General features: G+C 67.3%; 91 protein-coding genes, 3 tRNA genes and 2 pseudogenes (2 of these 96 cut by a window edge). 59 read left to right on the plus strand and 37 right to left on the minus strand.

All coding sequences use genetic code 11. The features are described from left to right. Positions 1-1,192, minus strand: the 5' portion of a protein-coding gene (locus tag ACFFGH_RS14655; RefSeq protein ID WP_386669478.1) for a glycosyltransferase. The gene continues 92 nt to the left of window position 1, outside the view; 1,192 of the gene's 1,284 nt are visible here — the first part of the coding sequence; its start codon is at positions 1,190-1,192; its stop codon lies off the left edge, out of view. A gap of 83 nt (positions 1,193-1,275) precedes the next feature. Here ACFFGH_RS14655 and ACFFGH_RS14660 point away from each other — a divergent pair, with 83 nt between their 5' ends. The 9 genes from ACFFGH_RS14660 (at position 1,276) to ACFFGH_RS14700 (ending at position 14,288) form a co-directional block, all read left to right on the plus strand. Further along, positions 1,276-3,087 carry a glycoside hydrolase family 2 protein gene (locus tag ACFFGH_RS14660; protein ID WP_386669479.1) on the plus strand — a complete coding sequence of 604 codons (1,812 nt, stop codon included), beginning with the start codon at positions 1,276-1,278 and terminating at the stop codon, positions 3,085-3,087. Further along, positions 3,087-4,178: a galactose-1-phosphate uridylyltransferase gene (galT, locus tag ACFFGH_RS14665; RefSeq protein ID WP_386669481.1), complete on the plus strand. Its 1,092-nt coding sequence runs from the start codon at positions 3,087-3,089 to the stop codon at positions 4,176-4,178. The genes ACFFGH_RS14660 and galT overlap by 1 nt, the downstream gene beginning before the upstream one ends. Further along, complete coding sequence (gene galK / locus ACFFGH_RS14670) at positions 4,175-5,251, plus strand: galactokinase (RefSeq protein ID WP_386669483.1); 1,077 nt, start codon at positions 4,175-4,177, stop codon at positions 5,249-5,251. The genes galT and galK overlap by 4 nt, the downstream gene beginning before the upstream one ends. Then, positions 5,248-6,156 (plus strand): aldose 1-epimerase, encoded by a 909-nt coding sequence (locus tag ACFFGH_RS14675; RefSeq protein WP_386669485.1) that lies wholly within the window; start codon positions 5,248-5,250, stop codon positions 6,154-6,156. Before galK ends, ACFFGH_RS14675 begins: the two co-directional genes overlap by 4 nt. Before the next feature lie 350 nt (positions 6,157-6,506). Then, the gene (locus tag ACFFGH_RS14680; protein ID WP_386669487.1) at positions 6,507-8,033 is read left to right on the plus strand and encodes a DUF4331 domain-containing protein; all 1,527 of its coding nucleotides are present in this window, start codon (positions 6,507-6,509) and stop codon (positions 8,031-8,033) included. A gap of 154 nt (positions 8,034-8,187) precedes the next feature. Continuing rightward, a complete protein-coding gene (locus ACFFGH_RS14685; protein WP_386669489.1) occupies positions 8,188-9,303 on the plus strand; it encodes a tetratricopeptide repeat protein in 1,116 nt (371 codons plus the stop codon). Next, on the plus strand, positions 9,300-10,412 hold the full coding sequence (locus ACFFGH_RS14690) for a HupE/UreJ family protein (protein WP_386669491.1): 1,113 nt from the start codon (positions 9,300-9,302) through the stop codon (positions 10,410-10,412). The genes ACFFGH_RS14685 and ACFFGH_RS14690 overlap by 4 nt, the downstream gene beginning before the upstream one ends. A gap of 140 nt (positions 10,413-10,552) precedes the next feature. After that, positions 10,553-11,965 (plus strand): DNA repair protein RadA, encoded by a 1,413-nt coding sequence (radA, locus tag ACFFGH_RS14695; RefSeq protein WP_386669494.1) that lies wholly within the window; start codon positions 10,553-10,555, stop codon positions 11,963-11,965. Between the two features lie 124 nt (positions 11,966-12,089). Continuing rightward, positions 12,090-14,288, plus strand: coding sequence for a putative bifunctional diguanylate cyclase/phosphodiesterase (locus ACFFGH_RS14700; RefSeq protein WP_386669495.1), 2,199 nt, complete (start codon positions 12,090-12,092; stop codon positions 14,286-14,288). A 24-nt stretch (positions 14,289-14,312) separates the two neighbouring features. On the opposite strand, the gene ACFFGH_RS14705 is transcribed toward ACFFGH_RS14700, so the two are convergent. After that, positions 14,313-15,101 (minus strand): cytochrome C assembly family protein, encoded by a 789-nt coding sequence (locus ACFFGH_RS14705; protein ID WP_386669497.1) that lies wholly within the window; start codon positions 15,099-15,101, stop codon positions 14,313-14,315. A gap of 113 nt (positions 15,102-15,214) precedes the next feature. Between ACFFGH_RS14705 and ffh the strand changes: the two genes are divergently transcribed. The 9 genes from ffh to ACFFGH_RS14750 all read left to right on the plus strand — a co-directional run bounded on the left by ffh (position 15,215) and on the right by ACFFGH_RS14750 (position 22,505). Further along, the gene (gene ffh / locus ACFFGH_RS14710; protein WP_386670238.1) at positions 15,215-16,579 is read left to right on the plus strand and encodes a signal recognition particle protein; all 1,365 of its coding nucleotides are present in this window, start codon (positions 15,215-15,217) and stop codon (positions 16,577-16,579) included. A 118-nt stretch (positions 16,580-16,697) separates the two neighbouring features. Next, the gene (locus tag ACFFGH_RS14715) at positions 16,698-17,786 is read left to right on the plus strand and encodes a YjgN family protein (protein WP_386669500.1); all 1,089 of its coding nucleotides are present in this window, start codon (positions 16,698-16,700) and stop codon (positions 17,784-17,786) included. After that, entirely contained in the window at positions 17,783-18,823 is a 1,041-nt protein-coding gene (locus tag ACFFGH_RS14720) for a M48 family metallopeptidase (RefSeq protein WP_386669502.1), read from the plus strand. Before ACFFGH_RS14715 ends, ACFFGH_RS14720 begins: the two co-directional genes overlap by 4 nt. 150 nt (positions 18,824-18,973) lie before the next feature. Beyond that, positions 18,974-19,240 (plus strand): 30S ribosomal protein S16, encoded by a 267-nt coding sequence (gene rpsP, locus ACFFGH_RS14725; RefSeq protein ID WP_386669504.1) that lies wholly within the window; start codon positions 18,974-18,976, stop codon positions 19,238-19,240. 47 nt (positions 19,241-19,287) lie between these two features. Beyond that, positions 19,288-19,812 (plus strand): ribosome maturation factor RimM, encoded by a 525-nt coding sequence (rimM, locus tag ACFFGH_RS14730; RefSeq protein WP_386669506.1) that lies wholly within the window; start codon positions 19,288-19,290, stop codon positions 19,810-19,812. A gap of 43 nt (positions 19,813-19,855) precedes the next feature. After that, positions 19,856-20,650, plus strand: a complete 795-nt coding sequence (gene trmD, locus ACFFGH_RS14735) for a tRNA (guanosine(37)-N1)-methyltransferase TrmD (RefSeq protein WP_386669508.1) — start codon at positions 19,856-19,858, stop codon at positions 20,648-20,650. A 130-nt stretch (positions 20,651-20,780) separates the two neighbouring features. Then, positions 20,781-21,182 (plus strand): 50S ribosomal protein L19, encoded by a 402-nt coding sequence (rplS, locus tag ACFFGH_RS14740; RefSeq protein WP_386669510.1) that lies wholly within the window; start codon positions 20,781-20,783, stop codon positions 21,180-21,182. Between the two features lie 143 nt (positions 21,183-21,325). Next, a complete protein-coding gene (locus ACFFGH_RS14745; RefSeq protein ID WP_386669513.1) occupies positions 21,326-22,048 on the plus strand; it encodes a Mut7-C RNAse domain-containing protein in 723 nt (240 codons plus the stop codon). A gap of 49 nt (positions 22,049-22,097) precedes the next feature. Continuing rightward, positions 22,098-22,505, plus strand: coding sequence for an Hsp15 family ribosome-associated heat shock protein (locus ACFFGH_RS14750; RefSeq protein WP_386669516.1), 408 nt, complete (start codon positions 22,098-22,100; stop codon positions 22,503-22,505). 225 nt (positions 22,506-22,730) lie between these two features. On the opposite strand, the gene mutS is transcribed toward ACFFGH_RS14750, so the two are convergent. Further along, a complete protein-coding gene (gene mutS / locus ACFFGH_RS14755) occupies positions 22,731-25,292 on the minus strand; it encodes a DNA mismatch repair protein MutS (protein ID WP_386670240.1) in 2,562 nt (853 codons plus the stop codon). Between the two features lie 260 nt (positions 25,293-25,552). Here mutS and ACFFGH_RS14760 point away from each other — a divergent pair, with 260 nt between their 5' ends. The 12 genes from ACFFGH_RS14760 to ACFFGH_RS14815 all read left to right on the plus strand — a co-directional run bounded on the left by ACFFGH_RS14760 (position 25,553) and on the right by ACFFGH_RS14815 (position 38,403). Continuing rightward, on the plus strand, positions 25,553-28,174 hold the full coding sequence (locus ACFFGH_RS14760; protein ID WP_386669518.1) for a TonB-dependent receptor: 2,622 nt from the start codon (positions 25,553-25,555) through the stop codon (positions 28,172-28,174). A gap of 38 nt (positions 28,175-28,212) precedes the next feature. Continuing rightward, positions 28,213-28,710, plus strand: coding sequence for a CinA family protein (locus ACFFGH_RS14765; RefSeq protein WP_386669519.1), 498 nt, complete (start codon positions 28,213-28,215; stop codon positions 28,708-28,710). 44 nt (positions 28,711-28,754) lie between these two features. After that, positions 28,755-29,381 (plus strand): transcriptional repressor LexA, encoded by a 627-nt coding sequence (lexA, locus tag ACFFGH_RS14770; protein WP_386670241.1) that lies wholly within the window; start codon positions 28,755-28,757, stop codon positions 29,379-29,381. Positions 29,382-29,557: 176 nt separating this feature from the next. Further along, complete coding sequence (gene recA / locus ACFFGH_RS14775) at positions 29,558-30,583, plus strand: recombinase RecA (protein WP_386669521.1); 1,026 nt, start codon at positions 29,558-29,560, stop codon at positions 30,581-30,583. A 25-nt stretch (positions 30,584-30,608) separates the two neighbouring features. Continuing rightward, positions 30,609-31,115, plus strand: a complete 507-nt coding sequence (gene recX / locus ACFFGH_RS14780; RefSeq protein ID WP_386670243.1) for a recombination regulator RecX — start codon at positions 30,609-30,611, stop codon at positions 31,113-31,115. A gap of 143 nt (positions 31,116-31,258) precedes the next feature. Continuing rightward, positions 31,259-33,892: an alanine--tRNA ligase gene (gene alaS, locus ACFFGH_RS14785; protein WP_386669524.1), complete on the plus strand. Its 2,634-nt coding sequence runs from the start codon at positions 31,259-31,261 to the stop codon at positions 33,890-33,892. Positions 33,893-34,055: 163 nt separating this feature from the next. Further along, entirely contained in the window at positions 34,056-34,262 is a 207-nt protein-coding gene (csrA, locus tag ACFFGH_RS14790) for a carbon storage regulator CsrA (protein WP_386669526.1), read from the plus strand. 60 nt (positions 34,263-34,322) lie between these two features. Continuing rightward, positions 34,323-34,415 (plus strand) — tRNA-Ser (locus ACFFGH_RS14795). A 128-nt stretch (positions 34,416-34,543) separates the two neighbouring features. Then, a tRNA-Arg gene (locus ACFFGH_RS14800) sits at positions 34,544-34,620 on the plus strand. Between the two features lie 303 nt (positions 34,621-34,923). After that, positions 34,924-35,907, plus strand: coding sequence for a YihY/virulence factor BrkB family protein (locus ACFFGH_RS14805; RefSeq protein ID WP_386670245.1), 984 nt, complete (start codon positions 34,924-34,926; stop codon positions 35,905-35,907). 295 nt (positions 35,908-36,202) lie between these two features. Continuing rightward, positions 36,203-36,886, plus strand: coding sequence for a 4'-phosphopantetheinyl transferase family protein (locus tag ACFFGH_RS14810; protein ID WP_386669528.1), 684 nt, complete (start codon positions 36,203-36,205; stop codon positions 36,884-36,886). 122 nt (positions 36,887-37,008) lie between these two features. After that, complete coding sequence (locus ACFFGH_RS14815) at positions 37,009-38,403, plus strand: TIGR03013 family XrtA/PEP-CTERM system glycosyltransferase (protein ID WP_386669531.1); 1,395 nt, start codon at positions 37,009-37,011, stop codon at positions 38,401-38,403. Between the two features lie 108 nt (positions 38,404-38,511). Here ACFFGH_RS14815 and ACFFGH_RS14820 read toward each other — a convergent pair whose 3' ends face one another. Next, the gene (locus ACFFGH_RS14820) at positions 38,512-38,934 is read right to left on the minus strand and encodes a J domain-containing protein (protein ID WP_386669533.1); all 423 of its coding nucleotides are present in this window, start codon (positions 38,932-38,934) and stop codon (positions 38,512-38,514) included. A 351-nt stretch (positions 38,935-39,285) separates the two neighbouring features. On the opposite strand from ACFFGH_RS14820, the gene ACFFGH_RS14825 reads away from it, so the two are divergent. From ACFFGH_RS14825 to ACFFGH_RS14860, 8 genes are all read left to right on the plus strand, one after another. Further along, positions 39,286-42,729, plus strand: a complete 3,444-nt coding sequence (locus tag ACFFGH_RS14825) for a hybrid non-ribosomal peptide synthetase/type I polyketide synthase (RefSeq protein ID WP_386669535.1) — start codon at positions 39,286-39,288, stop codon at positions 42,727-42,729. Beyond that, positions 42,683-46,069 (plus strand): aminotransferase class III-fold pyridoxal phosphate-dependent enzyme, encoded by a 3,387-nt coding sequence (locus tag ACFFGH_RS14830; protein ID WP_386669537.1) that lies wholly within the window; start codon positions 42,683-42,685, stop codon positions 46,067-46,069. Before ACFFGH_RS14825 ends, ACFFGH_RS14830 begins: the two co-directional genes overlap by 47 nt. Beyond that, the gene (locus tag ACFFGH_RS14835; RefSeq protein ID WP_386669539.1) at positions 46,066-49,386 is read left to right on the plus strand and encodes a non-ribosomal peptide synthetase; all 3,321 of its coding nucleotides are present in this window, start codon (positions 46,066-46,068) and stop codon (positions 49,384-49,386) included. The genes ACFFGH_RS14830 and ACFFGH_RS14835 overlap by 4 nt, the downstream gene beginning before the upstream one ends. 49 nt (positions 49,387-49,435) lie before the next feature. Beyond that, positions 49,436-50,245, plus strand: a complete 810-nt coding sequence (locus ACFFGH_RS14840; RefSeq protein ID WP_386669541.1) for an alpha/beta hydrolase family protein — start codon at positions 49,436-49,438, stop codon at positions 50,243-50,245. A gap of 89 nt (positions 50,246-50,334) precedes the next feature. Beyond that, positions 50,335-51,201 carry an alpha/beta fold hydrolase gene (locus ACFFGH_RS14845; protein ID WP_386669542.1) on the plus strand — a complete coding sequence of 289 codons (867 nt, stop codon included), beginning with the start codon at positions 50,335-50,337 and terminating at the stop codon, positions 51,199-51,201. Positions 51,202-51,221: 20 nt separating this feature from the next. Continuing rightward, complete coding sequence (locus ACFFGH_RS14850; RefSeq protein ID WP_386669544.1) at positions 51,222-53,036, plus strand: glucosamine inositolphosphorylceramide transferase family protein; 1,815 nt, start codon at positions 51,222-51,224, stop codon at positions 53,034-53,036. A gap of 65 nt (positions 53,037-53,101) precedes the next feature. Next, positions 53,102-54,571, plus strand: coding sequence for an oligosaccharide flippase family protein (locus ACFFGH_RS14855; protein ID WP_386669546.1), 1,470 nt, complete (start codon positions 53,102-53,104; stop codon positions 54,569-54,571). A 120-nt stretch (positions 54,572-54,691) separates the two neighbouring features. Beyond that, positions 54,692-55,618 carry an ATP-grasp fold amidoligase family protein gene (locus ACFFGH_RS14860; RefSeq protein WP_386669547.1) on the plus strand — a complete coding sequence of 309 codons (927 nt, stop codon included), beginning with the start codon at positions 54,692-54,694 and terminating at the stop codon, positions 55,616-55,618. Positions 55,619-55,712: 94 nt separating this feature from the next. Here the strand turns inward: ACFFGH_RS14860 and ACFFGH_RS14865 are convergent, their stop codons facing one another. From ACFFGH_RS14865 to ACFFGH_RS14925, 13 genes are all read right to left on the minus strand, one after another. Continuing rightward, a complete protein-coding gene (locus ACFFGH_RS14865) occupies positions 55,713-58,292 on the minus strand; it encodes a COG1470 family protein (protein ID WP_386669549.1) in 2,580 nt (859 codons plus the stop codon). Positions 58,293-58,640: 348 nt separating this feature from the next. After that, positions 58,641-60,422, minus strand: a complete 1,782-nt coding sequence (locus ACFFGH_RS14870; protein ID WP_386669552.1) for a right-handed parallel beta-helix repeat-containing protein — start codon at positions 60,420-60,422, stop codon at positions 58,641-58,643. An 8-nt stretch (positions 60,423-60,430) separates the two neighbouring features. Further along, a complete protein-coding gene (locus ACFFGH_RS14875) occupies positions 60,431-61,795 on the minus strand; it encodes an O-antigen ligase family protein (protein WP_386669554.1) in 1,365 nt (454 codons plus the stop codon). 1 nt (position 61,796) lies between these two features. Further along, positions 61,797-62,981, minus strand: a complete 1,185-nt coding sequence (locus ACFFGH_RS14880; protein WP_386669556.1) for a glycosyltransferase family 4 protein — start codon at positions 62,979-62,981, stop codon at positions 61,797-61,799. A gap of 40 nt (positions 62,982-63,021) precedes the next feature. Beyond that, complete coding sequence (locus ACFFGH_RS14885) at positions 63,022-64,200, minus strand: glycosyltransferase (protein ID WP_386669558.1); 1,179 nt, start codon at positions 64,198-64,200, stop codon at positions 63,022-63,024. Then, positions 64,190-65,491: a glycosyltransferase gene (locus tag ACFFGH_RS14890; RefSeq protein WP_386669560.1), complete on the minus strand. Its 1,302-nt coding sequence runs from the start codon at positions 65,489-65,491 to the stop codon at positions 64,190-64,192. The genes ACFFGH_RS14885 and ACFFGH_RS14890 overlap by 11 nt, the downstream gene beginning before the upstream one ends. Positions 65,492-65,743: 252 nt before the next feature. Then, positions 65,744-66,880, minus strand: a complete 1,137-nt coding sequence (locus ACFFGH_RS14895) for a glycosyltransferase family 2 protein (RefSeq protein ID WP_386669562.1) — start codon at positions 66,878-66,880, stop codon at positions 65,744-65,746. Between the two features lie 103 nt (positions 66,881-66,983). Beyond that, a complete protein-coding gene (locus tag ACFFGH_RS14900; RefSeq protein ID WP_386669565.1) occupies positions 66,984-68,348 on the minus strand; it encodes an outer membrane beta-barrel protein in 1,365 nt (454 codons plus the stop codon). A gap of 9 nt (positions 68,349-68,357) precedes the next feature. Then, positions 68,358-69,104 (minus strand): P-loop NTPase family protein, encoded by a 747-nt coding sequence (locus ACFFGH_RS14905; protein ID WP_386669566.1) that lies wholly within the window; start codon positions 69,102-69,104, stop codon positions 68,358-68,360. Positions 69,105-69,113: 9 nt separating this feature from the next. Further along, positions 69,114-70,634: an XrtA system polysaccharide chain length determinant gene (locus tag ACFFGH_RS14910; protein WP_386669568.1), complete on the minus strand. Its 1,521-nt coding sequence runs from the start codon at positions 70,632-70,634 to the stop codon at positions 69,114-69,116. Positions 70,635-70,690: 56 nt separating this feature from the next. Next, entirely contained in the window at positions 70,691-71,302 is a 612-nt protein-coding gene (locus ACFFGH_RS14915) for an XrtA/PEP-CTERM system exopolysaccharide export protein (RefSeq protein WP_386669570.1), read from the minus strand. Between the two features lie 88 nt (positions 71,303-71,390). Next, positions 71,391-72,398 (minus strand): NAD-dependent epimerase, encoded by a 1,008-nt coding sequence (locus ACFFGH_RS14920; protein ID WP_386669572.1) that lies wholly within the window; start codon positions 72,396-72,398, stop codon positions 71,391-71,393. Positions 72,399-72,425: 27 nt separating this feature from the next. Next, positions 72,426-73,712, minus strand: a complete 1,287-nt coding sequence (locus ACFFGH_RS14925) for a nucleotide sugar dehydrogenase (protein ID WP_386669574.1) — start codon at positions 73,710-73,712, stop codon at positions 72,426-72,428. A gap of 210 nt (positions 73,713-73,922) precedes the next feature. On the opposite strand from ACFFGH_RS14925, the pseudogene galE reads away from it, so the two are divergent. Further along, positions 73,923-75,145 (plus strand): annotated as a pseudogene (gene galE, locus ACFFGH_RS14930) (UDP-glucose 4-epimerase GalE). Here galE and ACFFGH_RS14935 read toward each other — a convergent pair. The 5 genes from ACFFGH_RS14935 to ACFFGH_RS14955 all read right to left on the minus strand — a co-directional run bounded on the left by ACFFGH_RS14935 (position 75,113) and on the right by ACFFGH_RS14955 (position 79,621). Then, complete coding sequence (locus ACFFGH_RS14935; protein WP_386669577.1) at positions 75,113-75,979, minus strand: alpha/beta hydrolase family protein; 867 nt, start codon at positions 75,977-75,979, stop codon at positions 75,113-75,115. The pseudogene galE and the gene ACFFGH_RS14935 sit on opposite strands and share 33 nt — an antisense overlap. Then, positions 75,972-76,778 carry a bifunctional hydroxymethylpyrimidine kinase/phosphomethylpyrimidine kinase gene (thiD, locus tag ACFFGH_RS14940; protein WP_386669579.1) on the minus strand — a complete coding sequence of 269 codons (807 nt, stop codon included), beginning with the start codon at positions 76,776-76,778 and terminating at the stop codon, positions 75,972-75,974. Before thiD ends, ACFFGH_RS14935 begins: the two co-directional genes overlap by 8 nt. A gap of 167 nt (positions 76,779-76,945) precedes the next feature. Beyond that, on the minus strand, positions 76,946-78,343 hold the full coding sequence (locus ACFFGH_RS14945) for a PhoH family protein (RefSeq protein WP_386669581.1): 1,398 nt from the start codon (positions 78,341-78,343) through the stop codon (positions 76,946-76,948). 95 nt (positions 78,344-78,438) lie between these two features. Further along, a complete protein-coding gene (locus ACFFGH_RS14950; RefSeq protein ID WP_386669583.1) occupies positions 78,439-78,909 on the minus strand; it encodes a peroxiredoxin in 471 nt (156 codons plus the stop codon). A gap of 151 nt (positions 78,910-79,060) precedes the next feature. Next, complete coding sequence (locus ACFFGH_RS14955; protein ID WP_386669585.1) at positions 79,061-79,621, minus strand: glycine cleavage system transcriptional repressor; 561 nt, start codon at positions 79,619-79,621, stop codon at positions 79,061-79,063. 176 nt (positions 79,622-79,797) lie between these two features. On the opposite strand from ACFFGH_RS14955, the gene dapA reads away from it, so the two are divergent. Both dapA and ACFFGH_RS14965 read left to right on the plus strand, forming a co-directional pair. Then, the gene (gene dapA / locus ACFFGH_RS14960; RefSeq protein ID WP_386669587.1) at positions 79,798-80,703 is read left to right on the plus strand and encodes a 4-hydroxy-tetrahydrodipicolinate synthase; all 906 of its coding nucleotides are present in this window, start codon (positions 79,798-79,800) and stop codon (positions 80,701-80,703) included. A gap of 24 nt (positions 80,704-80,727) precedes the next feature. Further along, a complete protein-coding gene (locus ACFFGH_RS14965) occupies positions 80,728-81,264 on the plus strand; it encodes a hypothetical protein (protein ID WP_386669589.1) in 537 nt (178 codons plus the stop codon). 71 nt (positions 81,265-81,335) lie between these two features. Here the strand turns inward: ACFFGH_RS14965 and fdxA are convergent, their stop codons facing one another. Together fdxA and ACFFGH_RS14975 are read right to left on the minus strand one after the other, a co-directional pair. After that, positions 81,336-81,659, minus strand: coding sequence for a ferredoxin FdxA (fdxA, locus tag ACFFGH_RS14970; protein ID WP_386669592.1), 324 nt, complete (start codon positions 81,657-81,659; stop codon positions 81,336-81,338). Positions 81,660-81,836: 177 nt separating this feature from the next. Next, a tRNA-Glu gene (locus ACFFGH_RS14975) sits at positions 81,837-81,912 on the minus strand. A gap of 171 nt (positions 81,913-82,083) precedes the next feature. Here ACFFGH_RS14975 and pcnB point away from each other — a divergent pair. The 6 genes and pseudogenes from pcnB to pgi all read left to right on the plus strand — a co-directional run. Further along, positions 82,084-83,379 (plus strand): annotated as a pseudogene (gene pcnB / locus ACFFGH_RS14980) (polynucleotide adenylyltransferase PcnB); the annotation flags it as partial. Further along, positions 83,376-83,882, plus strand: coding sequence for a 2-amino-4-hydroxy-6-hydroxymethyldihydropteridine diphosphokinase (folK, locus tag ACFFGH_RS14985; protein WP_386669594.1), 507 nt, complete (start codon positions 83,376-83,378; stop codon positions 83,880-83,882). The pseudogene pcnB and the gene folK, both read left to right, overlap by 4 nt. Positions 83,883-83,911: 29 nt before the next feature. Beyond that, on the plus strand, positions 83,912-84,733 hold the full coding sequence (gene panB / locus ACFFGH_RS14990; RefSeq protein WP_386669596.1) for a 3-methyl-2-oxobutanoate hydroxymethyltransferase: 822 nt from the start codon (positions 83,912-83,914) through the stop codon (positions 84,731-84,733). A gap of 49 nt (positions 84,734-84,782) precedes the next feature. Then, entirely contained in the window at positions 84,783-85,631 is an 849-nt protein-coding gene (gene panC, locus ACFFGH_RS14995) for a pantoate--beta-alanine ligase (RefSeq protein ID WP_386669598.1), read from the plus strand. Positions 85,632-85,730: 99 nt separating this feature from the next. Then, positions 85,731-86,111, plus strand: a complete 381-nt coding sequence (gene panD / locus ACFFGH_RS15000) for an aspartate 1-decarboxylase (protein WP_386669601.1) — start codon at positions 85,731-85,733, stop codon at positions 86,109-86,111. 9 nt (positions 86,112-86,120) lie between these two features. Next, a complete protein-coding gene (gene pgi, locus ACFFGH_RS15005; protein ID WP_386669604.1) occupies positions 86,121-87,638 on the plus strand; it encodes a glucose-6-phosphate isomerase in 1,518 nt (505 codons plus the stop codon). A 137-nt stretch (positions 87,639-87,775) separates the two neighbouring features. Here the strand turns inward: pgi and queG are convergent, their stop codons facing one another. Further along, the gene (gene queG, locus ACFFGH_RS15010) at positions 87,776-88,855 is read right to left on the minus strand and encodes a tRNA epoxyqueuosine(34) reductase QueG (protein WP_386670247.1); all 1,080 of its coding nucleotides are present in this window, start codon (positions 88,853-88,855) and stop codon (positions 87,776-87,778) included. Positions 88,856-88,911: 56 nt separating this feature from the next. Between queG and ACFFGH_RS15015 the strand changes: the two genes are divergently transcribed. The 5 genes from ACFFGH_RS15015 to ACFFGH_RS15035 all read left to right on the plus strand — a co-directional run bounded on the left by ACFFGH_RS15015 (position 88,912) and on the right by ACFFGH_RS15035 (position 95,748). Beyond that, entirely contained in the window at positions 88,912-90,408 is a 1,497-nt protein-coding gene (locus ACFFGH_RS15015) for an NAD(P)H-hydrate dehydratase (RefSeq protein WP_386669606.1), read from the plus strand. Further along, positions 90,405-90,875 carry a tRNA (adenosine(37)-N6)-threonylcarbamoyltransferase complex ATPase subunit type 1 TsaE gene (tsaE, locus tag ACFFGH_RS15020; protein ID WP_386669608.1) on the plus strand — a complete coding sequence of 157 codons (471 nt, stop codon included), beginning with the start codon at positions 90,405-90,407 and terminating at the stop codon, positions 90,873-90,875. Before ACFFGH_RS15015 ends, tsaE begins: the two co-directional genes overlap by 4 nt. Positions 90,876-90,959: 84 nt before the next feature. Further along, a complete protein-coding gene (locus tag ACFFGH_RS15025; RefSeq protein WP_386669610.1) occupies positions 90,960-92,528 on the plus strand; it encodes an N-acetylmuramoyl-L-alanine amidase in 1,569 nt (522 codons plus the stop codon). Between the two features lie 97 nt (positions 92,529-92,625). After that, positions 92,626-94,440, plus strand: coding sequence for a DNA mismatch repair endonuclease MutL (mutL, locus tag ACFFGH_RS15030; protein ID WP_386669612.1), 1,815 nt, complete (start codon positions 92,626-92,628; stop codon positions 94,438-94,440). A 366-nt stretch (positions 94,441-94,806) separates the two neighbouring features. Beyond that, positions 94,807-95,748, plus strand: coding sequence for a TraB/GumN family protein (locus ACFFGH_RS15035; RefSeq protein ID WP_386669614.1), 942 nt, complete (start codon positions 94,807-94,809; stop codon positions 95,746-95,748). A gap of 48 nt (positions 95,749-95,796) precedes the next feature. Here ACFFGH_RS15035 and rnfB read toward each other — a convergent pair whose 3' ends face one another. From rnfB to ACFFGH_RS15050, 3 genes are all read right to left on the minus strand, one after another. Further along, entirely contained in the window at positions 95,797-96,255 is a 459-nt protein-coding gene (gene rnfB, locus ACFFGH_RS15040; protein ID WP_386670249.1) for an Rnf electron transport complex subunit RnfB, read from the minus strand. A 17-nt stretch (positions 96,256-96,272) separates the two neighbouring features. Then, positions 96,273-98,354, minus strand: coding sequence for a methionine--tRNA ligase (gene metG / locus ACFFGH_RS15045; protein ID WP_386669616.1), 2,082 nt, complete (start codon positions 98,352-98,354; stop codon positions 96,273-96,275). Positions 98,355-98,491: 137 nt separating this feature from the next. Beyond that, entirely contained in the window at positions 98,492-98,920 is a 429-nt protein-coding gene (locus ACFFGH_RS15050) for a DUF2147 domain-containing protein (protein ID WP_386669618.1), read from the minus strand. A gap of 358 nt (positions 98,921-99,278) precedes the next feature. Between ACFFGH_RS15050 and apbC the strand changes: the two genes are divergently transcribed. From apbC to dcd, 3 genes are all read left to right on the plus strand, one after another. Further along, positions 99,279-100,343: an iron-sulfur cluster carrier protein ApbC gene (apbC, locus tag ACFFGH_RS15055; protein WP_386669621.1), complete on the plus strand. Its 1,065-nt coding sequence runs from the start codon at positions 99,279-99,281 to the stop codon at positions 100,341-100,343. 103 nt (positions 100,344-100,446) lie between these two features. After that, positions 100,447-101,820: a S8 family peptidase gene (locus ACFFGH_RS15060; RefSeq protein ID WP_386669623.1), complete on the plus strand. Its 1,374-nt coding sequence runs from the start codon at positions 100,447-100,449 to the stop codon at positions 101,818-101,820. 125 nt (positions 101,821-101,945) lie between these two features. Continuing rightward, positions 101,946-102,515, plus strand: a complete 570-nt coding sequence (gene dcd / locus ACFFGH_RS15065; protein ID WP_386669624.1) for a dCTP deaminase — start codon at positions 101,946-101,948, stop codon at positions 102,513-102,515. Positions 102,516-102,587: 72 nt separating this feature from the next. Here dcd and ACFFGH_RS15070 read toward each other — a convergent pair whose 3' ends face one another. Genes ACFFGH_RS15070 through ACFFGH_RS15080 form a run of 3 tightly spaced genes read right to left on the minus strand, consistent with a single transcriptional unit; the run spans position 102,588 to position 103,997 of the window. Then, positions 102,588-102,884, minus strand: coding sequence for a hypothetical protein (locus tag ACFFGH_RS15070; protein WP_386669626.1), 297 nt, complete (start codon positions 102,882-102,884; stop codon positions 102,588-102,590). A gap of 28 nt (positions 102,885-102,912) precedes the next feature. Beyond that, the gene (locus tag ACFFGH_RS15075; protein ID WP_386669628.1) at positions 102,913-103,335 is read right to left on the minus strand and encodes an HIT family protein; all 423 of its coding nucleotides are present in this window, start codon (positions 103,333-103,335) and stop codon (positions 102,913-102,915) included. Then, on the minus strand, positions 103,332-103,997 hold the full coding sequence (locus tag ACFFGH_RS15080; RefSeq protein WP_386669631.1) for a dienelactone hydrolase family protein: 666 nt from the start codon (positions 103,995-103,997) through the stop codon (positions 103,332-103,334). The genes ACFFGH_RS15075 and ACFFGH_RS15080 overlap by 4 nt, the downstream gene beginning before the upstream one ends. Before the next feature lie 137 nt (positions 103,998-104,134). Here ACFFGH_RS15080 and rimO point away from each other — a divergent pair, with 137 nt between their 5' ends. Then, entirely contained in the window at positions 104,135-105,514 is a 1,380-nt protein-coding gene (rimO, locus tag ACFFGH_RS15085; RefSeq protein ID WP_386669633.1) for a 30S ribosomal protein S12 methylthiotransferase RimO, read from the plus strand. Positions 105,515-105,599: 85 nt separating this feature from the next. Here rimO and greB read toward each other — a convergent pair whose 3' ends face one another. Then, the gene (gene greB, locus ACFFGH_RS15090; protein WP_386669636.1) at positions 105,600-106,103 is read right to left on the minus strand and encodes a transcription elongation factor GreB; all 504 of its coding nucleotides are present in this window, start codon (positions 106,101-106,103) and stop codon (positions 105,600-105,602) included. Positions 106,104-106,219: 116 nt separating this feature from the next. Here greB and ACFFGH_RS15095 point away from each other — a divergent pair, with 116 nt between their 5' ends. After that, complete coding sequence (locus ACFFGH_RS15095) at positions 106,220-107,683, plus strand: rhomboid family intramembrane serine protease (RefSeq protein ID WP_386669638.1); 1,464 nt, start codon at positions 106,220-106,222, stop codon at positions 107,681-107,683. A 6-nt stretch (positions 107,684-107,689) separates the two neighbouring features. On the opposite strand, the gene ACFFGH_RS15100 is transcribed toward ACFFGH_RS15095, so the two are convergent. The 3 genes from ACFFGH_RS15100 to ACFFGH_RS15110 form a co-directional block, all read right to left on the minus strand. Continuing rightward, positions 107,690-108,955, minus strand: a complete 1,266-nt coding sequence (locus tag ACFFGH_RS15100) for a tetratricopeptide repeat protein (protein WP_386669640.1) — start codon at positions 108,953-108,955, stop codon at positions 107,690-107,692. Positions 108,956-109,143: 188 nt separating this feature from the next. After that, on the minus strand, positions 109,144-109,611 hold the full coding sequence (locus tag ACFFGH_RS15105; protein WP_386669642.1) for a hypothetical protein: 468 nt from the start codon (positions 109,609-109,611) through the stop codon (positions 109,144-109,146). 31 nt (positions 109,612-109,642) lie between these two features. Continuing rightward, positions 109,643-111,169, minus strand: coding sequence for a helicase HerA-like domain-containing protein (locus ACFFGH_RS15110; RefSeq protein ID WP_386669644.1), 1,527 nt, complete (start codon positions 111,167-111,169; stop codon positions 109,643-109,645). A 183-nt stretch (positions 111,170-111,352) separates the two neighbouring features. Here ACFFGH_RS15110 and ACFFGH_RS15115 point away from each other — a divergent pair, with 183 nt between their 5' ends. Then, positions 111,353-112,918 carry a transglycosylase SLT domain-containing protein gene (locus ACFFGH_RS15115; protein WP_386669645.1) on the plus strand — a complete coding sequence of 522 codons (1,566 nt, stop codon included), beginning with the start codon at positions 111,353-111,355 and terminating at the stop codon, positions 112,916-112,918. A gap of 48 nt (positions 112,919-112,966) precedes the next feature. Here the strand turns inward: ACFFGH_RS15115 and asd are convergent, their stop codons facing one another. Then, positions 112,967-113,812, minus strand: a complete 846-nt coding sequence (asd, locus tag ACFFGH_RS15120; protein WP_386669646.1) for an archaetidylserine decarboxylase — start codon at positions 113,810-113,812, stop codon at positions 112,967-112,969. After that, positions 113,809-114,459: an SCO family protein gene (locus ACFFGH_RS15125; protein ID WP_386669647.1), complete on the minus strand. Its 651-nt coding sequence runs from the start codon at positions 114,457-114,459 to the stop codon at positions 113,809-113,811. The genes asd and ACFFGH_RS15125 overlap by 4 nt, the downstream gene beginning before the upstream one ends. A gap of 94 nt (positions 114,460-114,553) precedes the next feature. On the opposite strand from ACFFGH_RS15125, the gene prmB reads away from it, so the two are divergent. Then, positions 114,554-115,343 carry the 5' portion of a 50S ribosomal protein L3 N(5)-glutamine methyltransferase gene (gene prmB, locus ACFFGH_RS15130; RefSeq protein ID WP_386669649.1) on the plus strand. It continues 140 nt past the right edge of the window, so only the first 790 of its 930 coding nucleotides appear in the window; its start codon is at positions 114,554-114,556; the stop codon falls past the right edge of the window.

Genomic DNA, 115,343 nt, shown 5'->3' on the forward strand with positions numbered 1-115,343 from the left:
CCGACGCGCGCTCGATGCCTTCGGCAATGAGGCCAGCGTCAGGCGAGCGCCACGCACGTTCGACGGCGTCGACGAACTCCTCCGGCGAGCGCGCAACCTGCACGATCGGGGTGAAGTTGCGCACGACATCGGCGATCGCGGTCGAGACGACCGGCTTGCCGCCGGCCATGTACTCGAGCGTCTTGGTCGGGTTGATGTACTTCGTCGCCTCGTTGAGCGCGAACGGCATCAGGCAGACGTCGAACCCCTTCACGAGCGCCGGCAGGTCGCTGTACTTCTGCTGGCCCAGCCAGTGGATGTTCGGGCGGTCCGGCAGCTCGGCGCGGTCGACCTTTGCGAACGGGCCGGCCATCACCACCGAGGCTTCGGGGAAGCGATCGGCGAGCGCGGCGACCAATTCATAGTCCAGTCGCTCGTCGATGACGCCGAAGTAGCCGAACACCGGCTTCGGCAGCGAGGCGACGGAGGCCGGAACCTCGGTTTCCTCGAGGCGGGCCTTGCCGTAATGCTCGACGTCCACGCCGCAACCGTAGAAGTGCACGTTGCTGTGGTGCTTGGACTTCGATTCGAACAGCTGGAAGCCGCCCGTAAAGACCACGTCGGCCTTCGACATCACGAAGCGCTCCCGGTCGGCGATGTCCGGCGGGGCGAAGCGGAAGCTCGCCAGTTCGTCCATGCAGTCGTAGACCAGGCCGTGGCCGCCGAACTGGCCCAGATAGCCCGGGGCACTCATCGGCGAGTAGAACCACTGCACCGGATCGTCAAAGTGGCCGGCCAACAGCGGGTGCTCGCGCAGCGCCTTGCGGATCAGCGGCAGGAAGATCTCTGCATCCTTGTCGGCGTTGATCGCGAGCGCCTGCGGCACCTTCGGGATCAGGCGCACGATGTTCGGCTGCACTTCGTCGATTGCCAGGTGCGGCTCGCCGTCGGCGATCTCCGGATCCTCGATGAACAGGATCCGATGGTTGTCGGCCAGGCGCGAGAAGATCTGCTGCGGGCGCTGCCACACGAAGTCCCAGCGCAGGTGGCAGTGAACGATGATCGGGAAGTCGGAGCGACCGCTCGATGTGCGATTGCGCGTCTGGTTACGGATGACTGACGTGCCATCCACCACCGTAGGATCGAAATTCGTGGAGGACGAGGCCGAAGACGTGACCTCAGTGGCGGTCAGCTCATCCGTTTCCTTTGACATGGTGCTCTCGCTGGGTTGGTTAAACCTAAGTCTTGAGTGAATGCCTTCTTTTCCGTGTGAAGCCGACCATATGAGCCGACCGTATGACGAGTAATGTGCCCGCCGCACACACGCCCACGGGCGCCTATCCGCGCCCGCTGATGCAACGCGCCCACTGGGTTTCGCTCGACGGAGCCTGGCAGTTCCGCTTCGACGACGAGAAGGAGTTTTCGCACCCGCGCGAGATCGATGACTGGCCGTTGCAGATCAACGTGCCGTTCCCGGTCGAGTCCGAAGCCAGCGGAATCGGCGATCGCGGATTCCACCAGGGCTTCTGGTATCAACGTGAATTCGAAGCTGATCCGGCCGGTGGACGCATCCTGCTCCACTTCGGTGCCGTGGATTACCGCGCCAAGGTCTGGGTCAACGGCACCTATGTGGTGAGCCACGAGGGCGGTCACACGCCGTTCACGGCCGACATCACGCATGCGCTGAACCCGGACGGCCCGCAGGTGGTGACGGTGTTCGTCGAGGACGACCCGCATGACCTGACCAAGCCACGCGGCAAGCAGGACTGGCAGCTCGAGCCGCATTCGATCTGGTACCCGCGCACGTCCGGCATCTGGCAGACCGTCTGGCTGGAACGTGTCTCGTGCACGTATCTGCAGAAGATCCGCTGGACGCCGCACGTCGAGGGTTTCGCGCTGACGTTCGAGGCCCGCGTGGTCGGCGATCCCGCGGATGACCTGTCGGTCGAGGTGGTGATCAGTCATCGGGACCGGGTGCTGGCGCACGATCGCTACCGGGTCATCGACTCCGAGGCGGACCGGCGCATCATCCTGTCCGACCCCGGCATCGACGATTACCGCAACGAGCTGCTCTGGAGCCCGGAACGGCCGCAGCTTCTGGACGCCACGGTGCGGCTGTTGCGCGGCAACGAGGTGATCGACGAGTTCAAGTCGTACACGGCGCTGCGGTCGATCAGCGTGCTGCGCGACCGCGTGATGCTCAACGGCCGGCCGTACGTGCTCAAGATGGTGCTCGACCAGGGCTACTGGCCGGACACGATGCTGGCGGCCCCCGACGACGACGCGCTGCGGCGCGATGTCGAGCTGGCCAAGGCCATGGGCTTCAATGGCGTGCGCAAGCACCAGAAGATCGAAAACCCGCGCTATCTGTACTGGGCGGACAAGCTGGGCCTGCTGGTCTGGGAAGAGATGCCGTCCGCCTACCGCTTCACCCGCACCGCGATCAAGCGATTGATCAAGGAGTGGAGCGAGGTGATCGAGCGCGACTACAGCCACCCCTGCGTGATCATGTGGGTGCCGTTCAACGAGTCCTGGGGCGTGCCCGAGTTGCCCAACATCGGCGCCCAGCAGCATGCCGTGGCCGCGTTGTACCACCTGACGAAGACGCTGGACCCGACCCGCCCGGTGATCGGCAACGACGGCTGGGAAAGCAGTGCGACCGACGTCATCGGCATCCACGACTACGACGCCGACTCCGATCACCTGCGCCAGCGCTACGGGCCCGAGGTCAGCCCGCAGCAGCTATTCGATCGGCGTCGTCCGGGCGGCCGCATCCTCACGCTCGATGGCTACCCGCACCGCGGCCAGCCGATCGTGCTGACCGAGTTCGGTGGCATCGCGTACGAGAAGATCCCCCAGGAGGGCGTGCCTGAGGTCTGGGGCTACTCGACGGCCGAGGCCGAAGAAGAGTTCCTGACGAAGTTCCAGATCCTGATCGAGGTCGTCACGCATACCGCATTGTTCAGCGGCTACTGCTACACGCAGTTCGCGGACACTTTCCAGGAGGCGAACGGCCTGCTCACCGCAGATCGCGTGCCGAAGATTCCGCTCGAGGAGATCTCGCGCTGCGTTTCGGCGTCGCGCATGTATATCCCGGGGGCTGCCTGATGGATCGGCTCGAGCTCACCAAGCCGGACGGCCGTGCACTGACGTTGTACGCGCTGCAGGCGCTGGAGGGCATCGGGCCGGCGCCCAGCCCGTTCCTCGACCCGCTAGGCCACACGCCGCATCTGCGGCGCAACCCGCTGCGGGACGAGTGGGTGACGTACGCGGCGTACCGGCAGAACCGCACGTTCCTGCCGCCGCCGGAATACAACCCGCTTGCGGTCACGACCGATCCGGCCAATCCGACCGAGCTGCCGGTCGGCAACTGGGACGTCGCGGTGTTCGACAACCGCTTTCCGTCGCTGAGCCTCGCCGAGGGCGAGGCGCCGGCGCTGGCCGTCGACACCGCACCCGGCATCGGCAAGTGCGAGGTCGTGGTGTTCACCCAGGACCGCGAATCTTCGCTCGGTGCACTCTCGCTCGCGCATATCGAGTTGCTGCTGCGGGTCTGGGCCGACCGCACGGCGCGCCTGGCCGAGAACGACAGAATCCGTTACGTGCTGCCGTTCGAGAACCGCGGCGCCGAGGTGGGCGTCACGTTGCACCATCCACATGGCCAGCTCTATGCGTATCCCGAAGTGCCGCCGGTGCCTGCACGCATGCAGCAGGTGGCGACCGAGTACCACCGCAAGCATGGCCGCGGCGTGCTGCAGGACCACATCCGCAAGGAAATGGAATCCGGCGAGCGCATGCTCTACACCGGCGAGCATGCAGTGGCGTTCGTGCCGGCCTGCGCGCGCTACCCGTACGAGGTGTGGGTCGGGCCGATCGAGCCGGTGGCGACATTCTGCAACCTGACCGATGCGCAACGCGCTGACCTCGCGCGTGCGTTGAAGACCGTGCTGATGAAGTACGACCGCCTCTGGGATCGGCCCTTCCCGTATCTGATGGCGTGGTACCAGGCACCCACGGACGGCCAGCCGCACCCCGAATCGCACCTGCACGCCGAGTTCTATCCGCCGTACCGCACGCGCGAGCGACTGAAGTACCTCGCGGGCACCGAGCTCGCGGCCGGCTGGTTCGCGATGGACGCGCTGCCTGAGGACAAGGCGCGCGAACTGCAGCAGATCGACGTGGACATCGATACCCCATGAGCCAATTCGAAGCGCTGTTTGGCGCAGCCCCGGCAGTGACCGCCGATGCCCCGGGCCGGGTGAACCTGCTCGGCGAGCACACCGACTACAACGACGGCTTCGTGCTGCCCACCGCGATTCCACAGCGCACGACGGTGGCAATCCGGCCCAACGGCACGGATACCTTCGTCGTCCGCGCGGAAACGCTGGACTGCGAGGCGCGCTTCACGCTGGACCAGGGTCCGTCCGAGCATTTCGCGTCCTATCTCTACGGCTGCATCCGCGGCGTGGCAGAGCAGGGCGCGGACGTGCCGGGGCTCGACATCCATGTGGACTCGAAAGTGCCGATGGGCGTCGGGCTGTCGTCCAGCGCCGCGCTCGAGGTCGCGATGCTGCGCGCGCTGCGTGAGCTGCTCGGCCTGTCGATTGACGACGTGCGCATCGCCCAGCTCGCGCAGCGGGCCGAAATCGATTACGCGGGCGTCAACTGCGGAATCATGGACCAGATGGCGTCCAGCCTCGCCGATCAGCGTCACATGCTGTTTCTCGACACGCGCAGCCTGGAGCGGCGCGTGCTGTCGATGCCGCCTGCAACCGAGCTGCTCGTCGTCGACTCGGGCCTGAGCCGCTCGCTGGCCGCCAGCGCGTACAACCAGCGCAGGGACGAATGCGAGCGTGCCGCGCAGCAGCTCGGCGTTGCATCGCTGCGCGACGTCGAGGACGTGGCAGCGGTCGAGTCCCTGCCCGAGCCGCTGCGCCAACGGACCCGGCACGTGGTGAGCGAAAACGCGCGCGTGCTGCGGGCAATTGAAGGAATCGAGGCCGAGGAGTTCGGCCGCCTCATGAATGCCTCGCACGCGAGCCTGCGTGATGACTACGAGGTCTCGGTGCCGCCGCTCGACATGCTGGTGGACCTGCTGCAGCAGCACCCGGCGGTTCACGGGGCGCGGCTTACCGGCGCCGGATTCGGTGGCGCCTGCGTGGCGCTGTGCCGTGACGGCGAGGCCGAGCGCGTCGGACGCGAAGTAGTGGAGCGCTATGGACAGGCCGGGCAGAACGGGCGCGTGCTCGTACCGGCGCAGGAGGCGGAATGATCGACGAACGTGCGCACACCATGTCGGCGGGCGACTTTGCCGCGACGTTCCTGCCCGAGCGCGGAATGCTCGGTGTTTCGCTGACGCACCGGGGCGAGGAGATCCTCAGGCTCGTCGACGAGTTCGAAGCCGCGACCACGACCGGCAAGTCGATCGGCATACCGTTGAACCATCCATGGGCCAACCGGTTGAGCGGTTCGGAATATCGCGCAGCCGGTCGCAAGGTCGATCTCGATCCGGAATCGCCGCTGCTCCAGCGTGACTGGAACGACATCATCATCCACGGCGTGCCGTGGGCGCGACTGACGTGGCAGCAACTCGACGCCAGCGAAACAAGCCTCGCCAGTCGCTTGGACTGGAACCGCCCGGAACTGCTCGAGGTGTTTCCGTACGAGCATCAGGTCGAGATCACGGCCTCGCTGGACGGGCAGGGGCTGACGGTCACCACGGCGGTCATCGCGTCCGGTAAAGACTCGGTCCCGGTGAGCTTCGGCTTCCATCCATACATCGCCGTGCCCGGCCTGTCGCGCCGCGACTGGCACCTCGTGCTACCGCAGATGCAGGTGATCGTGCTCGACGAGCGTCTGCTGCCGGTTGGCGATCGCAAGCCGTTTGCCGGCCATGACGGCCCGCTGGGTGATTTGGAGTTCGACCACGGGTTCGCATTCGAATCCGAGCCGGCCACGATGTCGATCGCTGGCAATGGCCGCCGCGTCAGCGTCGACTTCCTCCGTGGCTTTCCATATGCGCAGATCTACGCGCCCTCAAGCCACGACCATATTTCGCTCGAGCCGATGACGGCGCCCGCCAATGCGCTGATCAGTGGTGAAGGCCTGCGCGTGCTTGCGCCTGGTGAGCGCTTCGAAGCGGTTTTCCGCATTCGTGTTGATGACATGCCGGAGTGATGGGCCGGCACCGGGCTTTAGCTGAAGCGTGCTCGTCGCGCCGGCACGGTCTTGGTTGCAAGTACGTCTTGAGGGCACGTCCATCATCAACGTTGAAGCACACGAACCACGCTTGTGGTGGTGAGCGCCATCGAATGCTTGCGCCGGTCATGGCGCCGAACTCAGAAAAATTCCTACAAACTGGAATCTCAAGCTTCGAAAGGTTTCGCTAAATCGGCCGCAAAACACGCGTTGCGCTCGAGATCAAAGTCCTGATCGCGAAAATAATGACGAAATATTCGTTACGGTCGCGTCTTTCATCGCATCCGCGCAACGGCTTAGCACGTAGCTTCTTGTTGAACGGGCGCCAGGTGACCGCTTTTATCGAAGCGGTTGTGCTTGTTTTTCCTCTGGGTCTGTTCCCCCACCGGATGCCCCCGCATTCGAAAAAACAAGGAGTATTACCCATGAAACGCACTGCCATAGCCGTTGCGCTTGCCGGTCTTGTAATCGGCGGCGCCGCAATCGGTTCGAGCCATCGTGAAGCTCCGAAGATCAGCGAAATGCCGACCGTGGATAACACGGACCTTTATATGTTCCGCAGCTACGAGGCGGGTCGCGAAAACTATGTCACGCTGATCGCGAACTTCCGGCCGTTCCAGGAGCCGTGGGGCGGCCCGATCTACTATCCGTTGAACGAGGAGGGGCTGTACAGCATCCACGTCGACAGCAACGGCGACGCCTATTCGGATACGTCGTTCCATTTCCGTTTCTCGAACAACTACCGCGGCCTCACGGTGCCGGTGGGCGGCAAGGACATTGCCGTACCGATCATCAACATCGGCCAGTTCGGCGGCGACGCCGAGCCGGAGCCGACCCAGAACCGCGTCGAGTCCTACGCATTCGCGAGTGTGCACAAGGGCAAGGTCACCCTCGCCAGGAACCTGGCGAACGGCAAGAACTTCTTCTACAAGCCGATCGATAACATTGGCCAGAAGTCCATCGTCCCCGACTACGAGACCTACGCGAGAAACCACATCTACCCGGTGGCGATCGAAGGCTGCGCGGGCGAGTCGCGCGTGTTTGTCGGTCAGCGCAAGGAAAGCTTCGTTGTCAATGTCGGCGAGATCTTCGACCTGATCAATTACGATCCGGTGCAGCCGCGTGATGGCGAGCGCAATGTGCTCGACGACTCGAACATCACCACGATTGCACTGGAAGTGCCGATCGCCTGCCTCACCACGAGTGGCAGCCCGATCATCGGTGCGTGGACGACGGCCAGCCTGAAGAAGAACGAGGGCAAGGGCGTGAGCTACAAGCAGGTGTCGCGCCTGGGCAACCCGCTGGTCAACGAAGTCGTGATCGGCATGCCTGACAAGGACAAGTTCAACTCGGTCAGCCCGCGCCGCGATGCGAGCCTCTTCGCGAAGTACGTGCAGTTCCCGACCCTGCCGAAGCTGATCGAAACGCTGTTCCCGGTGAAGGCCCCGAATGTGTTCCCGCGTACGGACCTCGTGGCCGTGTTCCTGACCGGTATTCCGGGCCTCAACAAGCCCGAATCCGTGGTGCCGGCCGAGATGATGCGCCTCAACACCTCGATCGCTCCGGTTCCGGCCAGCCAGCAGGATTCGCTGGGCGTGATCGCAGGTGACACCGCAGGCTTCCCGAACGGCCGTCGTCCGGGCGATGACGTGGTGGACATCGAGCTGCGCGTCCTGATGGGCGCATTGCTGACCGATGAGCAGGCTCCGTCCCGGACCCTGCCGTACACCGACGGTGCGCTCGTAACTGCAACCCAGTTCCAGGACAAGTTCCCGTACCTCAACACGCCGCTTCCGGGTTCGCCGAACGAGGCACGCGATGAGGATGACATCGACAACAACCCCGCCGGCGGCTGATCAACGCGCCGATAGCAGCGGCAGCGGCCCGTTTTCCGGACCGCTACCGTTGTAACTCACAGGGCTGGCTTGAAAAGGGCCCTGGCGTTTGAAGTAGTAGATGAAATGACCCGGCGACGTCCTGTCGCCGGGTTTCCTACGAGAGGCGTGCGCGATGACGCGATGGTCCATCGCATTACTGCTGTTACTGTTTCCGCTGTGTGGGCTGGCCCAGCGCCCACCCGCCGTGGTGCCGACCGATCGCGCTGCGGTGGTCGAGACGCTCCCCAAGGGCTACGCGGCGCTGATGCCGCGGGGCGGGCAACCCCCTTCCGCGGCCGCTGCGCAAGAGTTGCTTGAGACCGCGGCGCGCTCGGGCGATGCGCGTCTGGTCGCACGCGCCGACGCGATGCTGGCCCGGATTCCCGAGGCGCGTCGCACTCCCGCGTCGCTACGCGCCCAAGCGTACGCCGCCCAATACCGACACGACTTCGCGAGCGCGCTTGCGCTGCTCGACCGCGCGATCGAGCTGGACTCGCGCGATGCGGATGCGCGCCTTTCGCGCGCGCAGATCCGACTGGTGCAGGGCGATCTCAAGGGCGCGCGCCGTGACTGCACCTCACTTGCGATCGGCATCGACTCGGATGCCGGGCTGCTCTGTGTTGCCGCACTCGGGCTGCGCCGCGGCGATTACGCCGGCGCAGCAAAGCTGCTCGATCATTGGTTTTCCCGAGCGCCTGCCGACGCCGACACGCGGCGGCACGCCCTGGTAATGCGCGCCGAAGTTGCATCGCGTAGCGGCGGAGCTGAGGCTGACGCATGGTTCCGCCGCGCGCTGGCGCTCGATCCGCGCGACGTACGCACGCTCGCCGCGATGTCGCGCCACCTGAGGAGTACCGGGCGCCCCGCCGAGGCCTACGCGCTGCTTGCCGACGCGCCGGTCAGTGATCACCTGCTGCTGGAGCGCGCGCTCGCGGCCCATGCCAGTGACAAGCCCGATGCTGCCCGGCTTGCAAGCGCTCTAGAACGCCGCTTCGCGCTGACGCGCAGGCTCGGCGCAGAGCCGGACCTGCGCGACGAGGCCGAGTACCTGCTTGTGGTGCGTAACGATGCAGCCGCAGCGCTGCCGCTCGCGCAGCACAACTTCGCCGAGCAGCGTGACCACGAGGACGTGGACCTGCTGCGCCGCGCCGCACATGCGGCCGGGCAGCCGCAGGCACTGCGCACGGTCGAAGCATGGGCGGGCGAGCAGGGGCTGGAACTGTCGCCGCTGCAGGTGGCGTCGCGATGATGCGCATATTCCGATCCATCGCCGCTAGCCTGCTGCTGCTCGCACTCGTGCCCATGGCACACGCGCACAACGTGTCCGTGTCGCATCTGGACATCGAAGCCCCCGCGGGCGACGGCCCGGTCCGCGTCGAGCTCGACGTCGCCGTCCGCGACCTCGCGCTCACGCTGCCGGTGGACCGCGACCGCGACGAACGCGTGACCTGGGGCGAGCTGCTCGATGCCCGCGAGGCGATCGAGCGTCTTGTGCAGGGCGGGGTAGTGCTGTCGAGCGGAGGCAAGGTCTGCGACCTTTCACCGACGGGCCTGGCGACCCGCCAGTACGACGACGGGGCGTACGCGACGGTGCAACTCGAAGCGCACTGCCCGGGGGGCGGTGCCCTGCAGCTGGATTACAACCTGCTGCGCGATCGCGACCCGCAGCACCGTGCGCTGGTCACGCTGCGTCGTGGTGACCGCGCCACCGCGGCGATCGCGCGTGGCAAGCCCGTGGTATTCGACGTCAACCTCGAGCGCAGCAGCGGTTGGGTCGACTACCTGCGCGAGGGCGTGCACCACATCCTGATCGGCTACGACCACCTGGCGTTCCTGCTGTCGCTGCTGCTGCCGGCCGCGCTGCTGCGCGAGCGCGGGGACTGGCAGCCGGTGCGCGACTGGCGCCGCAGCGTCGGGCATGTGCTCGGCATCGTCACGGCATTCACAGCGGCGCACTCGATCACATTGAGCCTGGCCGCGCTGGGCTGGGTTACGCCGGCATCGAAGTGGGTCGAAGCCGCGATCGCCGCAAGCGTGGTGCTCGCCGCGCTCAACAACGTGCGCCCACTGATCACGCGCCGGCTGTGGCTGGTGGGCTTCGCATTCGGCCTGATCCACGGCTTCGGTTTCGCAGGCGCGCTTGGCGAGCTGGGGCTGCCCGACGGCGCACGGCTGTCGGCGCTGCTCGGGTTCAACGTCGGCGTAGAACTGGGGCAGATCGCGGTTGTGGCCGCCGCACTGCCGGTGCTCGTGGCCGTACGCGACAAGCGCTGGTATGCGAAAGCGGTGATGCCGTTGCTGTCGCTTGCGATCGCCGCGCTGGCCGCATTCTGGCTCTGGGAGCGACTCGCAGGCTGATGCGCCTGTGACGCGAACGCGGCAGGCACGGTCGAGCGCGACGGCGCCCGCCGAACGCGACCGCAGCGCCCGCCGCTGGAGGTCTTAGCGCTTGCGATGCGGGCCGTCTACAGTGACGGCCCGCCCTGTTGTCGCTGCCCATGGCCACCGCAAGCAAGTCCGCCTCCAAAGCCCGCACCGCATACGTCTGCTCCGAATGCGGCGCTGACCACAACAAGTGGCAGGGCCAGTGTGCCGAGTGCACCGCCTGGAACACGCTCAGCGAGTTCGTCATCGAGCCCGCCTCGTCCGCCGGCGGCAAGAGCAGCGTCGCGGCCACGCGTCGCAGCGGTTGGGCCGGCAAGGCCGATGCGCCAACCGTCACCGCGCTCAAGGATGTGCAACACGCCGACGAGGCGCGCGTCAGCACCGGCATCGGCGAGTTCGACCGCGTGCTGGGCGGCGGCCTCGTGCACGGCTCGGTCGTGCTGGTCGGCGGCGACCCCGGCATCGGCAAGTCCACGCTGCTGTTGCAGGCGGTCACGAAGATGGCGTCGACGATGCCGGGGCTCTACGTCACCGGTGAGGAATCGCTCGCGCAGGTCGCGGGTCGCGGCCTTCGGCTCGGTCTGCCGCTCGATGGCGTGCATGCGTTGGCCGAGACCGGCATCGAGCGCATCCTCGAACATGCATCGCGCATGCGCCCCGGCCTGATCGTGGCCGACTCGGTACAGACGCTCTGGACCGAGCAGCTCAGCGCCGCGCCAGGCTCGGTAAGCCAGGTGCGCGAGAGCGCCGCCCGGCTCGTTCGCTATGCCAAGGAGACCGGCACCGCAGTGTTCCTGGTCGGGCACGTAACCAAGGAAGGCGGTATCGCCGGCCCGCGCGTGCTCGAACACATGGTCGATGCGGTGCTGTATTTCGAAGGCGAGTCCGGCAGCCGCTTCCGCGTGCTGCGCGCGTTCAAGAACCGCTTCGGCGCGGTCAACGAGCTCGGCGTGTTCGCGATGAGCGACAAGGGGCTCAAGGAAGTCCCGAATCCCTCGGCGATCTTTCTGTCCGGCAGTCGCGAGCCGCAGCCGGGCAGCTGCGTGATGGTCACGCGCGAAGGCACGCGTCCGCTGCTGGTCGAAGTGCAGGCGCTGGTCGACGTTTCGCCGCTGTCCAACCCGCGCCGCGTCGCGGTCGGCATGGAGGGCAACCGCCTCGCGATGCTGCTCGCCGTGCTGCATCGGCACGGCGGCGTGGGCGTCGGCGACCAGGACGTGTTCGTCAACGTGGTCGGCGGCATCCGCGTGCAGGAGACCGCCGTCGACCTGCCGCTGCTGCTCGCCGTGCTGTCGTCGCTGCGCGACCGGCCGCTCGCCGAGCAGACCGTTGCGTTCGGCGAAGTCGGCCTGTCCGGCGAAATCCGCCCGGTGCCGAATGGCGAGGAGCGGCTCAAGGAAGCCGCGACACACGGCTTCAAGCGCGCCATCGTGCCCAAAGGCAATGCGCCTAAAACGAAGCGGATCGGGGAGATGGAGGTCGTCGCGGTCGAGCGGCTGTCCGAGGCGCTCGAAGTCGCCACCTGAGCCCCGCGGCCCTGCCGTACGGGTCAGTGTGTTTCAACATCGCGACACTCGGCCTTGCTTTTCGCGGGTTCGCTGAACATTCTGTCCGTTCATCACGCGGCCGAGTGGGGAGCGGAGCCGGACGATGCAGCGTTTACCCGAGGCCGCGGCCCTGCCGTGTGGCAACCAGTCTGCCCCCGAACCCCGTTATCGCCTGCGCCTGCGGGTCGATGGCCACGGTCGGGTGCTCGGCGTGTCCGGTGATGGCTCGCCGCCGGCCTCGCTCGCCGCACTCGTCCCCGCTCTGGACGAAGTCGCGCTGCAGCGGTTGCTTGCGGCCGCACGCAGCGTGCCGGGCGGCCGCCTGCGCATCGACGCCAGCTCCGTCGAAGGACAGCCCCTGGCGGTATGGATCGAAGCACGCCCGTCCGATGCTGCAGGCCACCGTGTCGATCTCGCCGACATCGACTTCGAGCCCCATTACCGCGAGCGCCTCGAGCAGCGTCTGGTCTTCGAGCGCCTCATCGCGTCGCTGTCGACCGAGCTGATCCACGCGTCGCCCGCGCAGATCGACGCGCTGATCGAACAGGCGCTCGGGCGGATCGGCCAGCTGTTCGCGGTCGATCGCGCCTACCTGTTTCGCTTCAATGTCGAACGCACCACCCATTCCAATACACATGAGTGGGTCGAGGAAGGCGTCAGCCGCGAAGCCTCGAACCTGCAGGACATCCCGGTCACGCACTTTCCCTGGCTGATGCAGGAACTGCTCGCGGGGCGCGAAGTGCATGTGCCGGTCGTCGAGCAGCTGCCCGATGAGGCGGCCACCGAGCGCGCCGAGTTCACCCGCGAAGGCATCCGCTCGGTGGTATTGGTGCCGTTCGGCGACGCGGCGCTGCCCGACGGCTTTATCGGGTTCGACTCGGTCCGCCGGCAACGCCATTGGCCGTCTGACATCCTGCTCGGCCTGCGGCTGGTCGGCCAGATGTTCGCCAACGCCTTCCGATCGCGTGAGATGGCCGACCGGCTCACGCGGCTCGCGTTCCACGACCCGCTGACCGGGCTCGGAAACCGGCGCTTTCTGCATGAGCGCCTCGCGCTTTCGCTCGCCCGCGTGCAGCGCGAAGACCGGCGGCTGGCGGTCATCCTGATCGACCTCGACGACTTCAAACTGGTCAACGACAGTTACGGACATTCGGTTGGTGACGAAATCCTGACCGCACTCGCCGCACGGCTGACGACGACGATGAGGGCGGGCGACATCGTTGCGCGCCTCGGCGGCGACGAGTTCGTCGTCGTCGTCGATGTCGATGATTTCGCGATGCTGTCGCAGCTCATCGAGCGCCTGTTCGCGGCGATGGCTGAGCCGGTCGAACTGCGCGGGCTCACGTTCGCACTGCGGCTCAGCGTCGGTGTGGCGATCTACCCCGACGATGCGATCGATGCCGAAAGCCTGCTGCGCCAGGCCGACGCGGCGATGTATTCGGCCAAGAGCGAGGGCCGGAACCGCTTTGCTTTCTTTACTCCGTCGATGACTCACGCCAGCCGCGAATCGCTGCGTCTACGTCACGAGCTGCGGCTTGCGCTCGAGCGCGACGAGATTCGGCCGCACTACCAGCCGCGCGTGTCATTACCGTCGATGAAGGTCATCGGCTTCGAGGCGCTGGCGCGCTGGAACCACCCCAAGCGCGGCCTGCTGCTGCCAGGGCAGTTCCTCGGCCTGGCCCAGCACGGCGGCGTGATCGGGCAGATCGACCTGGGTGGGCTGCGCCACGCGCTGGCCAACCTGCGCCAGTGGCGGATGACGCACCCGGACTGCCGGGTGTCAGTGAACCTCGACGCCCAGGCGCTGCAGAGCGGAAAGATGATTTCGCAGCTCGAGGACATCCTGCATGAGGCCCGCGACCTCGCCGACGGGATCGAAATCGAGATCACCGAAAGCTCGCTGATGCGCGACATCGAGCAGGCCTCGCAGGCGCTCGACCGTCTGATTGCGGCCGCACCGGGGTTGCATATCGCCATCGATGACTTCGGCATCGGCTACTCGTCGCTGGCCTACCTCGGCCGGCTACCGGTCACGACGCTCAAGATCGATCGCAGTTTCATTGCCGACCTCGGCGGTGCGAACGACGACAGCGCCCGCGCGATCATCCAGTCGATCATTGGGCTCGGGCACAGCCTCGGCCTGCACATCGTGGCTGAAGGCGTGGAGACCCGAGAGCAGGCCGACGAGCTCTGCGAACTCGGCTGTCGCGAGGCGCAGGGTTTTCTTTTCTCCGCCGCACTGCCGGACGACGCGGCTGCCCGTTGTCTCGACCGGTTGCCGGCAAGCGGCAACGATAAGTAGAACGGCAGACTGCGCAGCTCGGGGTCAGACGCGGCCCAGCACGAGTTCGAGCACGAACTTGCTGCCGAAATACGCGAGGACGAGCAGCGCGGTCGCCGACAGCGTCCAGCGCACGGCGATCGCCCCGCGCCATCCGTAACGCGCGCGGCCCAGCAGCAGCGCGCCGAACGCAAGCCACGACAGCACGCTGAGCACGGTCTTGTGGATCAGGTGCTGGGCGAACAGGTTTTCGACGAACACCGCGCCAGTCAGCAGCGTCGCGGTCAGCAGCACGAAGCCCGTCCCGATCGTGCGGAACAGCAGCGATTCCAGATCCACCAGAGGCGGAAGTGCACGCAGCCAGCGGTGGAACTCGCGCCGGCGCATCGCGCGCTCCTGCGCCCAGAGCATCAGCGCGATCAGCGCGGCGATCGCCAGCGTCGCGTAGGCGAGCAATGCCAGCCACGCATGCAGCTGCAACGGCCAGTCCAGTACCGCCGCCGTGCGCGGGCCGTACGCGAGATAGCCGGCCAGCGTGGCCGCCGCGATGGGGAACACGACGACGCCGAGCGCCGCCATCCGGCCGAACCGCCCGACCAGCGCCGTCAGCAGGGCCATGCCGAACCCGACCAGCGACAACGCCGAGAAAAAGTGCATGTCCGGCAGTCCGGTCCGGTGCCAGGCCAGCACGTGGACCAGGCCGTGTATCGCCGTAGCCGACAGGCCCAGGACGAGCCAGCCCCAGGACGCGACCGGCCGGCCGTGGGCGAGGGCACGCACGAGCAGGGCGGTCGACACGAGGTACAGCGCGACGGCGATGAGAACGATTGTCATCGGCGAAGTGTCGCATAGCGCCTGCGCGCCGAGGCAGTGGTTCAGGCCGGGCGCGGAACCCGCCAAGCTATAATCGCCGACCGCTTTTTGGCTTCCCGGCAGGTTGCATCCGCATGTTCGAATCCCTGACCCAGCGCCTTTCCGGCACGATCGAGCGTCTGCGCGGTCGCGGCCGCCTGAGCGAGGACAACATCCGCGAGTCGCTGCGTGAGGTGCGAATCGCGCTGCTCGAGGCCGACGTCGCGCTGCCGGTGGTCCAGGCGCTGATCGAGCGCATCAAGGTGCGCGCGGTCGGCCAGGAAGTGCTGAAGTCGCTCACGCCCGGCCAGGCGCTGATCAAGATCGTCCGCGACGAGCTCACGACCGTCATGGGCGCGCAGACGAGCGATCTGAACCTCAATGTGCCCGCGCCGGCCGTGATCCTCATGGCTGGCCTGCAGGGCGCGGGCAAGACGACGACGGTCGCCAAGCTCGCCAAGCACCTGCGCGAGCGTCGCAAGAAGAAGGTCATGGTGGTCTCGGCCGACGTCTACCGCCCGGCCGCGATCGAGCAGCTGCGCACGCTCGCGCAGCAGGTCGACGTCATCTACTTCCCGTCCGACGCCTCGCAGGAGCCCGAGGCGATCGTGCGCGCCGCGATTGCCGATGCGCGCAAGTCGTTCGTCGACGTGCTGATCGTCGACACCGCCGGCCGCACCAGCATCGACGAAGCGATGATGGCCGAGATCAAGGCGCTGCACGGCGCGGTGAATCCGGTCGAGACGCTGTTCGTCGTCGACTCGATGACCGGCCAGGACGCCGCGGTCACCGCCAAGCACTTCAGCGAGGCACTGCCGCTGACCGGTGTGGTGCTGACCAAGACCGACGGCGATGCCCGGGGCGGCGCCGCGCTGAGCGTGCGCTATATCACCGGCCGGCCGATCAAGTTCATCGGCACCGGCGAGAAGCCCGACGGCCTCGACGTATTCCACCCGGATCGCATCGCGAGCCGCATCCTCGACATGGGTGACGTGCTGTCGCTGGTTGAGCAGGTCGAGCAGCAGGTCGACAAGGACAAGGCCCAGAAGCTCGCCGAGAAGGTCGCGAAGGGCAAGAAGTTCGACCTCAACGACATGAAGGACCAGCTCGAGCAGATGCAGAACATGGGCGGCCTGCACGGGCTCATGGACAAGCTGCCCGGCATCGGCCAGGTGCCGGAGCACCTCAAGCAGCAGATCACCGGCAAGGAAATCCCCCGGCTGGTCGCGATCATCAACTCGATGACCAAGAAGGAGCGCCGCAACCCGGCGCTGCTGAACGGCTCGCGCCGCGCCCGCATCGCGCGTGGCTCCGGCATGACCCCGGCCGACGTCAACAAGCTGATGAAGCAGTACCAGCAGATGGAAAAGATGATGTCCAAGCTGTCCGGCGGAGGCATGAAGGGCCTGATGCGCGGGATGCGCGGGATGATGGGCGGCAAGGGCATGCCGTTCCGCTGACGCCGCGAGCTCTCCCGATCGGCTAATCTTGGCGCGACCGGCGGACTGGGGAGTCCTGCGGCGGACCAATGGTCAAGGACCGATCTGCCGCCTCCGTGGCGGCTTCAAGGGGGAATTCATGCTCGACCTCATTCCGACCGCTCCGGCGGGCGACTTCAATTCGTACGCCTACAGCGAGCCGCAAACCGTGCGCCACCGTCCCGAGTTCCACGGGCGTGCGGGCGAGTTCTTCGGCATCTGGTTCGTCAACCTGCTGCTGAGCATCGTCACGCTCGGCATCTATTCGGCGTGGGCGAAGGTGCGCACCGAGCGCTACTTCTACGGCAATACCCGGCTCGCGGGCAGCAGCTTCGAGTACCTGGCTTCGCCGATCGCCATCCTCAAGGGACGGCTGATCGCATACGCGGTCGTGATCGCGATCGGCCTGAGCGCGCAGTTCGCCATCGGGCTCTACGCGGTCCTGATCCTCACCGTCGGCGTGCTGATGCCCGCCCTGTTGGTCTGGAGCATGCGCTTCCGGGCTCGCAACTCGGCTTGGCGCGGTTTGAGCTTCCGCTTCGACAACGGTGCAGGCGAGGCGTACGGCCCGTTCCTGCTGTGGACCTGGCTCAGCGGCCTGACGTTGTCGCTGCTGTACCCGGCAATGAAGCGGCGGCAGCACGAGTTCGTCGTCGAAGGCCACCGCTACGGCGTCAAGCGCTTCAGCTTCAAGGGCGAGACCGGCAAGTACTACGGGCCGTATGTGATTGCTGCAGGCACGATCGTCGGCGCGTTCGTCGTATTCGGCGTCGGTTTCGGCATGCTGTCCGCGAGCGGCGCGCTCGGTAAGGAAGCGCTGAGCGCCAGCATGGCGGCGGGGCTCCTGGCGGTCTACGGCGTGATGTTCATGCTGCTCGTATACCTGCGCGTCCGCTATACGAACCTGATGTGGAACAACAGCCGCCTGATCGCGCACCGCTTCGAATCGACGCTCCGGGTGCGCGACCTGCTGTGGATCTACGCGACCAATCTGGTCGCGGTCATCTGCACGCTGGGGCTTGCGGTGCCGTGGGCGATGGTGCGCCTGGCGCGCTACCGCGCCGAACACTTCTGCCTCGTCGCGCACGGCGACCTCGACGACTTCGTCGCGGCGTCCGAGTCCCGAACCGGCGCAACCGGCGCTGAACTCGTGGACGCGCTCGACACCGGCATGGACATCGGCCTTTGAGCGAGCTGCACGGCCAATGGTTCGACGGGCGTGCCAGCCGGCCGCAGAGCGTGCGGCTGGCGTGTCCGTCGCCCGGCACGCTGCAGCTGTTGACCGCCGACGGAGCCCGGCACGAGTGGCCGGTGTCGGAGATCGAGCTCAATGCGCGCCTTGGCTCGACGCCACGGCTGCTGCGCCGCCCAGGCCATGGCCACGTCGAGTGCCCGGACTCGCCATTGCTCGATGCATGGCTGCCAGGCCGGTCGAGCCGGGTCGAGGACCTCGCCGATTGGTTTGAGCGAAGGCGCGCTGCCATCGTCGCGGCCGCAGCGGCCACGGTGGTGGCGACAGTCGCGTTCGTGCAATTCGGCTTGCCTGCCACCGCGCGGTTCGCTGCCGAGCGGATGCCGCGGACGGTCGAGGTCCACGCGAGCAGTCAGGTTGTCGAACTGCTCGAGCGGACCGAGTTCGCGCCCAGCCGCCTGTCTGCCGAGCGGCGCGAGCGGCTGCACAAGCGCTTCCGGGCGCTCGTGGCAGGCGAGCCGCGGGCTCCGGAACTGACGCTTTCGTTTGTCGATGCGCCCGCCATGGGGCCCAACGCGTTCGCACTGCCCGACGGCCGCATCTTCATGACCGACGAGCTTGTCGCGCTCGCCGAATCGGATGAGGAGGTGCTTGCCGTCCTCGCTCACGAGGCTGGTCACCATGTGCACCACCACGGCATGCGGCAGGCCCTCGAGAGTTCCGGCGTGTTTGTTCTGGCCGGCCTGCTGCTGGGAGATGCATCGGGCTCGTCGCTCGCGGTTTCGATCCCGGCGACGCTGCTCAGCAACGGGTTTTCGCGGGGGCACGAACGCGAAGCCGATGCCTACGCGTTTGCTCTGCTGGACCGGCGCGGGCTGTCGCCGCGGTCGTTCGCGACCGTGATGGGACGGCTTGCCAAGGCGTCGCCCGCGGGCTCGGACGAGGTGATCGGCTATCTGTCGACGCATCCGCCGACACCAGAGCGCATTGCGGCCGCCGAGTCGGCCGCTCGCCGCAGGGCCGCGAAGGACTGAGCCGGGCAGGGCGCGACCCAGCGTCGGCGGACAGGCGGGCGCAATCGGCGCCCGCGACCAGCGCGGACGGGTTTTCGGCGGCAACGAAACCCTTTAGACTTGCCGGCTTACCTCGCCATTCCGGCGACTGGGCAACACAGGAAAGCAGCAATGGTCAAGATTCGCCTGACCCGTGGCGGCGCCAAGAAGCGTCCCTTCTACCACATCATCGTCACCGACAGCCGCAGCGCGCGTGACGGCCGCAACATCGAGCGTCTGGGTTATTACAACCCGGTTGCCTCGGGCAACGACAAGCGCGTCGAACTGGACGTCGAGCGGGTCAAGCACTGGGTCGAGCGCGGCGCGCAGATGACCGAGAAGGTGGCCGATCTCTACAAGCAGGCCCAGAAGTCGGGCGAGCAGGCCGAAGCGGCCTGAGCCGCCAGTGGCTGCACGCGTTATCCGGTTGATCGGCGGGTGCAGCCATGAGTTCGAGTGACAATGCGGGGCGCCGCATCCTGCTTGGCAGGGTGCTCGGCGCCTTCGGCATTCGTGGCGAGGCGAAACTCGAGTCCTGGACCGAGCCCAGGCTCACGATCTTCCGCTACCAGCCGTGGGTCCTGCGTACGCCGCAAGGCACCGAGCGGGAGATCCACGGCATTCGCGGCCGCGAAACCGGCAAGTACCTGATCGCGAATTTTCCGGGCGTCGAGGATCGTGATGCGATCGAGGCGATGCGCGGCACCGAGATTTTCGTGCCTCGTTCGGCATTGCCGCCGCCGAAACCAGGTGAGTACTACTGGGTCGACCTGGAAGGCATGCGGGTCGTCAACCTCGAGGGAGTCGGGCTCGGCACCGTGTCGCACCTGTTCTCGACCGGCGCGAACGACGTGCTCGTAGCGCGAGATGATGAACGCGAACGCATGATCCCGTTCGTCGAGCCGCAATACGTCTCGTCGGTCGACTTCGATGCCGGCCTGATCACGGTGGATTGGGATCCGGAGTTCTAGCAGGCCTGCGGTCTTTCGGGACCACCAGCCCAGCGACCCGTCCATGCGCATCGACGTCATCAGTCTGTTCCCCGAGTTCGTCGAGCACTGTGCCGGTTTCGGCGTGGTCGGGCGCGCGCACGAGCGCGGCCTGCTGTCGGTGCACGGCTGGAACCCGCGCGACTACGCGACCGGTAACTACCGTCGCGTCGACGACCGTCCGTTCGGCGGCGGGCCGGGCATGGTCATGCTGATCGAGCCGCTGCGAGCCAGCCTGCGCGCGGCGCGCGACGCGGACGCGCGGCCGGCTCGTGTGGTCTACATGAGTCCGCAGGGCCGCCCGCTGACCCAGGCCAAAGTGCGCGAACTGGCCGGGCTCGAGAGGCTTGTGCTGCTGTGCGGCCGCTACGAGGGCGTCGACGAGCGTTTGATCGCCGCGGAGGTCGACGAGGAGATTTCGATCGGCGATTACGTGCTCTCGGGCGGAGAGCTTGCGGCGGCGGTCGTCGTCGATGCCGTGGCGCGGCTGCTCGATGGCGTGCTCAACGATGCCGAATCAGCGGTGCAGGACAGCTTCGAAAGTGGGTTACTGGACTGCCCGCATTACACGCGCCCGGTGGAGCACGAGTACGGCGCCGTACCGGCGGTCCTGCTTTCGGGCAACCACGCCGAAATCGCGCGCTGGCGGCGGATGCAGTCGCTGGGACGCACCTGGGCGCGACGACCCGACCTGCTCGATGTGAACTCGCTCTCCAGCAAGGATCGGAAGCTGCTCGACTTGTGGCGCGCCGAACACGCTGAGGCTGGGCCGGCCGACGACGCCATCGCGGGCGCCGGGTCCGACGTTTCCGGCCGGTAGCGCACCCACGAAAAAGCTCGCTATAATGCGCGGCTTAGCTGTACCCATGCCAGACGCGGGTCCACGTGCACTCGCGCTACAACGACTCCAACAGGCAGCCACTCAAGTGGCGATCCAACAGGCCAAACCCATGAACAAGCCCTCGCTCAACACGCTGCTCCAGAACTTCGAAGCCGACCAGGTGCAGCGCCAGCTGCCCGACTTCAGCCCGGGCGACACTGTCGTCGTCAACGTCAAGGTCAAGGAAGGCAACCGCGAGCGCGTGCAGGCCTACGAGGGCGTGGTCATCGCCAAGAAGAACGCCGGCCTGAACTCGTCGTTCACTGTCCGCAAGATCTCGCACGGCTTCGGCGTCGAGCGCGTGTTCCAGACCCACAGCGCCGTAATCGACTCGGTCGACGTCAAGCGCCGCGGTAAGGTCCGCGCCGGCAAGCTGTACTACCTGCGTGGTCTGGAAGGCAAGAAGGCGCGCATCAAGGAAGATCTCGCCGCTTACGCGAAGGTCAAGGCCGCTGCCGCTGCCGCGAAGTAATCGCGCAGCTGTATCGTCCGCGACGGCCGCCTCAGGGCGGCCGTTTGCGTTTGGCGCCGCCGGGCCGAGCTGGATTCATCCTGGCGTGCAACAGTGCCGCTACGCTCAGGACTGGTTCCCGACCCGCTCGTTCCAACGAGGACATGCCCGACCAGCGCCAGACCTGCGAGTTCCGGTTCCACGGCCGGCTCGAATCGTTCATCGCACCGCGGCGTCGCGGAGTCCGTTTCACGCATGCGTTCGACGGCAGTCCTGCCCTCAAGGACCCGGTCGAGGCGTTGGGAGTGCCACACACCGAGGTCGGTGAGGTGCTTCTGGATGGCACCGCTGCCGCACTGGATCGCCGCCTGCAGGGCGGCGAGCGCGTCGAAGTCTTTCCCGTCACGACTGCGCCCGCGGGCGACCAGCCGCGGTTCGTGCTCGACGTGCATCTCGGACGACTCGCCGGCTACCTGCGTCTGATCGGCATCGACACGTGGTACCGCAATGACACCGGCGATGATGAGCTTGCCACCGTGTCCGCTGTGCAGGTCCGTACGCTGTTGTCGCGTGATATCGGCCTGCTCAAGCGCTCGCAGATCACCAGCGGAGCATTCGTCTATTCGACCGATCCGCGCGCCCAGCTGCGCGAAGTGATCGACCGGTTCGGCCTGCAGCAGCACCTTGCGCCCTTCACCCGCTGCGTGCGTTGCAACGGCCGGGTCGACCCGATCGCGGCTGCTGATGCCGAGGGCATCGTCCCGCCGAAGGCGCTGCGCGAACGAAGCGGGTTCGGTCGCTGTGCGGATTGCGAGCAGGTCTACTGGCGCGGCACCCATGAAGCGAGGCTCCGGCATCGCCTGCAGGAAGTCGGGGTGCATCTTTGACAGCAGCACTCACCAGGCCCAACCACTCGTCCATTTCTTTCGGATCTGAATGATGATCCAGCCCGAATCCCTTACCGACGTCCGCCTGGACCTGTGGCTCTGGGCGGCGCGGTTCTACAAGACCCGCAGCCTCGCCAAGCAGGCCATCGATACCGGCAAGGTTGAAATCGGTGGCCAGCGCGCGAAGCCCTCGCGCGCGGTCCGTCCCGGCGATGCGCTGCGCGTCGTGCGTGGCGATGAGACGTTCGACGTCGAAGTGCTTGGGCTCAGCGATACGCGTGGCCCAGCGAGTGTGGCCCAGCAGCTGTACGCCGAATCCGAGGAGTCGCGCGCGCGGCGCGAACAGGCGCGGGCGCAGCGCGCTGCCGAGCGCACGGGCTACCGCGCGCCCGAGGGCAAGCCGGACAAGCGCGCACGTCGCCTGATTCGCGCGCTGGGCGATCTCGACGCGCTGTAGATCGGGCCGCGCACGAAGGTGGCGGATGCAGAGCATCCTGATCGGTGTCCTACGAGCAGGGGCACGGGCGAGAAGTGCCGCGCACGGGCGGGGCCGATAGCGCAATCGTGACCAGACACGCTCGTGAAGCAGCCTCTACAGCAAGGTCCTCGGCCCTGAGTCACCTCAGCGACCACGAGCGCTTCAGCGGCGCCACGCGGCTCAGGCGCTCAAGCCATCAACGCCTCAAGCGAGGGACTTGAGCCGGTACAGCGCCTCCAACGCCTGCTTCGGCGTCAGCTCGTCAGGGTCGATCGCGTCCAGTGCGTCCAGTGCTGCCGACGGCGCCGGCTGCGGCGGGAACAGCCCGAACTGCTGCGGCTGATCGAGCGCGGCGGTCGAGAGGTCGGGCCGCACGCCTTCGGAGCGGCTTCGTTCGAGTTCGGCCAGCCGTCGCCTTGCATCCTCGACGACGCGGCGCGGCAGGCCTGCGAGCGCCGCCACCTGCAGCCCGAAACTGCGATCGGCCGGCCCGTCCTTGACCGCGTGCATGAACACCAGCCGCTCGCCGTGCTCGACGGCGTCGAGATGCACGTTCGCGATCCCGCTGCCCGGTGCGGCGAGCGACGTCAGCTCGAAGTAATGCGTCGCGAACAGCGTGTAAGCGCGGTTGTGATGGGCGAGCTGGCGCGCGCAGGCTTCGGCGAGCGCGAGGCCGTCGTAGGTCGACGTGCCGCGGCCGATCTCGTCCATCAGGACCAGCGAGCAGTCGGTCGCGTGGTGCAGGATGTAGCTGGTTTCGCTCATTTCGACCATGAAGGTCGACTGCCCGCGCGCGAGGTCGTCGCCTGCGCCGATGCGCGTGAGGATGCGATCGATCGGGCCGATCACTGCGCGCGTCGCCGGCACGAAGCTGCCGATGTGCGCGAGCAGCACGATCAGCGCGTTCTGCCGCATGTAGGTGGACTTGCCGCCCATGTTCGGGCCGGTGATCACCAGCATGCGTCGGCCGCCGTCTTCGGGTCGTCCTTCGAGCACGAGGTCGTTCGGCTCGAACGGTTCGCTGCGCACCGCTTCGACAACCGGGTGGCGCCCGCGCTCGATGCGGATGCCGGGGCTGTCAGACAGTTCCGGCCGCGCCCAGTCCAGCGTCAGCGCGCGCTCGGCGAACGCGGCGAGTACGTCGAGCTCGGCAAGCGCGCTGGCGCAGCACCGCAGCGTCGCCAGGTCGGCATTGAGCCGGTCGAGCAGGTCCTCGTACAGCAGCCGCTCGCGCGCAAGGGCTCGCTCACGCGCGGACAGCACCCTGTCCTCGAACTGCTTGAGCTCCTCGGTGATGTAGCGCTCGGCATTGCTGAGCGTCTGGCGCCGCGTGTAGTGCGTTGGCACGCGGTCGGCGTGCACCTTGCCGACCTCGAGGTAGTAGCCGTGGACGCGGTTGTAGCCGACCTTGAGCGTGGAAATTCCACTCGCCGCGCGCTCGCGGGCCTCGAGCTCGACGAGGAACTGGTCGGCATGGGTCGACAGCCGCCGCAGTTCATCGAGTTCAGCGTCGTAGCCCTCGGCGAAGACGCCGCCGTCCCTCGCGAGCACCGGCGGCTGCTCGATAATCGCGCCCGCAAGCAGATGCGCGTTCTCGCCGTGCTCGCCTAGTTCGTCGGCAAGCGACTGCAGGCGCGGTGAATCCACCGCGGCTAGGCAGGTGCGGACCGCCGGCAGCAGGCCCAGGCCATCGCGCAGGGTCGACAGGTCGCGGGGGCGTGCGCTGCGTAGGGCAATGCGCGAAAGGATGCGTTCGAGGTCGCCGACCGCGCGGAAGCATTCGCGCAGCGAATCACCGGCGCCGGTGTCGATCATCGCTGCGACCGCCTGGTGTCGCAGACGCAGCGCGGACCGGTCCCGCAGCGGTCGGTGCAGCCAGCGACGCAGCAGGCGGCCGCCCATCGGCGTCACCGTGCTGTCGAGCACGCCGAGCAGCGTGTGGCGCGCATCGCCGTCCACCCGGCTGTCGAGCTCGAGATGCCGGCGCGTCGCGGCGTTCATTGCGACCGCGCCATCCCCAGCTTCGTACGCGATCGACGTCAGATGGGGCAGGCGCTGCTTTTGGGTTTCCTCGACGTAGCCGAGCAGGGCCGCTGCCGCGGCGACCGCGAACGGGCGGTCCTCGATGCCGAAGCCGGTCAGATCGTGCACATCGAAAAAGCGCTGCAGCTGGCGGCGCCCGCTGTCGACCTCGAACAGCCAGGGCGCCCGCCGTCGCAGGCCAGTGCGGGCAGTGACGCACGGCGGCCAGCCGTCCTCGTCGGCGCAGAGCAGCTCGGCCGGCTCGAGCCGCGCCAGTTCAGCCTCGAGCGTGGATTCGTCAGTAACTTCGCTGACCAGGAAGCGGCCGGCCGCAAGGTCCGCCCAAGCCAGCCCGAAGCCGTTCTTCCCGCGCGAAACCGCCAGCAGCAGCGTGTCGCGCCGCTCGTTCAGCAGCGCCTCGTCGGTCACGGTGCCGGGTGTAACGACGCGGACGACCTTGCGCTCGACGATGCCCTTTGACGTCGCCGGGTCGCCGATCTGTTCGCAGATCGCCACCGACTCGCCAAGCGCGACGAGCCGCGCGAGGTAGCCCTCGGCCGAGTGGTGGGGCACGCCGGCCATTGGAATCGGCTGGCCCGCCGACTGCCCGCGCTGGGTCAGCGTGATGTCGAGCAGCCGCGCCGCCTTGCGGGCGTCGTCGTAGAACAGCTCGTAGAAATCGCCCATGCGGAAGAACAGCAGCACGTCCGGGTGCTCCGCCTTGGCAGCGAAGAACTGGCGCATGAGCGGCGTGTGGGCGTCGGCGTTCGGCGGAACGTCGCGGCGGGCAGTTGAGGTGGGGGTGGCGTCGGGCACGGTCAGATCAGACAAGAGCGGAGCCCGTCGGACGGGCGCGGCCGGAGCGGCGCGACAGTGTATGCCAGCGCCGCACGGACCCATGACCTTCGGCCCGCTCGCGTTGTGAAAGCCGTGCTAGGTTGTCCGGCATCCACCGCCGCGGGATGCAGCGTCTCCGTCAGCGGCTCGTCTTTGGGGGCAAAGCGATGATCGTCAGAAAGCCACACCGTAGTGCACTCGCGCTGGCGGTCCTCGCCGCGGTTGCTGTCTGGAACCCGGTACTCGCGCAGAAAGAGCCGGCGGCCGCCGCGTCCGCGCCCGATCCGGTCGCGGAAGAGGAGGACGACGTTACCAATCTGGCGTCCCTCAAGGTCAGCGCGCAGAAGCGCGAAGAGGCGTTGCAGGACGTGCCGATCTCGCTCACCGCACTGCCCGAGCAGATCCTGCGCGATACCGGCGTGCGCGACATCAAGGATCTCCAGATCCTGGTGCCCGGCCTGACTGTGACCAGCACGCAGAGTGAAGCGCAGACGACCGCGCGCATCCGCGGCGTCGGGACGGTGGGCGACAACGCGGGCCTCGAGTCGTCGGTCGGCGTCGTAATCGATGGCGTCTACCGGCCTCGCAACGGCGTCGGCTTTGGCGACCTCGGTGAAGTCGAGCGCATCGAAGTGCTCAAGGGGCCGCAGGGCACGGTCTTCGGCAAGAACACCTCGGCTGGCGTCATCAACGTGATCACGCGTCGGCCCGACTACGACACCCGGGTGGAAGGCGAACTGACCGTCGGCAACTACGACGCGATCGGCGCTGCCGGCTCGTTCAACACCGCACTGGGCGAGAACGCCGCGATGCGCGTGTATGCCGCCAAGCGCAAGCGGGACGGGTTCACTGAGGTGCGCACCGGCGCCGGCCCCCGCACTGAAACCCGCGACGGCGACCAGAACATGCACACGGTCCGCGCGCAGCTGCTGCTGGAGCCGACCGCGGACCTCGACATCAACTTCATCGCCGACTACACGAGCCGCGAGGAGAACTGCTGCGTCGGGCTGACCACGGTGCGCGGCCGGACTGCGCCGATCGTCGATGCGCTTTCGCCCGACGCGGGTGTCGCGCCGGTGGCCGATCCGTTCGCCCGCATCGCCTACAGCAACCGCAGCACGGAGCAGGACATCAAGGACCAGGGCGTCTCCGCCGAGGTCAACTGGATCACGCCCTGGTTCGGTAACGCGACGCTGACGTCGATCACCGCGGTCCGCGAGTGGCAGTCGATCAACGGCCTGGACTTCGATTTCTCGAGCGCCGACCTGCTGTATCGCAATGCGGACGAGGACGAGTCGCTGACGCGGTTCGAAACCGCGACGCAGGAGCTGCGGCTGACCGGTTCGACCGACCGTATCGACTGGATGGTCGGCGCGTTCTATTCCGACGAGGACCTGCGCCGCAACGAGACCTACCGCATCGGCAGCGGCTACGAGCCGTACTTCTCGACCGCGTTGCTCGCGCTGATCGACCCGGCGCTCGCCGCTTCGCCGACCGCCGCCACATTTCTTTCGCAGACCACCGGTCGGCCGTTCGGCACGGCGTTCGTCGGCTTCGGTGCGAACGATCGCTATCTGCAGAACTCGAAGACGAGCGCGCTGTTCACGAACAACACCTGGCGCGCCACCGATGCGCTCGACGTCACGCTGGGGCTGCGTTACACGATCGAGGACAAGCGCCTTGATTCGGTCTACAGCAACCCGAACGGAGGGATCGGCTGCGCCTCTTACTTCGGCCCGAACGGCCAGGTTAGCCCGGCGGCGATCGGGCGGATCGCGACAGCCCTGACCGGCCGCGGTGTGCCGTTCGCTTCGCTTCCCGCGGCGCGGCAGCAGGCGATCGTGAGCAACATCGTCGGCTTCAGCTGTCTGCCCTGGGCGAACCCGCTTCACAACGGACGTGCGACCCGCCAGCAGCGCGAGGAGACGGAGTGGTCGGGCACGCTCAAGGCCGCGTACCGCTGGAATGAGCACCTGATGACGTACGCCTCGGCCGCGCGCGGATACAAGGCCGGCGGCTTCAACCTCGACCGCGTGCAGTCCAGCAACGGCCTGTCCAGCGGCGGGCAGGGCATCGTGCCGGTGAACGACACCTCGTTCCCGGGTGAGTTTGTCGACAGTTACGAGCTCGGCGCGAAGACGACCTGGGCCGACGGTGACCTGCTGCTCAACGCGACGCTGTTCCACCAGACCTATTCGGGCTTCCAGCTCAACAGCTTTCTCGGCACCAGCTTCGTCGTGCGCTCGATCCCCGAGGTGGTTTCAAAGGGAATCGACACCGATCTGTTGTGGCAGCCGATGCGGGGCCTGCTTCTGCAGGGCGGCGTGACGTACGCGGACACCCGTTACGGTGACGAAGTGCCCGGCGCCGATTTCGTTGCGCCGACGGGCAACCTCTACAAGCTGCCCGGCAGCCAGGTCAGCTTCGCGCCGTACTGGTCCAGCTCGGCCTCGGTGACCTACGAATACGGTATCGGCTCCGAACTGCTGGCGCGCTTCAACCTCGGTGCCAAGTACATGTCCGAGCACAACACGGGCTCGGATCTGGATGTGGAGAAGCAGCAGGGAGCGTACACCCTGGTCAATGCACGCATCGGCCTGGGCGCGCGCGATCGCAGCTGGGCAGTGGAACTCTGGGCCCAGAACCTGTTCGACACCGAATACGTGCAGGTCGGCTTCGACGCGCCGCTGCAGAACGTCTCACCCGCGCCCGGCAACCCGTTCAACTCCTACAACGCTTTCCTCGGCGCGCCGCGTACCTACGGGGTCACGCTGCGGGTGAGCTACTGAGCCAAAGGGGGGGCGGCGGCACCGTCTATAGTGTCGCGATGACATTGCCCTCCGACGCCGACCTCCAAGGGCTCGCCGAACGACTCGGCGAGCTCGCGCTCGCCCAGCACCACAGCATAGTGACCGCCGAAAGCTGCACCGGCGGCTGGATCGGCAAGGCACTGACTGACATTGTGGGTAGTTCAGGCTGGTTCGACTGCAGTCTTGTCGCCTACAGCTATGAGGCCAAGCAGGCGCTGCTTGGGGTCAACCCGCATACGCTCGAGCAGCACGGGGCCGTGAGTCGCGAGACAGTGGTCGAAATGGTCTCCGGGGCGCTCGTGCATTCGGGCGCGACGCTCGCGGTGGCGGTCACCGGTATCGCCGGCCCGGGCGGAGGCACGTCGGACAAACCGGTCGGTACCGTCTGGATCGCATGGAAGCGCCGTGGCGGCTACCCGAACGCCGAGGTGTTCCAGTTCGAGGGCGACCGCGACGCCGTCCGCCGCAGGACAGTAGCAACCGCGCTTGAGGGTCTACTCACGCTTGCGCGCTGAGCGCGACGCTTGCGTGGGTGGCAGTTAGTAGTAATACTACTAACATGGCATTGACCGACACCCAGCGCGCAATTCTCGACATGATCGCCGAGCGGATCGAAACCGACGGCGCCCCGCCATCGCAAACCGAGATCGCAGAGGCGTTTGGATTCAGTGGGGTGCGTGCGGCCCAGTACCATCTGCAGGCGTTGGAGCAGGCCGGTGCGATCCGGCGTATACCGGGCCAGGCTCGCGGCATCCGCCTCTGCCAGTCGCCGCGCGCGGCCGCCACCGACGACGCGCTGCGCCTGCCCGTGCTCGGACGGGTTGCGGCGGGTCTGCCGATCGGCGCTGGAGCGGACGGCATCGATCCCGACGATTACGTCCTGCTGGACAAGAACTTCTTCGCTCCGGCGCCGGACTACCTGCTCAAGGTCAAGGGCGACTCGATGCGCGACGAGGGTATCTTCGACGGCGACCTGATCGGTGTTCACCGCACGCGTGACGCGCGGTCGGGGCAGATCGTCGTCGCTCGCATCGATGAAGAAGTCACCGTCAAGCTGTTGAAGATCGGACGCGATCGGATCCGCTTGCTGCCGCGCAACCCCGATTTCGCGCCGATCGAAGTACTGCCGGGCCAGGACTTCGAAATCGAAGGGCTGTACTGCGGACTCGTGCGGCCCAGCCGCTGACCGTCCGCTTTGCCCGACTGTGGCAGGGGGGATTTTCCGACAGCGGCTAGCTCTGCAGGCCGGCTGTCGATGAACGGAAAGACCGGTAGTTTTGATCCGATCCCGGGTGTCTCAGGCTTTGCGATACCTGCCCGATAAAGTTCACCCGCTCACCCGACGACCTAAGGAACACCACGATGGACGAGAACAAGAAGCGCGCCTTGCAGGCCGCCCTGGGCCAGATCGAAAAGCAGTTCGGCAAGGGCTCCGTCATGCGCATGGGCGACCGCGCGGTCGAGGCTGCCGAGGTCATCGGCACCGGCTCGCTGATGCTAGATATCGCGCTCGGAATTGGCGGGCTGCCGAAGGGTCGTGTGGTCGAGATCTACGGCCCGGAATCCTCCGGTAAGACGACGCTGACGCTGCAGGCTATCGCCCAGTGCCAGAAGAACGGCGGCACGGCTGCATTCATCGATGCCGAGCACGCGCTCGACCCGATCTATGCCGCCAAGCTCGGTGTCAATGTCGACGACCTGCTGCTATCGCAGCCCGATACCGGCGAGCAGGCGCTCGAGATCGCCGACATGCTCGTGCGTTCGGCAGCGGTGGACATGGTCGTGGTCGACTCCGTCGCCGCGCTCACGCCAAAGGCTGAAATCGAAGGCGAGATGGGCGACCAGCTGCCGGGCCTCCAAGCCCGCCTGATGAGTCAGGCCCTGCGCAAGCTGACCGGCAACATCAAGCGTTCGAACACGCTGGTGATCTTCATCAATCAGCTGCGCATGAAGATCGGCATCATGATGCCGGGCCAGAGCCCGGAGGTCACCACGGGTGGTAATGCGCTGAAGTTCTATGCCTCGGTTCGGCTGGATATCCGCCGCATCGGCGCGATCAAGAAGGGCGATGAGATCATCGGCAACCAGACCCGCATCAAGGTCGTCAAGAACAAGCTCGCACCCCCGTTCAAACAGGTCATCACCGAGATCCTGTACGGCGAGGGCATCTCCCGCGAGGGCGAGCTGATCGACATGGGTGTGGATGCCAAGCTCGTCGAGAAGTCGGGTGCCTGGTACAGCGCGTATGACGAGCGCATCGGGCAGGGCAAGGAGAACGCCCGCCAGTACCTCAAGGACAATCCGGAGATCGCCAAGCGGCTCGAGGTGGCGCTTCGCGAGAAGTTCGTGCCGGCAGAGGCCTCGCGTGACGAGGCCGCGGCCGACTAAGTTCGGCTGCGCGCTTGCGTTGACAATGTCTGATGAGAAGACCAGCAGCGACGGCCGGGAAACCCCCGGCCGTCGTCGTGTCCGGCCTGAGCCGACGGCGACCCAGCGGGCGCTGACGCTGCTGACAAGGCGCGAGCACTCCCGCAAGGAGCTGGCCCGCAAGCTCAGCGCTCGCGGGGTTGACGCCGCCGAAGCCGAAGCGGCCATCGAGCGGCTTGCCGGCGAGGGCTGGCAGGACGACGCGCGCTTTGCGGAAAGCCTGGTGCGGTCCCGCGTCAGCAACGGCTATGGCCCGATGCGCATCCGGGCGGAGCTGGCAACCCATGGGCTGGATCGAGAGGCGATCGCAGCTGCGCTCGACACCTTCGAAGGTGATTGGTCCGAACTCGCCCGTGACCAGGTGCTGCGACGTTACGGCGGCTCCGTGGCCGAGGATCGAACGCTCCAGCGTAAGGCAGCCGATTTTCTGATCCGGCGCGGCTTCGACGCGGCCTGCGTCCGTAGCGCCAGTCGGCTCGATTTCGACGACTGATCGTTGCAATGCGGCCGGTTAAGCGCCGGCCCCCTCGCTGCACCGTCCTGTTAGGCTAATGGGCCGACCAAGCCATTCTTTCTGGCCATCCCCATGGATCTGCCAGAGCCACGGCTGCCCTTCGTCCCAGACCCGACGCCTGCATGAAAACCACTTCCGAGATCCGTCGCGAGTTCCTCGAATTCTTCCGCGACAAGGGCCACACGATTGTGCCTTCCGCGCCGCTGATCCCGGCGAACGACCCGACGCTGCTGTTCACCAACTCGGGCATGGTGCAGTTCAAAAACGTGTTCCTTGGGTCGGAGAAGCCGGGCTACGTCCGCGCTGCCGACGTGCAGCGCTGCCTGCGCGCCGGTGGCAAGCACAACGACCTCGACCAGGTGGGCTACACCGCTCGCCACCACACGTTCTTCGAGATGCTGGGCAACTGGTCGTTCGGTGACTATTTCAAGAAGGAGGCTATCGCCTGGGCGTGGGAATTGCTCACCCAGGTCTGGAAGCTGCCGCCCGAGCGCCTGCTCGTGACGATCTACCAGACCGATGACGAGGCATTCGAAATCTGGCATCGGGATATCGGTTTGCCGGTCGAGCGCATCGTGCGCATCGGTGATAACAAGGGTGCGCCGTTCGCGTCGGACAACTTCTGGCAGATGGCCGACACCGGGCCGTGCGGCCCGTGCACCGAGATCTTCTACGACCACGGCGAGCACATCGCCGGCGGCCCCCCGGGCTCCCCCGATGAGGACGGCGACCGCTACATCGAGATCTGGAACAACGTCTTCATGCAGTTCGATCGCCAGCCCGACGGCACGCTGGTGCCGCTGCCGGCCCCGTGTGTCGATACCGGCATGGGTCTCGAACGCCTGGCGGCTGTCCTGCAGGGCGTGCACGGTAATTACGACATCGACCTGTTCCGTCACCTGATCGGCAAGGCCGCGGAGTTCACGTCGACTGCTGACCTCGACAACAAGTCGCTGCGCGTCATCGCCGACCACATCCGTGCTTGTAGCTTCCTGATCGTCGACGGCGTGCTGCCGAGCAACGAAGGCCGTGGATACGTCCTGCGCCGCATCATCCGCCGCGCGCTGCGCCACGGGTGGATGCTTGGCCAGAAGCAGCCGTTCTTCCACCGCATGGTGGCGCCGCTGGTCGAGGTGATGGGCGACGCGTATCCGGAACTTACCGCGAAGCGCGAGTTCGTCGAGCGCGCGCTACTCGCCGAGGAAGAGCGCTTTGCCGAGACGCTGGACTCGGGCATGCGCATCTTCGATGAGGTCGCCTCGCGGGCTACCGACGTGATTCCGGGCGGGGATGCGTTCCGCCTTTATGACACCTACGGTTTTCCGGTCGACCTCACCGCCGACATCGCGCGCGAGCGGGGCCTCGTCGTGGACATGGCCGGTTTCGACACCGCGATGGCTCAGCAGCGCGAGACGGCACGGGCGTCCGGCAAGTTCGCGAACGCGACCACGATGCCGGCCGAAGTCGCCGCGCAACTGCCGCCGACCGAGTTCCTCGGCTACGAGCGTGTCGACGAAGGCGGGCTGGAAGTCGTCGCGATCCTGCAGGAAGGCCGATCGGTGGACCGCATCGAAGCCGGTCAGGAGGCCGTAATCCTCCTCGACCGCACGCCGTTCTATGCCGAAAGCGGCGGCCAGGTTGGCGATGCGGGCGAGCTTGACGGTGTCGACTCGCGTTTCAACGTCCGCGACACGCTGAAGTTCGCGGGCCAGTTCCACGGCCACATCGGCCGTCTGGAGTCCGGTGCCCTGCAGCGCGGCGACCGCGTACACGGCGCCATCGACCGCGCGCGTCGTGCCGCGATCGTCCTCAACCATTCGGCGACCCACCTGCTGCACGCAGCTCTTCGTAGCGTGCTCGGCACACACGTCGTGCAGAAGGGCTCGCTCGTTGCGCCGGAGCGCCTGCGCTTCGACTTCGCGCATTTTCAGCCGGTGACGGCGGACGAGCTGGCGGAGATCGAGCGGCGCGTCAACGAGGAGATCCGCGCGAACCATGGCGCCCAGATCCACCACATGGACATGCAGGAGGCACTCGATTTCGGTGCGCTTGCGCTGTTCGGCGAGAAGTACGGCGATCGCGTGCGCGTACTGCGTCTCGGCGACGGTTCGACCGAGCTGTGCGGCGGCACGCATGTGTCCCGCACCGGTGACATCGGCCTGTTCAAGATCGTCTCCGAAGGCGGTGTTTCCGCCGGCGTCCGGCGTATTGAAGCCGTCACGGGGCAGGCCGCACTCGACCATGTGGCCAGCGCGGAGAACCGTTTGAAGGAAGCCGCGCACATCGTCGGCAGCAACCCATCCGACATCGCGGAGAAACTGCGCAGCGTGCTCGAGCGCCAGAAGAAGCTCGAGCGCGAACTGGAAGCGCTGAAGGCGAAAGCAGCCTCAGGTGCGACCTCGAACCTCGCTGACTCGGCAGTCGAAGTGGCCGGTGTGCGCGTCCTCGCGCGGCGGCTGGAGGGCTTCGATGCGAAGGCGCTGCGCGACACTGTTGACCGCCTGAAGCAGCAGCTCGGCGACGCGGTAGTGGTGCTCGCCGGGACCAATGACGGCAAAGCTTCACTCGTGGCCGGCGTCAGCGGCGCGGCGAGCGGCAAGGTCAAGGCCGGGGAACTGCTTGCCCACGTTGCAGGTCAGATCAATGGCAAGGGCGGCGGCCGACCTGACATGGCACAGGGCGGGGGCGAGGACAGCCCTGCGCTCGTCGGCGCGCTGGACGCGGTTGCGCGCTGGGTACAGGAACGCATGACATAAACCCAACGGTCGTTTGACACGACCGTGAAGCGTGATGGTTTTCCTTGCGACGCCGGATGTCCGGTCGTTAAGATGCCCGGCGTTCTTTTACCAATCAGGAGACGTCGTCGCAATGCGACGATGTCGTCGTCGGCATTCTGTTTGCCGACATTAGGAGGTCTTCATGTTGATCTTGACCCGACGCGTCGGTGAGACCCTCATGATCGGCGACTCGGTGACCGTCACCGTGCTCGGCGTCAAGGGTAACCAGGTGCGTATCGGCATTACCGCACCCAAGGACGTGGCCGTGCACCGCGAGGAGATCTACCAGCGCATCCAGCGTGCGGGCGAAGGCTCCGCAGGCGATAACGCGGAAAATTCCGGCGGCTGAAGGAAACGTTTGCCGCGAGTGGACTGAGCCGTTATGCTTCCCGCCCGCACTGCTTCGTGCGGAGAGTTGCCCGAGAGGCTGAAGGGGCTCCCCTGCTAAGGGAGTATAGGGTCAAAAGCTCTATCGAGGGTTCGAATCCCTCACTCTCCGCCAGTTGTACCATCCGTGTAACAGCGGCTACTGCATGTTCGAAAGACGTGACTAATAGCGGGTCATTTCGAGAATGCAGAACGAAAAGATATTGACGAGCTTTAAAGAGTTCTTCATAATTTTTCGACTACGCGCCCGTAGCTCAGCTGGATAGAGCACCAGGCTACGAACTTGGGGGTCGGAGGTTCGAATCCTTCCGGGCGCGCCATTGCAAGATGCAGAAAAGCCGACGTTAGCGCGTCGGCTTTTTTGTTTTCTTCGTTCGCGGGAACGCTGCTCCAGTTCTCTTGGACGCCGATATTTGCGGGTAGCCCGAAGTCACGAGGTGCAACGGCGAAGCGACAGTGCTCGCCGTGGGTGCCCCCTACGCCGAGGCGGCGCACGCCTTGGGTATCAGTACGGTCGGCGTTGCTTCTTAGGTCGAGGTAAGCGCGAACGCGCGAGACCTACGCCCACGCTTCACGCCGATGAATGTATTCATAGCGCCGGGCCATCGGCATCTTCAGTGGATATGGGCAAACGCGACGACAGGAATTCAGGCGCGCAGCAGGGGCGCGGCGGATCGGGCTCCGGAGGCGCTTCGCTGCTGGACCGGTTGGATCCGACCAAAGACACCGACTCCGGAAACCACCGCGCCAAGCCAGCGATCAAGCACATCGTCCGGCGGGCCGAGGGTGGCTTGCCTGCGGCGCTGATGCGGCGCTTTTCCGATGCCAACTTGCTGACGCAGTCGGCGGCGCTTGCGTATTACTCGCTGCTGTCGATCGCACCGCTGTTGTTGTTGCTGATCTGGCTGACCGCGTCACTGATGCCGAGTGCGCAGGAGCAGCTCATGCAGCAGATCGGGCAGCTCATCGGCGGCGAAGCTGAGGCCCTTGCGCGCACGATCATCGAAAACGCCGAGCAGAAGCCGGGCACCGGGTCGCTTGCGGGTATCTGGAGCACTATCCTGCTGTTCTTCGGCGCGACCGTCGTGTTCGGGCAGCTACAGGACGCGCTGAACCGTATCTTCCGCACCGAAGCGTCGGAGTTGGGCGGGCTGATGGCGCTGCTCCGCAAGCGTGTGTTCTCGCTCGGGCTGGTATTCGCGATCGGTTTCCTGCTGCTGGTGTCGATGACGATGAACACGGTCTTGCAGGTTGCGTTCTCGCACATGAAATGGCTGATGCCGCTCGTTGCGGGGCTCGCGACCTGGCTGGTCTACGCGTTCGGATTTGCGTTGATGTATCACTACTTACCCGACCGCCGGGTCGGTTGGCGCCATGCGCTCGGGGGCGGCGCGGTGACGGCGCTGCTCTTTGTCATCGGCCGCGCCCTGATCGGCTGGTACCTGCAGCGCTCCGACCCGGGTTCGGCATATGGGTCGATGGGTACGGTCGTCATCACGATCGTCTGGGTGTACTACGCCGGGCTCATCGTGTTCATCGGCGCGTTGCTGACAGCCGTCGTTGATGAGCGGCTGGAAGCCCGCGACGAACATCGGCCGGCGTCCTGACGCCGGCGAGTCAGGGTCGGCCCAGGGCTGGCGCAGCGCGACAGCTACCGCCGAGGACGCTTGAGACGCACCGCGTGAGCATGCGGGCGGCCGAGCCTCGGATGATCAGCCGGGCGGGTGCAGCCGCTCCCGCGTCTGCGTGCCGCTCGCGACGGCGAGTGGACTTCCAACGCACCAGAGCCAGGAAACGCGTACGCACATGCCCAATGGTTCTGCACACGCGCCTGTAGCGGGAGCTTTCCGTGAGGTCGATGCGAGCGGGGCAGGGCCATCAGCCGAGGTCCGCGTCGCCATCGTGCGTCTGGATGACTGGGCCGGCCGCTTGCCGTGGGCCGAGTCGATCCTTCGGCCGGACGAACACGCGCGAATTGCGCGGCAGCGCATGCAGGCCGATCGCGAAATGCTGATGCTGGCGTATGCGTTGCACCGGGCGTTCCTTGCCGAAGTACTCGGAAGTCAGCCTGCTTCAGTGCCGCTGCGCCGTGACGAGGCCGGTCGGCCGCGCATCGAAGGCGATGCGGTATGGACGAGTCTGAGCCACACCCGGGGCTGGGTCGCGCTGGCGGCCTGCAGGTCGCACCCGGTTGGTGTCGATATCGAGCCGATCGAGAGGGCCGACGTGATGGACGAGATCGCGCACGTGGTCTGCGATCCGGACGAGCTGGAACGCCTGCGTTCGCTCGACCTCGCCGCGCGCCGCGACCGGCTGCTTTCGCTCTGGGTGCGCAAGGAGGCCGTGCTGAAGGCGGTCGGTGTCGGGCTGCAGACCCCGATGGATTCGTTCTGCGCGCTGGACGATCGCCCCGTGCTGATCCCCGGCGTGGGCGGTCGCTGGTACATCAGTTCGATCGAAGCCCCTACGGATATAAGGGCCGCAGTCGCCGCGTCCGCGGTGCTGCAGGTCGAGGGCGGATTGTTGAATACGTCCGCGCTTTTTTCACGGTATCGCGACAACGACGTCGCTGCCGACGACAGCTGAATGAATCGCGCGGACGCAGGCCGAATTTGGCCTCGATTTGCGTTGCTAGGTAGTGCGGACGAAAGCGATTCCAAACCATTGGATGCGCGTCTGTGCATAGCACGTGAATCACGGAGCCGTTGATGAAATCGCAGGTCGCAAGTCGCAAGGTCCATCTCGTTCGAACACTGTGGGTTTCCGAGTTCGTGTTGCTTGTCATCGCGGCGATGCTCGCTGCGTCGCTGCGCTTCCTGAACGACCCGGACGGGTATGCGGTGTTCTACAACAACACGCCCTGGCGCCTGTTGATCCCCGCAGTCTTCATTACGGTCGCGATGGCGGCGTTCGGCCTATACCAGGCACACGACCGCCACAACCGGATCGACTTCTCGCTGCGACTGTTGCTGTCGTTCGCGTTCGGCACGATCGGCCTGCTGGTGCTGTACTACCTGGTGCCGCCGGTCTACATCGGGCGCATGGTGCTCGCGCTGCTGCTCGCTATCGGTCTGGGCGGAATCATCACGCTGCGCTGGATCTCGCACCACTTCCTGCGTAGCGACGCGTTCAAGCGCCGCGTCCTCGTTTACGGCGCCGGCAGGAACGCCGACCTGATCAACAGCCGCCTGCGTCGCCGCGCCGATCGCCAGTCGTTCGTCGTGGTCGGCTTCGTACCCGTCGCCGGGCAGGAAGTCTGCGTGCCTGCGCACTTGCGCACGAACATGACCGACAGCCTGTCGACGCTGACGCGCACGCTGCAGATCGATGAGGTGGTCGTGGCGCCGGACGAGCGCCGCGGCGGCCTGCCGATGGACGAGATGCTCGACTGCGCGCAGCACGGAATCTCGATATGCGACCTTTCGACGTTCTTCGAGCGCGAGGCCGGCATGGTCACGCTGAGCGTGGCCGATCCCTCGTGGCTGGCGTTCTCCGGTGGTTTTGAACAGTCGATCGTGCGCCGGCTCAACAAGCGCTTCTTCGACCTGCTGGCTGCAGGCTCGCTGCTGCTCATGGCGTGGCCGGCGATGCTGTTGGTCGCGCTGGCAGTCAAGCTGGAGTCGAAGGGGCCGGTGTTCTACAAGCAGGTGCGCGTCGGCGAAAAGGGTCGCCACTTCGAGGTGATCAAGTTCCGCAGCATGCGCGTGGATGCCGAGAAGAACGGTGTCGCGCAGTGGGCGACCAAGAACGATGACCGCACCACGCGCGTGGGCCGCATCATCCGCGCGACGCGCCTTGACGAGCTTCCCCAGCTGTTCAACGTGCTGCGCGGCGACATGAGCTTCGTCGGCCCGCGTCCGGAGCGCCCGCAGTTTGTCGAGATGCTGAGCAAGGAAGTGCGGTACTACAACGTCCGCCATTGCGTGAAGCCGGGTCTCACCGGCTGGGCGCAGCTGCGCTACCCGTATGGCGCCTCGGTGCGTGACGCCGAGGAGAAGCTCACGTTCGACCTGTTCTACATCAAGAACCGCGGCCTGATCTTCGACCTGATGATCCTGTTGCAGACCGTCGAAGTCGTCCTGTTCCGCCGCGGCGCGCGCTGAGCGTCGTCATCCGCGGCCGCTGCACTGCAGCGGCCGCGTGTTCGTTTTGAAATTCCTGGTCTTTGGAAGGGCGCCGCGATCAACGCGGCCCTTCGGCGTGTCAACTCCTCAGCGCGTCGCGAGCAACCGCGTGATTTCCCAGAACGCGAGAAGCAGGCCGAGCACCACGATGATCACGACGAGGCGTGCGGTCGCCTTGGAGGGCTTCTCTGTCGTTTCGTTCGAGCTCGCGACAGGTATCTGAAGCGCGGGCCGCATCGCGGTCATCATTGGATTGAACGCGTGGTTGCCGGACGAGCGCGGCGACGCACCCGGCATGCGCCCGTAGCGCCGATGGAACCGGGTGACCGCGACATAGGTCGACACCAGTTCTCGCAGTGTGGCCTGCGCTTCGGCGGACGCCGGCTCGGAGCCGCGGCGGTCGGGATGGAGCTCGGCAATTCGGCGCATGTACGCGCTGCGGAACTCTTCCAGGCTGCAGTCGGGCGGGAGGTCCAGCTGCGAATACACGAGCGAAAAATCAGGTGTCATCAATCGTCCTCGAGCGCCATGGTAACCGGCGCCGGTAGGGGGCCGTCACATGATGTACATGGCCGGCGCCGCGAAACCGCGACGTTAGTTAGAACGCAGTCATGAGGCGACACAGGCATTAGCCGTTCAGCGACGAATGAAGATGGTGGCAGCGATCAGCTCTGAAGCGACACTCCAAACGCGCGGCGCAGCCCCGCTGTCCAGTTCCCTCCGCCGCCGTCGCGACGCCGGTGACGCGCTCGCCATTGCGCGGGTAAGCCGCAACGGCGATTCGGGCCCCCGCTTGGCCACTTGCATCGATTCGCACAGGTCAGTCTTGGCCCAGTCTTCCATTCGCAGGCATTCACGCTCATGAACACGTACGCATCGATCTACCGGCCGGATGCAGCGGCCGGCCGAACCAACGATGTCGTTACCCTGTTCGAGGACTGCGCGCGGCGCCGGCCGGATGCGCGCGCGGTGAGCTGCGGCGCGGACTCGATCACCTATGCCGAGCTCGACCGGCGTGCGAACCAGCTCGCGCACTACCTGCATGACGTTGGTGCGGGCCCCGGCAGCGTCGTTGCGCTGTGCATGTCGCGCACGATCGAGCTCATCGTCGGCATGCTCGGTATCGTCAAGGCAGGCGCTGCGTACCAACCGCAGGATCTTGTCTATCCGCGCGACCGCCTCGCGTTCATGCTCGAGGACGCAGAGGTGTCGGCCGTCCTGACGCTCAGCGGTGACCGCGACGCGGTCCCCGAAACCGACGTGCCGGTGATCTGCCTCGATACCGACCGCGAGCGAATCGAAGCCGCAAGTGACCGGCGCCCCGAGGTAACCCGCGATCCGGAATCGCTTGCCTACGTCATCTACACCTCGGGTTCGACCGGCAAGCCCAAGGGCTGCCAGATCACGCACGCGAACCTCATCAGCTTTTTCCTCGCGGTCGACCTTGCCTATGACCTGCGGCAGGACGATGTGTGGACGTTCTTCCAGTCGCACGCGTTCGACGTATCGGGTCTGGAGATATGGGGCGCGCTGACGCACGGCGCGCGTTTGATCGTGGTGCCGCATGCGATCACGCGTTCGCCCGAGGAATACCGGCGACTGCTGATCGACGAGCAGGTGACGATCGCCGCGCAGACGCCAACCGCGTTCGGCCAGTTGATGCGCACCGACGAGGATGCGGGTGCGCCCGCGGGCTACGCGCTGCGCTACGTATTTCTCGGTGGCGAGGCGGTGGAGCTGCAGGCGCTGCGCCCGTGGTTCGAGCGCTACGGCGACGAGCAGCCGAAGCTCGTTAACATGTACGGCCCGACCGAGGCCACGATCTACGTGACGCATCGCGTGATCACGCGCGCGGATGTCGAGGCCGGCGCGGGCAGCGTCATCGGCAAGGCGCTCGACAATACATTCCTGCGCGTGCTCGACGACAAGCTGCAGCCGGTCCCGGTGGGCAGCGAGGGCGAACTGTTCATCGGCGGCGCCGGCGTAACGCGCGGTTACCTCAAACGGCCCGAACTCAACGTCGAGCGCTTCATCCACTGGCGCAATCCTGCTCAGCCGGATGCGGCGCCGGAGTTTCTGTACCGCTCCGGCGACCTCGTTCGCGAGCTGCCGGATGGCGACCTCGAGTACCTCGGTCGCATCGATTTCCAGGTCAAGATCCGTGGCTTCCGCATCGAGCTTGGCGAAATCGAGGCGACGCTGACGCGGCATCCCTCGGTGCGCAGCTGCGTGGTGATCGCGCGTGAGGACCGCCCCGGCGACAAGCGGCTGGTGGCCTACGTGGTGCCGAATGGCGAACTGCCCGTGACTGGCGAGTTGCGCAGTCATCTGGGCAAGTCGCTGCCGGAATACATGGTGCCGTCGGCGTTCGTAGCGATGGATGTGATGCCGCTGACGCCGAACGGAAAGCTGGACCGCAAGGCACTGCCGGCGCCAAGCCGCGACCGGCCTGAACTGTCGACGCCATTCGAGCCGCCAGCCGATCAGCTGGAACAGCGCCTTGCCGATGCGGCCGGCGAACTGCTTGGCATCGACCGCGTCGGGCGCCACGACAACTTCTTCGAACTCGGCGGTGATTCGGTGCTGGCGACGCGTCTCGCCGAGCGCATCCGCGCGATGCAGGCGGCCGATGCGACGCGGGTGCCGGTGACGCTGGTGTTCCAGAACCCGTCGCCCGCAGCGCTCGCGCAGGTGCTGCGCGCCGGCACGGTCGACACCGTGCAGCGTGCGCGCCTGCCACGTGGCCACCGGGCCGGGCCGGAGCAGGCGGCGGACGACCACGCGATCGCCATCATCGCGATGAGCGGGCGCTTCCCGGGCGCGGCCGATATCGAAACGTTCTGGCAGAACCTCTGCGAGGGCCGCGAGTCGATCACGGTGTTCGGTCCGGACGGCCTCGATCCGGCGGTGCGTGGTTACGAACGCAACCATCCCGGCTACGTGCCGGCGCGTGGCGTGATTGATGGAGTCGAGGAATTCGACGCGGCGTTCTTCGGCTTCAGCCCGAAAGAGGCCGAGCTGATGGACCCGCAGCAGCGCATCCTGCTGGAGCTGTGCTGGGAGTGCCTTGAGCGCGCAGGCCACGTGCCGGACTCGGCCGAGGTGCCGATCGGCGTGTACGTCGGTATGCACCATGGCACCTACTTCCAGAAGCACATCGCGCCGCGCGCGGACCTTCTGGAAAAGGTCGGTGAGTTCCCGATCACGCTGCTCAACGAGAAGGACTACATCGCGACGCAGGTCGCGCACAAACTCAACCTGACCGGCCCCGCGCTCAACGTGCAGACGGCCTGCTCGACCTCCCTGGTCGCGATCTGCCAGGCCGTGGACAGCCTGCGGGCCGGACAGTGCGACATGGCGCTCGCGGGCGGCGTTTCGGTGACATGCCCACCGCGCAGCGGCTACATCTATCAGGAAGGCGCGATGTTCGCGCCGGATGGCCACACGCGCACCTTCGACGCGAACGCGAAGGGCACGGTATTCAGCGACGGCGCGGCGATCGTGCTGCTCAAGCGGCTTGCCGATGCGCGTCGCGATGGCGACCCTGTGATTGCGCTCATCCGCGGTGGCGCGGTCAATAACGACGGCCGCGCGAAGGGCAGCTTCACCGGGCCGAGCAGCGACGGGCAGGCGGCCGTGATCGCGATGGCGCACCGCAATGCGCGGGTCGACGCACGCAGCATCAGCTATGTCGAAGCGCACGGCACCGCAACGCCGCTCGGCGATCCGATCGAGATCGAAGGCCTGACCAAGGCATTCCGCCGCAGCACCGACGACACCGGTTTCTGCCGGATCGGCTCGGTCAAGAGCAACGTCGGGCATCTGGTCGTTGCGGCGGGTTCGGCCGGACTGGCGAAAGTCGCGCTCGCGCTCGCCGAGAAGAAGATCCCGGCGAGCCTGCACTTCGGCAGCCCGAACCCGGTGATCGATTTCGCTTCGTCGCCGTTTGTCGTCAACGACCGGCTGGTTGAATGGACTACGACCGACGGCGCGCCGCGACGCGCGGGCGTGAGTTCGTTCGGCGTCGGCGGCACGAATGCGCATGCCGTGCTTGAGGAGGCGCCCGCGCCCGCGCCGTCCGAGCCCGCGCATGGCCCGCAACTGCTCGTACTCTCGGCGCGCACTCCGACGGCGCTGGCGCAGTCCTGCACGCGGCTTGCCGATCACCTGGTCAACCACACGGACGCCAACCTCGCGGACGTCGCCTGGACGCTGGCCGCTGGCCGCCGGGCGCAAGGCCTTCCCGCACCGGGTGTCCGTGGTCGCCGAAAGTGTCGCCGATGCGATCGATCAGCTGCGCAGTGACGCCACGCTCGACGCCGCCGCGCGAAGCCGTCCCGCGCGGCAGTCAGGCGTGGTCTTCATGTTCCCCGGGCAGGGCGCGACCTACGCAGGCATGGGGCGGGGCCTCTACGAAACCGAGCCCGCATTCCGCGATGCCGTGGACGATTGCGCCGGGCATCTGGAAGAGGTGCTCGGCTTCGACATTCGCGAGCTGATGTTCGGTGACGATGCCGAAGCCCTGCTGCCGACCTCGGTCATGCAGCCGGCCACGTTCGTCATCGAGTACGCGCTGGCCCGTCTGTGGATGTCGAACGGCGTCGCGCCGGCGGCGATGATCGGCCACAGCGTCGGCGAGTTCGTGGCCGCCACGCTGGCAGGCGTGTTCGCGCTGCCCGATGCGCTGCGCCTGGTCGCGCGACGCGGTGCACTGATGCAGGCGCAACCTGCAGGCGGGATGCTGTCGGTGCGCATGGCCTGCGAGCCGCTGCTGCAGCGCCTGCCCGACGGCATCACGCTGGCTGCTGAGAACGCGCCCGGTCTGTGCGTCGTTGCAGGGCCGCTGGACGCGCTGGCGTCGTTCGAAGCCGCGCTGGGGCGCGACGATATCGCCTGCCGGATGCTGCGCACCTCGCACGCGTTCCACTCGTCGATGATGGACCCGGTGGTGGAGCCGTTCCGCCAGGAAGTCGCGTCCGTCGCGCTATCCGAACCGCAACTGCCGATGGTTTCGACCGCAACCGGAGAGTGGCTCGACACCGCGACTGCGACCAGCCCCGACTACTGGGCGCGCCACCTGCGCGAGCCGGTGCGGTTTGCGGCGGCGCTGGGCCGGTTGGCCGATGTGCCTGCGCGCGTTCTGCTCGAAGTCGGGCCGCGCACCACGCTGAGCATGCTGGCGCGGCAACACCCGGCCGTGCAGAAGCAGCAGATCGCCGCGATCGCGACGCTGACCGACACGCCCGAGGCGGAGCCGACTCTGTTGCGCGCCGCCGCGGGCGCGCTGTGGAGCCGCGGCGCCGCCATCGATCCGGCGCAGTTCGATCGACGCACTCGGCGCCAGCGGATGCGCTTGCCGACCTATCCGTTCGAGCGAAAGCGTTACTGGATAGACGCGGTCGTCGAAAAGACGGCCGACACCCCCCGAATCACGACCGAGCCTGCCGCAGTCCCGATGACGTCTTCAACACCCCAGATGCCCGCGAACGCCCCCGCCGAAGCCAGTGCCGCAGCGGATCGCCGCCCGCGTCTGATCGAACAGCTCAGGTCGTTGTTCCAGGAAACCACCGGCTTCGAGTTTGCCGAGGTCGCGCCGCAGGACGCGTTCCTCGAGCTCGGACTCGACAGCCTGATGCTGACGCAGGTCACGCAGCAGCTGCAGAAGGCCTTCCCGGTCAAGCTCACGTTCCGCCAGTTGATGGGCGATGCGTACTCGCTGGAGCGGCTTGCGGCACTGCTCGATGCTCAACTGCCGCCCGACGAGGCCGCGCCGGTCGCTGCCGCGCCGGCGCCCGTCGCCCAGTCGGTTGCTCCGGCCGCGGCGGCTGCCGTGCAGCCGCCGCCCGCCCAGGCCCAAGTGCTGGCGCCACGTGACGCCGGGGCCGCCGGTGGCGACTGGCGTCATCACGTCATCGCACAGCAGCTGGAGCTGATGCGTCGGCAGCTCGACTGGCTGGGGCAGAGGCAGGACGTCGCTGACGCGCCTGCAACTGCCGGTGCATCTTCGCCACGCGTCGGAGCAGCCACCTCGGCCGCGCCGCCGGCAGCGCCTGCTGGGTCCGCAAGCGCGCCGGCAGCAAACTCCGAAGCGGGCGCAGCTGCCGCACGCCCGCAGGCATTCGGCGCAATCGCGCGTATCCACTCCGATCGCGCCGAGCTTAGCCCGCACCAGCGCGCGCGACTGGACCGGTTCATCGCCCGGTACACGGCCCGGACGCGCCGCTCGAAGGAATACACGCAGGACCACCGCTCGCACCTCGCCGATCCGCGCGTGGTCAGCGGGTTCAGGCCGCTGACGAAGGAGATCACCTACCAGATTGTGGTGAGCCGCTCGAAGGGCTCGCGCATCTGGGATCTCGACGGCAACGAGTACGTCGATGCACTCAGCGGCTTTGGCATGAACCTGTTCGGCTGGCAGCCGGATTTCGTGCTCGACGCAGTGCGCCACCAGCTCGAACTCGGGTACGAGATCGGCCCGCAGCATCCGCTGGCCGGTGACGTGGCGCGGTTGGTGTGTGACCTGACCGGGTTCGACCGGGCAGGGCTGTGCAACACCGGTTCGGAAGCCGTCATGGGCGCGATCCGCATTGCGCGCACCGTAACCGGCCGCGGCACGCTGGTCATCTTCAGCGGGTCGTACCACGGCATCTTCGACGAAGTTATCGTGCGCGGCTCGAAGTCGCTGCGGTCGATGCCCGCGGCGCCCGGCATTCCCGGCAATGCGGTGCAGGAAGTGCTGGTGCTCGATTACGGCACGCCTGAAAGCCTGGCCGTGCTGCGCGAGCGCGCGCAGGACATCGCGGCGGTGCTGGTCGAACCCGTGCAGAGCCGCCGGCCCGACTTCCAGCCGCGCGAGTTCCTGCACGAGCTGCGCGCGATCACGCGCGAGTCCGGGTCGCTGCTGATCTTCGACGAGGTGATCACCGGTTTCCGTTCCGACCCGCGCGGCGCGCAGGGCATGTTCGACGTCGATGCGGACGTGGCGTCGTACGGCAAGGTCATCGGCGGCGGCTTCCCGATTGGCGTCATCGCCGGCCGGCGCGAGTACATGGATGCGCTCGACGGCGGCCACTGGCAGTTCGGCGACGAGTCCGGCCCGACGGTCGGCGTGACGTATTTCGCCGGCACGTTCGTGCGCCATCCGCTGGCTTTGGCGGCAGCGAAGGCCGTGCTCGAGCACCTCAAGGCCGCCGGGCCGGCGATGCAGCACCTGCTCAATTCGCGCACGGCGGCGATGGTGGGCGAGCTCAACGGCTTCTGCGAAGAAGTCGGCGCGCCGATCCGCGTCGACCACTTCGCGTCGCTGTGGCGAGTCGCGTTCAACCAGGAGCACCCGTTGCAGGAGCTGCTGTTCCCGATGATGCGCAGCCGCGGCGTACACATCCTCGAGCACTTCCCGTGCTTCCTGACCACTGCGCACACCGAGGCGGACATCGCGTCGATCGTCGAGGCGTTCAAGCAGTCGGTGATCGAGCTGCAGGAAGCCGAGTTCCTCCCGCGGCGCCGCCGCAGTACGCAGATCGAGTTCGACCCCAAGCGGCCGCCGAGGCCCGATGCGCGCCTCGGGCGCGATGCGTCGGGCAGCCCCGCATGGTTCATTCCGAATCCCGACGCGCCCGGCAAATACATCAAGGTAGGTGCATGAACAACGTCCTGGAGTCACACGAGCTATCGGAGGTCGACTACGACCCGTTCGCCCAGGGGGCGCTCGCGCAGGTGGTGCCTGTCACCCGGCCGCAGCGCGAGATCTGGCTCGCTGACCGGCTCGGCGACGAGAACTCGCTTGCGTACAACCTGTCGATGTCCGTCCGCCTTCGCGGTCCACTCGACCGCGATGCGCTGTGCGCGGCGGTGCGCGAGCTTCCCGGTCGGCATGAATCGCTGCGCGCCACGATCGGGCCGGAAGGCGACGTGCTGTGCATCGGCGACAGCCTCGAGCTGGACACCACGTTCGAGGACCTGTCGAATCTGGACGTGGCCGAGCGCGCAGCCGCGGTCGCGGCGCGACGCAAGCGCGCGGTCGAGACCACGTTCGACCTCGAACATGGGCCGCTGATCCGCGCCGAACTGCTGCGCGTGACCGGCAACGAGCATCTGCTGCTGCTGACGGTGCATCACATCATCTGCGACGGCTGGTCCTGCGGTGTCATCGTGCAGGAGCTGGGCATGCTGTACGCGCGCGAGCGCGGCGACGCCAGTGCCGAGCTGCCGCAGATCGAAGGGTTCGCGGATTTCGCGCTGACCGAAGCTTCGCGCGAGGACAGCGACCAGTACCACGATGACGAGGCCTGGTGGCTGTCGCAGTTCCCCGGCGAAGTGCCGGTGCTCGACCTGCCCACCGACCGCCCGCGGCCCTCGCAGCGGCAGACCGCTTCGGCGCGTATCGACCACGAGCTCGACGCCGCGCTGGTCTCGGCGCTGCGCAGTCTTGGCGCGCGTCATGGCGCCACGCTGTTCTCGACGATGCTCGCGGGCTTTTCGACGCTGATTTCGCGGCTGTCCGGGCAGTCGACGGTCGTGATCGGCGTGCCAGCGGCGGGGCAGGCGGCACACCGCCACCTGCACCTGGTCGGCCATTGCGTGAACCTGCTTCCGCTGCGCTTCGACCTGGATCCGGCACTGCCGTTCGAGGCTGCGATCGACGCATCGAAGACCACAATGCTCGATGCGATGGAGCACCAGCGCTACACGTTCGGCACCCTGCTCAGCAAGCTGCGCTTCCATCGCGACCCGTCGCGCATGCCGCTGGTCAGCGTGATGTTCAACCTCGATCGCGCGATTGATGACCACGTGCAGTTCCCCGGACTCGAGGTCGAACTCGGCACCAACCCACGCAGCTATGAGACGTTCGAGCTCTCGGTCAATGCCGTGCAGACGCGCAACGGCTTGCGGCTGGAGTGCCAGTACAACCGGTCGCTGTTCGATGGCGAAACGGTCGATCGCTGGCTGCACGGATTCGAGGCGCTGCTGCGCGCGGCGGTCGAGGCCCCGTCGACCGAAGTCGGGCGGCTTCCGCTGCTCGGCCCCGCGCAACGCGCCGAGCTGGACGCACTGCAGCCGGCGCCCGTCGCGTTCGATCGCGATCGCCGCATGCACGAGCATTTCGAACTCCAGTGCGATCGCAACCCAAGCCGCACCGCGCTGCGTTTCGGCGACGAGACCTGCACGTACGCGCAGCTCGACGCGCGCGCCAACCGCATTGCGCGCTTGCTGCGCTCGCAAGGCGTGCAACGCGGCGCATTGGTCGGCCTGGCGCTCGAGCGCGGCATGGACATGGTCGCTGCACTGCTCGGCGTGCTGAAGGCCGGTGCGGGCTACGTGCCGCTCGACCCGCAGTTCCCGCGCGAACGGCTGGATTACATGGCCTCCGACAGCGGGCTGGCGACACTGCTGACCAGCAGCTCGGTCGTCGGTTCTTTCGCGCTGCCGGGCCGCCCGGTGCTCGCACTGGACCAGCTCGACGCGCAGCTCGCCTCGGGCGGCGATTCGCGCATCGGCCGCGATGAAGGTGCAGCGTCGCCGGACGACATCGCGTACGTGATCTACACCTCCGGTTCCACCGGGCGCCCGAAGGGCGTCATGGTGCCGCACCGCGCGGTGGCGAATTTCATTGCCGGTATGCAGGTCGAGCCGGGCCTCGACGCCCACGATCGTCTGCTTGCGGTCACCACGCTGTCGTTCGACATCGCCGTGCTCGAACTGATGTTGCCGCTCTCGGTCGGCGCGGAAGTCGTGCTGGCCGGCCGCGAGGCGGCGGGCGAGGGGCGTGCGCTGGCCGAACTGCTTTCGAGCAGCGGCGCGACGGCGATGCAGGCCACGCCCTCGACCTGGCGCATGCTTCTGGATGCAGGCTGGACCGGCGGCGCAGGCTTCAAGTCCATGTGTGGCGGCGAGGCGTTGCCGGCGGATCTCGCCGCGCAGCTGCTGCCGCGTTGCGGCTCGTTGTGGAATCTCTACGGGCCCACCGAAACCACGGTCTGGTCCACCTGTGCCCGCATCGCACCGGCGCCGGATCAGGCGCTGCCCGACGTGCATATCGGCCGGCCGATCGCGAACACGCAGGTGTGGGTGCTCGATGCGGGTGGCGAGCTGTGCCCGCGCGGCGTGCCGGGCGAGCTCTACATCGGCGGCGAAGGCGTGACGCTGGGCTATCTCGATCGGCCGGAGCTGACCGCCCAGCGCTTCGTGCCCGACCGCTTCGGCCCGCAGTCCGCTTCGCAGGCCGGCGCAGAGCCGCGCCTGTACCGCACCGGCGATCGCGGCCGCTGGCGCGCCGATGGTGCGCTGGAACACCTCGGGCGGCTGGATCACCAGGTCAAGGTGCGCGGTTTCCGCATCGAGCTCGGCGAAATCGAAGCAAACCTCGCCGAACGCAGCGATGTCGCGCGCGCGGTCGTGATCGTGCGCGAGGACCAGCCCAACGATCAGCGCCTCGTCGCCTACATCGTGCCCCGCGAGGGCACGCGGATCGACGAAACCGAGCTGCGCACGCAGCTGCGGTCGACGCTGCCCACGTACATGGTGCCGCAGCACTTCGTCGTGCTTGCCGCGCTGCCGCTGCTGCCGAACGGCAAGCTCGATCGGAACGCGCTGCCGCGGCCGGTGGCCGAGCCTGCATCGGCGAAGGCGCAGCCCGGTTCGCCGCAGTTGCCTGCCGATCCTCGCGTGCGGTATCTCGCCGGCATCTGGAGCGAGCTGCTCGGCGTCGAGCCCGGCGCCGACGACAACTTCTTCGACCTTGGCGGGCATTCGATGCTGGCTGTGCAGATGGTCAATCGCGTCTCGCGCGAAACCGGCGTCAGCTTCAAGCTGATTCGTCTGGGTGCCGAAACGCTGGGCCAGCTTGCCGCGGACCTGCCGGCCGATCCGACCTCGGGCGCTGCCCCGCAGCAGGGCACCGGCAGTCGCATCGGCCAGGGCCTTCGCAGGTTGTTCGGCCTGTCCGCACAGGAGCCGCGCTGATGCCCGTTATCAGTGCGCTCCGTCGGGCACGCCGCCGCGGAGGTCTTGCATGAGCATCGGCACGTTCGAACCGTTCTGGATCGGGGAAGGCTCGCGCAGCCTGTATGCAGCGCTGCACATGCCAGACACCCGGCCCTTCGGCGCAACCGGCGTGCTGTGCGTGCCGCCGTTGCTGCACGAGCAGCCCCGCAGCAGGCGCTTCATTACCGAGACCGCAAGCGCGTTCGCAGCGCTCGGCCTGCCGTGCCTGCGCTTCGACTTCCGCGGGACCGGTGATTCCTTCGGGCGCGGAGACGACGTGGACTTTGCTGCGATGCACGCCGATCTCACCCGCGCGGTCGCCGCGCTGAAGAGCCGCGCCGCAGTGGAGCGCGTCGCACTGATGGCCTGGCGCGGCGCAGCTTTGCCGGCGCTGACCTGGCTGCAGGGCGCCGCACATGTCGACCGGCTCGTGCTGTGGGAGCCGATCACCGATGGCATGGGCTGGCTGTCCGAGTTGGAGCGGCAGGATGCCGGCGAACGCGCAGCGCGTCCGCGGCCACGCCCGGGCGTACCGCGCACGGCCGATGCCGACGACGGTCAGCTCATGGGCTTCGCCGCATCCCGCGCGCTACGACGCGAGTTGTCGGCGACGTCGCTGCAGGGACCGGTTCCGCACGGCATCGAGGCTTGGGCAGTGACGCGCGAGGCCACCACGCTGCCGATCGAAGTCGCGCGCAACTGGGCACTGCCGGCCGGCGCGCCGACGTTCGCAGGCGGTGCCAGCATGGAGGCCGCGCTGTTCCTGTCGCCGACGCTCGAGGGCGTGGTCAACGAGATCGGCCACGCGCTGCGTGACTCCGAGCGGGTGGCCGCATGAGCCCGAACGATATGTCCCCGGGGGGCGCGAGGTTGGTTGACACCGGGCAGGCCGGTCCGCAGGGTGCCGCCCCGACGGCAGCGTCGCGCGTGAGCGCTGCGGCCGGTGCGACCAGCGACGCACTCGTTGCCGGCGCCGCAATCGCCACCCGGCGCATCCTGCGCTTCGGGCCGGACGAACGCTTCGTCGGCATCCTCACCGGGTCGCCCGCGGCTTCCAACGCGCCGGTTCTGCTGCTGCCGAGTGCAGGGCTGCAGCCGCGCTCGGGTCCGTTCCGGCTGCACGTCGAACTCGGCGAACGGCTGGCCGCAGCCGGGCTGCGCACGTTCCGGTTCGATGCGCCGGGCGTCGGCGAGGCGCCGCGCGTCACCGGCTTCGATGCGCGCGCCGCGACGATCGCCGCGATGGATCTGCTGCAGAAGCAGCATGGTGTTTCGAAGTTCGCTGTCGGCGGCATCTGCAGCGCTGCCGACATCGGCTGGAACACCGCGATGGCGGACGAGCGCGTCTCGGCGCTTCTGCTGCTGGACGGCATCGCCTTCACCGGGCCGTGGTTCTCGTACGCGCGCTGGCTGGATCGCCTCCGCCGGGTCCCGACCGAGTGGCGACGCATGCTGCGTGACGCGCGGCCACCGGGCCGGGGCGGTGACGGTAACGGCATGGGGTCGGCGGACTTCCGCGACTGGCCGACCCACGAAGAGGCGAAAGCCCAGTTCGCGAAACTGGTCGCACGCCGCACGCGGATGCTGTGGATCTACACCGGCGGTTACACCGACCGCTTCCTGCACCTTCGCCAGTTCCGTTGGGCGTTCGGCACGCCCGCATCGGACCCCTGCGTCGAGGCGCTGTACTGGCCCGACTGCGACCACACGTTCTACGCACGAGCCCATCGCGACCGCTTGATCGACCAGGTGAAAGCCTGGTTGCTCGGGCTTGGCAGCGGGGCCGGAGGATGAACATGAGCCTGGAGTGCTCCGTGACCCGACGTTCCACTTCCCGTTCGACCGCTTCGACGATTGCGTCGCCGCTGTACGCGATGCCCCCCAATCTCACGCGGCCGCTGCGCGTCGTGCTGGTCACCCCGGGCCACATCCCGGTATGGCTTTCGAGGTTTCTCCAGCTGGCGGCCGACACCAGCTGGCTTGCGGTTTCGATCCTGCCTGTCTCCGGCGCGTCGCTGCCCAAGGCCGCGCCGCCGGCACCGGACGTGCGGATGTTTCTCGCGTTCGACCGTGCGCGGCGCCGCGGAGCGAACGCGATGCTGCGGCCGGTGCCGCTGCGCGCGCGCGATTGCCTGACGCTGGCAACCCCGGTGGCCGGCGACGCTGCGACCGCGGAGCTCAAGGAACGCGTACGCGAACTGCAGCCCAGCCTCGTGCTGTCGCTCGGACCGAGGTCGTGGTCGCAGGCGCTGGCCGATTGCGCAAGCCTGGGATGCTGGGACATCGATGCAGGCCTGGTCGATGCCGACTGGGCCGGTGTCTCGCTGCTGCGGCCGCTGGTCGAAGGCAGCACCTCCACGGAGTTCGCGGTGGAGCTCGATGGCGCTCCGCTTGCGCCCTGGGGCCAGGCGCGCACCATCGGAGCGACGCGTCACGGATCGTTCGGAGCGCAGCGCGACACGGTGTTCCGCAGGCTGCCGCTGCTGCTGATGAGGATGATGCACCGGCTCGCGGCCGACGAGTTCGTACCGCCGAACCGCACCGCGCTGCTGAGGCAGGCCACCGCCCGGCCGCTGCCGGTAGGCGCAAGTGCAGTGGCCTTCGCGAGCACGATGAGTACGGCGGTGCAGTGGCAGTTCCAGAAGGGACGCAAGGTCGTGCCCTGGCACCTGGTGCTGTGCGGTTCGAAACAGTCGATCGATCCATCGGCGCCACGCGTCGTACCGGACGCGATCGTTCAGTCGCGCGAGGCGAACTACTGGGCCGACCCCTGCGCGGTCGAGACCGACGGCCGGCAGCTCATCTTCGTCGAGGAAATGTGGCCCGACCACAAGGGCGTGATCGCCTGCGTGGAGCTGATCGACGGCACCGCCAAACGCCTGGGCATCGCGCTGGAGGAATCCGCCCACGTGTCCTACCCGCAGGTCTTCGAGTCCGACGGGCAGTGGTACATGACGGTGGAATCGTCCCAGTTGCGCCGCGTCAGCCTGTACCGCGCAACCGACTTCCCGCTCGGGTGGGAGCGCGTCTGCGATCTGGTTACCGGCCGCGTCTGTGCGGACCCGACGCTGCATTTCCAGGACGGGCACTGGTATCTCTTCGCCACAGTGTCCGAGGACGGCAACGGCACCTGGGACGAATTGTTCGTGTTCGTTTCCAAATCGCTGACCGGGCCGTACCGGCCACATCCCGCGAATCCGGTCGTCAGCGACGTGCGCCGGGCCCGGCCGGGCGGGCGCCTGTTCAGGCGGGACGGCAAGCTCATCCGGCCTGCACAGGACTGCGCTGCAAACTATGGTTCCGCTTTGGTCTTCAACGAAGTCCTCTCCTTGAGCCCGACCCATTACGAAGAGCGTCCGCTCTCCCGCCTGTCACCCGACTGGGCCGCGAAACTCGTCGCCTGCCACACCTACAGCGCCAGCGAAACGCTGGAGGTCATCGACGCGCGCGGCTATCCCGATCCGGGTACCCCCAGCCTCGAGCCCATCGAGCCGCCGGCCGCGCTGCGTATCAGCGGTAACCCCGTCGCCGAGGCAATGGCAGGTAGCGCCAGCGCCGTGCCGGTACCCGTCGCGCCAGTCAGCCGCGCACCCAGCGCAACACCAGGGCGGGACTCGCCTCAGCAATGAACACCCATGAACGGGATGCTCTGGCCCCTGTAGAAGGCCAGGCCCCCCCGCCCGGAGCGCGGCCTGTGAAGGCGCGCCGCCCGGGCGTGGGCGCGCATTACCTGCGTTATTCGCTCGGCAGCCTGCTCGTGATGATCGCGGGCTTCGTGTCGTTCCCCATCCTGACCCGTCTGCTGGACAACACCCAGTACGGCATCATGGGGTACTTCAATACCTGGGTCCTGATCGCGATCGCGCTCGCCAAGCTGGGCGGCCAGCACGCGATCATGCGGTTCTATCCGCACGACCACGACGCGCAGTCGTACACGCACTTCAGCACCAACCTCGTCGTGCTGCCGATGGCGCTGTCGTTCACCCTGTGGGCGACGGTCGCACTCGGACTGCTGGCCTGGGAGTGGAGCGGGCAGGGCAGTTTCTCATCGGTGTTCTGGGCGGTCGTGCTGCTCACGCCCGTGCTGGTGATGGGCAGCTTCGTGCAGATGGTCGTGCGAGCGAGCGAACGCTCCGGCCTGGTGATGGTCACCCGCGTCGCCGGCCGCTACCTGGAACTGTCGCTGGTCATCGCGTTCGTGATTCTGATCGAACGCAGCGCGCTGGCGGTCTTCCAGGGCCGGATGGTCGCCGGCGCGGTGCTGCTCGCGTACTTCATCTACTGGTCGGTGCGGAACCTGAGGTTCTCGCGCAAGGCGATCGACCTGGCCGCGATGGCCACGGCGCTCGGCTACGGCCTGCCGCTGATGATCAACGAGTTCGCGGCGATGGCGCTGGTCGCGTCGGACCGCATCCTGATCAAGGAACTCACGGGTGACTTCGCCGCTGTCGGTATCTACACCGTCGGCTATGCGCTGGCCCAGCAGATCAACCTGTTCATGAACGCCGCGCTGTCCGAAGCATTCGTGCCGGTCGCCAACCGCGTCTACGGCACCGAGGGCGAGGACGCGGTGCGCGATCTGAAGGCGCGCATGTTGCTGCCGATCGTCTACGCCTCGATTGGCATTGCCGTCATGGTGCTCGCGATCGGCCAGGAGGCCATCGTCGCGCTCGCCGGCGCTGACAAGGCCGAGTCGGGACGCGTGTTCATGATCGTCGGCACGGTCATGGCGCTGTACCCGATGTTCGACATCGCCGGCTACGGGCTGCTGCTCAAGAAGCGCTCGAAGACCGTGCTGCTGATCACCGCCGGCGCAACCGCGATCAGCATCGGCACCAACCTGATCCTGATCCCGAAATACGGCTACATGGGCGCCGCCTACGCGACGGTCATCAGCTACGCCGCGCTGTGGTCGGCCAACTTCTTCTGGTGCCCGCGGGGCCTGCTGCGTCTGCCGGACGCGCGCACGGTCACGATCGCGCTCGGCTCGGCCGCGGTGCTGCTGGCGGTCATCGAGGGCACCGACCTGTTCGGCATCGGGAACGCCTGGGCCCGCGTGTTTGCTGGCGGCGGGCTGTTCCTGCTGCTGTACGCGTTGCCCGTTTGGCTGCTGGACGCCCGCCTGCGCGCGGTGCTGCCCAAGTTCAGGCGCGGCGGTGTGTGACCGCCAGCCCCTCGTTATTGCGTCAATTCAGGTGCCGGGGCAAGCGTACGGTCTGCACGCCGCCATGAGCCCCTGACTCTCATCCTCTTTAGATCGCTGCAGAGCTGGACACTTCCGACAATGCCACTTCCCCGCCCGGTACATCTGGTCTACGTACGCGCCCAGTTCGTCATGCGCAAGCTGATCGGTGTGCCGATCGTCGAGAAAACCCGTTACCTGCTCAAGCACGGGCGTTGGCCGCGGCTGCATGCGCCGCGCACGCTCACCGAGAAGATCTTCGCCCGCAAGCTCGTCCACGGGCACGACCCGAGGTTTCCGGTCATCGCCGACAAGGTCGCCGTGCGTGACTGGGTCGCGCAGCGCATCGGCGAGCAGTACCTGGTGCCGGCGCTGGGCGTGTACGACTACCAGGAGCTGGATAACCTGGTGATCCAGCCCGGCCAGGTCATCAAGTGCGCGAACCGCAGCGGCGGCGTGTACTTCCCGTCCGAGGCCCACATCCGCGACCGCGAGGCGTTCATCCGGCGCATCCGTCGCGACCTCGACTTCGACTTCGCGCGCTGGACCGGCGAGCCTTGGTACGGGCTGATCCCCAAGCGCGTGCTGGTCGAGAAGTCCCTTGTGGACGACCAGGGCAACGTGCCGGCCGACTACAAGTTCTTCGTGTACGACGGCAAGGTCAGAACCATCCAGATGCATATCGACCGCTTCGGCAACCACAAGCGCGCGATGTTCGACCGCAACTGGCAGCTGATCCCGCTCGGCAATGCGATCCCCGAGCACATCCCGCCACCGCCGAAGCGGCTGGCCGAGATGATCGAGATCTCCGAAACGCTGGGGCGCGAGTTCGATTTCATCCGCGTCGACCTGTTCGAGATTGACGGCGAGCAGATCTATTTCGGCGAGCTGACGCTGGCTCCGGGCTCGGGCCTGACCACGTTCGACCCGGTGGATTACGACGAGATCTTCGGGCGCTACTGGCAGGTGGACCCGACGCCGCGCGAGGTCGCCGCAGAAGAAGAAAGGCGGCTTCAGGTCAGGGCCTGAAACCGCCTTCAAAAGTCCGGCCGGCATCGAAGTGAGTCGATGCCGGCCGGTAGGTACCGCTGGAGCAGGTCGGGGTACGCAGCCCCTTCCGTGATTACTTGACCGCGAACGTGGTGGCGGCGGTGGTCTTGAGCGTGCCGCTCGTGGCTTCGATGCTCAGCTTGTAGGTGCCGATCGAGCTCGGGCCGGTGCCGGTGGCAAACGAGGACTTCGCGTAGCCGGTGCTGTTCGTGTAAGCGGTGGTGATGATCGTGTTGATACCGTTCGGCTTGAGCGCGGTGAACTGCACCCGTGCATTCGAGACCGCGACACCGTTCTTGAGCACTCGCGAGGTCATGTAGACCGTCGAACCCGCGGTGTACGTGCTCTGGCTGGTGCTGACCGAACCCGTCAGGCCGGTCGTGGTCTTCGTGGTCGGGCTGTTGACGGCGAACGAGGTGTTGGCGGTGGCCGTGAGCGTGCCGCTGGCGGCGTCGACGCGGAGCTTGTAGGTGCCGATCGAGCTGTCACCGGTGCCGGACTTGAACGAGGTCTTCGCGTAGCCGTAGATGTCGGTGGTCGCGTTGAGGATGATGTGGTTCACGCCATTCGGCTTGAGCGCATCGAACTTCACGCTCGCACCCTTGATCGGCTTGCCATCGACCAGGACCCGCGAGGTCATCGTCACCGTCTCGCCCGCCGTGTAGGTGGTCTTGTTGGTGGTGGCCGAGGTGGTCATCGTGGCGACGATCTTCTCGATCACCTTGACCGCGTACGTTGCCGATGCGCTGGCGGTGTGGACGCTGCCTTCCGCGCTGCTCATGCCGACGCCGATGCCGTAGTTGCCGGCCGTGGCGGTGCCCGCCGAAGTGACGGCCAGCGTGGCGCTCGTGCTCGCACCCGGGGCCAGCGTCACGTTGGTGGCGCTGAGCGTGCCGGTCCAGCCGGTCGGAACCGTACGGGCCAGGGCGAAGCCGGCGTTGGCGCACTCGGGGCTGTCGTTATTGGTCAGCGACAGGGTGTAGGTGTTGGTGGTGCCGGGAACGACTTCCACCGTCGGGCCGGCGACCGTCAGCGTCGGGGCTGCGCGGGTGCAGACCGGCGGCGGCGGGGGCGGCGGCAGGACGACCGGCTGCACTTCATATGCACCCACGTCGCTCTTGAGGCCTGCCGGACGCGGCTGCATCAGGAAGTCGGTGGCGAGGTCGAGCAGCTGGCCGACCTTGTCGACCACCGGGCTGTCGGTGAGCGGCGTCGCGTCGAACGCGGCGAGCGTCATGTTCGCAAGCTTCGGGTCCTGGCCGCAGATGCTGCCGGTCGGGCAGGTGTCGTTCTTGACCTTCCACAGAAGGTTGCCGGCCCAGCTGACCTGCGCCAGGGAGTTGTTCGCGTAGTACGCCGAGCTCTGCATCGCGGCGTTGTCCCAGCGCGGGAAGCCGATCAGCACGTTGTTCTCGATGCTGATCTTGTTGGTGCTGTCACCTTCGTTGGCGCCGATCAGCACGCCGCCTTCGCCGGTGATCGTGTTGTGACGCGCGACGATCGTGTCACCGGAGGTGGGCACGTACTGCAGCGTGTTGCCCGCGGCGCGGCAGTTGTCTTCTTCAACCATGTAGAACTTGCCGCGGAAGAACGCGCAGTTGCTGACCAGCACGGAGTTCTCGACCAGCGAGTTGCCGCGGATCTTGGCCTGGTTGCCGGCATTGCCGACCGCGTATAGGCGGCGCACCGTCACCGTCGTGGTGTCGGCGCCGTCCATGTAGCGCAGGTCCAGGCCGTCGGAGGTGTTGTGGTGGATGAAGCTGTCTTCGATCAGCCACTGGCCGCCGGTGTAGTACGTACCGATGCCGTCGCCGTAGCCGCCCGTCTGCTGCGCCCAGCAAGCCCAGGTCTCGCCGGTCTGCCAGCGCTCGCCGCAGCCGTTCCACGACACTTCGACGTTACGCAGCACCATCGAGCCGGAGTTCGAGCTCAGGTCGCCGCCGACGCTGCCGTCCCAGCCGGCGCGGCCGTTCTTGTTGATGCGCACGCGCTCGATCAGCCAGTTGCTGAGCGCGCCGGTATTCATGCCCATGTGCGCGAGGCCATGGATGTTCATGTCATGCAGCCAGACGTTGCTGGACTTGCTCGCGTAGACGCCGACGCGCGCATAGTTCATGCCGAGGCTGCAGTTCGCGACGGCCTGCGAGTGCGAATACACGCAGTCGCTGCGGTCGGTGATCTCCAGGTTGCCGACTTCGATGTTCGAGCGGTCCTGCAGATTGATGATGCGGCTGGTGTTGACTGCGCCCCACAGCACCGGCGTGGTGCCGGCCTGGCCGAGGATACGGGTCTTGCTCGTGGCCGACGGGCCCGAGGGGATCGGCGCCATGTAGCAGCTCGAGCCGCCGCAGCTGCCGGAACCCGGGGCGCCCTGGCCCATCATGTAGCTGCCGCCGCCGATGATCAGCGTGTCGCCGCCGGCGATGCGCGGGGTGCCGCCCGGCGGCAGCGCGAAGAACGGATGCTTCCACGCGCAGGCCTGGCCGGTGCCGCTGCCCGAGTACGGCGCGTCGCCGCGGCCGTTGCACTGGTTTGCATCACCGCCATCGGCGCGGACGTAGTAGGTGGTGGCAGCCTGGGCAGCGCCCGCGGCAGCAAGACCCAGCGGAATCAGCAGGAACGAGAGAAGGGTGTTGCGGTGCAGAAAGGACATCGAGAAGCTCCCCCAGGAGTGTTGGTCGCTGGGAGAGCGCTGGATTGCTGCCCTCCCGATGGGGCGAACTCTAGGGAGGCGATATGGGGGTCTTTTGTGTGTTGGCTCACATATGAAGGGCGCGTGATGATTACCCGCACCTAAAAGGCGGCACCCGTCAAAGAAAACGTAGGCACAACGGAAATCCCGTTTGATGCACGTCGCACGCGATGCGTGACGCAGCACTCGGAATTTTCGGGCCTGCGCGTTTGATGCGACGTAACATCGCCAAATCGCGGTTGCTTGCGGCGCTATCTGCCGCTTTTTGACACCCGCTGCGCGATGTCCGGCAGCGGAGACGTAAGGCCGTCAGCGTCCGCCAGCAGCAGGACGAGGTGATCGCAGCTTCTGCTGCAGGCTTCGCACGACGCGGCCAGGGGCGCCGGCCTTGTCGGCAAACGGGCTGTCGGCCCGCGGGGTCGCATCGAAGATCGACAGCGACGGGTTGGTCAGCTTCGGATCGCGATCGCAGATGCTGTTGCCCGGGCAGTCAATGCCCTTGACCTTCCAGACCACGTTGTCCGCCCAGCTGACGTCAGCAGGTGCCTTGTTTGCGTAGTACGCGGCGCTGGGAACACCCGGCTTGCGGAACGTCGGTGAGCCCACCAGCACGTTGTTCTGGAGGCGAATCCGGGCTGATTCGTCGCCTTCGTTCGCACCGATCAGCGCGCCGCCTTCGCCGGTGATCGTGCTGTTGCGCACCAGCACCATGTCCGACGGCGTGAGTACGAGTTGGAGCGTGTTTCCGCCGGCACGGCAGTGGTCGCCGTCGATCATGTGGTCACGCCGCTCCTTGAAGAAGCCGCAACGACCGACAAGCACCGAGTCCTCGACGGTCGCATTGCCGCGCACCTTGAGCTGGTTGCCTGCATTCGCGATGGCATAGAGGCGACGGATCGTTACGTTCGTCGAATCGGCGCCGTCCATGTAGCGCAGGTCCAGGCCATCGGACGTGTTGTGATGCACGAACACGTCCTCGAACAGCCACTGGCCGCCGGTGTACTGCGTGCCCAGCCCGTCGCCGTAGCCGCCGGTCTTCTGCGCCCAGCACGCCCAGGGCTCGCCGCTGCGCCAGCGTTCGCCGCAGCCGTTCCAGCCGATCTCGACATCGCGCAGCACGATGCGCCCGGCATTGGAACTCTTGTCCTTGCCGACGTTGCCATCCCAGCCTGCACGGCCGTTTGCATTGATGCGCACGCGCTCGACGGTCCAGTCGCGCAGGTCGCCGGCGTTGATGCCAGTATGCGCGAGCCCATGCACGTCCAGGTCATGCAAACGCACATTGCGCGAGCCGCGTGCGTAGATGCCGGTGCGCGCCCATTGCCCATGCGGCGCGTCGCCACGGCATGCCGCCTTGGGGTCGCCATGCGATGCCACACAGTCGCTGCGGTCGGTGATCTCCAGATGCCCGACTTCAACGTTCGAACTGCCATCGAGGTCGAGCACGCGACGCGTGCCTTCCGTGCCCCACAGCGTTGGCCGCGTACCGGCCTTGCCGGTGATGCGCGTGCGCTGCGATGCGGAAGGCCCGCTCGGAATCGGGGGCATGTGGCAGTTCGCACCGATGCACGCATCCGTACCCGGCGCGCCCTGGCCCATCATGTAGCTGCCGCCGCCGATGATCAGCGTGTCGCCACCATCGATACGTGGCTTTCCACCGGGCGGCAGCGCAACGAACGGATGGCTCCAGGCGCAGGCGTGGTCGCGTCCCCGTCCGGGGTAGGCCTTGTCGGCGCGGCCATCGCACTGCCCGGCGTCGCCGCCGTCGGTGCGCACGTAGTAGGTCGTTCCTATGGTCGCTCGGCTTGCGGCGCCGGCGCCGGTCTGTGCCACGAACGACGTCGCGGTGAGCATCGGCTCGGCCTGCGCGGCAAACGCCTGGGTCTGCTCCACTGCCGGTGCGGAGGTATCGACCGCATCCTGTGTCTCGCCGATCGGCATCAACTCCGCCGCGCACGCGCCCAGGCTGGCGAGCGCGATCAGCGCGCCCACCTCCCAGACCGGTGACGGCGAGCAGTCCACCCGCCGTGCGGACTGCCCGCCCCTGAGCGGGCGAAGCAGCGACCAGTGCCTGAAGCGCGAGCCGATCATGCGCAGCCTCAGCCCTGTGCCGAACGCGGGCCGCCGAGACGCGGCATCGAGCGTGCGACACCGAGGCCCGGCATCGTGCGTGCCGTCAGCGGGAAGCGGTCGGCGATGCGCGTCATCGGCCACAGCGGACCGGTCGGCGCGGGAGCACGCACGGCGGACCGGGCCGCCTTCAGCACGGCGTAGCGCTCCATCAGGCCGCAAAGCATCCAGAAGCTGGCCATGATCAGGCCTTCGAAGAACGCGCTTCCGTAGACGTTGCTGAGCGCGACGGCGAAGACGGTGATGCGGAAACCCAGCGCCAGCGAGTAGCCCTCGGCGTCGGCCGGCGGGCTGACGCTACGGACCATCCGCGAGATCTTCCACATCCGCCAGAACAGCCACAGCATCGCCATCAGGCCCAGCAGGCCGAGTTCGGCGAACACCAGCACGAATGCGTTATGCGCGTCGCGCCCCTCGTACTCGGAGTACTTGCCGATGTACGTCGGGAAGCGGCCAAGGCCCACGCCCGCAGGGTTGTCCTGCCACATCTTGTAGCCGCCTTCCCACAGCTCGAGACGGCTCGCGGTGCTGTTATCGACCGTAATCTCGCCGGTCGCATCCACCCGGCGCGTCTGTTCCACGCGTTCGAGCACGCTGGTCGGCAGGTAGCTCACCGTGGCCACGAGCAGCACCGAGGCGAGCACGGCGGCCGCCATGCTGCGATGCATGAGCAGGATCAGCAGGCCGAGCAGGGCAATCAGGTAGGACTGGCGGGAGTAGGTAAACAGGATCGCGGCCGCAAGCGCCACGCAGCCGATCACGGCGACGACTCGCACGATCTTGCGCTTGTCGAATACCGCCAGCGCCGCGAGCATCGGCAGGAACATCGCGAAGAAGACGCCGGCGCGGTTGGCCATGTTCGTGTCGCCGAACGGGCCGGTCGCGCGCTGCTCCTCCACGTACTCCCCAAGGCCGAACTGCACGCCCTGGTAGACCGCCTCGACAGCGGCCACCGAGGCGATGAACAGGGTGAGCAAAATCAGCTGGCGCGTGCGATCAAGGTCCTGCTTGCAGTGGCGGAACACGAAATACAGCAGCGGATAGAAGATTGCGTTCTTTACGCGCGTGATGTCGGTCATCGAGTCCGACAGCTCGCTGGGTCCGGCAATCAGGAAGCCGATCACCAGCATCACGAAGAACGCGATCAGCGGTCCGGTCAGCTGTGACTTCTGCCGCGGCACCTGTCCGCTGTTGCCGTTGCTGAACATCAGCACGACCAGCAGCACGATGAACAGCAGGTTGCTGAAGTTCAGGCCGGGAACGCCCGCGTCGAACGACACGTGCAGTGCGTTCGGCAGCAGGATGATCGAAAGTGCAAGCAGCAGGTAAAGCACGTCAGGCCCCTTCGCTTACGGCGGCGGCTGCGGTGCGGATCGGCAATGGCTTTCCGCGATACAGGGTGAGGATGCGGTCGAGCACGCTGTCGAGGCTTGCGTAGTTCTCGATCATCAGGCGCGCCTGTGCGCCGAGCTCGTGGCGCTGCTCGGGCGACATCTCGGCCGCCTCGCGCAGGCACTGCGCCAAGCCCTGGACGTCCTGCGGTTCGAACAGCCAGCCGTTGACGCCGGGGCGCACCAGGTCCTCGCTGCCGCTGATGCGGCTGGCGACCATCGGCAGGCCACTGGCCATGCACTCGAGCAGGGTGTTCGACAGGCCTTCGACCTCGGACGGCAGTACGCCGACGTCGGCTTCCGACAGCAGCGTCTCAACGTCGCTGCGGTGGCCGGTGAACTCGACACTCGAGCCCAGCGCCAGCTTCGCGGCGTGCTGCTTGAGTGCGGCCTCCTGCGGACCGCCGCCGACGATGCGCAGGTGCGCCTGTGGGTGCGTGCGCAGCAGCTCGGCAAACGCCTCGAGCAGGCGGAACAGGTTTTTCGCGCGGATCAGGCGACCGATGAACAGGAATCGCACCGGTCCCGGCGCCTGCTGCACCGCAGGCCGGAACCGACGAACGTCGACCGCGTTCGGAACCGCGGCGATGCGTTCACCCGGAATGCCGCGAGCCGCGATGCCGTGCGCGATGCGCTGGCTGATCGCCTGCCATGCGTTTGCGCGCTTAAGGCAGAAGTACTGGAAGCGGCCGATCCAGTTCGGCTTGGGCGACAGCGTGCCGGTCACCAGCTCGGTCGCGCTTGCCACCTTGACCACGACCTGGGGCTTGGGCAGCCGGCTGCCGAGCAGGGCGGCCACCGCGCCGAGCCGGCGCGGAGAGTGCACATGCCACACGTCGTAGCGATCGCGGCGCGAGTACAGGAACAGGAACAGCCGCACCATCAGCCATACGCCGCCGAGGAAGCGCCAGTTCGGAAACGGCAGCCGGAACGCGGGGACGCCATCCACGCGCGCGACCATGCGGTCGCCGGCGGGCGGAATGACGGGCGCGAATACGGTGACGCGGTGGCCACGGCGACGCAGCCCGCGTGCAAGCGTGCGCACCTGCATCTCCGTGCCGCCGCCCTGCAGCGGCGGGTAGCTGCTGTCGAGCAGCATCAGCACGTGCAAACGGCGATCGCCACTCATCGTGCATCCTCCATCGCTGCGCATTCGTGCCTGCGCGTCGTCATGAGCGGCTGTCCTCCGCGGTCTGCGACACCAGCCGCGCGGGGGAGCGGTCCGGGCGCGCGCCGTTGCGCTGCATGCAGCGCTCGTACACCGCAGTCGTCGCAGCAACCAGCGCCGGGATGCCGTAGGTGCGGCTGACGTAGTCGCGGGCCGCCTGCGACAGCTGGGCGCGGCGCTCGGCGCTGGCGCTCAGCTCGGCAATGCGTGCGGCCAGCGCCGGCGCGTCGTCGGACGGGAACAGCATGCCGGTCTTGCCGTGCTCGATCAGCTCCGGCGTGCCGCCAACGGCTGACGCGATCACCGGGCAACCGGCGGCCATCGATTCGAGCAGCGAGTTCGAAAGGCCTTCGAAGTGCGACGGAAGCACGAGGAAGTCGGCGGCCTGCATCAGACGCGTGGCGTCGCTGCGTTCACCGAGGAAGTGCACGTCGCCGGCTACGCCCAGCGAGCGGGCGAGGTTGGCCACGTGTTCGCGCAGCGGGCCGTCGCCGGCCAGTGCGACCCAGGGGCGGCGCGCCGGCTCGAGTTGCGCCAGTGCCGCAACCAGGCAGTCGAGGTTCTTCTGCGGCACCAGCCGCCCGACGAACAGGCACAGCATCCGGCCGTCCGGCACGCCCAGCTCGGCACGCACGCGCTCGCGCTCGGCGGGCACGGCTTCCGGCGGAATCTGCACGCCGTTCGGAATCGTGTCGAAGAACGCGCGCTCCAGACCCGTGTACTTCGCGGTCGTGTGCGCGCCCGCTTCGGAGTTCGCAATCACGCCGGCGCTGCGCGTCAGCACGAAGCGCTTGATCGGCCAGTACCACTTCGGCTTCTTGACCTGCTGGTTTCGTTCGGACGCGATCAGCGGGGCGTCGGTGCCGGCAATCATCTTCGCGACGACGGCCCACAGCTCCGCGGTCAGCGAGAACGCATGGATCAGGTCGTAGTCGCCGCGACGCAGGACGCCGGCGAAATCGCGGAGGAAGCGCCAGTCGAGGCGACCACGCTTGGGCACCAGGTGCACCGGAATACCGGCGTCCTTGAGGCGTTCGATCAGGAACGAGTGATTGCGGAAGTACAGCAGCTCGGGCTGCCAGCGCTCCCGGTCCAGCCCGGTGAGCAGGTGCACGATCTGGCGCTGGCTTCCGCCCACTTCCATTTCATCGATGATTACGAGCAGGCGTTTAGGCGACATCAGCGGCAACCTTCGTCATGAGTCGGTGGAGCTTGCGGGCCTCTTTGCGCGCATCGAACTGCTGTTCGACGCGCTGGCGGGCCGCGGTTGAAAAACGTGCGCGCAGGGCGCGATCGCCGAGCAGGCGCTGCAGTGCGGCTGCGAGCGCGGCGGGATCCCGCTCGGGGACCAGCAGGCCGCTTTCGCCGTTGGCGATCAGCTCGGGGATACCCGAGGTGACACAGCTCACCACCGCGCAGCCGGAAGCCATCGCTTCCATCAACGCGACCGGGATGCCATCGCGGCCGCCGTCTTCGGCAATCTGGCTCGGCAGCGCGAATACTGCCGCTTCGTCGAGCGAGGCACGCACCGATTCCTGCGGCTGTGCGCCGGCCAGCTCGACGTGATCCTGCAGGTCGAGCGAGCGGATCAGCGTTTCGAATTCCTCGCGCAGCGGGCCGTCACCGATGATCCGGCAGCGGAACGGCGTGCCGCTGCGCTTCACGATGTCGAGCGCGCGGATCAGCGTGTCGAAGCCCTTGATCGGGTGCAGGCGGCCGGTTGCCACGATGAGGTCGTCGCTGCGTCCGTCGGGCTTGAACTCGATGTGGTTCAGGTCGACGCCGCAGTGCACGACCTGCAGCTTGTCGTTCGCGCTCGGCGAGACGTGGCGATCGAACCACTCGACGTTGTGCTGCGAGATCGTGATCGCCAGCGCCGAGTCCTCGAGCTTGCGAAGCAGCATGTGGCGGTTGACGAAGATGTCGTGCGCGTGGGACGTGAACCCGAACGGCCGGCGGAGGATCCGGCCCAGCGCCCAGGCGACCGTCGACGGATACGTCGCCCAGTGCGCATGGATCAGCTCGGGATCGAACGTCCGCAGCCAGCTGACGTGCTCGAGGCCGCGTGCAAACGCCGCGAGCGACTTCAGCATCGCCACCGGCTCGCGCCAGGTGCCGCCGACGATCTTCGCGGCGCAGCCGAGCACCTGCAGCGGCTGGGCGAGGAACTCGGCCAGCACGCGCCGGCCCGCCACGGCCGCAGGCTGCGGCGAACGCACGCGGTCGAGCAGGGCGGCGGCATCGGTCTGCACCAGCCCTTCGGGCGGCCGCTTGAGCGACAGGATGCGCACATCGACGCCGTCTTCAATCAGCGTGCGGATCTCGCGCACGATGAACGTCTCGGACCAGCAGGGAAACGCCGAGACGATGTAGAGCACGCGACGGGGGGAGGGCTGCACGCCGCGCGCTACCGGCTTCAGTGGCGCTGCGTAAGGCGTGTCGGCGGAGGACAGCTTGACTCTGGCATTCATCGTGGTCATCAGGTAGGGACGCGTCCTTCGAAAGTTCTTGAACGCCCGTCTTCTGAAACGGCCAACGCATGGTTACGAGGCCACGCGCGATTCGGCACAAAAATGGCGGCGTTTGCGCGGATTCAGCTCACGATGACGCCGCGTTCACGACGCCGCCGGGCGATAGGCAGTGATGTTGCGATCAGGCTGATGCGAAGAGGCCCCGCGTGTGCGGGGCCTCTTCGGAGCGGAACCGATACGCCCAGGCGTGGCTCAGCGGATCGGCGTCCAGGTGACGACCTTCTCGCCGCGCAGGAAGCGGACGATGCTGATCGCCGACGCGAGGTTGGTCAGCAGGAAGTAATACGGCTGCGCAAGCAGGCGGGAGCTTCCGAGCATGCGCGGCTGAAGGAAGCCGAGCATGCCTGCGGTGATCGCGATCAGCTGCAGCGCAAGCAGCCATATGTAGCGACCCTGTGCCGCGAGTACGAGGTTCGAGACCAGCGCGGCCGTGCAGAAGATCGGCGACAGGTAGCGAAGCAGTTTGTGCGACCAGAGCTGCCACGCGAACGTGCCGAACCGCAGCGGGTTGAGGAAGCGCCGCTGCGTGGCAAGCGCCACGAGGCTTCGCAGCGTCACGCGCACACGCATCGACAGCTCCTGGTCCGGCCGGTCGAGCGTGTCTTCCCAGCAGATCGCCGCCGGTTCCAGCACGGTGCGCAGGCCCTGCTCGCGAATCACCATCGCGATCACGAAGTCGCTGATCAGATCCGGCGAGATCGGGCGATACGCGCTGCGGCGAACGCCGTACAGGCAGCCGCTGACGCCGATCAGCGAGCCGAGCTGGCTCTCTGCCATGCGCAGCGCGATTTCATAGCCCCAGTACGAGGTGCCGCCCTGGCCGGTCGCGTCTTCCTGCTTGGCGACATAGGTCAGGCGGCCTGCGACCGCGCCCACTTCGGGATCGTGGAAGTTGCGGGCAATCGCGCGCAGCGTGTTCGGGCCGATGATCGTCGTCGCGTCGGTGAAGACGAGGATGTCACCGGTCGCTGCAGCGGCCGCGGCGTTCTGGGTCCCGGTCTTGCCGACGCGGCCTTCGACCCGCAGAAGGCGTACGTTCGGCGCGGCGTACTCGCGCACGATGCGGTCGGTGTCGTCGCTCGACCCGTCGGACGCGACGATGACGTCGAGCTGGTCAGGCGGGTAGTCGAGTTCCAACACATTGCGGAGCTTGTCCGCGATCTGCTTTTCCTCGTTGTACGCCGTGATGATCAGGGTGATCGATGGCGTCCAGCCGCCCTGGTCCACCGGTCGCCCGAACAGCTTGCCGACCAGCAGGGCCAGCAGGGGATAGCCGACGTAGATATAGGCAAGAATCGCCAGTGAACCCCAGAGCACGCTCTCGAGCATCGGTGAAAAACCTCATTGCTTGCATGGATGCGGCGGCGAACAGGCGAAGGCGCCGTCACCCACTTCAAAACGGTGGCGGGGCGGCAAGACGGCCGCCCGCCGGTCAGCGGCGGTAACTCAGGCTCACCATCACTGCGTTCTCGTCGTAGCTGCGGCCGAGCTCGGTGCTTTCGCGGGTGCGATGCTCGAGGTCGACCCGTCCCGTCCACTTGCGGGTGAAGCGGTGGCTGACGCCCACGCCCGCCGTCCAGTCCTCGTCCATGCGGCGGCTGATCTGATACTCGCGACGCGAGTTCGCGCCGTAGACCGTCAGCGTCGTGCGCGGCTTGAGGCGGAAATCGAGGTCGGCGATCACGCCGCTGCGTTCCTGGTCCTCGACGAAGCCTTCGACGTATTGCATGCGGCGGCTGAACGGTGCGACGCGCAGGTCCAGCCGTTCGCCGTCGTACGCGTAGCGGCCGCGCACCAGGCGCTCGCGGAACACGTTCGGCTCGACGATCGAATCGCTCGCGCGGAAATCGTTGAACTCCCGCGCCCGCCGGTCGAGTCCGAAATCGAGGTCACGCGTGTTGATGAGGTAATCAGCAGCGTCGCTGAGCTGGTGGCGCACGGTGATGCCGAACACGCTGCGCGGCGTCGCCCGCCAGTCCAGCGTGATGCGGCCGAGCGGGTAGGACTCGTCGAACCCCGGCCCGCCCAGCATGTCGCGCTGCATTTCCAGCTTCGAATAACCCAGATCGAGCTGCACATCGAAGCGGCGCCGCTCGGCGGTCAGCGAGGCGTAGCCGTCATAGCGACGGTAGTCCGACGCACGGTTGGGCATGTCGAAATCGACGTCGAGCGCTTCGGCGTTCAACGACACGTTCGACCGCGGGCTCAGCTCGTGCAGCACGCGCACGGCACTGCTGTAGCGCTGGCTGTCGAACTCCGGCGTTTCCTCGGCGTAGCTGTCGATGAAACGCAGGTCGAGCTGGCCACGCGTCACCGGGGTGAACCGTGCATACAGCGTCGGACCGGCGACGAAGACGTTGACCTGCTGCTCGTTCGCCGGGGTGAATGCGGCGAACTGGTTGACCGGAAGCAGGCTCAGCGAGTCCTGGACAATGAAGTCCAGGCGCTGGGGAATCACGCTCCAGTCGAGTCGGCCGTTGAAGCGGCCCCGCAGCTGGTCGTCGAACGTATCGTCGATGTAGTGGCGGTACTCGACGTTACCCTGCGCGGCGAGGCGGACGCGGCTACCGGTCTGCACCGCGCTGAACCACAGGCGAGGCGCGACGACGGTGTCGCTGATCTCGCCCTGGTCGCGCCGGGCGATGTTGTCGCTGTGCTGTGCGGCGACCCCGGCTTCGTAGTCGATGTCGAACGCAATCGAGTTGCCAGGCACGACCGTGGCCAATGCGAGGCACAGCGTGGTTTTCGCCAGGCCGGCATAACGCTGCCGGCCTTGCGCGATCTCCTGCTTTTTCATTCGGTCACCTCAAACGTCTTCGTTGAAGACGACACCTGCGAACTTGTTCGGGTCGAAGTTCGCTGCGGCCCGGGCGATATCGTCGGCAGTGTCGCGGCCATAGCCGGCAACCAGCACGATCACGTCGGCGATCTCGGACAGGATGCGTGCGTCCGGAGCGCCGCGCACCGGCGGGCCGTCGAGGAACAGATAACGGTCCGGATAGCGGCTGCGCAGCGAGTCGATCAGCAGCCTCATCCGGAACGAGGAGAAGTACTCGCCGTGCCGGGACGGGGTGCCACCGGCCGGGATCAGCCGCAGGCGTGGCACGCCGGTTTCGTAGAGGATGTCCGAGACCAGCGTCGCGGGGTTTTCGAGGTAGCTGAGCAGGCCGCCGTTCTTGGCGTCCACGTGCATCGTCGTGTGCTGGCTGGGTTGGCGAAGGTCGCAGTCCACGAGCACGGCGCTCTTGGACTCGTCGAACGCCACCGCCGCCGCCAGGTTGCGCGCCACGAAGCTGCCGCCGCTGCCGGGGCTGACCGGGACGACCAGCGTCACGATGTTCTGGTCGCCCGCAGCCGCGAGCAGGCGGGTGCGGATGTCGCGGAACGCGTCGACCATCGGCTGGCCCATCGCTTCGGGCGTGATGATCGAGTACTCGCGCATCTGCGCCGGCGTCAGCGCGGTGGTTTCCTGCACCTGCACGATCGGGCGATCAGCGGTGTAGTGCTCGACCAGGCGGTCTTCGGTTTTCGAAAGGGTATCGGGGCTGGTCATGTTCGCGGCCTATCGAAGAATCATGGCAAGGGCGTAGGCGATCGGCACCACGAGGACCAGCGCGAATGCCAACTTGGACTTCTGCCGGGAGCGGGCACCGCCGCCGTGACGCGGACCGGCAGCAGCAGCACCGGCCGGGATGGAGCCGAGAACGGGCAGGCCGGACAGCTGTTCAATCTGCGACGCGGAGCGGACGCGCGGGTCGAAGCGCACCCAGCCGAAGAGCAGAAGCGCCGGGATCAGTACCGCGAGCAGCAGGCCGCCCGAAGCGAACTGGGTCAGGCTCATGCCGCCGGCCTTCATTGGCAGGTTGGCCGGCTCCTGCACACGGAAGTTCAGGCCGCCGCGCTGCTCGTCCAGGTTCATCGCCAGGCGGGCGTTCTCACGGCGCTCCAGCAGGTCCTGGTACAGCGTGCGGTTGAGCTCGTAGTTGCGGGTCAGGTCGGCCAGCTCGCCGCCCAGTGCCGCGACCTTCTGCAGGCGCGCCAGTTCCTGGGCGATGAGGTTGCGACCGGCTGCGACGCGCGAAGCCGACGCCGTGCTCATGCTGCGGGCCTCGGCGGCCTGGTTGCGGACGCCGCTGAGCTCCGGGCTGGAGGCGATCGCGGCGGACGAACCCACCGGGGCGCTGCCGGCGCCGCTGCGCATCTGGCGCTGCAGGTCGTTGATCTGGTTCTGGACGCGAACCATGTCCGGGTGGCGGTCGGTCACCGTGCCGGCCAGCTTGTCACGCTCGGCCTGCAGTTCCATCAGGCGGCCGCGCAGCTGGTTCGGACGCGCCTGGGTCACCGCCATGCGGCTTTCCTGTGCCAGGTGCGAGTTCCAGACGCCGGCCCGCGAGCTCTGGTCGGCGAGGTCCATCGTGGCGCGGTCCATCTCCAACTGGAGCTGGCTGATGCGCTGCGTGACGTCTTCCTGGTCGCCCAGCATCACTTCCGGATGCTCCTTGCGGTACGCCGCAAGCTTGTTCTCGGCCGCGGTCAGGCGCTTGTGGTAGTCGGCTACCTGCGAATCGAGGAAGCGGAACGCGGACTGACTCTCACGTGCCTTGGCGCGATGGCTTTCCTGGATGATCAGGTCCGCGAACTTGTCGGTGATCAGCTGTGCCCGCTGCGGGTCGGTATCGCTGTAGCTGATCTTGACGAGCTTGAGGTTCTCACGCGGATTGCTGATCTCGGTGCTCGAGGTGATCTGCTCGATCAGCTGTGCCCGCTCCTTCGGATCCGGGTTGTCCTTGAGCCAGCCGCCGGCCTTGAGGATCTCGTTCATGACGCCGTTGCTGAACGCGACCTCGCGGGCCACCGCAGCACGGTCGACCATGTTGGTCGGCGTAGTGCGGCCCTTGAGCAGTGGTTCGATGATGTTCGCCTCCTCGACCAGCAGCGTGGTCGAGGAGGTGAACGTCTTGGGCGTGCTGAGGCCGATGGCCAGCACGATCAGAGCAATCGCAGCGAACACCGCGGCAAGCCAAACGGATCGACGCTTGGCCTCCTTGGCGGCTACGGGAAGCATCGCAACGGCAGCCGGCATGCGGCTCTCCGGTGCTCTCCATTCGACGAGTTGGGTATTCACGGTCATGCCTGCGCTCAGAGGGTGCGTTCGGGGACGACGATCACGTCGCCGGGTGCGACCTTGTAGTTCGAGACCAGGTCGCCCTGGTTGAGCACGCTGTCGAGACGGACCGAGTAGGTACCCGTGTCCTTGCCGTTCTTGCGGTGCAGGCTGGCGCGGTCAGCGGCAGCGAACTCGGTCGGGCCGCCGGCGGCGAGCACGGCGTCGAGCACGGTCATGCCCTGGCGGTACGGGATCGAAACCGGGGTGCGCACTGCACCGGTGACGCGAACGCGCGACAGGTACTCGTGGCTGTTGAGTTCGGTCAGGATCACGGCGACCTGCGGGTCGACGACGAAGGTGCCGAGCTTCTTTTCGATGTCGTCGGCGACTTCGGACGGCGAACGGCCGCCGGCCTGGACATCACCGACCAGCGGCACCGAGATCATGCCGTCCGGGCGGACCGGAGCGGTGGTGCTGAGGTCGGGGTTGCGCCACACCGAGACCTGGACTACGTCGTCGACGCCGATCTGGTAGGCCTCGGGCGAGATGGTCGCCGCCGGGGGCGGCGACATGTCACCGGAGGTGGTGGCGCATGCGGAAACGAGGAGCGAGAGCGAGAGAGCGAGAAGGCCGGAGCGTTTCATGGGGGAGGGTCCTATCCGACATTGGGGTGTCGGTACTACGAACGCGGACCCTGTTCACGGGCGGCCACCGGCCGAGCCTGCCGTTAACTCAAACGTTATAGAAATCGCGATACCACTCGACAAAGCGGCCAATACCGGTCTCGATCGGCGTCGACGGCGAGTAACCGGTGTCGCGTTGCAGGGCTACGACGTCCGCCGCGGTGTCCGGCACATCGCCCGGCTGCAGCGGCAGAAGATTGAGCTGCGCCTTGCGACCCAGCGCCTCTTCCAGCACCTCGATGTAGCGCAACAGCTCCACCGGCTGGTTGTTACCGATGTTGTAGACGCGGTACGGAGCGGCCGAGGTGGCGGGTGTAGGCGCCAATGGATCGAAGTCGGGGTCGGGACCCGGCACGCGGTCCAGCGTGCGGATCACGCCTTCGACGATGTCATCGACGTAGGTGAAGTCACGCGAGTGCCGGCCGTGGTTGAACACGTCGATCGGCTTGCCTTCCAGGATGTTGCGCGTAAACAGGAACAGCGCCATGTCCGGCCGCCCCCACGGTCCGTAGACCGTGAAAAAGCGCAGGCCGGTGGTCGGCAGACCGAACAGGTGGCTGTACGTATGCGCCATCAGCTCGTTCGACTTCTTGCTCGCGGCGTACAGGCTGACCGGATGGTCGACGCTGTCCTCCACCGCGAACGGAAGCTTGCGATTCGAGCCGTATACCGAACTCGACGACGCATACACCAGGTGCTCGATGCCGCCATGCCGGCAGGCTTCCAGGATGTTCAGAAAGCCCACGATGTTCGCGTCGATATACGCACGCGGGTTTTCCAGCGAATAGCGCACGCCCGCCTGTGCGGCGAGGTTGACTACCCGGTCCGGCTTGAAGTCCGCGAACGCCGCGTCCACGGCGTCGCGGTCTTCCAGCGAGGCGCGCACGAAGCGGAAGCCTTCGCGCGGCAGCAGGCGCGCCAGGCGCGCCTCCTTGAGCCGGGGATCGTAGTAGTCATTGACGTTGTCGAAGCCGAGCACTTCGTCGCCGCGTTCGAGCAGGCGTTCGCTGAGCTTGGATCCGATGAAGCCGGCCGCGCCGGTAACGAGAATGCGCATTGCGCGGGGAAACTCCTGTGTTGTGGTTTACAGACAGCCGTCGACGGATTCGCGCGCGAGTGCGTGCTTGACGTCGAACAGCACCGCACTCTCCGTGCCGAACTTGCGCACGCCTTCCGCGCCGAGCTCGATGAAGTTGCGATGCGGCACGGCGAGGATGATCGCGTCGTACACGCCCTGTTCGGGCTTGTCGATCAGGTCCAGGCCGTACTCGTGCTTGGCGAGCTTCGCGCTCACCCACGGGTCGTACACGTCGACGTCGACATTGAAGGTGTGCAGCTCGTCGATGATGTCGACCACCTTGGTGTTGCGCAGGTCCGGGCAGTTTTCCTTGAACGCCAGGCCCAGGATCAGCGCGCGTGCGCCGTTCGGGCGCTTCTGGCCGGCCATCAGGCGCACGACGCGGCGTGCGACGTGGCTGCCCATGCAGTCGTTGATGCGGCGGCCGGCAAGGATCATCTCCGGGTGGTGGCCGATCTGCTGCGCCTTGTGGGTCAGGTAGTACGGGTCCACGCCGATGCAGTGGCCGCCGACCAGGCCCGGACGGAACGGCAGGAAGTTCCACTTCGTGCCGGCGGCCTCGAGGACTTCATGCGTGTCCATGTCGAGCTTGTTGAAGATCAGCGCAAGCTCGTTGATCAGCGCGATGTTGACGTCACGCTGGATGTTCTCGATGACCTTGGCCGCTTCGGCGACGCGGATGCTCGAGGCCTTGTGCGTACCGGCCTGGATGATGCGTGCGTACAGATCATTGACGAACTCGGCCGCTTCCGGCGTCGAACCCGAGGTGACCTTCATGATCGTCTCGAGGCGGTGCTCGTGGTCGCCCGGGTTAATGCGCTCCGGGCTGTAGCCGGCGAAGAAGTCCTCGTTGAACGTCAGGCCCGACTCGCGCTCGAGGATCGGCACGCAGACCTCTTCGGTCGCACCCGGGTAAACGGTGGACTCATAGATCGCGATGCCGCCCTTGCCGAGCGCACGGCCGACCGTGCGGCTGGCCGATTCGAGCGGACGCAGGTCGGGGCGCTTGTATTCGTCGATCGGTGTCGGCACGGTGACGATGAAGACGTTGCACTGCTTCAGTGCCTCGGGATCGTGCGAGAACGTGAGCTGGCTGGCCTCACGGAGCGCATCCGGCGTCACCTCGAGGGTGTGGTCCTCGAAGCGCTGCAGTTCGGCGATCCGCTCGGCGTCGATATCGAAACCCAGCGTGGGCAGTTGGCGGCCGAACGCGGCCGCGAGGGGAAGGCCGACATAGCCGAGTCCGATGATGGCGATGCGGATCTGGTCTTGCGATGGCAGCTGGGCTGTCATGATTGCGGAAGTCTCCAACGGGGTTCGGTCGTGCGAAGGGGTGTATCCACGGCAGGCGTTACGGCTGCATGCGCCTGGGCGTCATGCGAGGGCCATCGCCCCTACAGGCTGTCGATACGTAGAATCCAACCCCGACCGGCAAGCCGGGCACGATAGCCGGAAATCCGGGGTTTCGACGTTAGCCCCGGGAATCACGAACCTGGAGTCCCAATGCGCATTCTGGTTACCGGCGGCGCCGGCTATATCGGCTGTCATACCTGCGTGGAGCTGATCGAGCGCGGTCACGACGTCGTCATCGTGGACAACTTCGCGAATAGCTCGCGCGGCGTGCTGGAGCGGCTGCAGCAGTTGACCGGGCGCGAGACGCGGGTGCACGAAGTCGATCTGCGTGATACGCAGGCGCTGCAGGGCATCCTGCAGGGCGAGAAGTTCGATGCGGTGATCCACTTCGCCGCGCTCAAGGCGGTCGGCGAGTCCTGCGCCAAGCCGCTGCTGTATTTCGACAACAACATCGGTGGCACGATCTCGCTGCTGCAGGCCATGCAGACAGCCGGTGTCAGACGGCTGGTGTTCAGCTCGTCGGCGACGGTGTATGGGGATCCGGCCGAAGTTCCGGTCCGTGAGGACGCCGACCTGCAGGTCACCAATCCCTATGGGCGCACCAAGTTGGTCATGGAGCAGATGCTCGGCGATCTGTGCGCGGCCGATCCCGAGTTCCGCGTTGCGAACCTGCGCTATTTCAATCCGGTGGGCGCGCATCCGTCCGGCCTGATCGGCGAAGACCCGAGCGGCATCCCGAACAACCTGATGCCATACATCTGCCAGGTTGCGGTGGGCCGGCGCGAGAGGCTGCAGGTGTTCGGAAACGACTATCCAACGCCCGATGGCACGGGCGTGCGCGACTACATCCACGTGGTCGACCTCGCACGCGCGCACGTCGATGCGCTGGAGTACCTCGAGCGCGAAGACGCGAGCGTGACGGTCAACCTCGGCACCGGTCGCGGCGTCAGCGTGCTCGAACTCGTGCAGGCCTTCGCCCGCGCCAGCAACCGCGAGATCCGCTACGACATCGTCGCGCGGCGCCCGGGTGATGTCGCAGCCGTCTACGCTGACCCCGCGCTGGCGGAGCGCCTGCTCGGCTGGAAGGCGCAGCTCGACGTCGATGCGATGTGCCGCGACGCATGGCGCTGGCAGTCGATGAACCCGAACGGCTACGCAAACGCGACCGAAGAGGCCGCCCAGGCCTGATCGACCCGGGTCGAGCCGGGGCCGTGTCTGTGGATGCAGGCGCGGCCGACCGGGCGCATCGCCCAAGGCGCCGCGCCTGGCCGGTGGAAACGCAAGGAAGGGGCGGGCGCGCTCCGCCGTGCGAGTTGTCAGGTGAGGCACTACCGCGCTGGTTAGCGTGGCGCTGCCGGCAGCGACTCGGCTAGCAGCCTGGCAACCGCGGACGGTTGCTTCATCCAACCGAAGTGGTCGCTGCGCGTCCCGAGCGCACGGTCGTCTATCCGCGCGATGCGCGCGTGCGCCGCGGGCATCTTTTCCAGCAGCGCTTGCAGCGACGAGGCCGGCGCCAGCCAGTCGTGCTCGAACACGATGCCGGTCACATCGGCTTCCACTCGGGCCAATGCGTGCTCCAGGTCGATGTCGAGCCCGGCCGCGGCATAACGCCCTTCAAGCGCACTGCGCGACCAGTCCCGCATGACGCCGCGTGCCTCGCGGCCCCCGAAGCCGATCCTGCGCCCGGGGAGGGCGCCGCAGCGATCCGCCAGCCAGGGCAGGGCGCGGTAGGCAAGCGGCAACAGCCGGCGTTGTGGCGGCGGAAATGCGCGCCAATAGGGCGAGCCACTCGCCACGAGCCACAGGGCCGATGCATCGCCCGGCGCCAGGGCCAGCCGGCACGCCGCGAGCTGCCCACCCAGGCTGTGTCCGCCGAGCACGACGGGAACCGAGGCCGGGACCGCCGAAGTAAGCGCGTCACGGCTGGAGGCCAGGTCAAGCGTGAGCAGTTCGTGGTAGGCCCAATTGCTTCGCCGCCCTGCGCGCAGGCTGCTCGATCCATGCCCGCGCCATTCGTGGACGAATACAGCAATCCCGTGCGCGGCGAGCGCGCTGGCCAATGCCGCGTAATGACGGGCCGCAACCCCGAGGGCAGGCAGCCAGAGCAGCGCGGCGCGTGGCTGGGATGGCACGCTCGACAACAGATCCCAGCGATGGCCGTCGCTTGCCTGCGCGGGCAGCGGCTGCTGCTCCGGCGCTTCAGGCATCCGGCGCCGCGCCGAAGTGGTCGAGCACGACCGTGGCCGATCGGCCCGGTCGATATCCGCGTCGCAGCGCTTCGTGGACGTAGTCGGTGGCTGCGCGGCAGCTGTCGGGCAGATCCAGCCCGAGGCATAGCCGCGCCGCGATTGCAGATGCCAGCGTGCAACCGGTCCCGTGTGCGGACACGTCCAGGCGCGGATGGCTCATCACGTGCACGGTCGTGCGGTCATCCAGCAGGTCCACGACGTCGTCGCTGCCCTCCAGATGCCCGCCCTTGAGCAGCACTGCCGCCGGCCCGAGTGCGCGCAGCGGCTCCAGTGCGGCACGCATCGCCATGTGGTCGGCGACGCGCCGGTCGAGCAGCAACTCGGCCTCAGGCAGGTTCGGCGTGAGCAGCGTCGCCAGCGGCAGCAGGTAGGTGCGCAACGCGTCGAGCGCATCAGCCTCGAGCAGGCGCGCGCCGGAGGTCGCCACCATCACCGGATCCAGCACGACGTGCGCCGGGCGGTGGTGCTCGATCGCCGCGGCCACGGCGCGGATCACGTCCGCGCTCGCCAGCATGCCAAGCTTGACCACGCCCACTTCGAAATCCTCGAAGCAGGCGTCGATCTGTGCGCGCAGGAATCCCGTGTCGGGTACGTGCACCGCGGTGACTCCGCGCGTGTGCTGCGCCGTCAGCGCCGCCAGCGCGCTGAGTCCGTGCACGCGATGCGCGGCGAACGTCTTCAGGTCGGCCTGGATCCCGGCGCCGCCGCCGGAATCCGAGCCGGCGATGGTGAGGGCGCAAGAGGTAGGGGGCGTCATCGATAGGTCCGGTTGAAGCGATGTGGTTCCGTCGCGGGCCCGGGACGGGCAAAGCACGGCGGGACACGCCGTAAATACGTCCATGTAGGCTCCTCGGCGGCATCCATGCCGCCGACGGTCCCGCCGCGCTTCACCCGTCCCGGGTTCTGCAGGTTATGCAGCGTGCGTCAAAGCACTTCAGAAGCAAAATCAGCCAGCCGCGAACGCTCACCACGACGCAGCGTGATGTGCGCGCTGTGTTCCCAGTTCTTGAAGCGGTCCACCGCGTAGGTCAGGCCGGAGGTCGTCTCGGTCAGGTACGGCGTGTCGATCTGCTCGACGTTGCCGAGACAGACGATCTTCGTGCCCGGGCCGGCGCGCGTGATCAGTGTCTTCATCTGCTTCGGCGTGAGGTTCTGCGCCTCGTCGAGGATCAGCCACCGGCTCAGGAACGTGCGGCCGCGCATGAAGTTCAGCGAGCGGATCTTGATGCGGCTTGCGAGCAGGTCGTTCGTCGCGGCACGCCCCCAGCTGCCGCCTTCCTGCGTGTGCGTCAGCACTTCGAGGTTGTCGGTCAATGCGCCCATCCACGGCGTCATCTTTTCTTCTTCGGTGCCGGGCAGGAAGCCGATGTCCTCACCGACGCTGACCGTCGCGCGCGTCATGATGATCTCGCGATACCGCTGCGCATCCATCGTCTGCGCGAGACCCGCCGCGAGTGCGAGCAGCGTCTTGCCGGTGCCTGCGGTGCCGAGCAGGGTGACGAAGTCGATGTCCGGGTCCATCAGCGCGTTCAACGCGAAGTTCTGCTCACGGTTGCGCGCATTGATGCCCCAGACCGCATGCTGCTTGTGCCGATAGTCTTCGATGATCTGCAGCGTCACTCGCGTTTCGCCGACCTTCGTGACGCGCAGCTCCGACTCTTCGTCGCCGGGCAGGTAGAGGAACTGGTTCGGATACCAGTCGTCATCCTCGGTACGCGCGATCTCGTAGAACGTGCGGCCCTTGTCGGTCCACGACCGCAGGCCCTCGCCATGACGCTGCCAGAAGTCCTCCGGCAGCTCGGTCACGCCGGTGTAGAGCAGGCTCAGGTCGTCGAGCGCGCGGTCGTTCTCGTAGTCCTCCGACACGATGCCCGCGATCGATGCCTTGATGCGCAGGTTGATGTCCTTGGAAACGAACACCACCGGCACGTCGGGCTGCTCGGCCTTCAGCGCGAGGATCGCGCCCAGGATGTGGTTGTCCGGGATCGCGGCGCCGAAGCGCTTGCCCGAATCGAAATCCTTCATCTGGAAGTACAAGCGCCCGGCGCTCGGCGCCCCGCGAAGCTGGATGCCCTGCGGCCGCTGCAGCGGCACGCCCTCGGCGATCGCACTGGTCCCGGCCTCCTGCACCAGTTCGTTGAGGAAGCGGCTCACCTGGCGCGCGTTGCGGCTGGCTTCCGAGGTACCTTTCTTGCCGTTGTCGAGCTCCTCGATCACCTGCATCGGCAGGTAGACGTCGTGTTCCTCGAACCGGAACAGCGCGGTCGGATCGTGCATCAGCACGTTGGTGTCGAGGACGTAGATGCGCTTGCTTCGGGTCATGCGGGATCCTTAGATGGACGCGCGAAAGGGCGGACACGGCGGTGCAGCCGCAGCCCGCGAGGCGGGACGGCGCATGTACCGGTAAACGCGGGGAGTCACTGCAGTCGGACGGCCTTGAGCGCGTCGAGCACGGCCTGGGCATGGCCAGGCACCTTCACGGGCCGCCACACGCGTGCGATGGCGCCGTCCGGATCGATCAGGAACGTGCTGCGCTCGATGCCGAACACCTTGCGCCCGTACATGTTCTTCTCGCGCATCACGTCGAACGCGCGGCACACCGCCTCGTCGCCGTCGCTGACGAGCGGAAAACGGAACCCCTGTTTGGCGCAGAAGTTCTGGTGTGATCGCAGCGAGTCACGCGAAACGCCGAGCACGGCGGCGTCGTGCGCTTCGAACCCGGGCAGGAGGGCATTGAAGTCCAGCCCCTCGGTAGTACAGCCCGGCGTGCTGTCCTTCGGATAGAAGTACAGCACGAGCCAGCGGCCGCGGTAGTCGGACAGCCGCGGCGTAGTGCCGTCGGAAAGTGCAAGCTCGAGGTCGGGGACCTGCTCGCCGACATCAGGCATCGTGGGCTCCAGCCGATCGTTACGGACGGCTGCAGCATGAACGCAGCCTTGTATCGGATGCAATCACGCACGCGCGATGCAGGCTGAAGGTGCCTGTGTTGCGTGGGCTCCCCGAGATGATGTGCCGGCGCGCATCGCGCAACCGGCCCGATCAGAACTTCATCGGATCCATGATCGCGTCGAGGTTCAGGTGATCGCAGAACTCGAGGAAGTCGTCGCGCAGCGCCGCGATGTGCATGCTCGACGGCACGCCGATCGTGATCTGGGCCGAGAACATGTCCGCGCCGGTCTGCATCGCGCGGTAGCGCGAGCAGTGCAGGCTTTCGATCGTGATGCCCTGGCGATCGAAGAAGTCCGCAAGCTGGAACAGGATGCCCGGCTTGTCGGCCGAGACGACCTCGACGATGTACGGCAGCAGGTCGGACTGCACCGTCTTCGCGGCGGTGCGATACCAGTTGAGTTTCAGGCCTTCTTCGCGCTCGAGACGCGAGAGCATCGACTCGAGCTTCGCGACCGCGTCCCACGACCCGACCGCGAGCGCGGTGACCGACACATCACGTCCCACCGTTGCAAGCCGTGCATCGACCAGATTGCAGCCGCTGTCGGTGATGCGGCGGCTGACCGAAAGCAGCGGAGACGCGGGGTGGGTCGTGTACGCGTTGATCAGCAGATGATTTTCATTCGGCGACGGCCGGGAAGCGGAATCAGTCAAGGCGGCGCCTGCATCGTAGAGCGGCCGGGCAGCATGCCAGAGCCAATGAACGGCAGCCTTTAGCAGGCTGCGACCGCATGCAGCATACTTGCCCGTGCTTTCGCGCCGCAAGTAACATCGGCCGCGCTTGCACGCCCGTCCGCGTGCCCCACGCGACCCACTACAGGGCTTACCCCTTGCGACTTTCCGGCAGCATTACCGCGCTGGCGACGCCATTCGACGCGTCCGGCGAAATCGACCTCGACGCCTGGCGCCGGCTGCTTTCAATGCAGCTCGAGCACGGTACCGAGGCGCTCGTGGTGGCCGGTTCGACCGGCGAAGCGGCTGCGCTGTTCGACGCCGAGTACGACACGCTGTTGCGCGTCGCAGTCGAGTTCGTCGCCGGCCGCGTGCCCGTGCTTGCGGGCACCGGCCTGTCGAGCACGATGAAGACGATCGAGCAGACCCGCCGCGCGGCTGCGCTCGGCGCGGATGCTGCGCTGGTCGTGGCGCCTCCGTACGTGCGGCCGACGCAGGCAGGGCTTGTCGCCCATTACCGTGCGGTTGCCGACGATGGTGCGTTGCCTGTCGTGCTCTACAACGTGCCCGGCCGTACCGGCACCGACATGCTGCCCGAAACAGTCGCCGAGCTTGCGCCGCATCCGCGCATCATCGGTATCAAGGAAGCGCGCGCCGATGCCGAGCGCATGGGCGCATTGCTCGCGTTCCGGAGCGACGACTTCGTCGTGCTCAGCGGTGACGACCCGACCGCGTGCCGCGCAATGCTCAGCGGTGCCGACGGTGTCATTTCCGTCGCGTCGAATGTATTGCCCGCTTCGTTCCGCCGGCTGTGCGACCTCGCGCGTCGCGGCCAGGCCGACGAGGCCCAGGCCTGGGACGCGCGTCTGGCGCCGGTGTGCGACTTCCTCGGCGTCGAACCCAATCCGATCCCGGTCAAGGCACTGCTCAGGCGGCAGGGCATCGGCCGCGACCTGCGCCTTCCGCTGACCGCGTTGTCGGAGCAGCACTCCGTCCGCGCGCAGCAGTGCGACGACCTCGTCCGCGAACTCGAGCGCGCGAGCGAAACGACCCCCGCGGCCTGACGGCCGAACCAGCAGGAGATTCCGATGTCCGTTTCCGTCCGTGTGTCCGCTCCACTGTCCCGCGTCGTCGCGGGCGTTCTCGTTGCCGGACTCGTCGCCACGAGCGGCTGCAGCTGGTTCCGCCGCGGTGACGCACTGTATGCGAACGACCCGGCCAACCGGCCGCTGGAAGTGCCGCCCGCCCTCGAGCTTCCGCGGGCGGATGCGACGACCGCATCCGCGGCCGCCGCCGGCGCGAGCGCAACGACTCCGGGTTCTGCGAATGCGGGCGCTGCGGTCGCAGCTTCGGCGGGCGGCTTCGTGGTGCCGGGCTCGCGCGATGCCGTCTTCGACCGCGTCGGCGAAGTGCTCGGCAACATCCCGGGTGTGGTCGTAGTCAGCCGCGCCCAGCTGCTCGGTGCGTACGACGTCACCTATGAAGGCAGCAGCTTCCTGGTCCGTATCGGTGCGGCCGAAACGGGGTCGACCGTGTCCGCCGTTGATCCGCGCGGCGTGCCGGCATCTGGCGCTGCGCCGGCGAAGCTCATGGCCCAGCTCAAGGCGACCCTCGGCGGCAACTGACGGGTCCCGTTCCGCCGCTTACGAAAACGGGCGCCATGCGCCCGTTTTCCGTTTCGCTACCTGCGCCGGCCTCAGCGCTCGAGCTGGTCCAGTTTGCCGGGCACGCCTTCCCATTCCTTCGCGTCGGGTAGGGGGTCCTTGCGTGTGGTGAGCACCGGCCACGCCTTGGCAAGCTCGGCGTTGAGCTGCACGAATGCTTCCTGCCCGGCCGGCACATCGTCCTCGGGATAGATCGCGTTGATCGGGCACTCGGGCTCGCAGAGCGTGCAGTCGATGCATTCGTCCGGGTCGATCACGAGGAAGTTCGGGCCCTCGTGGAAACAGTCCACCGGGCACACCTCGACGCAGTCGGTGTACTTGCACTTGATGCAGTTCTCGGTGACGACAAAAGGCATGGACGAATCCGGAAAAAGTAGGGCCCGCATAGTTTAGCCGGTGCCCGCATCCGCCCCAACCGGCGGGCGTCACGTTCGGAGCGTCCTCGGCTTGCTCAGCTTGTCGCCCAGGAGGCGCTGCAAACAAAAAGCCCGCACATCGCTGCGCGGGCTTTTTGGCGATTTCCATCGCGAATATGGCGCTCCCTACGGGATTCGAACCCGTGTTTTAGCCTTGAGAGGGCCACGTCCTAGGCCTCTAGACGAAGGGAGCAAGTACTGCGTAAAACCCGCGCCGGACTCTCAACGTTACGCGGCTTGCTAGTATAGGCAGCGCCCTTGCCGCCGGCAACGGCTTTTTCCGTTAAACCTTCACATAACGAGACTGCGGCAACGCCGCTACATGCAGCCCGATACCCACGCCCCCGACCAGCTCCGCGCGCCGCGCGTGATTCCGCGCGACTCCCATAACATTTCGCGCCGGGAGATAAGCCCGAACGCGCTCCGCGTGCTGTACCGGCTGCGCGAGGCGGGTTTCGGCGCTTTCCTCGTCGGCGGCGCCGTGCGCGACATCCTCGTCGGGGGGCATCCGAAGGATTTCGACGTCGCCACGGATGCGACACCCGAAGAGGTGCGCGCGCTGTTCCGGAACTGCCGCCTGATCGGCCGCCGCTTCCGCCTGGCGCACGTCGTGTTCGGCCGCGAGATCATCGAGGTCGCCACGTTCCGCGCCAACAGCGACGACGGCAGCGGCGACCGGGAGATGCACGAAGGCGGCCGCCTGCTGCGCGACAACGTCTACGGCACGATCGACGAGGACGCGGTGCGGCGCGACTTCACCGCGAACGCGCTGTATTACGCGATCGAGGATTTCTCGATCCGCGATTTCGTCGGTGGTTTCGAGGATGTGCAGAACCGTTTGATGCGGCTGATCGGCGATCCCGAGACGCGTTATCGCGAGGACCCGGTGCGCATGCTGCGCGCTGTCCGCCTGGCTGCGAAGTTGGGGTTCGAGATCGAATCCGCCACGGCCGAGCCGATCGCCCGGCTGGCCCCGCTGCTCGAGGAGAGCGCGCCGGCGCGCCTGTTCGAGGAATGCCTGAAGCTGTTCCTGTCGGGGCATGGCGTGCAGAGCTTCCTCGGGCTCGAACGTTTTGGCCTGCTCGGTGCGCTGTTCCCCGAAACCGCGGCCGCGCTCAAGTCCAACCGCAGCGGTGCGCTGCGCCGGATGCTGCTCGAGGGACTGCACAACACCGATCTGCGCGTCGCGAACGACGAGCCGGTATCGCCAGCCTTCCTGTTCGCGTTGCTGCTGTGGCCGGCGTATTGCCGCGCGCTGATGGCGCTGCAGGCAGGCGGCATGCAGCCGGTCGAAGCACAGCGCCGCGCAGCCGACCAGGTGACGCTGCACCAGTTGTCCACCGTCGCGCTGCCGCGTCGTTTTTCGCTCCCGATGCAGGAAATCTGGCTGTTGCAGCCGCGGTTCTCGCAGCGGCAGCGCAAGCGCGTGTTCCGTCTGCTGTCGCACCCGAAGTTCCGCGCGGCGTTCGATTTCCTGGTCCTTCGGCTCGCCGCGTCCGGCGAACACGCAGCCGACGTCGAGTTCTGGCGCGAGGCGCAGCAGCAGCCGAGCGAAGCGCTGGCGTCGCAGCTCGACGAGCAGGCGGTCACCGAGGACTCCACAGCTCCGCGCAAGCGACGCCGCCGTCGCCGCAGTAACGCGAAGCCCGCAGGGGAGTGAGCGAGGTCTGCTTCGTCGGGCTGGGCGCGAACCTCGGGGACGCGCCGGCCGCCGTGCGCGGCGGCATCGACGCACTGTCGCGCCTTGCCGGCACACGTCTGCTCCGAAGCTCCCGCCTGTACCGCACGGCCGCATGGGGCGTAACCGGGCAGCCCGACTTCATCAATGCCGTTGCGATGCTCGAGACCTCGCTGGCGCCGCTCGCGCTGCTCGACAGCCTGCTCGCGATCGAGCGCGACGCCGGCCGGGACCGCAGTGCCGGCACCCGCTGGGGCCCACGCACGCTCGACCTCGACCTGCTGCTTTATGGCGATCTGGCCGTCGACGAGCCAGGTCTGCGCGTGCCACATCCGCACCTGCACGAGCGCGCGTTCGTGCTCGTGCCGCTGCTCGAAATCGCCCCGGAAGCGCGCATACCCGGCGTAGGCGACGCGCATGAGCTGCTCGCAAGGATGGAAACCGCCGGCGTGCAGGCGCTAACGTATGGGGCTCCCTCCGCCTGAGCGCCAGCCCCTCGGGGCGGCTGACCGACATGTACGCCGGAACGACCCGAGACAAGCCCTGGACAGTGCCGGCACTCGCCGAGGCCAAGCGCGACGGCCGCAAGCTCGTGATGCTGACCTGCTATGACGCGGGCTTTGCGAGGGCGCTCGATGCCGGCGGGACCGATCTCGTACTGGTCGGCGATTCGCTCGGCATGGTCGTGCAGGGGCATGACAGCACGCTGCCGGTTACGGTCGACGACGTCGCCTACCACACCGCCTGCGTGGCACGCGGCCTGTCGCGGGCCCTGCTGATCGCCGACCTGCCGTTCCAGGCTGATGCATCCCCGCAGATCGCGCTCGAGGCGTCCACGCGGTTGCTGCGCGCGGGCGCGGCGATGGTCAAGCTCGAAGGCGCAGGCCACAAACTCGAGGTCATCCGCTACCTCGTCGAGCGGGAAATTCCCGTCTGTGCGCACCTGGGCCTGACCCCGCAGTCGGTGTTGAGGCTTGGCGGTTACAAGGTGCAGGGCCGTGACGAGGAGGCCGCGCGCCGGCTGCGTGAGGATGCGCTGGCGGTGGAACAGGCCGGTGCCACGCTGCTGGTCCTGGAATGCGTGCCCAGCCCGCTCGCCGCCGACATCACGGCCGCTGCGAACATCCCGACCATCGGCATTGGCGCAGGTCCGCGGTGCGACGGCCAGGTGCTCGTCCTGCATGACCTGCTCGGTGTCGACAGCGGCCATCGGCGACCGAAATTCGTCAAGGATTTCCTCGTTGAAGGCGGCTCGATCGCCGGTGCCGCTGCCGCCTTCGCTTCGGCCGTGCGAGAGGGGCGTTTCCCCGACGCGGGCCATTCTTACGCCTCGTGACCGGCGACCGCGCGCGATTTGATCCAACACACCACGGGGAACGCTGTCGATGATCGATGTCACGTCCGACCTGCAGGCGCTTCGCTCGCGTGTGTCGGAATGGAAACACAACGGGCTGCGGGTCGGGTTCGTGCCCACGATGGGCAACCTGCATGCCGGGCATTTCTCCCTGGTGCGGCTCGCGCGGCGCCACGCGGACCGCGTGGTCGCGAGCGTCTTCGTCAACCCCACCCAGTTCGGACCGAACGAGGACTTCGCCCGCTATCCGCGTACTCCCGAGGCCGATGCTGACGGGCTGTCGCAGGCCGGTTGCGACCTGCTGTGGCTGCCGACGGTGGACGCCATGTACCCGTTCGGTGCGCAGCAGGCGGTGCAGGTGAGGGTGCCGGGCGTGACGGAGGTGCTGGAGGGCGCGCATCGCCCCGGACACTTCGACGGCGTCGCGACGGTCGTGGCGCGCCTGTTCAACCAGGTGCAACCGGACGTGGCGGTGTTCGGGCGCAAGGATTATCAGCAGCTCGCGGTAATCCGCTATCTCGCCCGAGACCTCGCGTTCCCGATCGAGATCCTTGCGGGGGAGACGCTGCGCGAGCCCGACGGCCTCGCCATGAGTTCGCGCAACCAGTACCTGTCGCCCGAACAGCGCCCGGTTGCCGCGGAAATCCACGCCTGCCTCCAGGCCATGAAGGCTGCGGTGCAGGCCGGCGAGCCGCTCTCCGACGCCGAGGCGGCCGCCCGGGAACGGCTGGCCGCTGCCGGGTTCGAGGTCGACTACGCCGCCGTGCGGCAGCCGGGCCTCGAGGAATTCGGCGGAGCCGCCCGGGGCGCCTGTGTCGCGCTGATAGCGGCCCGGATCGGGTCGACGCGGCTGATCGACAATCTAGAATTCGACGCCTGAATCAGTTTGCGAGGATCATGACGCCGTCGATGTTGCAGCGCGCCATGCGCTGCTAAACTCCGCCCGCGCGTCCGCATGCCGCGGACGGAGTCACCGGACATGCAACTGAATCTGCTCAAGGCCAAGATCCACCGCGCCACCGTCACCCATGCCGAGCTGCATTACGAAGGCTCGTGCGCAATCGACGGCCGCCTGCTCGACATCTCGGGCATCCGGGAGTACGAGCAGATCCACATCTGGAACGTGAACCAGGGCACGCGTTTCGTGACCTACGCCATCCGTGCCGACGAAGGCAGCGGCGTGATCTCGGTCAACGGCGCAGCTGCGCACCTCGCGAAGCCGGGCGACCTGGTGATCATCGCGGCCTACGGCCTGTGCGACGAGGCCGAGGCCGCGAAGTTCAAGCCGACCTGCGTGTACGTCGACCGCGACAACCGGCTGACGCACACGAACCACTCGATGCCGGCACAGGCCGCCTGAGGGGTGGGGATGGAGGCTGCGCAGCGCATCGAACACGTCCGTGCCGAGGCAGCCCGCCTCGGTGATTCCCGCATCGGTTCCCTGCTGCAGGCCGACCCCGCCCGCGCGTCGCAGTTCGCACTCCGCGTGGGGCCGCTGTACGCGAACTTCTCGCGCCAGCGGTTTGATCGCAGCGCCATCGAGGCCGTGTTCGCCGCTCTGACGGCGGCGGGTGCCGAAGCGGCGCTGTCGGCGCTGTTTGACGGCGTCAGCGTCAACGTGACGGAGAGCCGTCCGGCGCTGCACAGCGCGCTGCGCAGCGACCTGTCGTCTTCGGAAATTGCCCGCGCCGCCCACGCGCAGGCGCAGGACGCGCGCAACTCGATGCGCCGCATCGTCGAGCAACTGCACGCAGGTGGCATCAGCGATGTCGTCAGCGTCGGTATCGGCGGCTCCGACCTCGGGCCGCGGCTCGCGGTGGATGCGCTGGCCGAAGCCGGCGCATCGCCCGTCCGGGTGCACTTCCTGTCGAACGTCGACGGCCACGCCGCGCAGCGCGTGCTCGCCGGCCTGGATCGCAGCCGCACGGCTGTTCTGCTGATCTCCAAGAGCTTCAGCACGCAGGAGACGCTGCTCAACGGCGCGATCCTGCGCGACTGGCTCGGCGACGACAGCCGCCTGTACGCGATCTCGGCAAACGTCGAGCGCGCCGCGCGCGAATTCTCCATTCCTGCCGATCGCATCCTGCCGATGTGGGACTGGGTCGGCGGCCGCTATTCGCTGTGGTCGGCGGTTGGCCTCCCTATCGCACTTGCCATTGGCATGGACGGCTTCGAGCAGTTGCTCGCCGGCGCCGCCGAGATGGACGCCCACGTGCTGCGTACGCCGCTGTCGCAGAACATGGCCGCCTGGCACGCGGCCACGGCCATCTGGAACCGTAACGGGCTCGGCTTCGGCGCCCATGCGGTGTTGCCGTACGACGAGCGCCTGAAGCTGCTGCCGAACTACCTGCAGCAGCTCGTGATGGAAAGTCTCGGCAAGTCGGTGCAGATCGACGGCCGGCCCGTTGCCGGCGATACGGTTCCGGTCTGGTGGGGCGGTGCGGGCACCGATACCCAGCACAGCTTCTTCCAGGCGCTGCATCAGGGTACGGACGTCGTGCCGTGCGACCTGATCGGCGTGGTCGGCCCCGCGCACCTGCACGCGAACAACCATCGCGCGCTGCTGTCGAACCTGTTTGCGCAGGCCGAGGCGTTCGCCAACGGGCAGGCGAGCGATGATCCGCACCGCTCCTACGCGGGTAACCGGCCGAGCACGATGATCCTGCTCGATTCGCTGACGCCCCATTCGCTCGGCGCACTGCTCGCGCTGTACGAGCACAGCGTCTACCTGCAGGCGGTGTTCTGGGGCATCAATCCGTTCGACCAGTTCGGTGTCGAACTCGGCAAACAGCTTGCGTCGACGTTGCTGCCGGTGCTTGAAGGTCGCGATGAAGCGAACGATGCCGTAACGCGCGAGCTGATCGCGCAGATTCGCCGCCAGGGCTGAGTGGCGTAGCGGTCCCTTCGTTGTAGCGCCCCGGGCGCTTGGCCGGGGCGCCGCGAAACCGTCGAGTCGGCGGCCCAGTTGCCCGAATCGGCGCGTCCGGTTTGCAGCACGCCGGTTACGCCCGGCCCTTTGCGGCCTCAATTCGCGCCTACGCTCCGCGCCGAGTGGCGCTCGAGCGCCCACTCGACGTGCTCGCGCACGATCGCGTTGGCGTCCTCGCGTCTGGTCGCGAGTGCAGCGCGTACCTCGGGCGTCGTCGGTGCATTGCCGAGCGCGATCGCGATGTTGCGCAGCCAGCGCTCGTGGCCGCTTCGCCGCAGCGCCGTGCCCTCGGTGCGCCGCAGGAATTCCTCCTCCGTCCATGCGAACAGCTCGACGAGCGTCGTCTGGTCCAGGTTGTTGCGCGCGCGGAAATCGGGCTCGTCGGTGCGCTTGGCGAATTTATTCCAAGGGCACACGAGCTGGCAGTCGTCGCAGCCGAAGATCCGGTTGCCGATCAGCGGCCGCAGTTCGGGGTCGATCGACCCCTCGTGTTCGATCGTGAGATAGGCGATGCACTTCCGGGCATCGAGCCGGTGCGGCGCGATGATCGCGGCGGTCGGGCAGACGTCGATGCAGCGCGTGCAAGTGCCGCAATGGGCCGTCGCGGGCGCATCCACCGGCAGCGGCACGTCGACGTAGATCTCGCCGAGGAAGAACCACGAGCCGCCGTTGCGGTCGATCAGGCAGGTGTGTTTGCCGATCCAGCCGAGCCCTGCATTGCGCGCCAGCGCGCGTTCGAGCACCGGCGCCGAATCGACGAAGACGCGGTGGCCGAATGGCCCAATCTCCTCCGCAATCCGGTCTGCAAGCCGCTGCAGTCGCTGCCGCATGAGCTTGTGGTAGTCGCGGCCGAGTGCGTAGCGCGCGACGTAGGCACGCGTCGGGTCATGCAGTGTTTGCCACGCCTCTTCGTCATCACGGCGGCCGTAATCGAGCCCGACCGAGATCACTCGCAACGTGCCCGGAAGCAGTTCGTTTGGTCGCGCGCGCATGGTGCCGTGCCGTGCCATCCAGTCCATCGAGCCGTAGAGCCCCTGCGCGAGCCAGTCCCGCAGGTGGGCTTCGTCCTCTTCGAGTTCGATGCCCGTGATGCCGCAGCGCTGGAAGCCGAACCCGCGCGCCAGGTCGCGGATACGATCGGCAAGCGCATGCGGATCGGCCGGCGCCGTGGGCAGCGCGGCCGCTGTCGGTTCGGAAAGTTTCACGATGGGCCAAGTATAAAATCGCGCCGATGACACGCGACGCGCTCATGGACGAAACCCCGCTGTTCGATTCAGCTGCGCTGCGCGAGGTCGAGCGGCGCGCGGCCGATGCCACCGGCGATGCGTTCGAGCTGATGCGCCGAGCAGGGCGCGCAGCCTGGCGCGAGCTTGTCGAGCACTGGCCGAAAGCGAAGCGGATCCTGGTCGTCTGCGGACCGGGCAACAACGGGGGCGACGGGTACGTCCTTGCGACGCACGCGCTGATGGCGGGCCGCGACGTCATGGTCGTGACGCTTGATTCCAAGCCGCCGGTGACCGAGCTCGCGCGCGACGCATGCCGTGCGTTCACCGCGGCAGGCGGGCGTGTCTATGCGTTCGCCGGCGATCTGCCTGCGGCCGACCTCGTCGTCGACGCACTGTTCGGCATCGGACTTTCGCGACCGGCCGAGCCCCATGCCGCGTCACTGATCCAGGCGATCAATGCGCACGACACCGAGGTGTTCTCGCTCGATGCCCCGAGCGGCGTCGACGCGGAGCGCGGCGGCGTACCGGGCGCGGCGGTTCGCGCGAAACGTACGCTCGAGTTCATTGCATGCAAGGTCGGGCTGCGCACCGCGGCCGCACTCGACCACGTCGGCGTCCTTGGGCTGGCGACGCTCGAGGTAGACGCATTTTTGACGGGCATCAAGCCGGTGGCGACGTCGATCGGTGCAGGCGCGCTGTCGCGTTGGCTGCATCCGCGCGACCGCGATTCCCACAAGGGCCGCCACGGCCGGGTGCTCTGCGTCGGGGGTGAGCTTGGAGGCGGCGGCGCGATCATGTTGTGTGCCGAAGCCGCACTGCGGTGCGGCGCGGGGCTCGTCGACGTCGCGACGCGGCCCGCGCACACGGTCGCCCTTCTCGCGCGCCTGCCTGAAGCGATGGTCCATGCTGCGGACGACGTCGAGTCGACCGCCGACTCTTTCGAACGCGCCGATTGCATTGCGGTCGGCCCTGGCCTCGGCCAGTCGGCCTGGGCAGCCGCTCTGCTGCAGCGGGCGCTGGGCTCGGGCCTGCCGCTGGTGCTCGACGCCGACGCGTTGAACCTGGTGGCTGTGCAGGCTGGGCAGACGCCTCGCGATGCGGTGCTCACGCCGCATCCGGGCGAGGCGGCTCGGCTGCTGGGCTGTTCGATTGCGGACATCCAGCGCGATCGCATCGGCGCCGCGCGAAACCTGGTGGATCGATTCGGCGGCACGGTCGTGCTGAAGGGTGCCGGCACGATCGTCGCCAACACCGACGGCCGCATGCATCTGATTGCAGCGGGCAACCCCGGCATGGCAACGGGCGGCATGGGCGACGTGCTGACGGGCGTGATTGCGTCGCTGATCGCGCAAGGGCTGGCGCCGCTCGACGCCGCGGCATGCGGTGCATTGCTGCACGCGGTCGCTGGTGATTGCGCAGCAACCGAGGGCGAACGTGGCCTGATGCCGAGCGACCTGATGCCATGGCTGCGACGCAACGCGAACCCCGGAGCTTCGGAATGAAGACGTTCCACTTGGCCGATCCGGACGCGACCGCGCGGCTGGGCGCGACGCTTGCCGCCAACCGACCGGCTCATGCTGTGGTGCACCTGCGCGGCGATCTCGGGGCCGGAAAGTCATCGCTCGCGCGTGCGCTGCTGCGCGCCCTGGGCGTGGTTGGTACCGTGCGCAGCCCGACCTACACGCTCGTGGAGCGTTACCCGCTTGCGACCGGAGGCGAGGCCTGGCACCTCGACCTGTACCGCATCGGTGACCCGGGCGAGCTCGACTATCTCGGCCTGGACAGCGACGAGGCGGTGCTGTGGCTCGTCGAATGGCCCGATCGTGGACGCGGCGCTTTGCCGGCGCCGGATCTTGAAGTGCGTCTGGCCGTAGAGGGCGAAGGCCGGCGAGCGGAGCTGATCGCGTGCTCGGACGCCGGCGCGCGGTGGATCGAAACATGTGAAGCGCTCGTCCTGACTCCTGAATGAATTTGTAGAAAAGTGCGCCAGGTTGCGGATTTATAAAGGGGAAAGTACTTGCATTCGGTTTCGGCCGGTGCTTGACTACGCCGCATGCGCGTTAAAGGGGTCACCATCCAGAAGTTCGTGCTCGGCGCGGCGTTGCTCGCCGGGCTTGCGTGGAACCTTGCGCACTCCAGCGAGATCCGCGGCGTCAGGATCGAGGAAGGTGCGACCGGCACGCGCGCTGATATCGCGCTCGATCGGCCGGGTGCCTTCAAGGTGATCCGCCTCAAGTCGCCGGAGCGCCTCGCGGTCGACCTGCCCGAATCCACGCTTGCCAGCGGGCTCAAGCTGTCCCCGCCCGCCGGCATCGTCCAGGCCGTGCGCAGCGGCAAGCCCGCGAACGGCACCGTGCGGATCGTGTTCGACCTGGCGCAGCCGGTTGCTGCGACAGGGCCTCGCATCGAGACGGATGCTACCGGTACGCGTCTGGTGATCGAGTGGCCGGGTGATCCAGTCAAGCCCGCGACCGCCACCACTGCGGCTTCGACGAGTTCGGCACCGGACACCAAGCCCCAAGTCGACCCGGCACGGGCGTCCGCTGAGGCGACCACCCGGCTGATCTCCGAGCTGGTCACCCGCGGTCAGACTGCACCGGCGGCTGGCGTTGCGGCTGCGACCCAAGCGCCGCAGCGTCCCGCCGAGCCTGCGGCTGCGCCTGCAAGCGTGACTGCCGCAGTTGCGGCCGCCGCCGGCACCGGCGGCTCTACCGCCCCCGAGTCGCCGAAAGCACCGGGCACGCCGCAGCCATCCTCGGTGCCGCCCACTACCGTCGCCGAAGCCAAGCCCGGCGCCGAGGTGACGAACGTCGACTCCGTCGCGACGCAGCAGCCGGTGCCGACCGCGCCGGTCGCCGGCCCCTCGCGCCCGCTGCGTCCGCTCGTGATTGCGATCGATCCCGGACACGGCGGGCAGGACCCGGGTGCCATCGGCCTCGAGGGCAGCCGCGAAAAAGACGTAACCCTGGCGATCGCGCGCGAGCTTGCGCGGCAGATCAATGCCACGCCCGGGCTCAAGGCTTACCTGACACGCGATAACGATGTGTTCCTGCCACTGCCGAGGCGCGCGCAGCTCGCGCGACAGGCGCGTGCGGACATGTTCATTTCGATCCACGCCGATGCCGCCGAGAACCGCGCCGCGCACGGCTCCTCGGTCTACGTGCTTTCAACGAAGGGCGCTTCCTCGCAGCGCGCGCGTTGGCTGGCCGACAAAGAAAACGCATCCGACCTGATCGGTGGCGTGCGCCTAGGGCAGGCCAGCGGCACGCTGGCGTCGGTGCTGCTCGACCTGACGCAGAGCGGGCACATGAAAGCGTCCGAAGACGCGGCGTCGCAGGTACTCGCCGGGCTTCGCCGCGTCGGGCGCAACCACAAGCCGAGCGTGGAGCGCGCGAACTTTGCGGTGCTGCGCACTTCGGACATGCCAGCGATGCTGGTCGAGACCGCCTTCATCTCCAATCCGGACGAAGAGCGGCGCCTCGTCAGTCCCACGCACCAGAAGGCGCTCGCGGCTGCGGTGCTCGACGGGATCAATGCGTATTTCACGCGCCAGCCGCCGCCCGGAACGATGTACGCGATGCGCGCCCAAGCGCAGGCGGGAGCTGCGGGCGGCAGCCCGTAACACGGACTGATCGTCAGCGCCGCGGCTCGTTGCTCCGCCGGCCGTTATCATCGCCTCCCTTTCTCGTGACGGCCGCCTCGCGGCGGCCGCATGCACCGTGCCGATTCGCCAGCTGCCCGATACCCTCATCAACCAGATCGCGGCCGGCGAGGTCGTGGAGCGGCCGGCGTCGGTGGTCAAGGAGCTGGTCGAGAACGCGCTCGATGCCGGAGCGCGGCGTGTCGACATCGACCTCGAGGAAGGCGGCGTCCGACTGATCCGCATCCGTGACGACGGCGGCGGCATTCCCGGTAATGAACTGCCGCTTGCGATCCAGCGGCATGCGACGAGCAAGATCGCCTCGCTCGACGATCTGGAAGGCGTGTCCACGCTGGGCTTCCGTGGCGAGGCGCTGCCATCGATCGCCTCGGTCAGCCGGTTTGCGATGACGTCGCGTTGCGAGGGCTCCGAACACGGCACGCGACTGGAAGTCGACGGTGGTCGCGTCGGTGAGTTGCGTCCGCACCCGCATCCGCGCGGTACCACCGTCGAGGTACGCGAGCTGTTCTTCAACGTGCCCGCGCGACGCAAGTTTCTGCGTGCCGAACGCACTGAACTCGGGCACATCGAGGAATGGCTGCGGCAACTGGCGCTCGCGCGGCCCGATGTCGAACTGCGCGTCGCGCACAACGGCCGGCCTTCGCGGCGGTGGAAAGGCGAGGGCGACCTGCTGACCGGGTTGCGCCTCAACGAGGCACTGGGCGAGGACTTCGCTCGCAATGCGCTGGCGGTGGATCATGCGGCTGCCGGGCTGCGTCTGCACGGCTGGATCGCGCGACCGACGTACAACCGCGCCAGCGCTGACCAGCAGTACCTCTACGTCAACGGGCGCTCGATCCGCGATCGCAGCGTGGCGCATGCGGTGAAGCAGGCGTACTCCGACGTGCTGTTCCACGGACGGCAGCCCGCGTACGTGCTGTTCCTTGAGACCGATCCGCGCCGCGTCGACGTGAATGTGCACCCGGCGAAGCACGAGGTTCGTTTCCGCGACGCCCGCCTGATCCACGACTTCGTGTTCCGCACGCTGCACGAGGCGCTGGCGGAAACGCGCGCCGGTGCAGTTGCGGGCGTGCCGCAAGGCTCCGAGCCCGAGGGCGTTATCGCGGCCGATGCGTCGCGCATGTCGCCTGCGGCAATGGCCGGCGGCTGGGGCGGGCCCCGGCCGCAGGCTCCGCTTGCGCTGCAGGTCGCTGAAGCCCGCGCCGGGTATGCAGCGCTTTATGGGCCGCCGTCCGGATCGCCGAGCGCGGCGACTGTATCGAGGATGCCCGACAGTGCAGAGGCGACGCTGCCTCCGCTCGGCTATGCGATCGCGCAGCTGCAAGGGGTCTACATTCTTGCCGAGTGCAACGACGGGCTGATCGTGGTCGACATGCACGCCGCGCACGAGCGGATCGGCTACGAGAAGCTCAAGGCGGCGCACGACGGGGAAGGCCTGAAGATGCAGCCCCTGCTCGTACCGGCGACGCTCGCGGTTGCCGAGCGCGATGCCGAGCTGGCCGAGCGAGAGGCCGCAACGCTCGCGTCGCTCGGGTTCGAGGCCACACGCAGCGGGCCGCAGTCGCTGACGCTGCGGGCGGTGCCCGCGCTGCTCGCGCACGGCGACGTCGAAGCGCTGCTGCGCGATGTACTGGCCGACCTGCGCGAACACGGCGAATCGCGCCGCGTGCGCGAGGCGCGTGACGGGCTGCTGGCGACGATGGCCTGCCATGGCGCGGTACGCGCGAACCGCCGACTGACGCTGCCGGAAATGAATGCGCTCCTGCGCGAGATGGAGGCGACCGAGCGGTCGGGGCAGTGCAACCACGGCCGCCCGACCTGGGCGCGCTTTTCGCTCGCCGAGATCGATCGCTGGTTCCTGCGCGGACGCTGAGGTTTCGGCTGCGAAGTCGAAGCTCATACGTAGCCATTGCGCTCCGCGGCACGTGGTGCGTCGACGGTCCAGGTATCGCCCTGCGTCGACGCGATTCGCGTGCCGAGCCCTGGCTCCGATCGACGCTAGAGGTTCGGCTCAAGCACGAACTCGACAGTGCGGCGCAAGTCAGCTCGGGCGAAACTCACCGGAATTGCGCCGGTGCGAGCGAGCCGCTCACCAGGCCGATGACGAGTCGGCCAAGCGGCATCTGCATGTGCTGACTCAATCGCGCACAATGCGCGCCACCGCCGCGGTTGTTAACGCCCGCGGGTCTGTTGCCTGCCCAGTCCGCGCGGCCGGTTCCTACTGCAGATGAGTCTGACGATGTCCGTCCTGAAGTCTTTGCTCGCCATCGCCCTGGCACTTGCCGTGACCGTGGTGCCTGTTTCCGCCGAGCCGACGGCTGCGGCGGCGAAGCGCACTGGCACCGTGCCACTGCTGTGGAAAGTGTCGGACGCCGACAGCACGGTCTACCTGCTGGGGTCGTTCCATCTACTGAAGGCCGACGATTACCCGCTGCCGCGTGAGGTCGAGGCCGCGTTTGCCGACGCCGAGCGGGTCGTGTTCGAGATTTCGCCTGCGGACCTCGCCGACCCGGCAATTGCGCAGCAGGCGGTGGCGGCGGCCCGGTATACCGATGGCCGCAGTCTCAGCGACGAGCTGCCGCCGCAGCTTCGCGAACAGTTCTCGCGGATGCTTGCGGCACGCGGGATGAGCGCAGCTCAGTTCGACGCGTTCGAGCCGTGGTTCGTCAACCTCACGTTGGTAATGGGGCTCGCGAATGCGATGGGCTTCAGCGCCGAGCACGGGCTGGACCAGCATGTGATGCGCAAGGCCGCGGAGGCGGGCAAGCCTGTGTCGGGCCTGGAAACCGTTACCGAGCAGATGCGGGCGCTCGACAGCACGCCGATGAACGAGCAGGTCGGCGCGCTTGCAGATTTCGTGGGAAAACCTGCCGAAACGCGCGTGATGCTCGGACAGTTGCACGATGCGTGGCGCCGCGGCGACGTGACGACGCTGGACCGGCTGACACGGGCGGAAATGCAGCGCGAAACGCCGCAGAGCTACCGCATCATCAATGTCGAGCGTAATCGCGCATGGCTGCCGCAGGTGCGTAAGATGCTCGCGCACCGGCAGGACGACGCGTTGGTTGTGGTCGGCGCGATGCACCTGCTCGGCCCGGATGGACTGGTTGAGCAGCTGCGCAAGCAGGGCCTTCGGGTCGAGCGCGTCTGCGACGCGTGCAAGAAGCCCACCCGACGCTGACCGTTACCCGCTCGCGATCGAGCGTCGCGGGCAACGCAGCCTCACCGGTCAGGCTGCCTCTGCGCCGTCCTGCGCGAGAGGTGGAACCAGCACGATGCAGTCGACCGGGCAGGCAGGCACGCAGAGTTCGCAGCCGGTGCACAGCGGCTCGACCACGGTGTGCATGTGTTTGGAGCCGCCGATGATCGCGTCGACCGGGCAGGCCCGGATGCACTTGGTGCATCCGATGCAGTCCGCCTCGACGACCAGCGCGACCTGCGGCGGCTTGTGTTCGCCGCGGCTGCGGTCGAACGGGACGGGCGCCACGCCCAGGGTCCGCGCCAGCGCGAGCGCACCGGCATCGCCACCGGGCGGGCATCGGTCGGTGCCTGCCTCGCCGTGCGCCATCGCCTCGGCGTACGGGCGGCAGCCCGCGTAGCCGCACTGCCCGCACTGTGTCTGCGGGAGCAGGCGGTCCAGGCGCTCGGTCAGATCGGCAGACACGTCAGGTCGCTGTGCCGGGTGCATCGGCACGCGGCGCAGGCTCAGCGGACCGGCATGCCCGGTTCGGCGCCGTTGTCGGCGTCGAGCAGGAACAGACCGCCGCCGTCGAAGCCGGCCGAGAGGATCATCCCTTCGCTGACGCCGAAACGCATCTTGCGCGGCGCAAGGTTGGCGATGAATACCACGCTGCGACCGACGAGCTTGTCCGGCTCGCCGTAGGACGCGCGAATTCCGGAGAAGATCTGCCGCTTGCCGAGTTCACCGGCATCGAGTTCGAAACGCAGCAGCTTGTCGGAGCCTTCGACAAGCTCGCACACGAGCACCTTGCCGATGCGCAGATCGAGCTTGGCGAAATCGTCGATGCCGATCGTCTTCGCGCCTTCCGCGGCCGTCGTTTCAGTCTTCGCAGCCGGTGCGGAAGCCTTTGCGGGCTGCGCGTCAGTGGCGGCGCCGGCGGGCGCTGCGGTAGCGGTCATGGTGTCCTTCGAAGCTTCAGTCATGGCGTCGATCTGTTTCGGGTCGATTCGGGTGAAAAGCGGCGCATAGGGCTGGATACGGTGCGCGACGATTGGGGTGTTGAGGTCGTCCCAACGCCGCACCGGCGCTGCGAGGAAATCCTCCGCCTGCGCGGCGACACGCGGCAGCACCGGCTTCAACGCGGCCGCGAGTACGCGGAACAGGTTGAGACCCTGCGTGCACACCGCATGCAGCTCGGCATCGGCGCCGTCCTGCTTCGCGAGCACCCATGGCTTGGTCTCGTCGATATAGCGGTTCGCCTCATCGGCAAGCGCCATCGTCAGGCGCAGCGCGGCGGCCGCTTCATTGCGCGCGTAGGCCTGAGCAATCGGTTCGAGCTGGGCCGCGAATCGTCCGTACATCGGCGCATCCGGCAGCGCGTCGGCGAGCATCCCGTCGAAGCGCTTGCCGATGAAGCCGGCGCAGCGGCTTGCGAGGTTGACGAACTTGCCGACGAGGTCGGAGTTCACGCGCGCGACGAAATCGGCGAGGTTTAAATCAACGTCATCGACTCCGCCCGAGGTTTTCGCGGCGAAGTAGTAGCGCAGCGCCTCGGGATCGAGCCCGGCATCGAGGTAGGTGCGGGCCATGATGAACGTGCCGCGTGACTTCGACATTTTCGCGCCATCGACCGTCAGGTAGCCGTTGACGTGCAGGCGGGTCGGCGCACGGAAGCCCGCGCCGTGCAGCACCGCCGGCCAGAAAAGCCCGTGGAAGTTGACGATGTCCTTGCCGATAAAGTGGTGCAGCTCCGCACCGCTGTCTGGCGTGAGGTAGCTGAAGAAGTCCAGCCCCTCGCGTTCGCACAGTGCCTGGAAGCTCGACAGGTAACCGATCGGCGCATCAAGCCAGACGTAGAGGTACTTGCCGGGGTGTCCCGGAATCTGGAAGCCGAAGTAGGGCGCGTCGCGCGAGATGTCCCACGCACGCAGGCCGCCTTCGGAGTCCAGCCACTCGAGCAGCTTGGCCTTGACACCCGGCACGGCCACGTCGCCCTCGAGCCAGGTGCGCAGGAAAGATTCGAAGCCGCCGACCTCGAAGAAGAAGTGCTCGGACTCGCGCAGCTCCGGCGTGGCACCGCTGAGTGCGGAGTGCGGCTGCTTGAGCTCGGTGGGCGAATACGTCGCGCCGCAGACCTCGCAGTTGTCGCCGTACTGGTCGGCGGCTGCGCAATTCGGGCAGATGCCCTTCACGTAACGGTCGGGCAGGAACATGCCCTTGACGGGATCGTAGAGCTGCGCGACCGAGCGGCGCTTGATGTGGCCGGCATTGTCGAGCCGGGCGTAGATCGCCTCGGTCAGCACGCGGTTGCACTCGGAATTCGTCGAGTCGTAGTGGTCGAACGCGACGCCGAACTCAGCGAAATCGCGCTCGTGGCTGGCCTGGATGCCCGCGATGAACGCCTCGGGCGTGGTGCCCGCCTTTTCCGCGGCAAGCATGATCGGCGTGCCGTGCGTGTCGTCCGCACACACGAAGTGGGCCCGGTGGCCCGACAGCCGCTGCGCGCGCGACCAGATGTCGCCCTGGATGTAGCCCACCAGATGGCCCAGATGGAGCGGGCCGTTCGCGTAGGGCAGGGCGCAGGTGACGACGAACTCGCGGGTCATGGCGGTGGCAGTGCGGAGGGGGCGCGATTATCGCATGCGCCGTCGGCGCGCCCCGCGCGAATCCCCGGCGTTTGGGACCGCCAGAAACGAAAAGGCCCGGTTTCCCGGGCCCGTCCGTACATGATCTTTCGAACGGGTCAGTTCACGCGCTGCCAAGTAGCCGTGCGGCACAGGAACGACATCTTGCAGCCGGTGATCTCAAGCTTCTGGCCGTTGTCGACCAGCTTCATGCTCTTGACCTTGAAGCTGTCGCCGGTCGAAGGCTTGAAGCCCTGGCCGTTGCCCCAGCTGTTGCCGGCCTGCTTGAGGTCCCAAAGCACCAGCATGCCGGTCGTCGGCTTGCCCTTCTTGGCGCCGCTGCACTCGGTGCAGGTTGCCGCCTTCGGGTCGATGGCCTCGACGATCTTTGCGGCCAGTGTGCCGTTCTTCGCCGAGTAGACCTCGGTGATCGTCATCGTCTTGCCGGTTTCGTCGTCGATCGTCTTCCAGCGCCCGACTGGCGAGGACTGCGCGGTCGCCGTGAACGTCACGGATAGCAGCGCCAGGGCGAACAGGGACTTGCGCATGGTTCCTCCAGTGGGTAACGGCCCGGCAATGCCAGGCGGTGCGGGCTCTTTATACCGCATCCGTTGGCGTACGGAAGGGGCGCCTGCCGCGTTTGCGCAGGCCGTTAAGGATCCTGCGGGCAAGCGCCGCTCGCGGGGCGCAGCAACAAGCGCAGCCGATAAAACGCCGCCCGCGGTGGGTGCGTCGGGCGGCTGCTTATGGTCGAAGCATCGGGAGTGAACAGACAGGCGCGATGGGCGCAGGCATCGACTGCGTACCGACACCTCAGCCGGCCACTGCGCCCGAGCCATCCTCCGCCGCAAGCGACAGGGGACCGCTGGCGGCGCGATACTTTGCCGCCCGATCACCGGAACATGCATGAACGCCCTGAAGCAAGAAATCGAGCAGATCGTCCTGCCTTCCGGCAATTCGCTGGCCTCCATCGCGGCCCGGGTGCGCGTCGCAGAAACGGCGGGCCGGGTCGCCGTGAGCATCGTAGTCGGCGTGCCCGTCGCTGCATTCCAGGATCAATTACACGCGCAGGTTGAGCAGCGTGTCGCGGCAGCGGCCCTGCAGCTCGGGCACTTCGAACTGACGCAGCGGATCGCGACGCACGCAGTCCAGCCCGGCGTGGAGCCGTTGGCGAACGTCCGCAACCTGATCGCCATCGCGTCGGGCAAGGGCGGCGTCGGCAAGTCCACCACGGCCGTGAACCTCGCGTTGGCGCTTGCGGAAGAGGGTGCGCGTGTCGGCGTGCTCGATGCGGACATCTACGGCCCCAGCGTGCCGATGATGCTCGGCCTCAGCGGTCGTCCCGATACGTCAGATGGCAAGACAATCGAGCCGATGCGCGCGCACGGCATCGAGGCGATGTCGATCGGGCTGCTCGTGGACCAAGACACCCCGATGATCTGGCGCGGGCCGATGGCGACCTCGGCGCTGACGCAGCTGCTCACCGAAACCCGCTGGGGCGACTTGGATTACCTCATCGTCGACCTGCCGCCGGGCACCGGTGACATCCAGCTCACCTTGGCGCAGAAAATTCCGGTGGCCGGCGCCGTGATCGTGACCACGCCGCAGGACGTCGCGACGCTCGACGCGCGCAAGGCGCTGAAGATGTTCGAGAAGGTCAACGTGCCGGTGCTCGGGCTGGTCGAAAACATGGCCGTGCACCGGTGCTCCAGCTGCGGCCACGCGGAACACGTTTTCGGTCAGGGCGGCGGGGAGCGGATGGCCGAACAGTACGGGGTGCCGCTGCTGGGTAGCCTGCCGCTGGAGATCGGCATTCGCGAACAGGGAGACGCGGGTTGCCCGACTGTGAAGAGCGCACCCGAATCGGCCGCCGCCCATGCCTATAGATCGACCGCTCGTCGCCTCGCAGCCGAACTTGCGAAGCGGCCGCACGTTGCAACTCCGCTTTCTGTCTCACTTTTAGGCGACTGACTCCACAAAAAGTTTGTTGCAGTGCCGAAACATTTCTCATCTGGCTGTGCGATAGATGTGCTTCGCGCCAGTCCCGGCGCGGATCAATCCAGGGGTTTTCCAGATGAAGCAACTGTTCCGTGGCGGTTTGCTGGCCGGTGCCGTGATCGCTGCATTGGGTATCTGCTCCACCGCGACCGCTGGGGGGCGGTCCGATCTCGTGCTGGCCGGGCTGAAGGCCGGCCGCGCGCACCAGGCAGGCGAGCTGCTGGTGAAATTCCGTGACGGATCGACCACGGCCGATCAGGCCGCCGTGCGCCAGGGACTGGGCGCCAGCAAGGTCGACACCGTGCGCCCCGGCAACGGTCGCGTCGGCGGGATGTCGTTGCTGAAGCTGCCGGCCGGCACCAGCGTCGCGGCCGCCGTGCATGCACTGTCGAAGGACCCAGCGGTCGAATACGCCGAGCCGAACTGGGTCTACCAGCACCGCGCGACGTCGAACGACACTTACGTCACCAACGGCTCGCTGTGGGGCATGTACGGCGATGCATCGACGCCTGCGAACCAGTACGGCTCGCAGGCGGCCGAGGCCTGGAGCCGCGGCCATACGGACTGCGGCAACGTCGTGGTCGGTGTGATCGACGAAGGCATCTACTTCAACCATGAAGACCTGACGGCGAACATCTGGATCAATCCTTACGACCCGGTCGACGGTCGTGACAACGACGGCAACGGCTATGTCGACGACGTCCGCGGCTGGGACTTCGACGGCAACTCGAACAACATCAATTCCGGTGGCGCGAATGACGACCACGGCACGCACGTGGCTGGGACGATCGCCGGCGTTGGCGGTAACGGCAAGGGCGTGGCGGGCGTCTGCTGGAGCGGCGTCAAGCTGATCAGCGGCAAGTTCCTGGGGCGCAACGGCGGTACGACGGCGAACGCGATCAAGGCGATCGACTACTTCACCGACCTCAAGACGCGTCATGGCTTAAACCTCGTCGCGACGAACAACTCGTGGGGCGGCGGCGGTTTCTCGCAGGCGCTGCAGGATTCGATCGAGCGCGCGAACCAGGCCGGCATTCTGTTCATCGCTGCCGCGGGCAACTCGGCATACGACAACGACACGCAGGACAGCTACCCGTCGAACTATCCGAACGCGAACATCATCGCGGTCGCATCGACCACCAACACCGGTGCGCTGTCGAGCTTCTCGCAGTGGGGCGCGACGACGGTCGACATCGGTGCGCCGGGCTCGGGCATCTTCTCGACGGTTCCGAAGAGCTCGAAGGGCAAGCTGGTCTCGGCCTACGCGAGCTACAACGGCACGTCGATGGCGACGCCGCACGTGACGGGCGCCGCGGCGCTGTACAAGTCGTCGCACCCGGGCGCGACCGCAGCGGACGTGAAGGCTGCGATCCTCGGTGCGGCGGTGCCGACGCCTTCGCTGCAGGGCAAGGTGCTGACGAACGGCCGTCTGGACGCGAGCGGGTTCTGATCGCACCCGCTGCGCAGTAATGGAGGCCCGGCAATGCCGGGCCTTCTTTTTTGACGCCGGGCTCTGGGTGGCGAGGGGCGCTCCCGCTAGAATCCGCGGTTCCGAACGCCTGGTAGCCCGTCCCAATGAGCATCAAGTCCGACCGCTGGATCCGTCGCATGGCCGAGCAGCACGGGATGATCGAGCCGTTCGAGCCGGGTCAGGTCAAGACGGCGGCCGACGGCCAGCGCATCGTCAGCTACGGCACCTCGAGCTACGGCTACGACGTGCGCTGCTCGCGCGAGTTCAAGGTGTTCACCAACATCAACTCGACGATCGTCGACCCGAAGCATTTCGACAGCGGCAGCTTCGTCGACATCGATTCGGACGTCTGCATCATTCCGCCGAACTCGTTCGCGCTCGCGCGCACGGTCGAGTATTTCCGTATTCCGCGCGACACGCTCGTCGTGTGCCTCGGCAAGAGCACGTATGCGCGCTGCGGCATCATCGTCAACGTGACGCCGCTCGAACCGGAGTGGGAAGGGCACGTGACGCTGGAGTTCTCGAACACCACGCCGCTGCCGGCGCGCATCTACGCGAACGAAGGCGTCGCGCAGATGCTGTTCTTCCAGTCCGACGAGGTCTGCGAGACCTCGTACAAGGACCGCGGCGGTAAGTACCAGGGCCAGACCGGCGTCACGCTGCCGCGGACCTGAGCCCGCTCTATCGCGACCAGCTCCGCTTCTGCCGGGGCCGGCGTGGTCATCCGGCCCCGACCACGCGACCCCTCAGGGCTTGCTGTAGGTGACGAAAAATCCCTGCAGGTCGCCGTTCTCGATGTACGGCTCGACCGCGAGTACCCGGTAGCCGCGTGCCGCGAACGCCTGATGCGTCCGGTTGAGCACGTTCGCGGCGCCCTGGGTGCGGAAACCCCAGCTGACGTCGACCCAGATCGACACGTCCTGCATGCCGGCGCGCTCGGCCTGCAGCACCGCTTCCTCGGGCTTCTTGTCGAACAGGCCCGCATGCGCGGGTGCGGCCGCTGCCGCGATGGAGACGAGGAGGGCGCAGGCGATCTTTCGCATCGTGGTTCTCCGGAAACGGGTCATTGGCTCAGTCGGCTTCGCATGCTGCACGCAGCGCCTGAAGTCGCGCCGAACGGGCCTCATCCGTGTACGGCTCGGCGACGCCGCGGCCCCAGACGGGGCCGGGCCAGGCGGGGTCGCCCTCGAAGCGGCCGAGCACATGTACATGCAGCTGGCGCACGACATTGCCAAGCGCGCCGATGTTGAGCTTGTCGGGTGTCGCGACCGCCCGCAGCGCGCGGCTGGCGCGCGCGGTCTCGCGTGCGAGCTGGAGCTGCAGGTCTTCGGACAGGTCGACGATCTCGACCGCGTCGGCGATGCGCGGCACCAGGATCAGCCACGGATAACGCGCGTCTTCCATCATCCGCACGTCGCAGACCGGCCACCGGACCACCGGGCGTGTGTCGGCTTCGAGCCGCGGATGCAGCTGCCAGCCGTCCGCAACGATCATGACAGGTGCTCCGTCAGGAACTCGACCGTGCGCTGCCACGCCAGCGCCGCGCTTGCGGGCTCGTGCACGTTCGGATCGACATCGCGGTTGAAGCCGTGCCGCGCTGGGTAGACATGTACGTCCGCGTCGGGTTGTGCCTCGCGGTGACGCGCGATGTCGGCGGGCGGAATGGTCGGGTCGAGTTCCCCGAAGTGGAACATCAGCGGCGCACGTGCCCGCTCGTCGATAAACGGCATGCTGCGCGCGCCGTAGTACGACACGGCTGGTAACCCGAGGCGGGTGTTGGCGAGAAAAGCGACGCTGCCGCCCCAGCAGAACCCGACCGCGCCCACATGCAAGCCGTCGTCCCCGACGATCTTGGCGGCGGCCGCGACGACGTCGACCGCGCGATCGAATCCGACAGACGCGGCCAGGCTGCGCCCGCGCTCGATCCCCGTCTCGTCATACTCGAGCTCGACTCCAGGCTCGACCGGATCGAACAGCGACGGTGCAATCGCGAGGAATCCCGCGTCGGCGAAGCGCTCGGTGACCGACCGGATGTGCGGGTTGACGCCGAAAATCTCCTGCAGGACGACCACCGCGCCGCGCGGGCGGCCGCTCGGCTTCGCGAGCCTGGCCCGCACGTGGCCGTGATGGGTATCGAGGTCGATCCACTCGCTCATGTGCGCTCCATCGATGTTCAGCGTGCCGTACGGCCGGGATTCTAGCCCGGCGTCTATAATCCGCCGCTTTCCCGCCCCAGCATCGCGCCCGTTCCACGGGTGCGGGTGCCGCCTGTCCCGACACGGTCGAACTGCACATGTCCCTCAACGACGCGCCGCCCCGCAGCGGCAAGATCGGTTTCGTCAGCCTCGGATGTCCGAAGGCGCTCGTCGATTCCGAACGCATCCTCACGCAGCTGCGCGTGGAGGGTTACGACATCGTGCCGAGCTACGACGATGCCGACGTCGTCGTCGTGAACACCTGCGGCTTCATCGACTCGGCCGTGGCCGAATCACTCGATGCCATCGGTGAGGCGATCGCCGAGAACGGCAAGGTCATCGTGACGGGCTGCCTCGGCAAGCGGCCAGAGCAGATCCGTGAAGCGCATCCCGATGTGCTGGCGATCAGCGGGCCGCAGGACTATGCGAGCGTGATGAGCGCGGTGTACGCCGCACTGCCGCCCAAGCACGACCCGTTTATCGATCTGGTGCCGCGCCGCGCGGCCGATGACAGTGCGCTCGATAACGGTATCGGCATCAAGCTCACGCCGAAGCACTACGCGTACCTGAAGATTTCCGAGGGCTGCAATCACCGCTGCAGCTTCTGCATCATCCCGTCGATGCGCGGCGACCTGGTCTCGCGCCCGGTCGACGAAGTGCTGCGCGAGGCCGAAAAGCTCGCGATGGGCGGGGTGAAGGAGCTGCTCGTCATCTCCCAGGACACCTCGGCTTACGGCGTCGACCTGCGCTATGCCGAGCGGACCTGGCACGGGCGGCAGTACCAGACCCGGATGAAAGCGTTGTGCGAGGGCCTGAGTGAGCTCGGCATCTGGACGCGACTGCACTACGTCTACCCGTATCCGCATGTCGACGAGATCATCCCGCTGATGGCCGACGGCAGGCTGCTGCCGTACCTCGACATTCCGTTCCAGCACGCGAGCCCGCGCATCCTCAAGCTGATGAAGCGTCCGGGTGCGGTCGACAAGACGCTCGAGCGCATCCAGCGCTGGCGCGAAATCTGCCCGGAGCTGACGATCCGTTCCACGTTCATTGTCGGCTTTCCGGGGGAGACCGAGGCCGAGTTCGAGCAGCTGCTGGACTTCCTCGACGAGGCGCAACTCGATCGCGTCGGCGCGTTCGCCTATTCGCCGGTCGAAGGCGCGACCGCGAATGCACTGCCCGATGCAGTGCCGGAAGAGGTGAAGCAGGAGCGGCTTGCCCGCTTCATGGAGCGGCAGGCCGAGATTTCCACCGCGCGGCTCGAGGCAAAGGTCGGTACCGTGCAGCGCTGCCTCGTGGACGCGCTCGATGGCGAGCTCGCCATTGCGCGCTCGATGGCGGACGCGCCGGAGATCGACGGTCTGGTGCAGATCCAGAACGGCTTCGAAGCCGGACTGCAGCCGGGCGAGTTCGTCGATGTCGAGATCATGGGCAGCGACGAGCACGACCTGTACGGCGAAGTCGCGTTCGACGACTGAGGCTGCCGGGGCAGGGACGCCGTGGGCCGAGTCGGCCGTGCGACGCGCTGGCTTCGCCGGTCCGCGGGAACGGCCGAACGGGGCGTCAGGCTTTGTAGTGCACGTCCACGATCGCGAAACGCTGCGCGCCTGCCGGCAGCTGCGCGTCGAACTCGTCATCGATGCGCTTCTTCAGCATCGCGCGCGCAAGCGGTGAGTCGATGCTGATCCAGCCGCGTTTCGCATCGGTCTCGTCCGGGCCGACGATGCGGTAGGTGTGGCATTCGCCGCTTGCCGTGTTCTCGACCTCGACAAACGCGCCGAAGAACACTGCTTCGGGATCCGACGGCGCCGTTTCGATGACGCGCAGGTCGGGCACCCGCTTGCTCAGGTACCGCACGCGCCGGTCGATCTCGCCGAGCTGCTTCTTGCGATACGTGTATTCGGCGTTTTCCGAGCGGTCGCCTTCGGCGGCGGCTGCTGCGAGTGCCTTCACCACTTCGGGCCGCTTGACGCGCCAAAGCTCGTCGAGTTCGGCCTTCAGCCGCTCATGGCCTTCGCGGGTGATCAGTGCGGTGCTTTTCTCGGCAGGCGGGCGCCAGCGGCTCATGGTGTGCACGGGGCGGAACGGGGCGGCCATCGTAGTCGCTGCAGCCCCGGGCCGGCCACGGCTTGCGTAGCCGTGCGGCAAGCGCGACGCTGGCGCGTCCCATCGGTATCCCTTCAATGCTGATCCTGCCGCTGCACCGTCCGCTCACGCGCGCGACGTTTCCCCTCGTGACTGCGCTCCTCGTGCTCGCGAACGCGTTCGTGTTCTTCGGGCTGCAGCTCGATGACGACGGGCGGATGGAAGCGGCGAGCCGGCACTACGTCGAGTCGGGGCTCGCCGCGATCGAAGTGCCCGCGTTCGAGCGCCACCTTGCGCAGACCGGCGAGGCGGATGGGCTGCGCGAATTGCGCGCGTTGGACGAGGACGAGCGCGGAGATTACGTCGCGCAGCGAACGGCGACCGACGTGCGGTTCGGTGAAGCACTGGCTGCCGGCGCGCTGTTCGACACGCCGCAGGCCCATGCCCACTGGAAGACGCTCCGCCCTGCCTACGACGCGTTGCAGCAGGAGGTGTTCACGCTGCGACGCCTGCTGCGCAGCAACGAGATCGACCCGGCGCGCATGCTGTCGTCTGCATTCCTGCACGCCGACGTGATGCATCTGCTCGGGAACATGGTGTTCCTGGTCGCGCTCGGCCTGCTGGTCGAAGGAGCGCTCGGCTCGGGCCGCTTCCTGGCGCTGTATCTGCTCGGCGCGCTGGGCGCGAGCGCCGCGTCACTGGCGTGGCGCTGGGGCGAGGCAGCCGGCGGGCTTGGTGCATCCGGCGCTGTCGCAGCGCTGATGGGCGCGTTCTGCGTGGTCTGGGGCCGGCAGCCGGTGCGGTTCTTCTACTGGTTCGGGGTGATCTTCGACTACGTGCGTGCGCCCGCGATCTGGCTGCTGCCTGCGTGGCTCGGGTGGGAAATCCTCAACCTCGTCGCGAACGCCGACGCCGACGCCGGCGTGGCGTTCGATGCGCACGCGGGCGGCATTGTCAGTGGGGCGCTCGTCGGTGCCGCGCTCGTAGCATCACGACAGGTGCGCAGCGACTTCATCGCCGATCCGCCGTCGACCGATGGGATCGATACACGCTGGGAGCGTGCGCAGTCCCACCTCGGCCGGATGCAACTGGAGCAGGCGGAGTCGTTGCTTTCCGAGCTTGCGGCCGACCAGCCGCAGCGTTTGGACGTGTCCCTGGCGCGGTACCGGGCCGCACGCCACGCCGGGCGCGACAAGCTGGCACATGAGTGTGCACTTGCGGTGCTGGCTCTGCCCGACAGCTCTGCGGACGCGGTCCGCACACAGTGCAGGATTCTGCAGGAGCTGCAGGACGCCGGAGCGACAGTGCCTGATGCATTGCGCATCAGCCTCGCGGGCCGCTGGCTGGCGATCGGTGCACTCGATGCCGCGGAAGCCGCGCTAGACACCGCGACGCACGAGCGCTGCGATGACACGCATGCACAGCTGTGGTTCCGCCTCGCGCTGGGCTACGGCGAGCAGCAGGCCAGCGAACGGCGGACCCGCGCGCTGCAGCGGGTGGTCGAGCATTTCGCCGACCACCCGCAGGCGCAGAAAGCGCGTTTCCTGCTCGAAAACAGCTGAGCCGGGTCAGGCCGGAAGCGCGCGAAGCAGCTGCAGGGTCGAGTCGATCTTCTGCTGCAGCCCGGCGTCCTCGCAGTTCGCGCGGGCCTGCTCGAGCACGGTACGCGCCTCGTCATCCCGGCCGAGCCGATCGGCCAGGATCAGTCCCAGGTCCAGCCCCCAACGCGAAGCGTCCGCATCGCGCGGGCGGCTGCGCAGCGCGCCGCGCAGGATGTCGACGGCGAGCTGGGTCTGGCCGAAATCACGCGCCCGGGCTGCCAGCTGCGTCGCGTGGATCGGTTGCAGCGGAATGAATGCCGGGTCGGCGTCGAGGACAGTGCGAATCAGCACCAGCGCGTTGCGCTCCTGCTTTTCGAGCATCAGCAGGTTGAGGTACTGGCCGGCGTGCTCACTCATCGCTGCCGTGTCGCCGCCCTGGCGGAGCAGACGGTGGTAGAGCTCGTGCGCTTCTACGCTCAGTGCGCGCGTGCGGGCCTCCGTTCGCAGGCGCTCGATCGCCGTGCCGGCGTGTCCGTTGCGCACCAGCTCTTCGACTTCCTCCAGCAGCCGCGCATCGGGCTTGTGCAGGTCGGGTAGGGCATCGCGCAGGCCTTCGGGCTCGTAGCCGAGTACCTCGTGGTACTGGAACACCAGGTAGCCCATCAGGTGGAACGTCGCGAACAGACCCCAGAACGAGAAGAACGTCAGCGCAAGATCACCGAGCACGGGCGGCATCACGTCGGCCAGCCAGTAACCGGCGCTGCCGGCGCTGGCCTGGATCACGAACAGCAGCGCGAACACCGCCAGGTACGGCCATCCAATACGGGAGACCACCGTCAGCGACACCGCCGGATTCATCGCCCGCCTCAGGCTGCCGTCCATCGCCAGCGACATGATCGCGCCCGGCTGCATCAGCGCGACGAAGAACATGACCACGGCCGCGGCCACGATGCCGACCGTCACCAGCGTGCCGATCACCGCGGCAGCGGCGATCACCTGCAGCGCGATGAGTCGCCACACCACGCCGTTATCGAAGCTGAGCGGGCCTTCCGGTGATTCGCTGCGGCCGTCGGCCGTCGCTCGCAGGATTTCGAAGCTGTACTTGTAGGCGGTGAGCCAAGTGAGGCCCAGCATCAACCGGCCGATGCCGGGCACGAGGCCGAGCAGGCTGAAGAGCGTGAGCGCGATCAGCGTGTACAACGCGGCGCCGTGCACCGGGTAGAGCATGATCGAACGAAGACGCTGCCAGAACGGCTCGGGCGTGCGCGCGGAACGGGATCGGCTACGGGTCATGGCGTGGCCGCCCCCTGCGGCCGATGCACAGAAAAGCGGCTGGCGAGAAGCAGAGTCGAGCGTGGGCGCCGCAGTGCGGCGCGGTGGCGATGGCATCCGTGCATCGTGTAGGTCCTGCCGTCCAGGCATGGAAAGCGGCCCATTGTGATGGGCCGCCCAGTTCTAAGCAAAAAAAGCGGCTGCGCGCGTTACTGCGCGGCGGCAGGGGTTTCGCGGGTGAGCGCCATCGCGTCGGCGCCGGCGGCCGGCTGCCCATCCGCGCCAACAGCCGAGAGCTGGTCACGTCCGGTCATCACGAATACGCGGTCCGGCTCGGTCTTGCTGTTGGGATCGAGGCGGATCCGGGTGTCGTTCTCTTCCGCGGTCCACGTGCCGTCCATGTTCGAGCCGTTCGCGGCCATCGCGTAGGTACCGTCGGGCTTGAGCTCCAGCCGGTTTGCGCCAGCAGTGAACACGCCGGCAAATGCCTTCTGGTCGAACGCGGCAGGTGCTTCGACGCTGGGCGTAGGCGTGGCAACCGCGTCGATCGCATCGGTCTGGGGCGCGGCGGCGGGAGCGGGCGTCTCGACGGCAGGTTCGGCGACGGGCGCTTCACGATTGCAGGCGGTGAGCACGAGCGCGCCCAGGCAGGCGAGGGTCAGCAGGGGACGGGTCATCAGCGAACTCCTATGGATTGCAGGAAAAGGATCAGCGGCGCCGACCGCCGAACAGGCCACCGAGCGCGCCGCGGAGGATCTGCCGGCCGATCTGGCTGCCAACCGTGCGGGCGGCCTGCTTGGCCATGGTCTCGACCAGGCCCTGACGGCGGCCGGTGCCGAACACCGCGTCGCGCATCGCGGAGGCGGCCCCGCGTGGCTCATCGTCGCCGGCGCCGCCGCGCGCAGGCGGCGCTCCGGCCTGTCGCGCCGCCTGGTCGGCTTTGCGTGCGAGTACTTCGGCAGCGGATTCGCGATCGATCGACTGGTCGTAGCGAACGCCCACCGGGCTGTCGGCTCGCACCTGCAGGCGCTCGGCGGCGGTGATCGCGCCCAGCCGGCTTTGCGGCGGGGCGACCAGCACTTGCTCGACCGGCATCGGAGAGCCGTCGGGCTTCAACGTTGAAACCAGCGCTTCGCCGGTGCCGAGTTCGGCGATCGTGCGGGCGACGTCGAGCGAGGGGTTCGGCACGAACGTTTCCGCCGCGGTGCGGACGGCTTTCTGGTCGCGCGGGGTGAAGGCCCGCAGAGCATGCTGCACGCGGTTGCCGAGCTGACCGAGCACCTCGTCGGGAACGTCGTCAGGAAACTGCGAGCAGAAGTAGACGCCGACGCCCTTTGACCGGATCAGCCGCACGACCTGCTCCACGCGTCGCAGCAGCTCGGCGGGTGCGTCGTCGAACAGCAGGTGCGCTTCGTCGAAGACGAATACGAGGCGCGGCTGGTCGAGATCGCCGACCTCGGGCAGCTGTTCGAACAGCTCCGACAGCAGCCATAGCAGCAGCGTGGAGTAGAGCCGCGGCCGCATCACCAGCCGCTCGGCCGCGAGAATGCCGATCACGCCGCGGCCGTCGGGCGTCGTGCGCATCAGGTCGGCAAGTTCAAGTGCCGGCTCGCCGAAAAAGCCTGCGCCACCTTCGCTCTCGAGCCGCAGCAGTGCACGTTGGATCGCGGCGACAGACTGGGAACTCACCAGCCCGTACTCGGTCGACACCTGTTTGCGCTCCTCGGCCACCAGGGCGAGCAGGGCACGCAGGTCGGCAAGATCGAGCAGCAGCAGGCCGCGGTCGTCGGCGAGCTTGAAGACGATTTCGAGCACGCCCGACTGCGTGTCGTTGAGCTCGAGCATGCGCGCGAGCAGCAACGGGCCGATCTCGCTGACCGTGGTGCGGACCGGATGGCCGTTCTGGCCGAACACATCCCAGAACACCACCGGGTTCGCAGCGGGCGCGTGCCCGGCCAGGTCGAGTTCGGCGATGCGGGCCTGCACGCGCTCGCCCGGCGTGCCGGCCATGGCCAGCCCGGCCACGTCGCCTTTCACGTCGGCGACGAACACCGGCACGCCAAGCCGAGAGAACCCTTCGATCATCGTCATCAGCGTGACGGTCTTGCCGGTTCCGGTGGCGCCGGCGACCAGTCCGTGCCGGTTGCCGAGGCGGGCGTGCAGATGCACGGGCTGCTTCGTCGCAGCCGTCTTGCCGAGAAGCACGTTGCCGGAAGCGCCGGTGTCCGGGGCCATGTGGGGACTCGCTCGGAAAGACCCGATTCTAGCCACGCACCGCGGCGCACCGTGAAGCCGGTCACGCAACATCACGCCGGTTCCGCACAACTGCGACGCCGTGCCGATGAACAGGGCGTGCATCCTTGCTGCTCCCGGACCCCCTCGTTAACCTCGCGCCTCCCCCTTGCGATGCTGCCGTCCATGTCCGCACTTGTCCGACTTCCGGGGCGTCTGGCCCCACTTGCATTCGCCACACTTGCCGCACTGTCGTTCGAGGCCGATGCGCTTTCGCGCCGCGACCAGGCGGCCGTCGACGCATTGAACCAGCGCATGCAGGCGGCGGAAGCGCGCTACCGCGAAGCGCTGGTGGACGCGGCCAATGCCGGGCCGGACGCGCGCAAGGCTGCCGACGCGGCGCTCGAGGACATGGAAGACGCGATCACCGCCTGCGGCAAGCAGCGCGGCTGCTCGATGCAGAACATGCTTGCGTCGTTCAAGCGCCTGCTGAAAGCGAATTCCGATGCGCCGCGCACGGACGAGGATATCGATACGACGCTGGTCGACGAGACTCCGGAATCGGGCAGCGTGCCCGATTCGGCCGCCGCAGCGGCACTGCTGACGCCCGACGGTGAGCGTTTCAAGCAGATGGTCCAGTACAACCCGGCCGTGCAGGCGGGCATCCGCCGCTGGCTAACGGACATGCGCGTGACGCTGATCCAGAGCCACGAGAACTACCAGCACATGCAGCACCTGATGTCGCCGGCGTTCAAGCGCAGCGGCCTGCCCGAGGCGCTGCTGTTCGGCATCATGGCGAAGGAATCCAACGGCAAGGTGCATGTGGGTTCGCGCGCTGGCGCCGTCGGGCCGTTGCAGTTCATGCCGGCGACCGGCAAGCGCTTCGGGCTCGGTCCGGACGGCACGGGGTTCGACACGCGCTACGACCCGCAAGCCGCGGCGAACGCGGCGGCGGCGTACCTCAACGAGCGTTTCCGCGAACTCGACAGCAACATCGAAATGTCGCTTGCCGCGTACAACGGCGGCGAAGGCCGAGCGCGTCGCGTGTACCGCGAGAGCGGCGGCCGCAGCTTCTGGGACGCCGACGTCTACAACCAGTTCCCGGCCGAGACCAAGGACTATGTCCCGATGGTGATCGCGGCGGCCTGGCTGTACCTGCACCCGAAGGAGTACGGCCTGACGTTCCCGAAGGTCGACACGCGCCCGGCTACCATCCGGCTCGCGCGCTCGGCTTCGATCTACGAGCTGACGATCTGCCTGGGTAACGGCGGTACCCGCGACGGCTACATGCGCGTGCTGCGCAACCTCAACCCGCGCTTCGAAGCCGACCAGATGATCCCGGCCGGGACGAGCATGAACGTGACCACGAAGATGGTCGGCCTCTACAACCGCTGGTGCACGCAGGGTCAGCGCGCTGACCTCGCGCGCACGCTGGTGACGAGCGATCCGAACACCGCGATCGTTCGCCGGGGCGCGGCCGTGCCGGTCCCGCCGATCGCGCCGCCGCCGAAGGTCGAGGCGCCCGCGCCGGACGCCAAGCCGGAGCCGACCGCGTCGGCCACCCGGCCGGCCCGCGACAAGAAGCCGGCCGCCCCGCGCGAGTACAAGGTGCAGCCGGGCGAGACGCTGACCTCGATCGCCAGCAAGTTCGAGTGCAAGATCGGCGCACTGGCCGACGCGAACAAGGTGCCGGCGCCGCGTTACATGATCCGCCCGGGTCAGCGCCTCAAGCTGGACGGCTGCGGCAGCTGATTCACTGCGTTACCGGACGGTCACCTGCGGGTGACCGTCCCGCGTGGCTCAGTCCTTGAGCCGCGCAAGCCGCTGTCCGAGGCGCACTGCCGACTCCGCGCACAGGCTTGGCGCGAGCTCGGCGACCCCGGCCGGCAGCAGCACGATGACCGTCGATCCGTAATTGAACCGCGCCATCTCGGCGAAGCGCTCGAGCGTGATGCCAGCGCCACGGTAATCCTTCACCGTGATCGTCTTGCCGTAGTGCGGGATCTCTTCGCCGCTCCAGACGGTTTCCACGCCCGAGACCAGCAGCGCGCCGACCATCACCACGGCCATCGGGCCGAAGTCGGTATCGAAGTGGCACACCAGCCGCTCGTTGCGCGCGAACAGGCCAGGCACGCGCTCGACCGCAGCGGGCCCCACACTGAACAGCCTGCCGGGCACGTGGACGGTCTCGCGCAGCGTCCCGGTCCACGGCATGTGCACCCGGTGGTAGTCCTTCGGTGACAGGTAGACCGTCGCGAACAGCCCGTGCATGAAGGGCTCGGCCGCTTCCAGGCTGCCCAGCAGTTCGGCCGCGGTGAATGACTGGCCCTTCGCCTGCAGGATGCGACCGGCTTCGATCGTGCCGCACTGGCTGATGCGGCCGTCGGCCGGCATCACCAGTGCACGCGGATCGGCGTCCGCCACGCGCGCGCCCGGCTTCAGTTCGCGGGTAAAGAAGCTGTTGAACGTCTTGTACGCGCTCGCATCGGGCTGCGCAGCCTCGGTGAGGTCGACGCCGAACTTGCGGGTGACGGTATCGATCAGCCAGCGGCTCAGGTGCGGATGGTCGGAATACGCGAGGCGCCGTGCGAGTGACGACAGCATCCGGTGCGGCAGGACGTAGGTCAGCTGCGTCATCAGGCTCATGGCGAGGGCTCCCGGGTCAGTGCGATGAAATCGGAGGCGATCGCGTTCGGATCGAACGGCGGCTGGATGACGCCGGCCATGCGGCCCTTGGGGTCCAGCACCACGATCGTTGCGCTGTGATCCATCGTGTACTCGTCAGCAGGACGGCCTTCCTCGGCCGGCATCTTCGCGAACACCAGGCTCAGCGAACGGGTGAACTGCTCCAGCGCCGGGATGTCGGCCGTCGCGGCGATCGTGTCGCGATGGAAGCCGTGCGCGTATTCGCCGATGCGATCGGGCGTGTCGCGCTCGGGGTCGACCGAGGCGAACAGCACGCGCGGACGGGTCGAATCGGGAATCGCGCTCCACTGCTTCTGCGCCTGCGACAGCTGCGCGAGCGTGGTGGGGCAGACGTCCGGGCAATGCGTGAAGCCGAGAAACACCAGCGTCCAGTGCCCCTTGAGCTCGCCGGGCACGAGTGCGGTGCCGTCGGACTGGCGCAGTGAGAACGCGGGCAGTTCCCGCGGTGGCTGGAACAGCCGCACCGCCTGGGTCGTAGGCCCCGAGGGCGTAACGGCCGGCGAGGTGAAGTAGCGCTGCGCCGCCCACAGACCCAGACCCGCGGCGAGCGCGGCGACGAGGACATACACGATCGTGCGGTTGAACATGACGGATCCGACTGGGGATGCGCGGTCATGATAGCCGGGGGGCGCCGCTATAATGCCCGCCCGCTTTTAACCGCGCTGCGCGCACCGAGCCGTGATGACCGCCGACGCCACCTTCGAACAGGTCTCCATCATCGACCTGATCCGCTACGGCGGCAGCCGCTTCGGTGAAGCGGGGCTGACGTTCGGCCACAGCTACGACAACGCGCTGGACGAGGCGACACAGCTGGTGCTGCACGCATTGCATCTGCCGCACGACCTGAGCCCCGTCTATGGCGCATCGCGCGTCACCGCAACGGAAAAGCAGAAGGTGCTCGCGCTGTTCCAGCGACGCATCGACGAGCGCGTGCCGGCGGCGTACCTGACCGGCGAGACCTGGTTCGCGGGCCTGAGCTTCAAGAGCGACTCGCGCGCGCTGGTGCCGCGCTCGCCGATCGCCGAGCTGATCCAGTCCGGCTTCGAGCCCTGGCTCGGCGGGCGCGAGGTGGAGCGCGTGCTCGACCTGTGCACCGGTTCCGGCTGCATCGCGATCGCAACCGCCCATTACCACCCGAACTGGGACGTCATCGGCGCCGACATCGACGACGACGCACTGGCGCTAGCCGAAGAGAACAAGGCCCGGCTGCACGCTGACAACGTGACCTTGCGCAAGTCTGACCTGTTCGCAGGTCTGCAGGGCGAGGTGTTCGACCTGATCGTGACCAACCCGCCGTACGTGACCGACGCCGAAACCGATGCGCTGCCGCGTGAGTACTCATACGAACCGGAACTCGGACTGCGCGCGGGCCACGACGGTCTGGACCTTGCGCTGAAGATCCTGCGCGACGCACCCGACCACCTGAGCGAGGAAGGCCTGCTGATCTGCGAGGTCGGCGAAGCCGAGCAGG

Source organism: Lysobacter korlensis, from assembly GCF_042434515.1.

Coding starts and splice junctions, on each gene's coding strand:
- ACFFGH_RS14660 (WP_386669479.1), top strand. CDS start 1,276: ATGACGAGTAATGTGCCCGCCGCACACACGCCCACGGGCGCCTATCCG.
- galT (WP_386669481.1), top strand. CDS start 3,087: ATGGATCGGCTCGAGCTCACCAAGCCGGACGGCCGTGCACTGACGTTG.
- galK (WP_386669483.1), top strand. CDS start 4,175: ATGAGCCAATTCGAAGCGCTGTTTGGCGCAGCCCCGGCAGTGACCGCC.
- ACFFGH_RS14675 (WP_386669485.1), top strand. CDS start 5,248: ATGATCGACGAACGTGCGCACACCATGTCGGCGGGCGACTTTGCCGCG.
- ACFFGH_RS14685 (WP_386669489.1), top strand. CDS start 8,188: ATGACGCGATGGTCCATCGCATTACTGCTGTTACTGTTTCCGCTGTGT.
- ACFFGH_RS14690 (WP_386669491.1), top strand. CDS start 9,300: ATGATGCGCATATTCCGATCCATCGCCGCTAGCCTGCTGCTGCTCGCA.
- radA (WP_386669494.1), top strand. CDS start 10,553: ATGGCCACCGCAAGCAAGTCCGCCTCCAAAGCCCGCACCGCATACGTC.
- ACFFGH_RS14700 (WP_386669495.1), top strand. CDS start 12,090: ATGCAGCGTTTACCCGAGGCCGCGGCCCTGCCGTGTGGCAACCAGTCT.
- ACFFGH_RS14705 (WP_386669497.1), bottom strand. CDS start 15,101: ATGACAATCGTTCTCATCGCCGTCGCGCTGTACCTCGTGTCGACCGCC.
- ffh (WP_386670238.1), top strand. CDS start 15,215: ATGTTCGAATCCCTGACCCAGCGCCTTTCCGGCACGATCGAGCGTCTG.
- ACFFGH_RS14715 (WP_386669500.1), top strand. CDS start 16,698: ATGCTCGACCTCATTCCGACCGCTCCGGCGGGCGACTTCAATTCGTAC.
- rpsP (WP_386669504.1), top strand. CDS start 18,974: ATGGTCAAGATTCGCCTGACCCGTGGCGGCGCCAAGAAGCGTCCCTTC.
- rimM (WP_386669506.1), top strand. CDS start 19,288: ATGAGTTCGAGTGACAATGCGGGGCGCCGCATCCTGCTTGGCAGGGTG.
- trmD (WP_386669508.1), top strand. CDS start 19,856: ATGCGCATCGACGTCATCAGTCTGTTCCCCGAGTTCGTCGAGCACTGT.
- rplS (WP_386669510.1), top strand. CDS start 20,781: ATGAACAAGCCCTCGCTCAACACGCTGCTCCAGAACTTCGAAGCCGAC.
- ACFFGH_RS14745 (WP_386669513.1), top strand. CDS start 21,326: ATGCCCGACCAGCGCCAGACCTGCGAGTTCCGGTTCCACGGCCGGCTC.
- ACFFGH_RS14750 (WP_386669516.1), top strand. CDS start 22,098: ATGATGATCCAGCCCGAATCCCTTACCGACGTCCGCCTGGACCTGTGG.
- mutS (WP_386670240.1), bottom strand. CDS start 25,292: ATGCGCCAGTTCTTCGCTGCCAAGGCGGAGCACCCGGACGTGCTGCTG.
- ACFFGH_RS14760 (WP_386669518.1), top strand. CDS start 25,553: ATGATCGTCAGAAAGCCACACCGTAGTGCACTCGCGCTGGCGGTCCTC.
- ACFFGH_RS14765 (WP_386669519.1), top strand. CDS start 28,213: ATGACATTGCCCTCCGACGCCGACCTCCAAGGGCTCGCCGAACGACTC.
- lexA (WP_386670241.1), top strand. CDS start 28,755: ATGGCATTGACCGACACCCAGCGCGCAATTCTCGACATGATCGCCGAG.
- recA (WP_386669521.1), top strand. CDS start 29,558: ATGGACGAGAACAAGAAGCGCGCCTTGCAGGCCGCCCTGGGCCAGATC.
- recX (WP_386670243.1), top strand. CDS start 30,609: ATGTCTGATGAGAAGACCAGCAGCGACGGCCGGGAAACCCCCGGCCGT.
- alaS (WP_386669524.1), top strand. CDS start 31,259: ATGAAAACCACTTCCGAGATCCGTCGCGAGTTCCTCGAATTCTTCCGC.
- csrA (WP_386669526.1), top strand. CDS start 34,056: ATGTTGATCTTGACCCGACGCGTCGGTGAGACCCTCATGATCGGCGAC.
- ACFFGH_RS14805 (WP_386670245.1), top strand. CDS start 34,924: ATGGGCAAACGCGACGACAGGAATTCAGGCGCGCAGCAGGGGCGCGGC.
- ACFFGH_RS14815 (WP_386669531.1), top strand. CDS start 37,009: ATGAAATCGCAGGTCGCAAGTCGCAAGGTCCATCTCGTTCGAACACTG.
- ACFFGH_RS14820 (WP_386669533.1), bottom strand. CDS start 38,934: ATGACACCTGATTTTTCGCTCGTGTATTCGCAGCTGGACCTCCCGCCC.
- ACFFGH_RS14825 (WP_386669535.1), top strand. CDS start 39,286: ATGAACACGTACGCATCGATCTACCGGCCGGATGCAGCGGCCGGCCGA.
- ACFFGH_RS14835 (WP_386669539.1), top strand. CDS start 46,066: ATGAACAACGTCCTGGAGTCACACGAGCTATCGGAGGTCGACTACGAC.
- ACFFGH_RS14840 (WP_386669541.1), top strand. CDS start 49,436: ATGAGCATCGGCACGTTCGAACCGTTCTGGATCGGGGAAGGCTCGCGC.
- ACFFGH_RS14860 (WP_386669547.1), top strand. CDS start 54,692: ATGCCACTTCCCCGCCCGGTACATCTGGTCTACGTACGCGCCCAGTTC.
- ACFFGH_RS14865 (WP_386669549.1), bottom strand. CDS start 58,292: ATGTCCTTTCTGCACCGCAACACCCTTCTCTCGTTCCTGCTGATTCCG.
- ACFFGH_RS14870 (WP_386669552.1), bottom strand. CDS start 60,422: ATGATCGGCTCGCGCTTCAGGCACTGGTCGCTGCTTCGCCCGCTCAGG.
- ACFFGH_RS14880 (WP_386669556.1), bottom strand. CDS start 62,981: ATGAGTGGCGATCGCCGTTTGCACGTGCTGATGCTGCTCGACAGCAGC.
- ACFFGH_RS14885 (WP_386669558.1), bottom strand. CDS start 64,200: ATGTCGCCTAAACGCCTGCTCGTAATCATCGATGAAATGGAAGTGGGC.
- ACFFGH_RS14890 (WP_386669560.1), bottom strand. CDS start 65,491: ATGAATGCCAGAGTCAAGCTGTCCTCCGCCGACACGCCTTACGCAGCG.
- ACFFGH_RS14895 (WP_386669562.1), bottom strand. CDS start 66,880: ATGCTCGAGAGCGTGCTCTGGGGTTCACTGGCGATTCTTGCCTATATC.
- ACFFGH_RS14900 (WP_386669565.1), bottom strand. CDS start 68,348: ATGAAAAAGCAGGAGATCGCGCAAGGCCGGCAGCGTTATGCCGGCCTG.
- ACFFGH_RS14905 (WP_386669566.1), bottom strand. CDS start 69,104: ATGACCAGCCCCGATACCCTTTCGAAAACCGAAGACCGCCTGGTCGAG.
- ACFFGH_RS14910 (WP_386669568.1), bottom strand. CDS start 70,634: ATGCCGGCTGCCGTTGCGATGCTTCCCGTAGCCGCCAAGGAGGCCAAG.
- ACFFGH_RS14915 (WP_386669570.1), bottom strand. CDS start 71,302: ATGAAACGCTCCGGCCTTCTCGCTCTCTCGCTCTCGCTCCTCGTTTCC.
- ACFFGH_RS14920 (WP_386669572.1), bottom strand. CDS start 72,398: ATGCGCATTCTCGTTACCGGCGCGGCCGGCTTCATCGGATCCAAGCTC.
- ACFFGH_RS14925 (WP_386669574.1), bottom strand. CDS start 73,712: ATGACAGCCCAGCTGCCATCGCAAGACCAGATCCGCATCGCCATCATC.
- ACFFGH_RS14935 (WP_386669577.1), bottom strand. CDS start 75,979: ATGCCTGAAGCGCCGGAGCAGCAGCCGCTGCCCGCGCAGGCAAGCGAC.
- thiD (WP_386669579.1), bottom strand. CDS start 76,778: ATGACGCCCCCTACCTCTTGCGCCCTCACCATCGCCGGCTCGGATTCC.
- ACFFGH_RS14945 (WP_386669581.1), bottom strand. CDS start 78,343: ATGACCCGAAGCAAGCGCATCTACGTCCTCGACACCAACGTGCTGATG.
- ACFFGH_RS14950 (WP_386669583.1), bottom strand. CDS start 78,909: ATGCCTGATGTCGGCGAGCAGGTCCCCGACCTCGAGCTTGCACTTTCC.
- ACFFGH_RS14965 (WP_386669589.1), top strand. CDS start 80,728: ATGTCCGTTTCCGTCCGTGTGTCCGCTCCACTGTCCCGCGTCGTCGCG.
- fdxA (WP_386669592.1), bottom strand. CDS start 81,659: ATGCCTTTTGTCGTCACCGAGAACTGCATCAAGTGCAAGTACACCGAC.
- panB (WP_386669596.1), top strand. CDS start 83,912: ATGTACGCCGGAACGACCCGAGACAAGCCCTGGACAGTGCCGGCACTC.
- panC (WP_386669598.1), top strand. CDS start 84,783: ATGATCGATGTCACGTCCGACCTGCAGGCGCTTCGCTCGCGTGTGTCG.
- panD (WP_386669601.1), top strand. CDS start 85,731: ATGCAACTGAATCTGCTCAAGGCCAAGATCCACCGCGCCACCGTCACC.
- pgi (WP_386669604.1), top strand. CDS start 86,121: ATGGAGGCTGCGCAGCGCATCGAACACGTCCGTGCCGAGGCAGCCCGC.
- ACFFGH_RS15015 (WP_386669606.1), top strand. CDS start 88,912: ATGACACGCGACGCGCTCATGGACGAAACCCCGCTGTTCGATTCAGCT.
- tsaE (WP_386669608.1), top strand. CDS start 90,405: ATGAAGACGTTCCACTTGGCCGATCCGGACGCGACCGCGCGGCTGGGC.
- ACFFGH_RS15025 (WP_386669610.1), top strand. CDS start 90,960: ATGCGCGTTAAAGGGGTCACCATCCAGAAGTTCGTGCTCGGCGCGGCG.
- ACFFGH_RS15035 (WP_386669614.1), top strand. CDS start 94,807: ATGTCCGTCCTGAAGTCTTTGCTCGCCATCGCCCTGGCACTTGCCGTG.
- rnfB (WP_386670249.1), bottom strand. CDS start 96,255: ATGCACCCGGCACAGCGACCTGACGTGTCTGCCGATCTGACCGAGCGC.
- metG (WP_386669616.1), bottom strand. CDS start 98,354: ATGACCCGCGAGTTCGTCGTCACCTGCGCCCTGCCCTACGCGAACGGC.
- ACFFGH_RS15050 (WP_386669618.1), bottom strand. CDS start 98,920: ATGCGCAAGTCCCTGTTCGCCCTGGCGCTGCTATCCGTGACGTTCACG.
- apbC (WP_386669621.1), top strand. CDS start 99,279: ATGAACGCCCTGAAGCAAGAAATCGAGCAGATCGTCCTGCCTTCCGGC.
- ACFFGH_RS15060 (WP_386669623.1), top strand. CDS start 100,447: ATGAAGCAACTGTTCCGTGGCGGTTTGCTGGCCGGTGCCGTGATCGCT.
- dcd (WP_386669624.1), top strand. CDS start 101,946: ATGAGCATCAAGTCCGACCGCTGGATCCGTCGCATGGCCGAGCAGCAC.
- ACFFGH_RS15070 (WP_386669626.1), bottom strand. CDS start 102,884: ATGCGAAAGATCGCCTGCGCCCTCCTCGTCTCCATCGCGGCAGCGGCC.
- ACFFGH_RS15075 (WP_386669628.1), bottom strand. CDS start 103,335: ATGATCGTTGCGGACGGCTGGCAGCTGCATCCGCGGCTCGAAGCCGAC.
- ACFFGH_RS15080 (WP_386669631.1), bottom strand. CDS start 103,997: ATGAGCGAGTGGATCGACCTCGATACCCATCACGGCCACGTGCGGGCC.
- rimO (WP_386669633.1), top strand. CDS start 104,135: ATGTCCCTCAACGACGCGCCGCCCCGCAGCGGCAAGATCGGTTTCGTC.
- greB (WP_386669636.1), bottom strand. CDS start 106,103: ATGAGCCGCTGGCGCCCGCCTGCCGAGAAAAGCACCGCACTGATCACC.
- ACFFGH_RS15095 (WP_386669638.1), top strand. CDS start 106,220: ATGCTGATCCTGCCGCTGCACCGTCCGCTCACGCGCGCGACGTTTCCC.
- ACFFGH_RS15100 (WP_386669640.1), bottom strand. CDS start 108,955: ATGACCCGTAGCCGATCCCGTTCCGCGCGCACGCCCGAGCCGTTCTGG.
- ACFFGH_RS15105 (WP_386669642.1), bottom strand. CDS start 109,611: ATGACCCGTCCCCTGCTGACCCTCGCCTGCCTGGGCGCGCTCGTGCTC.
- ACFFGH_RS15110 (WP_386669644.1), bottom strand. CDS start 111,169: ATGGCCCCGGACACCGGCGCTTCCGGCAACGTGCTTCTCGGCAAGACG.
- ACFFGH_RS15115 (WP_386669645.1), top strand. CDS start 111,353: ATGTCCGCACTTGTCCGACTTCCGGGGCGTCTGGCCCCACTTGCATTC.
- asd (WP_386669646.1), bottom strand. CDS start 113,812: ATGAGCCTGATGACGCAGCTGACCTACGTCCTGCCGCACCGGATGCTG.
- ACFFGH_RS15125 (WP_386669647.1), bottom strand. CDS start 114,459: ATGTTCAACCGCACGATCGTGTATGTCCTCGTCGCCGCGCTCGCCGCG.